Genomic DNA, 113,755 nt, shown 5'->3' with positions numbered 1-113,755 from the left:
CTCGGTCGCCGTGCTCTCCGCGGCGTTCACACGCACGGTGGCGTAGCCGTGCGAGAAGTCGCCGACCAGCGGGATCTCCACGAACTTGCCGGCCTTCTTGGTGTACTCGTTGCGCACCGGCGGCGACTGGCCGAACCCGATCGAGCCGAGCGGCGCGACGTACGTCGGGTCGGGGGTCGGCATCTGATAGGTGCCGATCGCGGGCCGGTGGTCGGAGCCCTTGACGTTGGTCAGGATCTGGGTGCTGACCGGCGCGCCGGAGTTCCAGATCTGGTCGATCAGCGCATTGCTGTGAGTGCCGTACTTCTTCGAGAGCAGTGGGCTCTTCTCCCAGACGGACTTGAAGCCGATCTTCTTGAACTGCTTGACCGGCAGCTGCTTCTTGCCCGCCCGGATGTCCTCCTTGTAGCCGGCGTTGAAGTCGCCCAGGACGAAGACCTCGTCGCTCGTGCTCCGCTCGGCGCGGGCGGTCTTGACCAGCGTGCGCAGCTGCTTCAGGTAGAGCTTCTTCGCCTGCGGGCGGCCCGGGACGAACTTGCCGCCCTTCACGGTGCCGGTGAGCAGGTGGACGTTGATGAAGCTGAGCTGGTGGCCGCTCGCCCGGTGGAAGAGGCGCACCACCGTCGCCCAGTTGGGGGTCTTGGCCTCCTCGCCGCCGCCGTTGCGTCCCTCGATCCGGTGCGGGTCGGAGAGCTTGACGCCGCTGCCGGAGACGAAGTCGAGCTGGCGACGGTCCCAGATGATCGGGTTCTGCTGCAGCTGCGGCGGCCGGTAGTAGCCCCAGTTGTAGTCGGCGATGAGCCACTTGTTCTTGTCGTTCATGCCGACCTCCTGGAGACCGAGCACGTCGACCGACGGCTTCACCTGGGTGACGACGTTCTTGAAGGTGTCGACCGTGGCCCGGGAGATCACGTTGTACGTGCCGATCCGCACCTGGAGCGGGTCCGCCTTGCGCGCGTGCCCGGGAGCGGGCACGGCGGTCGAGGCGGACGTCGCGGCGAGAGCGGACAGCGCCAGGGCGGCAGCGGTCAGGACTCGGGTGGCGGCACGGTGCACGAAGGATCTCCCTCAAATTGGGTACGTCACAGGGTACGGAGGAGACACCCGGTTCGCGGAAATCCGGACGGGCCCGTCCCGAATGGCGAACCGGGCGGCGGCACCGCGATGACGAGGTGCCGCCGCCCGGCGCGCTGCGACCGTCGCGGCTCAGGTGGTCCCGAACCACCGGCTCAGCGCCGGCACCCGGCGCAGCACCAGCTGGTCGAGCACCAGGATGACGAGCAGCGAGATCCCGAAGAACGGCAGGAACACCCCGAGCGCGACCAGCAGCACCACGAGCGCCGGGGTGCTCCGGACCGGCAGCCGACCGCGCGGTGCGCCCAGCGTGCCGCTGCCCCGCGGCCGGCGACGCCACCACATCAGCGGGCCGCTGACGCACATGAAGACGATCGCCACGCACATCAGCGCGGCGCCCCAGAACGACCACAGCCCGAGGCTGCGGCCCTCGTGCAGCCCGATGCCCTGGGCGACCACCTTCGCGAGCCGCGGGTAGTCGTCGAAGCCGTACGTCGAGACGACCTCGCCGCCGTATCGGCCCACGTGCACGGTGCGCTCGTCCGACGGCGCGTCGAACGCGTAGCCGATCACCGAGTACACCCCGCGCTCGTCGTCGGCCGCCGGCAGCGCCACCGTCATCGGGTGCCGCAGGCCGGCCAGGCCGGCGACCAGGACCGCGGTGTCGACGTTCGCGACGCTGCGCGCGGCGCCGTGCTCGGGTGCCGGGGAGGTCGGCACCTCGGACTGCTGCTGGGCCCACGGGATGTCCTGCGTGTGACTGTGCGGCAGCGACTCGTCGAGCGTGGAGATCGGGCTGCTGATCGCGCCGTGGTCCATGCTCCACATCGACGTGCCCCGCTGGCTGGCGAGGGTCTGCACCTTCGCGCCCCAGAAGTCCGTCCAGGGCAGGCCGCTGACCAGCAGCATCAGCAGGCCTACGCCGACTCCCGCCCCGACCAGGCCGTGCCGCCAGCGCAGCCGGGCACCCGCGCGGCCGGCCGACCGCGCCCGGCGCCGGGCCCGCCAGCCGCGCACGAACAGGTAGTAGCCGGTGAGCGCCATCACCAGCGCCCAGCAGGCGGCGAGCTCGATGACGTAGCCGCCCCACCTGCTCCCGGTCATCAGGTCGGCGTGCAGCCGGATCGCCGTGCCCGAGAGCGTCGTGTCGGGATCCATCGAGCCGAGCACCTCGGGGCCGTAGGGGCTGACGTAGACGTCGCGTGCCTCCCCCTCGGCGGTCTGGATCGAGACGATCGTCGGACGGTCCGCGCTGCGCGGCTCAGCCAGCGAGACCGCGGTCGAGCCGGGGTACGCCGACTCCACGACCGCGAGCTGCTGTAGGTAGGGCTGCGCGACCGCCCCCTGCGGGGCGTCGACCTTCATCAGGTCGGGGTGCAGCAGCGGTTCGAGCTGGAACCGGAACAGGTAGATCAGGCCGGTCACCGCGAGCAGCAGCAGCACGGGGACGACCACGAAGCTGGCGAAGAAGTGCCAGCGCCACACGGCGCGGAACCATCCGCCGCCGGAAGGTCTGGGCCGCCCGGGCGGGTCGGCCGGATCGCGCCGGGGCGCGAGGACGTCGGTCATGGGTCTCTCCTCGAAGCAGGTGGGCGCGCGGGTACGCGCGCGCACGCCGGGACCTCGGACGGGTCCGGCGTGGGTGGTGTGCGATCAGGCGGCGAGGAGAGGTGGGCCGCGACGGGAGTCGGGACGGACCAGCCAGACCGAGCGTGGCCCCGACGGGGCCCGCTCGGCGTCCACGGCGGTGACCCGCGGCGGGCCGAGGGCCGGTCGGAGCACCAGGACGGCCGCGAGCACCCGCCGCCCGGTCAGCGCGATCAGCGTCCAGAGGCAGCGCTCGCCGTACCCGAGCCACAGCCCGACCAGCGCGGCGGCCGCGAGGTGGGCGGCCATCATCGGCGCGTGGGCCGACAGGTCGGCGACGAGGTGGCCGACCGGCAGGCTGGGCGCGAGGCCGCCGGCCGCCTGGTCGGCGGCGCCGTCGTAGGCGTCCTGGAGCGAGCCGATGCGGCGGCCGTCGACCACGGGGAGACTGCCCAGCGCACCGGCGCGGGGTGTCGTGCCACCGGCCCGGTCGCCGACGTGGCCGGCGGTGACCGTGAGCACGAGGTGGATCGCGGCCTGCCCGCCCACGAGCATCCCGGCCAACCGCAGCGGCGAGGCCCGGCGGTTGAGCATCGGTGCGCTGAGCACCACCGAGAGCACCAGCAGGCCGACGAGGAGCGCCGGCCCGGGCAGCAGGCCGTCGGCGGTGACGTGGCCGACGACGCCGAGGAAGAAGGCGACGACCCCGAGCAGGCCGGCGCGTGCCCACAGCACGGCCGCGTCCACCCTGGTCGCCATGGCCAGCAGTGTCGCACGCTGCGGAGGAGCGAGGAGCCGATCAGTCCGACTCGACGGGGGCGCCGTCCGCGGGCGGCCCCGCCCACGGGTCGGTGATCTCGCGCAGCCGCAGCAGCGTGCTCCGCAGCTCGTCGGCCGCGTCCGCGCCGAGGTGCCGACGCCATTCGCCCTCGATCTGGTCCTGCACCCGACCGGCCACCTCGATCGCCGCCCGGCCGCGGGGCGCGATGGTCACGAGTCGGGCGCGGGCATCGGAGGGGTCGACGACGCGGGTGACGTAGCCCTGGGCCACGAGCTGGTCGACGAGGAAGCCGGCCGTCTGCTTGGTCACCTGCGCCGCGTCGGCCAGGGTCGTGAGCCGCGACCCCGCCGGGTCGATCCGCTGGAACACCCGGGCCTGGGAGAGCGTGATCGGGTAGCCGGCGGCGACGACCGCGTCGATGATGCGCTGCTCCAGGTGCCGGTAGGGCAGGAAGAGCAGGACGCCCAGACTGATGCCCGGATCCTCGGCCGGCGGACGCGGCCCGGCGGTACGGCGTACGGCCATCAGGTCACCCCTTGCCATGCGGCGATGCTCGCCGCACACTTTAGTCAGTCTCTCTGACTAATTTGAGCCCGGCTCGCCGGATCGGCGAGCCGATCGCGGGCGGGGGCAGGCATGGACATCGAGACCCAGTGGACCCACATCGAGTCCGAACGGCGCAGCCTGGGCGAGCTCCTCGACGGCCTCGCGCCGGAGCAGTGGGAGGCCCCGTCGCTGTGCACGCAGTGGCGGGTCCGCGACGTCGCCGCGCACCTGACGATGACGACCTGCGGCATGCCCACCCTGGGCGCGACCCTGGGCGGCCTGGTCCGCGCCCGCGGTCGACTCTGGGACTTCGGCCGCGACGTCGCGGTCGACTGGGCCGCCCGGCCGACCGCCGAGATCGCGTGCACCCTGCGCGAGCGCGCGTCGTCGCGCTCCCTGCCGGCGGTCGCCCTGGCGCGCAACGTGCTGCTCGACGTCGTCATCCACGGCCAGGACATCACGATCCCGCTGGGCATCGAGCGGCCGGTGCCGACCGAGGCCGGCCTGGCCGTCTTCGAGCGCGTCTGGAGCATGGGCTGGCCCTTCCACGCCCGCCGGCGGCTCGGCGGGTGCACGCTCCGAGCGACCGACGCCGACCTCAGCGTCGGCCGGGGTCCGTCGATCTCCGGGCCGCTCGCCGCGCTGATCCTGCTCGCGTCGGGGCGGGACGCGGCGGCGCTGGCGCGCCTCGACGGACCGGGGGTCGATCTGGTGCGGGCCTGATCCGGCGGCGCGGTGTGGTGGACGCGTCGTGGGTACCGGGTCGGCATGGATGCGTTCGGTCTGGTCGCGATGGTCGTGGTCACGGTGGGGGTCGTGGTGGCGATCCTGCTGTTCGAACGCCGTCGGGCCGAGGGGATCGAGCGCGATCTCACCGACGAGGCCAGGCGGAGACGGGAGTGAGCCCGTGCGCGCGGGGGGCCGGCGGTTCGCGACGCGGCGGCGCGGGTAGATGGGTCGGGTGCCGCTGCTCCGGGTCCTCGCGCTGCTCGCGATCGCCGGCGGCGTGCTGCTCGCCGTACCGCCTGCCGCGGCGGTCGACCGGCCGGCCGAGCGGGTCGTGCGGGTGGGCACCGAGGGCACGTATCCGCCGTTCACCTACCGCGACCCCGACTCCGGGGAGCTGACCGGCTTCGATATCGAGGTGGTCCGCGCGGTGGCCGAGGAGGCCGGGTGGGACCTGCGGCTCGTGGAGGCGCCCTTCGACTCGCTCTTCCCCGCGCTCGACTCCGGGCGCATCGACGTGATCGCCAACCAGGTCACGATCAACCCGGAGCGGCAGGCGCGCTACCTGTTCAGCACGCCGTACACCTACTCCCACGGCGTGATCGTCACCGCCCAGGACACCGACGACATCACGACGCTCGCGGACCTCCGGGGCCGCACCACCGCGCAGACCTCCAGCAGCAACTGGGCACAGGTCGCGCGCGACGCGGGCGCGGAGGTGCAGTACGTCCAGGACTTCGGCCCCGGGGTCGAGCTCCTGGTCCAGGGGCGGGTGGACGCGATCGTCAACGACAACATCGCGGTGCTCGACTACCTCGCCACCTCGGGCACCGACGAGGTCAAGATCGCCGGCGACGCGGGCGACGAGACCCTCGAGCAGGCGCTCGCCTTCCGCCGGTCCGACCCCGAGCTCCAGCAGCAGGCCGACGCGGCGCTGGCCACGCTCGCCGACGACGGCACCCTCGCGGCGATCTCCGAGAAGTACTTCCGCGCCGACGTCACCGTGCGGGAGCGCACCGGCGACGTCGACGTCCAGGCGTCGGACGCACGGACGACCTGGGAGGTGCTGCGCGACACCGCGGGACCGATGCTCGTCGGCCTGCTCAAGGGCACGATCCCGCTCACGGTCGTCAGCTTCGCGGTCGGCCTGACCCTCGCGGTCGGCGCCTCCCTCGCCCGGCTGTCGTCGGTGCGCGTCCTCGACGGGATCGCCCGGGTCTACATCTCGATCATCCGCGGCACCCCGCTGCTGGTGCAGCTGTTCATCGTCTTCTTCGGGCTCGGCCAGGTCGGCATCAGGCTCGACCCGTACGTCGCGGCCGGCATCGCCTTCAGCCTCAACGTGGGCGGGTACGCCGCGGAGATCGTGCGTGCCTCGATCCTCTCGGTGCCGCGGGGGCAGTACGAGGCCGCGACGGTCATCGGGATGGACTACGGGCAGTCGATGCGGCGGATCATCCTCCCGCAGGCGGCGCGGATCGCCGTACCGCCGCTGTCCAACACGCTGCTGTCGCTGATCAAGGACACCTCGCTGGCCTCGCTGGTGCTGGTGCCCGAGCTCTTCCGCGAGGCGCAGGTCGCGGCGGCGCTCAGCACGGAGTACCTGCCGCTCTACTGCCTGGCCGCCGCGTACTACTGGGCCGTCTGCCAGCTGGTGACGATGGCCCAGGCACCGCTCGAGCGACGACTCAGCAGGTACGCCGTATGACCGACCTGATCGAGGTGCGCGGGCTCGAGAAGTCCTTCGGCGACCACCACGTCCTGCGGGGCGTGGACTTCACCGCCGCCGCGGGCACCGTCACGGTCGTCCTGGGCCCGTCCGGCTCCGGGAAGACCACCGTGCTCCGCTCACTGAACGTGCTGGAGACCCCGGACGCGGGGCTGGTCCGGATCGACGACGCCGTCCTCTACTTCGGGGCGCCGCCGGCCGACCGGGCGTCGTACCGACGCGCGGTCACGGCGCTGCGGGCCCGCAGCGGCATGGTCTTCCAGGCCCACAACCTCTTCCCGCACAAGACCGTGCTCGGCAACCTCGTCGAGGGACCGGTTCAGGTCCAGCGACGCGATCCGGACGAGGCGGCGGCCGCCGCCCGCGAGCTGCTCGCCCAGGTCGGCCTCGCCGGCCGCGAGGACGCCTACCCCGCGCAGCTCTCCGGCGGGCAGCAGCAGCGGGTCGGGATCGCACGGGCGCTCGCGCTGCGTCCCGAGGTGCTGCTGCTCGACGAGCCCACCTCCGCCCTCGACCCCGAGCTCGTGGGCGAGGTCCTCGCCGTGATCCGCGACCTCGCCGCCGAGCGCTGGACCCTCGTCATCGTCACCCACGAGGTCCGCTTCGCCCGCGACGTCGCCGACCAGGTCCTCTTCATCGACGACGGCGTCGTCGCCGAGCGCGGCGGCCCCGAGGTGCTCACCGATCCCCGCGAGGAGCGGACCCGGCGGTTCCTCGCGCGGGTGCTCGACGCCGGGTAGCCCCGCCGGGGGCCTGCTGTGGCCCACGACACACCCGGCCGGCATCGCCGGTCGCCGGGGCGTCCGCGCCCGGACGCCGAAGCACCCCCGTTCGTTCACCCGTCTCCCCTTGGCTGAGCCCGGCCGGCTCGACGATGGAGGACGAATGAAGCACAGACCGCGCGGTCGGATCGCGCGCTGCCTCGGTGCAGCGCTGACCGGGATCCTGGCGACGGGGACGCTGACCGCGATCGCCGTACCCACGGCCCTGGCGGGGACCGCCGAGGAGCAGCGCCCCAGCTACCTGGGCAAGACGCTCTACACCGGCGAGTTCCACTCGCACACCTCGGTGAGCGACGGCGTGCAGCTGCCCGACGACGCCTTCGCCCACGTGCGCGAGGAGACCGACGCCGACTTCTTCGCGGTCTCCGAGCACGACGTGATGTGGGACCTGCGCAACGGCGACGACTTCATCGACGACTGGCGCGACGCCGACTCCGAGGAGTGGCGCTACGTGCACGAGGCGGTCGACCACTTCAACGGCGCCCAGGACGAGCTGGTCGCGGTCCCGTCGATCGAGACCACCTGGTACGACGGCACCGGGCACATCAACGTCTTCGACGCCGACTGGAAGGCGACCGCCCGCGCCACCGAGAAGGGCAGCGTCGACGGCTTCGCCAACTCCTTCGGGACCGGCGACCTGAAGTACGACATGTACACCTTCTTCGCCCGGCTCAAACAGGACCCCGACGCGATCGGCCAGTTCAACCACCCGAGCCCGCAGGGCAAGGGCAACTTCTTCGGCTTCAACGGCCTCGACCGCGAGGTCGACGAGCGGATGGAGCTGATCGAGGTCCGCAGCGACGCCCAGTTCACCCAGTTCGTCAAGGCCCTCGACACCGGCTGGCACCTCGCGCCGGTGTGGAACGGCGACGAGCACTCGGCCACCTGGGTCACGAGCAACCAGGCCATCACCGGCGTCTGGGCCACCGAGCACAGCCTCGGCGGCCTGTACGCCGCGATGCGGGACCGCAGCACCTTCAGCACCCAGGACGTCAACGCCACCCTGGCCTTCGGCGGCAACGACCGGCTGATGGGCTCGATCCTGCCCGCCGACACCGAGCACGTCGCGTTCGACGTCGCCCTCTCCGACCCCGACGCCCGCGACTCCTTCGCCAAGGTCGAGCTGATCGGCAACGGCGGGCAGGTCGTGCACGCCTTCCCGGACGTTTCCGGGAACGACCTCGAGCTCCGGCACGAGCTCGACGTACGCGACGGCGACTACTACCTGCTCCGCGCCACGCAGGCCGACGGCCAGACCGTCGTCTCCGCCCCGATCTGGATCGGCGAGACCACCCGGGGCGCCGACTACGCGCCGCGGATCACCGTCCCCGCCGACTACCCCGCCACCGTGAGCTACGGCGCGGAGATCGCCCTGCCCGCGGCGACCGCGACCGACGACTCCGGCGCCACGCCAGCCGTCACCTACGAGGTGTACGACGCCGCCGGACTGGTCCCCGTCGACGACGGCACGTTCCGGGTGCGCAGCTACGACGACCACTTCGTGGTCGTCAAGGCCGAGGACGCCTCGGGCAACATCGGCGCCGAGCTGATCCGCCTGGTCGTCGACCAGGCCGAGCTCGACCCCGCCGGGGTGTTCCAGTACTTCGGCAGCACCGCGGTCGTGGCCGAGCGGGCCGGCGGCACCGGCATCGCGGTGTCCACCGACCGCGTCGTCGAGCGGGTCTACGCCCAGGTGCTGCCCGCCGACCGCGACGACTGGTCCACGGCCGAGGTGCTGACCTCGACCAACGACCGGCCCTACGAGGTCAACACGATCGGCAACGACGAGCCGACCTATCAGCACTCCATCACCGGTCAGACCTTGCGCAGCCACGAGTTCGACCTCACCGGGCTCACCGAGGGCGACCGCTACCACTACCGCTTCGGCGTCGCGGTCGACGGCTCAGCGCCCGCCGCGAGCGACGCGGCCTGGACCGACGTCCAGGGCGAGTTCGTCGCCGGCGGCAAGGGGAACGAGCCGATCTACGCCATCGGCGACCTGCAGGCCACCACCCACGACCCCGACGACCTCGGACTGCTGCGCGACGTGCTGGCGCGCCTCCAGGAGGAGGTGCCGGGCGGCCGGACGCTGCTGCAGACCGGCGACCTGGTCGACAACGGCGGACGCGGCCAGTACTGGCAGGAGGTCTTCGACCATGTCTTCGACGGGCTGGACATCCAGTACGCGCCGGTCGCCGGCAACCACGAGACCTACGGCGACCTGGACTACAACAGCGTCAGCGACGACCGCACGACGATCTTCGGCAACATGTTCGACACCCCGAAGAACGGCCGCATCGGGGAGAGCAACTACTCCTTCGACCGGGGCGACGTCCACGTCGCGGTGCTCAACTCCGTCGTCGACATGGACCGGCAGCTCGCCTGGCTGGCCAAGGACATCCGGGCCTCGGACCGCACCTGGAACGTCGTGACCGGCCACTACTCCTACTACGGCGGCTCGCACGGCAACGACGGCCCGCTCGCTGCGGACCGACCCAAGCTGACCGCGGCGTTCGAGAAGCTCGGCGTCGACCTCTACATCGGCGGCCACGACCACATCTACAAGCGCTCCACCATCTACGACGGTCGCCTCGCGGAGACGCCCGCGGAGGAGGCCGAGGGCACCACCTTCGTCACGCTCGGCTCCGCCGGGCCGAAGTTCTACGGCAACGTCGTGCACTGGTGGGACGACGTCGTCTTCGACGAGGACACCCAGCTCGGCACCGTCCTCGAGGTCGTGGACGACGGCCTGCGGCTCACGACGTACACCCTCGACGGACGCACCGTCGACACCTACACCGTGCGCAAGCCCCAGGGATCGTGGCGGGTCACCTCCACCGACGTCGAGGGCCGGGCGATGGAGGGTGTCGGCGTCGTCAGCCACGAGGGCTCCCCCGACGAGGCCACCGTGATCGCGGCGACCTACGACCGCACGGGGCGCACGCTGCGTGAGGTCCGCGAGGTCCGCGTCGAGCTCGACCACGAGGGCTCGGAGCAGTACACCACCTTCGACACCCCGCTCCCCGTCAACCCGAGCGACACCGTGAAGGTCTTCGCCTGGGACGGCCTGGCGACGGCCCGGCCGATGAAGGGCGCCACGCTGGTCCGGGAGGGGATCGAGGGGCAGGGCACCGCCGCGGACCCGTACCTGATCAACGCCGCCGGCGACCTCGACAAGATCACCAACGACCCCGAGGGGCACTACCTCCTCACCACCGACCTCGACCTCGGCGGCACCACCCGGTCACAGCTCGACCGGTTGGTGACCTTCCGCGGCGTCTTCGACGGCGGCGGCCACACGATCCGCGACTTCACCACGCCCGAGACGCAGGGCGTCGGCCTCTTCGCCGACAACTACGGCACCGTCCGCAACCTGGTCGTCGAGGGCGAGGTCGAGACCGACCGCGGCACCGTCGGCCTGGTCGCCGACCAGAACCACGGCCTCATCGAGCGGGTCCGCACCGCCGGATCGATCGCCGGCGCCACCCGGGTCGGCGGCATCGTCGGCGACCACTACGGCACGATCCGCGACTCCTACTCGACCGCGGCAGTCACCACCACCGGCCTGTACGCCGGCGGCGTGGTCGCCATCGCGATCGGAGGCTCGGTCACCGAGCGGGTCTACGCCACCGGCACCGTGAAGGCGACCGGACGCAACGCCGGCGGCGTGGTCAGCTACGGCTACGAGAACACCCGGGTCGGCAACGTGGTCTCCCTCAACGAGCGGGTCCAGGCCCCGTCCTTCGCCCACGCGATCGTGGGCCGGGTCTCCGACGGCCAGATCGCCGACCTGGCACGCAACTACACCAGCTCGGCGGTGACCGTCCTCGGCGAGAGCCTCACCGAGCCGCCGGCCGCGGACAACTGGCGCGGCGAGGTGGTGCCGGCCGCGACGCTGCGCACCGCGGCGTTCTTCGCCGATCTCGGCTGGGACCTCGACGGCGTCTGGGAGTGGCACCCGGACGCGAAGCGCCCGCTGCTGCGCCAGGCGGCCGAGGAGATCGACCTCGGCACCGTCCGGCCGGCGCTGGATCGGGACGACGACGGCGCCTGGCTGGTCGCCGCGCCCGACGACCTGCGCCAGGTGGTGCAGTTCCCTGACGAGTCCTACCGGCTGGCGGCCGACCTCGATGTCGCCGGTCACGACCTGCCGCAGCTGGGCAGCGCCCGCGCCTTCAACGGCGTCCTCGACGGCGACGGGCACCTGATCAGGGGCTGGAGCTCCGCCCAGGGCGGCCTCTTCTCCCTGATCGGGGCCGAGGGGCGGGTGCAGGACCTCGGCATCGTCGGCCTGGCGGTCACCAAGCCCACGGCGCGGGGCGGCGGCCTCGTCGACACGCTGCGCGGCACCGTGGAGCGGGTGTGGACCTCGGGCTCGGTGCGCGCGCAGTCCTACGCCGGCGGCATCGCGGGTGAGTCGTTCGGCACGATCCGCGACAGCTACTCCACCGCGACGGTCGCCACGACCGGCGGCAACTATGCGGGCGGCATCATCGGCGTCGCCGACTCACCGTCCACCACGGAGCGGGTCTACGCGACCGGCGTGGTCAACTCCTCCGGCACCTCCGCCGGCGGGGTGAGCGGCTACGCCCGCAACAGCGCCACGATCGTGCGACAGGCGTTCGCGCTCAACCCCTCGGTCACCGGCACCACCACCTCGCAGCGGGTGGTCGCGCGCTCGGCGAACGGCGAGACCGCGACCTTGGAGCGGCTCTACGCCGTCGAGACGCTCTCGGCCGGCGTCCAGAGCAGCACCGCCGTCGGCCCGCAGACCCTCAACGGGGAGACCCGGACCGTCGCGCAGGCCGGGTCGCCGGCAACCTGGCGCGACGACGTGGGCCTCGACCTCGACGGGGTCTGGGCATGGCACGCCGACGGCAAGCGCCCGGTGCTGGTCGAGGCCACCGAGGAGATCGAGGTCGCCGACCACCCGGCGCTCGAGCAGGAGGACGGCACCTGGCTGGTGTCGCGCGCCGTCGACCTGCAGCAGGTGGCGCTCTTCCCCGCCGAGTCCTACCGGCTGACCGCCGACCTCGACCTCACGGGGCAGCCGGTGCGGATCGAGAGCTTCAGCGGCAGCCTCGACGGCGGCGGCCACGCGATCCGCAACCTGGCCGCCACCCAGGGCGGCCTCTTCGGGACCATCGCCGCCGACGGCCGGGTCCACGATCTCGGCCTGGCGGACGTCGCGATCGCCAAGGCGACGCTGAAGGCGGGCGGCCTGGTCGACACGCTGCGCGGCACCGTGGAGCGGGTGTGGACGTCGGGATCGGTGCGTGCGCACTCGTACGCCGGCGGCATCGCCGGTGAGTCGTTCGGCACGATCCGCGACTCGTACTCGACCGCCGAGGTCACGGCGACGTCGACGAGCTACGCCGGCGGCATCGTCGGCGTCGCCGACTCGCCCTCCACGACCGAGCGCGTCTACGCCACCGGCGCGGTCCGCGCGACCACGGCCTCGGCCGGCGGCCTGGCCGGCTACGCCCGCAACAGCGGCTCCGTCGTACGCAGCGGCGTCGCGCTCAACCCGAGCGTGACGGCCACCGCGGACGCGAGCCGGATCGTGGCGCGGTTCGCGTCCGGCCAGACCGCCACGCTCGCCGACCTCTACGCGCTCGACACCCTGGTGCCGAGCGTGCAGACGAACGCCGCGACCGGCCCGGGCACGCTCAACGGCGCGTCGCTGACGGCCGAGGAACTGGTCCAGGCCGCGGCCTGGACCGCGGCCGGCTTCGACCTCGCGTCGGTGTGGAGCTGGGACGACGAGCGCGGGCGACCGGTGCTGTCCGGCGCCGCCGGCAGCGTGGTCCGGCCGGCGGCGTACCGCCCACGGAAGACAGGGCCGACGCGGGTGATCTCCGACTCGGCTCCCGCCCGGTCGCACGAGGTCGTCATCGACGGTGACGGCACCGCGACCGTCACCGTGGGCCTCGGCAGCGCCGCCGCCGACGCGCCGGCCGGCATCCTGGTGCTGCGCACCGGGGCGGACCCGCGTGCGCCGCGCGCGGAGGACATCGTCTTCGTCGACCAGCGCGCCACGGACGCCGCGGGCCGGCTGTCCTTCGAGGCCCACCTGGGCGCCTCCACCGAGGGCCTGCGGCTCGCCGTCGGCGTAGCGGGCCAGACCGATCGGTACCTCGCCTGGCTCGACCCGCAGACCGGCGGTGGTGGCCCGGTGGACCCGGTCGACCCCGGCGGATCGGGTGATCTGGAGCGGGCAGTGCCCGAGCTCACGGCGGACCGGCTGGTCGCGGCCTGGGGCGAGCGGGTGACCCTGCGGGTGCGCGCCGGCGGAGCCCGGGGTCCGGCGAGCGGCGAGCTCCGGATCACCACCGGCAACCGCACCCTGGCCACCGGCACGCTGAGCGGCGGCGCGGCCAGGGTGGCGCTGCCGCGCCGGTCGCTGCCGGTCGGGCGACACGTCGTGACCGCGTCGTACGGCGGCGACGGCTCCTACCTCGCCCGCACCACGACGGTCCGGGTGCGGGTGACCAAGGCGGCCGGCACCCTGCGCGTGGCCACGGTGACACCGAAGAGGATCGAGGCGAAGCGCACCCGGGCGAAGGTCCGGCTGCGACTCGACGCGCCCTCGGGCGTCTCGACGAACGGCACCGTGCGGATCCGGGTCGCGGGCCGGACGGTGCGCGCGAAGCTCCACGACGACGTCGCGAAGGTCCGACTGCCCCGGATCCCGAAGCCGGGGGCCACCAGGCTGGTGGCGGTCTTCCCCGGCAACGCCGAGGTGCAGCCGACCCGGGCGAGCGTCCGGATCCGGGTAGTCCGCCGCTGAGACACGACCCGGCGGAGTCTCGCCCCGAAGATCCTGGATTGCCTCGACGCCCCGGCAGGGGCAGGCTGGTGCCCAGGTTGGGAGTCTCCGGGCCCGGCCTCACGCAGATCGGGCCCGGGGACTGCACCGCCTCGGGTGCCGCCGAAGATCCTCAAAACTGACGAGTTCGGGATGCCCCGGACCGGGGTAGGGATCTCTGCGGACCCGTCCGCTTTCCCCCGGAGCGGACGGGTCCCTTCCACACCCGTCGCCGTCCACCGGGGACCTTGGTCTGGCCCGAACCGACCTGTCACGTCCGTCGGTGGAAGCGGATCTTCCCGGTGGGCAGGTACGTGGTCTGGTAGGTGGGGTCGTGGATGAGGGTGTGGTGCCAGGCGCAGAGGGAGGCGCTGTCGTGGAGGTTGGTGTGGCCGCCGTCGGTCCATCTGGTCTGGTGGTGGGCGTGGAGGCCGGTGGTGCGGTCGCAGCCTTCGGCGCGGCAGCCGCGGTCGCGGAGGAACATGGCGATCCGTTGGTGCTCGGTGTGGTAGCGGCTCCGCCGGCCGAGATCGAGCGGGACCGAGGCGCTGCCGAGGACGGCGGGAATGATGCCCGCCTCGCACGCGAGCCGGCGGGCCATCGCGGGTGAGATCTGGTCGCCGGTGTCGAGGAGCCCGGCCTTCTCGAGGCGTCCGGTGAGGATGTCTTCGTCGATGACGACCACGACGGTGGCGTTGACCCCGCCGGTGGTGGGGAGCCGGTCGGTGGGGTAGCGCTCGATCAGCTCGCACAGCGCCCGGCCGAGTGCTTCGGGTCCGGGTCGGCGCTCGATGCCGGGGCCCTGGGTGGCGGCCAGGTGCTTGGGGGCGGCGAGCGCGTGCAGCATCTTCTTGAGTGCTGCGGCGTGGTAGGTCGGCAGCGTGAACCGGCCCCGGGTGGTGCCGTCGCCGTCGTCGGCCATCGTGAGCGAGCAGGCCCGCAGCGCGGCCGCTTCCTGGCGTTGCAGGATGTCGGCTTCGTGGGCGTCGGCCTCGTCGGGGGCGATGACCTCCCACAGCCGCCGGCCCAGCCGGCCGAGTGCCTTCGCGTCGTGGTGACGCGCCTCGGCGAGTAGGTGCGCCTCGGCCTTGGCGAGGGTCTCGGGGCCGAGGTCGGTGGGGAGTCGGTCGACCCACCGGATGACGACCCGCGCCCGCTCGGCACAGATGTCCCCGGCGGCGAGCGCCTCACGGGTCGACGCGTGGGCCTCGAGGTCGTGGCCGAGCCGCACCGCGCCGTACGCGGCCGCCCGCGTGGTCTTCGTGGTGTGGGCCAGCCAGTTCGCCGCCGACGACGCACCCACCTCTACGCCGACGTGGATGGTGTCGGCGTGCGCGGCGACCCGGGCCTGCAGCTCGCTGACCTGCGCGGCCAGCCGGGTCAGCTCGACCAGCGTCGCGCCGGCCTCGGCCGGGTCCATGGACCACACCGACGCATCTGCCACCGAGTCGGCGAGATCGCGCATCTGCGCGGTCGTCGTCGACACCCGGTGTCGCGGCGTGGCCTGTGCTGTCATGACCCCTACTCAAGCACCCGCCACCGACACTCAAGGCCCTGAATCCCCTTGTTTCACAGGGTTCTGGGTCACGAACAGGTCACGATCCAGCGTGCTTCTCCACACCCGGGCCGGGTGCCTGTGGAGGGGTGGTTTCGAGACAGGCGCCAGCGCGCCTTCCTCAACCACCGTGCCCCCCGACGACGGTGGTTGAGGAGGTTGCGCCAGCAACCGTCTCGAAACCACCACGCCCAACGCGACCCGGTCCCGACCACAGCCCGGCCTCCCGACGGGTGGTTTCGAGACAGGCGCTAGCGCGCCTTCCTCAACCACCGTGAGCGATCGCAGTGCCGAGGACGGTGATTGAGGAGGTTGCGCTAGCAACCGTCTCGAAACCCCGCTGCGTCGGCGGATGCGGTGGGTCGGGTGCTGGGTGGTGGTTTCGAGACAGGCGCCAGCGCGCCTTCCTCAACCACCGTGACCCCCGAGGACGGTGGTTGAGGAGGTTGCGCTAGCAACCGTCTCGAAACCACCACGCCCAACGCGACCCGGTCCCGACCACAGCCCGGCGCCCCGACGGGTGGTTTCGAGACAGGCGCTAGCGCGCCTTCCTCAACCACCGTGCTCGGCGACGGTGGTTGAGGTGCGACGAGCGCCAGCGAGGAGCCTCGAAACCACCGTGACCCGCGGCGACGGAGGTGTGGGGAAGAATCCAGTTATGAAGGTCACCGTCGTCGGCGCGGGGTCGACGTACACGCCCGAGCTGGTCTCGGGTCTGGCCGCGCAGCGGTCGCGGCTCGCGGTCGACGAGCTCGTGCTGATGGACGTCGATCGCGAGCGGCTCGAGGTGGTCGGCGGGTTCGCGCGGCGGATGCTGGCCCACCAGGGACTGGCGACCGACGTCCGTCTGACCACGGACCGCACCGACGCGGTCCGCGACGCCGACGCCGTGCTGGTGCAGCTGCGCGTGGGTGGGCAGACGGCTCGGCTGGCCGACGAGACGTTCCCGCTGGCGTGCGGCTGCGTGGGGCAGGAGACCACCGGCGCCGGCGGACTCGCGAAGGCGCTCCGGACGGTGCCGGTGGTGCTCGACATCGCCGAGGAGGTACGCCGGATCGCCAAGTCCGACTCGTGGCTGATCGACTTCACCAACCCCGTCGGCATCGTCACCCGGGCGCTGCTCGACGCCGGCCATCGCGCGATCGGGCTGTGCAACGTGGCGATCGGCATGCAGCGCTGGATGGCGGACCTGCTCGAGGTCGACCCGGGCCGCGTCGAGGTCGACCCGGTCGGTCTCAACCACTTCTCGTGGATGCGGCGGGTGCTCCTCGACGGCGAGGACGTGCTGCCCCGGCTGCTCGACGGGCGCATGGACGACCTGAGGACGCGCCTGCCCTTCCCCGAGCACCTGATGCGGATGCTGGGCGCGCTGCCGTCGTACTACCTGCAGTACTACTACCTCCACGACCGGACAGTCGCCGAACAGCGCCGGGAGCGACCGCGCGCCGCGGTGGTGGCCGATCTCGAGACGGAGCTGCTCGACCTGTACCGCTCCCCCACGCTCGTCGAGAAGCCGACACAGCTCGAGCAGCGCGGCGGCGCCTTCTACAGCGAGGCCGCCGTCGACCTGCTCGCCTCGCTGTACGCCGACGAGCCGACCGTCCACGTGATCAACGTGCGCAACGACGGGCTGATCCCCGGCCTCGCCGCCGACGACGTCATCGAGACCCGCTGCCTCGTCAGCCGGTCCGGCATCGAGCCGCTGCCACAGCCCGACGTGCCGCCGGTCATCCTCGGGCCGATCCAGCACGTCAGCGCCTACGAGCGGATCGCCGCCGGGGCCGCGCTCTCCGGCGACGCCGACGACGTACGCCGCGCGCTGCTGGCGCACCCGCTGATCGGTCAGTGGGACCTGGTCGAACAGCTGCTGCCCGGGTTCGAGCGATGACGGCGCGCGCCCTGGTGCTCGGCGTCGACGTCGGGAACTCGAAGACCCACGTCGCCGTCCTCGACACGGGCGGAGACGTGGTCGGCGCGGCCGCCGGAACCGGCTGGAGCTCCGGCGACCTGAGCGCGGCCACGGCCGTCGACCACGTGCTCGGCTTGGCCGAGCGGGCCTGCGGACGGCGTGCCGGCTTCGCCGCCGCGGCGATCGCGATGGCCGGCCTCGACCTGCCGCACCAGGAGCGGGACATGGTCGACCGGTTCGCCGCCGCGGCACCGGCGCCCGCCGTCACCGTCGTCAACGACACCTTCGCGCTCCTGCGCGTCGGCGCGCCGTCCGGCGACGGCGTGGCAGTGGTCGCCGGCGCGGGTATCAACTGCGTGGGCGTGCTCGGCGACCGGGTGGTCCGCTTCCACTCCCTCGGCCGGCTCAGCGGCGACTGGGGCGGTGGGTACGACGTCGGTGCCGAGGCGCTCGCGCTGGCCTGCCGGGCCGAGGACGGGCGCGGGGCGGCCACGGCGCTGGAGCGGCTGGTGCCCCGTCACTTCGGCCTCGACCGGCCGCTGCAGGTGAGCGAGGCGGTGCTGGACGGTACGGTGCGCCGGGACCGGCTGCTGGAGCTCTGCCCGGCGGTCTTCGCGGCCGCCGACGAGGGCGACGCCGTGGCCCGCTCGGTCGTCGAGCGCCTGGGCACGGAGGTCGCGGTGTTCGCGCGCACCGCCGTACGCCGCCTGTCGTGGGACTCGGGTCCGGTCCCCGTCGTGCTCGGCGGCGGGCTGCTCCGGTCGCGCGACCCCGTGCTGCTCGACGCCATCACCGCGGGACTCGACGATCGGCTCGAGGTCATCGTGAGCGACGACCCGCCCGTGGTCGGATCGGTGCTGATGGCGCTCGACCTGCTCGGTGTCCCGCCGCCGGCCCGCCTGACCGCACGCCTCCGGCCGCTGCTCTCGTGAACCCCTTCCGGGCGCGATAGTCCGTCACGTTCTGGTTGTCTCGCGCGCTCGGAGGCAACCAGAACGTGACGGACTATCCCAGTCGTCGACACATACGACGATCCAGTTGTCGGCGCACGCGGCAGAGCCAGGCATGCCGACCAATGAGGGGATGCCAGGCGTGCTCGGCCGGGGTCATAGTGGATCGGTGAGCGCATCGCAGCAGTCCGCGGACGAGGTCGCGGAGCGCCTGTTCGGATCGATCCTCGGCACGGTCGAGGTGATGTCGGTCTTCCTCGGCGACCGCCTCGGCTGGTACCGGTCGCTGGCCGGCGAGGGCCCCGCCAGCGCGAACGAGCTGGCCCGGCGTACCGGCACCCACGCCCGCTACGCGCGCGAATGGCTCGAGCAGCAGGCGGTGGCCGGGCTGCTGACGGTCGAGTCCGACGGCGGGCCCGACGATCGGCGCTTCGCCATCCCGGCCAGCACGGCGGAGGTGATGACCGACCCGACGAGCCTGGCCTACCTGGCGCCCCTCGGCCGGATGTTCGGCGCGGTCGGGCCCGTGCTCCCCCAGCTCCTCGAGGCCTACCGGAACGGCGGCGGCGTCAGCTGGGACCAGCTCGGCGACGACGCCCGGGAGTCCCAGGCCGACGCCAATCGTCCGTGGTACGAGAAGCAGCTCGGCCCCGCGCTCGCGGGAGTGCCCGCGGTCCACGACGCGCTCGCCGCCCCGGGCTGCCGGGTGCTCGACGTGGGCTGTGGCGCGGGCTGGTCGAGCATCTCGCTGGCTCGTGCCTATCCCTCGGCCACGGTGCTCGGCGTCGACGTCGACGAGCCCTCGATCGCGCTGGCCGAGGACAACGCCCGCGCCGCGGGCGTGGACGACCGGGTGCGCTTCGTGAGCCGGGACGCCGCCCTCCTGCCCGACGGGACGGTCGACGTGGCGTTCGCCTTCGAGTGCGTCCACGACATGCCCCGACCGGTCGACGTGCTCTCGGCGGTCCGCCGGGCGCTCGCACCCGGGGGATCCCTGGTCGTCATGGACGAGGCCGTCGCCGACGCCTTCGCCCCGGACGGCGACGAGCTGGAGCGGATCATGTACGGGTTCAGCCTCTTCGTCTGCCTCCCCGACGGGCTCTCCTCGGCCCCGAGCGTGGGGACGGGGACCGTGATGCGCCCGTCCACGTTGCAGGGCTACGGCGAGGCGGCCGGCTTCGAGACGTTCGAGGTCCTGCCGATCGAGGAGTTCGGATTCTGGCGCTTCTACCGGCTGTCCTGACCAGGCCCGGGCCCGGGCGCGGATGATCAGGCCCGGATGATGCGCCGCTCGATCGCGGCCGCGACCGCGCCCGCCCGGGTGTCGACGCCGAGCTTCGTGTAGATGTGCGAGAGGTGGGACTTCACGGTCGCCTCGGAGACGAAGAGCTCGCGGGCCATCTCCTTGTTGCCCAGCCCACGGGAGAGCAGCTCGAGCACCTCGACCTCCCGCTCGGTGATGGTGGTCGCGCCCGGCGTCGTACGCCGGACCAGGGTCGCGGCCACGGACGGCGCGAGCACGGTCTCGCCGCGCGCGGTGGCCCGGATGCCGCCGAACAGCTCCTCGGGCGGGGCGTCCTTGAGGAGGTAGCCCCGCGCGCCCGCCTCGAGCGCCCGCAGGATGTCGGACTCGGTGTCGTAGGTCGTCAGCACCAGCACCTCCGGCGCCGGGTCGAGGGCCCGCAGGGCGGCCGTCGCCTCGGCGCCACCGGGCTCGCCGGCGCCCAGGCTCAGGTCCATCAGCACGACGTCGGGCCGGTCCGCGGTCACGACGGCGACCGCGGACTCGAGGCCGTCGGCCTCGCCGACCACGGACAGGTCCTCCTGGCCGTCGACCAGGGCGCGCAGCCCGGCCCGGATCACCGGGTGGTCGTCGACCAGCACGATCCGGATCATCGGTCCTCCTTCGGCAGGTTCGACACCGGGAAGCGGACCGACACGGTCGTGCCCTCGCCCGGCGCGCTCTCGACGTCGGCGCGGCCGCCGAGCGCCGCCGCCCGGTCCCGGATCCCGGCGAGGCCCCGGCCGCGGGTGCCGGACGGTCGTACCTGCGTGGGATCGAAGCCGCGGCCGTCGTCGCGCACGTCCAGCACCACCTCGTCCAGGTGGTAGGTCAGGGTCAGCGCGACCCGGCCGGCGCCGGCGTGCTCGCGCACGTTGGCCAGCGCCCCGCGGGCGGTGCGGACCAGGGCCGCCGCCACGTCCGCGGGTACGACGACCGGCTCGCCGTCGACGCGGACCTCGACCCGCATCCCGGGCGCGGCCTGCTCGGCCGCGCGCCGCAGGGCGGCGGGCAGAGCGTCGGGCAGGGCGGTGCCGGCAACGTCGCCGGCGAGATCGGCCGGGGCCAGGTCGCGCACCACCCGGCGTACCTCGTCGAGGCCGTCGCGGGCGGTCGCCGCCGCGGTGCGCACATGGTCGCGGGCAGTCTCGGGCTGGGTGTCCCAGGCCTGCTCGGCGGCCTGGAGCAGCAGGTTGATGCTCGACAGGCCCTGCCCGACGGAGTCGTGGATCTCCCGCGACAGGCGGGTCCGCTCGGCGAGGGCTCCGGTGCGGTGCTGCTCCTCGGCGAGCTCGGCCTGGGCCTCGACGAGCCGGTCGAGCAGGTCCTGGCGGGCACGCGACTCGAGGTCGAGGGCGCGGTAGGCGAGCACGGTGACCAGCGCGACGCCGATCGGCCCGGCGACCTGCACCGGGTCGAAGCCGTCGGCCGACGAACTGTCGAGTCGCTGCCAGGCGGCGGTCAGCAGCACGGTCATCAGCACCACGGTGCCGACAGCCCACGCGAACGGGACCACCCGCAGCACGGCGAAGGCCACCGGCACCGCACACCAGGCGAACGACGGTGCCACTGCAGTCAGCGCCCCCCACAGCACGACCATCCCGGTCACCCACACGGTGGGCCACCAGCTGCGGTCGGCCAGCAGGCCACGGGTGGCGTACGCGAGGCCAAGTACCAGTGCGCCGGCCAGGACGGCGACCCCGGTGGCGTCGAGGGCGTGCCGGTCGACGTACCGCACCGCGCAGGTGACGAGCAGCACCACCAGCACGACCAGCAGCCACCGGTCCAGCCGGTTGGCGGGCGCGAGGATGCCGTGCTCGCCGGGGCGGCGCGAGGCGGGGTGGAGGACAGACATGGCTGGCCAAGCCTAGGGAGGAACGGCGGTCCCCGGAATCAACCGATCGGCTATCGAGGGGTAGCCGGCTGCCCGACGTCCGGACCCCTCGCGGCCAGCACAGTGGTGGCATCAACCCGAGAGCCACCACCCAGGAGAGATCCATGAAGCGCACGACCATCGCCAGCACGCTGCTCGCCGCGACCGCCGTCAGCACCGTCGGCGCGGCCGTCGGCACCGCCACGCCGGCCCTCGCCGACCAGGACCGCGACCACGGCCGCGCCGCGAGCTACCTGCTGACCGGCGACCCGGTCGACGCCGCCAACCCGGCCGGCTCGAAGTTCGAGGGCATCGGCGCCGACGAGCGGCGCGGCCGGTTCTACGTCAGCGAGGTCACCGGCGGCGAGATCCACCGCGGCAAGGTCGGCACCGCCCGGACCCGGGAGTGGCTGGCCGGCCACGGCACCGACGGCCGGTTCACCGCCCGCGGCATCACCGTCGACGACCGGGGCCGGGTCTACGTCGCCGGCGGCCCGAACGGCATCGGCGACGGTGGCGTCGACAACGGCCGCCCGGACCTGTGGGTCTACAGCAAGGAGGGCAAGCGGCTCGCCGCGCTGCGGACCCCGGGCAACGACGTCTTCCTCAACGACGTCGCGATCGGCCCCGACGGCGCGGCGTACTTCACCGACTCCAACGACGCCCAGATCTTCCGCGTCGCGAAGGGCAAGCAGGGCTGGAACGTGCGGCTGTGGGCCGACGCGAGCAACAAGATCACGCGGGAGACCGGCTTCAACCTCGGCGGCATCGTGCTGACCCAGGACAAGAAGGCGTTCGTCGTCGCCCAGGGCAACGTCGGCACGCTGTGGCGCTTCGCCGTGAAGTCCGGCAAGGTCACCCGGGTGAAGACCGGCAGCGCCGACCTGGTCAACGCCGACGGCCTGGTCCTGCAGGGCAGCCGCCTTACCGTGGTCCGGAACTTCAGCAAGCAGATCGCCACGCTCCGGCTCTCCGCCGACGGCCGCCAGGCGAAGCTGATCCGCCAGCAGGCCACCTCGCCGGACCGCGTGCTGACCACCGCCAAGGAGCTGCGCGGCCAGATCCTGTACGTCGACAGCAAGTTCGACGAGCAGGTCGCCTCCGGCCCCTACGAGGTCGTCGCGGACCCGACGCGATGAGGCGCCTCGTCCTGGCCGCCCTCCCGCTCGCCCTTCTGCTGGGGGCGTGCGGGGGCGGCGGCCCCGCCACCACCCCGGAGCCCGATCCGGACCGCGCCCGGAGCCCCGCCTCCCCGGGCGGGTCCGCGAGCGGTCCGGACGCGAGCGACTCGCCGGGCGACGCCGCCGGCGCGGGGAGCGCTCCGGACGCCGAGGAGCAGGCCGCGCTGGACCGCCGGCTCCGCGACGCGGCCTGGGCGAACGACGTTGCCCGGGCCCGCCGGCTGATCCGGCAGGGCGCCGACGTGAACGCCAAGGACGAGACCGAGCAGTCGGCGTACCTGGTCGCCACCAGCGAGGGCTACCTCGACCTGCTGCGGCTCACCCTGCGCTCCGACGCCCGGATCAACGACAAGGACAGCTGGAACGGCACCGGCCTGATCCGGGCCGCCGAGCGCGGCCACGGCCTCGTCGTGGGCGAACTGCTCCGGGCCGGCATCGAACGCGACCACGTCAACCGGATCGGCTACCAGGCCATCCACGAGGCGGTGTGGCTCGGCGAGGACACCGCGACGTACGCGACCACCGTCCGGGGGCTCGCCGCGGGCGGCGCACGCCTGGCGAGCCGCTCACCCTCAGCGGGACTGACCCCCGTGGAGATGGCCCGCGAGCGCGGGTTCGACGGACTGGAGAGGATCCTGAGGAGCATGACCACTGCCGATCGCCCTGCCGACCCCGACGCCGCCCTGCTGCGGGCCGCCGCGGACGGCGACGCCGACGCGGTCGCCGTCGCGCTCCGCGCGGGCGCCGACATCGAGGCCCGCGACGAGCGCGACCGTACCGCGCTGCTGCTCGCCGTCACCTACGACCGGGTGCCGGTCGCCGAGGTGCTGGTGGCCATGGGCGCGAACCCCGACGCCCTCGACGCCCAGCACGACACCCCGTGGCTGGTCACCGGCGTCACCGGCAGCGTCGCGATGCTCGAGGCCCTGCTGCCGGCCGACCCCGACCTCACCGTCCGGAACCGGTACGGCGGCCTGTCGCCGATCCCGGCCAGCGAGCGCGGCCACGTCGCCTACGTGCGCCGCGTCGTGCAGACCGACGTCGACATCAACCACGTCAACGACCTCGGCTGGACCGCGCTGCTGGAGGCGATCATCCTCGGTGACGGCGGTCCCGACCACCAGGAGATCGTCCGGATCCTGCTGGCGGCCGGGGCCGACCCGACCATCGCCGACCGCGACGGCGTCTCGCCGCTGCGCCACGCCGAGCAGCGCGGGTACGACGAGATCGCAGCCCGGCTGCGCCGCTGAGCCCGGCGACCCCGCCCGCGGCGGCTCGAGCTCATCGGGCCGCCGCGGGCTCCCTCGGGATGTCGGCGTCGAACCCGACGGCGACCGGCAGGTCCGTCACGACGCGGGTGTCGAGGAACTCCCACCACTCGTCCTGCGAGACCCGCTCGGACTCCCAGTCCGCGTTGCTCTTGAGGTTGGCGAGCGCGGCGCGGTACTCCCCCCAGCCGGCCTCGTTCTCGAAGCCGGCCCAGTTCTCGATGACGTAGACGTCGCCGATCACCGAGTAGTACCAACGCAGCGACTTCACCATCGGCAGGTCGTCGTAGAAGAAGCGCTCGCGGTCCTCCAGCCAGGACCAGAACTCCTTCATGTTCTGCCGCGCCCGGGGCGCGAGCTTCATCCGGTAGACGAGGTAGATCATGCGGGGCTCCCCTGCAGGTGACGCCGGAACCAGGTCCAGCTGGTCTCGTTGGGCTCGCTCCACGCCTCCGGGGCGCTGGCGTACTCGGGATAGTGGGCGTCGATCTGGACGCGGGTCGTCTCCGGCACCTCGTCATACGAGCCGAGCTTGACGCCGCGGGTGTGGAACACCAGGCCACCCGGGCGGTCGCCCATCCGCATCCAGGGCAGCCACGGGGACAGTCGGGCCCACGAGAGCTCGCAGGGCACCGAGGTCAGCGACTCGTCGGCGAGCGCACCGGCGCTGGTGAAGAACTGGAACAGCTCCAGCGCGCGGTAGGTGTCGTCGGCCGAGTGGTCGGGGAACTCCGCGACCGGCAGCGGGGAGGGATAGGCGAGCGGGATGTCCATGTTGAAGCAGATCCGGTCGCCCAGCCGCGTGGTCGGCACCCGGAACGGGCCCCATCGGGTCTCCAGGGTCCAGCGCTGGTTCACCGGATCGTTGGTGACGTGGCAGACCCGCACCTCCTCCCCGGTCCAGGGGTTCGACCAGGTGTCCAGGACCTCCCGGGTGCGGGGGTCCTGGTAGAACGCGATCTCCCGCGACAGCAGGTCGTAGCCGTCCTCGGTGGGGACGACGCGCGCGACGTTGAGGCCCTCGAAGCCGAAGAGGTGCCGGTACGCCTCGCCCGGCGCGTTCACGTAGACGTCGCCGGTCCACCAGACCGGCACGTCGGCGCCGGACAGGTCCGCGCGGGTGCGGGCCAGGGCGTCCAGCTGCTGACGGGGCGAGTCCAGGGGCACACTCGTGTTCATCGAACCTCCAGTCGGTCGGTGACGTCGGCCTGCGGGTGCGGCAGGTCGACGGTCGGGGTGTCGCGGGCACAGTCGGCGGGTGGGTCCGGAGCCGCGGCCGGCTCCGGCCGGTCCTCCGGAAGGGACCCCGGCATCAGCAGCGGCATGCCGACGTCCAGGATCCGGTGGCAGGCCACCTCCACGCCGGCGTGCTGGAGCAGCTCCGGCCGCTCCTGGCCGCACTCATCGCTGGCCAGGTGGCAGCGCGGGTGGTAGGCGCACCCGTGCGGCGCGGCCGCGGACGAGGGCACCTCGCCCTTCGCCGCCGCGAGCTCGCGGTGGTCGGGGTCGGGGTCGGGCACGCTGTCCAGCAGCATCCGGGTGTACGGGTGGGAGGGCCGGCGCAGCACCAGGTCGGCGGCGCCGCTCTCGACGAGCCGGCCCAGGTACATCACCGCGGCCCGGTCGGCGATCATCCGGGCGACGTCGATCTCGTGGGTGATCAGCACGATGCTCAGGTCGAGGTCCGCTCGCAGCTCGCGCAGCAGGTCGATCACGGTCGCCTTGACGCTCGCGTCCAGGCTCGCGGTCGGCTCGTCGAGGACCAGCACCTTCGGCGAGAGCAGCAGCGCCCGGGCCAGCGCCGCGCGGGCCAGCTCGCCACCGCTGACGTCGGAGGGCCGCGAGGCCAGGTGGGCCGCGGACAGCCCGACCCGCTCGACCATCTCCTCGATCCGCGCCCGGCGCTGGCGCCGGTCGGTCTCGACCTTGTTGACCAGCAGCGGCTGGGCCAGGGAGTGACCCAGGGTGCGGCGTCGGTTGAACGCCGACCACGGGTTCTGCGCGACCAACTGGATCAGCCGCCGGTCCCGCGCGGTGCGCTCCGGCCGCAGCTCGACACCGTCGACGGCGATCGTGCCCCGGGTCGGCTCGACCAGTCCGACGAGCATCCGCGCGACCGTGGACTTCCCGCAGCCCGACTCGCCGACGATCGTCATCACCTCGCCGCGCTCGACGGCGAAGGAGACCTCGCTGACCGCACGCACGAGGACCGAGCTCTTCTGCCAGCCGCCGTGGTCGATCCGGAAGTGCTTCTCGAGGCCCTCGGCCACCAGCATGCTCATGTCGCCTCCTCGACCCGGTGGCACCGGACCATCGACGTCCGGTCGCCCAGCACGGCCGGCATCTCCTCGGTGCAGCGCGCATCCGCGAGGGCACAGCGCGGCGCGAACGGGCAGCCGGTGGCCCGGTTGGCACCCGCCGCCGTACCGCGCAGGGTGCTCAGCCGGCCGCGCTCGGGCGTCCAACGGGCCGGCATCGCGCCGAGCAGCGCCTTCGTGTACGGATGCTGCGGGCGGTGGAACAGGTCGGAGGTGGTGGCCACCTCGACCAGCCGGCCGCCGTACATCACCCCGACCCGGTCGCAGATCTGCGCGATCACGCCGAGGTCGTGCGAGACGTAGACGATCGACAGTCCCAGGGTGTCGCGAATGCCGAGCAGCAGCTTGAGCACCTGGGCCTGGACCGTCGCGTCGAGGGTCGTGGTCGGCTCGTCGGCGAGCAGCAGCGAGGGCCGGTTGGTCAGCGTCGCGATCGCGATCAGCAGCCGCTGTAGCTGGCCGCCCGAGAACCGCGACGGCAGGTTGTCGAGCCGGCCGAGCACCGAGTGCAGGCCGATCCGCGCCAGGGAGTCGCGCACGTCGCTGTCGTCGATGCTGTCGCCGAAGTACCAGCGCAGCTGCTGCCCGACGGGTGTCGTCGGCGACAGCGAGGTCATCGGGCGCTGCGGCACCAGGGCGATCTCGGTGCCCCGGATCCCGCGCATCTGCTTGTCGGTGAGCGAGAGCAGGTCGCGGCCGCCGAACTCCACGCCGGTGGCCTCCACCCGCGCGCTGTTCGGCAGCATCCGCATCAGGGCATTGCAGATGCTGCTCTTGCCGCTGCCCGACTCGCCGACGACGCCGAAGACCTCGCCGCGGCGTACGTCGAAGCTCACCCCGCGCACGGCCGTGACGGCGGCGCCCCGGCCGGCGGCGTACCGGACCGCGAGGTCGCTCACCCGGAGCACGACGTCGTCGCTCGCGTGGCGGCCCGGCGTCGAGGTGCCGGGTTCCAGGGTGAGCTCACTCATCGGTGCCCCCGGGGACCAGCGAGAGGTTCTGGGGGGCCACCCGGCTGATCCGCAGCTGGTCGAGGTTCAGGGGCGAGACCGTGGCCAGCCGGGCGACCACGATCTTCGGGTACACCGGAGGGAACATCACGGCCTCCTCGACGAGGATCTCGTTGATCCGGCGCAGGCTCGCGGCCCGCACCTCGTCGTCCGAGGTCCTCCAGACGGTGTCCATCAGCTCGTCCACCTCCTGGTTGACGAAGCCGCACGAGAGCACGCTCGTGGACTGCGCCGGCGCGAGCGCCATGTAGTTCGCCGGTCCCGAGGTGAAGCCGGACTGGAAGACGTTCATCAGCATGTCGTAGCTGCGGTCGAGCATCTTGTTCGACCACGGCCCGCCGGCGAGCTGTTGGATGGTGACGTCGATGCCGATCTTCGCCCAACCGGCGGCCAGCACCTGGGCCATGTCACGACTCGTGTGGTTGGTCCCGATGGTCAGGGTGAAGTCCCGCCGCTCGGTGGTGGCCTGGTCGAGCAGCTCGCGGGCGTGATCGAGGTCGGGTTCGTCGGGATAGGGCTGGAGGTCGGGATCCCAGCCCATCTCGGCCGGTCCGATGGGCCCCTGCCCGATGACGGCGGCGCCGCCGAAGACCTTCGACAGCACCCCGTGTCGATCCGTGGCTGCGGCGACGGCCTTGCGGAACCACGGATCGGAGAACGGCTCGCGCATCACCGCGACGTAGCTGAGGATGTCGTTCGGTCCCTCGACCTCGTCGACGTGCAGGTCCGGGTTCGCCCGCACCGAGCCGATGTTGTGGTACGGCACCGAGGTGAGCAGGTCCACCTTGCCCTGGCGCAGGCTGATCAAGCGGGTCGCGCCGTCCTGGAAGACGGTGTACTCGATGCCGGTCAGGTCGGGCTTGCCGCCGTGGTAGCCGTCGTACGCGACCATCTTGAAGGTCTGGCCCGGGGTGAAGGACTCCAGCCGGAACGGGCCGGTGCCCATCATCGCGTCCTTGCGCTTGGCGTAGTCGCGGTGGACGATCGGCAGGTTGGTCAGGTGCGACCGCATCAGGCCGTACGGCTTGGTCAGCTCGATGCGGACCGTGTACGCGTCGTCGGCGCCGTAGCTCTGCACGTAGCCGAGCAGGTAGGTGATCCACTCGCTGCCAGACCCGAGGTCGTTGACGTGCGCGAGCGTGGCGACCACGTCGTTGGCGGTCAGCTCGTCGCCGTTCTGGAAGGTGATCCCGCTGCGCAGCGGGATCCGCCAGGTCAGCCCGTCCGCGGAGACCTCCGGCTCCCCCGCCGCCAGCAGCGGCACCGAGCGCTGCCGGTCGTCGTAGGCGTAGAGCGTCTCGACGACGGGCTCGGCGATCCAGCGGGTGACCTCCGACCCGGAGTCGAGCGGGTTGATGTTGCTGGGCGCGGAGGCGACGGCGATCCGGAGGATGCCGTCGCGATGGCGCTCCTCGATGCGTGAGGCCACCGAGGTGCTCGCGCAGCCCGTCGCCGCGGCCACCGTCACCGCGGTGATCCCGAGGAACCCGCGCCGGCTGAGCGGGAAGCCCTCCCCCACCACCGATCGAAGTCGCTCCGTGCTCACTCCGCACCCCCTTCGCTGCCGCCGAGCAGAGCGTCGCTGAGCGCGTCGCCCAACAGGTTGAAGCCGAGGATGCCCAGCACCATCACCGCGCCGGGCAGCGTCGCGTACCACCAGGCCCCCTCGAGGATCTGGGAGCCGGCGTCGGCGATCAGGTTGCCCAGCGTCGGCTCGGGTGGCGCGAGCCCGAAGCCGAGGAAGCTCAGGCCGCCCTCTGCGAAGATCGCGATCGCCATCGCCAGGCAGGCCTGGACGACCATCGGCGGCAGCACGTTGACCGAGATCTCGGAGAGCAGGATCCGGGTCCGCCCCACGCCGAGCACCTGGAGCATCGCGACGTAGTCGTCCTGCATCTCCACCAGCGTCGCCGCGCGGACGATGCGGGCGAAGAAGGGCACGAAGCCCAGCGCCAGGCACACGATCAGCCGGGTCCGCATGCCGAAGGTCACCGGGCCGATCTCGATCGTGCCGGTGCCGGTGAGCGTCAGCACGAACATCACGAAGACGAACATGGGCAGCGCCTGGACCGTCTCCAGTCCGCGCATGATGGCGTTGTCGAGGCGGCCGTTGTAGTGGTAGCCCGCCAGCATGCCGAGCGGCATCGCGACCGACAGCGAGAGCAGCACGGTCCCGAGGGAGATCGTCAGCGAGTTCCAGGCGCCCTCCGCGGTCCGGGCGAAGACGTCGCGCCCGAGGGTGTCGGTGCCGAACCAGTACTCGGCGGACGGCGGCTCCGCACCCGGCGCGTCGAGCAGGGTGGGGTCACCGATCAGCTGGCCGACGGTGGCGATCAGCAGGAACGCGACCACGCAGCCGACGCCGAACCAGTTGGTGACGCCGTGGATCGGCCAGCGTCGTACGTCGACGACCCTCAGCACCAGCGGCCGGGAGGCCGGGCGCGCAGGCACCGGCGCCGCGGTCGGGCTCATCACGGTGGTCACCGGTCGGTCTCCCTCGGTTCGGCGGCGGTGGCGGTCATGCCATCACCGGTGCGGTACGGCGCTGGGTGCTGGTCCGAGTCCGCGGGTCGACGACGAAGTAGAGCGCATCGACCACGAGGTTGAGCCCGAGGAAGATCATCGCGGTGAAGACCGAGCAGCCCAGCGCGAGCGGGTAGTCCTGGCGCAGGAACGCGGTGACCATCAGCTGGCCGAGGCCGGGGATCTGGAAGACACTCTCCACCAGGACCGTGCCCGAGACCAGGCCGCCGAGCAGCACGCCGACCACCGTGAGCGTGGGGATGATCGCGTTGCGGATCGCGATCCGCTTCATCATCTGTCGCTGCGGCATGCCCATCGCGGTCGCGAAGGCGACGTAGTCGAAGGAGAGCACGTCGATCAGGGCGGCCCGGATGGAGCGGACCACCAGCGCGAAGGTGGACAGGCCCAGCACCAGGGCGGGCAGCAGCATCACCTTGAGGTTGGCGATCGGGTCCTCGGTGAAGCGGACGAAGCCACCCGCGGTGGGGAGCATGTCGGGGTAGCGCTGGCCGATGAAGACCAGCGAGAGGACGGCGAGCCAGTACGCCGGGACCGAGAAGCTCAGCACCGTCACCACCCGCACCGCGCCGTCGCTCCACGAGCCCCGCCGGGTCGCCGTCCAGCAGCCGAGGAGGAATCCCGGGACCATCGCCAGGAGCGCCGCCAGCCCCCCGAGCTCCAGGGAGACCGGCAGGTGGCTGGCGATCTGGGACATCACCGAGGTGCCGTCGTACAGCGAGGTGCCCAGATCGCCCCGCAGGAGGCCGAAGAGGTAGTCGAAGTACTGGATGAAGATGTTCTGGTCGAGCCCGTGCTCGGCCTCGTACGCCGCCCGGGCGAGCGGGTCGGCGGCCACCGCCGGCGGCAGCGAGTTCACCGGGCTGCCCGGCGCCAGGCGGAGCAGGAAGAACATGCCGGTGACGACGAGCCAGAGCACCAGGATGGCGTTGAGCGTGCGTCTCACCATGAACTCGAGCATCGTCATCTCCCCACTCGGATACTCCGGACGGTCACTACACGGTCACAGCATGATCGGTGATCTCAGCCGAGATTGAGGCCCAACAGGGATCCGAGTCCGTATGTCGCGGCCGCGGCCAGCGACCCGACCGCCACCTGACGCAGGATCGCGACCCCCATCGGCCGACCGTTGAGGCGGGCCATCACGGCTCCGACCGCGACCAGCGCGAGCAGGGCGATGCCGATGGCGCCGAGCAGCGCGGCGGTGCCGCCGGTGATCAGGTACGGCAGCACCACGAGCACCGCGCCAAGCGAGAAGGCGACGAAGCTGGACGCCGCGGCGCCCCAGGGCGAGCCGAGGTCGTCCGGGTCGAGGCCGAGCTCCTCGCGGGCCAGCGTGTCGAGGGCGATCTCGTGGTCGGACATCACCTGGGCGGCGATGTGGCTCGCGTCCTCCGGGGTGAGCCCCTTCGCCTGGTAGATCAGCTCGAGCTCGCGCTGCTCCTCCTCCGGCATCAGCCTGATCTCCTCGGCCTCGAGGGCGATCTCGCGCTCGAACGCCTCGCGCTGGTTCGCCATCGAGATGTACTCGCCGGCGCCCATCGAGAAGGCGCCCGCGAGCAGCCCGGCCAGGCCGGCGAGGAGCACGGTGCCACGGTCGGCGGAGGCGCCGGCGAACCCCATCACGAGTGCCGTGTTGGAGACCAGCCCGTCGTTGACGCCGAAGATGCCGGCACGCAGGGTGCCAGACTTGTTGCTGCGGTGCCAGCGCTCCCCGACACCGGACTCACCGATCATCTCGCCGAGGACGTCGGCGTGTTGGGACTCCTCGAGGAGCATCGACTCCGGCGCGTCCGGGTCGTCGGCGTAGGTGTCGAACCCGTTCCGCTCGTCCTGCTCGATGACCGGCAGCACGAGGTCCGGCGTGTACTGACGGGCCAGCTCGAGGAGCGACTGGGTCCGCGCCCCCGGGACGAACTCCCCCGGCTCCGGCGGCTCGCCGCCGAGCCGGCGGATCTCGTTGGCCCAGAAGTCCGCGTGGCGGTCCTCGATCGTGGCCAGCTCCAGGAACGCGTCTCGACGCGTGCCCCGGCTCAGCTGGGCGAGGCCCCGGTAGAGCGCGGAGGCCTCTCGCTCGGTGGTGATGTGTCGGCGGTATCGGTCGAGCGGGTGCTCGGACCGCGCGGTCGGGTGGGTGGTGCTCATCTGTCTGTACCTCGACTCGTTCGTTCGGGCGGCGTGCGGCTCGTCAGGGCGTCAGGCTGATCGCCTGCTCGGGGCAGGACGTGAGGGCCGTCTGGGCGTCCGCGAGCTGCGCGTCGGTGAGGTCGCCGGTCGCCGTGACGCGGCCGTAGCCCCACTCGTCGACGTCGAACACGCTGGGCGCGAACCGGGCGCAGTACTTGCGGCCCTCGCAGCGCGAGGAGTCGATGCTGGCCTTCATGGAGATCCCCTGTCGTTGGGTGTCGTGGATGTCGGTGGTCAGGTCGGCGGCAGGACCGCGCGGAACCTGGTGACCGCCCCGCCTCCGGGACGATCGAGGGTGATGTCCCGGCAGCCGGGACAGGAGCGCTCGCGGTGGGCGAGCAGCTCGGCGGAGAAGTTGGTGATCAGCGAGCCGATCAGCAGCGAGTCGGCGTCCGGCAGCGCGCAGTTCCCGCGGCCGGCCATCGCCTCGGCCCGCCGTTCGAGCTGTGCGAGGTCGTCGTCGCTCCCGGTGCCGTTGGCGATCCTGGTCAGCTGCTCGACGACGACCTGGGTGCCTCGCACGCACGACCCGCACTGTCCGGAGCTCGACTCACGGAGGTAGGTCGCCACGTCGAGGGCGGCCCCGACCACGCACTCGGAGCGGTCCAGCACGATGAGCGCGCCGCACCCCCACAGTGCGCCGCGCTCCCGCATGGAGTCGTGGCCGACGGCCGCCGAGAGGATGTCGGTGGTCCACACACCGCCGGCGAAGCCGCCCACCAGGACGGCTCCGGCCTCGATGCTCGACCACCGCGGGTGCTCGGCGACGACCGCGGAGAGGGGCGCACCGCGCCGCGCCTCGACGAGGACCGCCTCGCCGGCGATCAGCACGGTGGCGAGCATGGTGGCTCCGGCGTCGTGGCCCTCCCGGACGGCCAGCGCGAGCCGGGCGGCGGTCTCGACGTTGACGACCAGGGTGGGTCGTCCGGCGACGCCCTCCTCGTAGGGGCGCGGCGGCTTCCGCAGCGGCTTGGCTTCTCCCCCACTCAGCCGGTTGACGACCGCGGTCTCCTCGCCGGCGACGTACGCCGCGTCGACCTCCTCGACCGAGGCGCCGGCCAGCTCGGCCGGCGCCTCGGCGAGGGCGGCGCGGAGGGCCGCCGCGGACTCGGGGTCCGAGACGTAGGCGACCAGGCGGTCGGCGCCCACCGCGGTGGCGGCGGTGCGCAGACCGTCGAGGACGAGGTGGGGCCGGTTGCGCATCAGCCACCGGTCCTTGATCGAGGCCGGTTCGCCCTCCTCACCGTTGACGACCACCGCGCGCGGACCGGTGCCGCTCAGCACCGCGTCGAGCTTGACCGCGGTGGGGAACCCGGCGCCCCCGGCGCCTCTGAGCCCGGCCCGCTCCGCGGCGGCGACGATGGCCGCGGCGGGCGGGAGCGGGCCGTACCCGCCCGAGCTCCGATAGGCGCCGACCCCATGATCGGGGACGCCGAGGAGCAGCCTCGGATCCGCTGGCGCGGTGGTCGTCATCGGCAGGTCACTTCTTGAGGTAGCGCGGCAGGTCGCGTCCGATCTCGGCGAGCACCTTGGTGTTCAGGCGGTAGGCGAGGACCGCCTCGTCGATCACCTTCTGCTGCTCCTCCTCGCCCCAGGGCGCGGCGTCGAGCTGGTCGCGGTACTGGATCTTGAAGGCCTTGTAGTCCGGGATCTGGTCGAAGACGTAGAACTGCACGCCCTGCTGGTCCTTGAACTGGAACGCCCGCTCGACCGCGCCCTTGATGACCTGACCACCGGACAGATCGCCCAGGTAGCGGGTGTAGGCGTGCGCGACGAAGCCGCCGGGCCAGTCGAAGCAGACCTCCTTGAGCCGGTCGCAGTACTCCTTGGTCGCCTCGTTCGGGGCGATCTGGGTGCGCCAGTCGTCGCCGAGCAGGAACTGCAGGTCTGCCTCGAGTGCGGGGATCCGGGCGAGCGAGTCGTACACGAAGGGCCCGCCGACGGCGTCGTCGCGCATCTTCTCGGCCGCCTCCTCGATCACGAGGTAGGCGTAGTAGTGCTGCACGACCATGTCGACGTAGCCCTGGACGTTGCACTGTCCGCCGAGGAGCGCCTGCATGTACTCGGTGTACTCAGCGTGCTCGTGGTCGTCCCACGTCATCGACTTGAGTTCCTCGGAGAAGCGCGAGCTGGTCGTCGCCGGTTCGCTGCCAACGGTCATCTGTGACTCCTTCTTCGCCGGCGCTTCGGCCGCTTTCCAATAGGTGGTTGCTCGAAGATGCGCTGTAGCTGTCTGCTCACAGCAGCATCCGACGCACCGATCCTGACCGGTTTATGACGAACTGTCAACACGTTTCTGACTGCTCGTCACGAGTTACAGACAAATAGTCATGAAACTCTTTCCAATGTGACGTGCGTCGCCTAAAGTCCCACCAACCGACCGAAGGAGTTCCCTTGTCACGTTCCATCCTGGTCGCCCGCTCGCGCGGCGTCGGCCGCGCAATCATCGTGCTGCTCATGGCCGCCGTCTGGCTGGTCGCGTACAGCTCGCCGGCGTCGGCCGACGGCGCCTCCCTCGAGGTCGATCCGTCGACCGAGATCGATCCCGCCGGCGGCGAGGTGACCGTGACCGGCACCGGCTTCGAGCCCAGCGTCGGGCTGTTCGTGGTCGCCTGTGATCCCTCGGTGCCCAAGGGCGGCGCCTGCGACATGGCGAACTTCCAGCAGCCCCAGACCGATGCCGACGGATCCTTCGAGGTGACGCTGAAGGTGGTGCCGAAGTTCGGTCAGACCGACTGCGCCAAGACCCCGTGCGGCATCCAGACCAGCAAGGTCGGCGAAGGCGCGAACCGCACGCAGGAGCGCACCGTGCCGATCGGCTTCGCCGGCGGAGTCGCGCCGGTGGACGGCTGGCCGGGCGTGGGCTCCGCCGACGCCGACCCCGGCGACACCGCCACCGACAGTGCCGGCGCGTCCGACGACGGCCAGCAGGACAGCGCCGACGAGGACTCGAGCTCGTCGACCCCGATCGTGATCGGCGTGATCGCGGCCGTGGTGGTCATCGGGGCTGCCGTCTTCGTGATCGCACGACGCCGCCGTCAGCCCGCCGACATCCAGTGACCGTCCAACAAGGAGAGAACGCATGACGATGTACACACCCGGCCGGAAGGGCCGCGCCAGGGGCAAGACCCGGCGCGGCCGCCTCTTGGCCGCCTTCACCGCCACCGTGGCACTCGCTGTGATGCCAGCGCTCGCCGTCGTCTCACCCGCGAGCGCTGCACCGAAGGGCACCCTGGCCGCCGTGAGCGGTACGACGGCTGGGCTCACCCCGGGTCAGAGTGTCGATCTGACGCTCACCAACTACCCAGCCGAGAACGTGCTGGTGAAGTACTGCGAGCTCGTCATGGTCGGCTTCAGCATGACGGTCGGCGACTGCGCCGCTTCTCCGGTCAACGTCACGGTGCCCGACACGGCTGGCGGGCGCGGGAACGCCACCGCCACCGCCGTCGCCCAGAAGATGATCGGCGCCAAGGACTGCGCCGCTGCGGCGATGTGCGGGTTCGTCACCGAGTCCGCCGGGGTTACGAAGAATCCCGACTCGGACGTGAAGCTCACCGTCGCGTTCGACACACCAGAGCTTGAGATCCTCGATCGCGCGCCGACAGCTGCCGACAACAGCCCGGTCACGGTCAAGGGCACCGGATTCCGCCCGAACACCACGATGCGGCTCACTCAGTGCAACAACTCGCTGCCCGCGGGCGGGAAGTGCCGCTCGACGCTCGGCCAGGGCTACGCCGAGCCGACCACGGACGCCAACGGGGAGTTCGAGACCGAGCTGAACGTGTCCGCGTCATACGTCTCGGGTGCCGACACCCTCAACTGCACCGACGGGTCGATCGTCTGCGGTGTCCAGACCAGCAGCAAGGTGTCCGGCGCGGACCGGACCCAGCAGGCGATGGTCGATCTGGACTTCGGCGGCACCCTGACGGCCAGCAAGGTCACCGGGATCTCCACCGCCGGTGAGTCCATCACCGCCACCGGCACAGGCTTCCAGCCGAACATCGACCTCTACCTGGTCAACTGCGACACCGCGGTCCCGGCGGGCGGGGCCTGCGACATGGCACGGCTCGAGGAGGTGCACACCGACGCGAACGGCGGATTCAGCCAGGCGATCACCGTCGGCTCCTTCACCGGCACCGACTGCCTGGTCAAGGCCTGCGGCCTGCAGACCAGCAAGGTCGGCGCCGGCGCCGACATGAGCCAGACCGCGACGCTGCCGCTGTCCTTCACTGCGCCGCCAGTGCACACCGCGGCGCTGACTGCCAGCAAGACGAGCGGACTGAGCGCGGCCGGTGAGTCGATCACCGCCAACGGCACCGGCTTCCAGCCGAACATCAACCTGTTCCTCGCCCTGTGCGACACCGCCGTCCCGGCCGGCGGCGCCTGCGACATGACGAACTTCAAGCAGGTGACTACCAATGGCTCCGGCGCGTTCAGCCAGGCCATCAAGGTCGGCTCCTTCACCGGCACCGACTGCCTGGTCAAGGCCTGCGGCCTGCAGACCAGCAAGGTCGGCGCCGGGGCCGACGCCAGCCAGACGGCGACCCTGCCGCTGTCCTTCGTAAACACCCCGCCGGCGCCCACCGCGACGCTGAGCGCCAGCAAGACCACCGGCATCAGCATGTCCGGCGAGGACCTGCAGGTGAACGGCTCCGGCTTCAAGCCGAACGTCTCGCTGTTCCTCGCACTGTGCAACACCAAGGTCCCCGCCGGCGGCGCCTGCGACATGGCCAACTTCAAGCAGGTCAAGACCGACGGCAGCGGCGCCTTCCCGAAGACCTCGATCAAGGTGGTCGGGAGCTTCACCGGTGGGAACGGCTCCAAGGTCGACTGCCTGAGCGACCCGTGCGCGCTGCAGACCAGCCAGGTCGGCGCGGGCTCGGACGCCACGCAGACCGCCACCCTGCCGCTGGGCTTCGTCAAGGGCTCCGCGACGGGCTCCAAGGCGGCGCTGAACGCACCGAAGGTCGTCAAGTCCGGCAGCACGGTCAAGGTCAAGGGCAGCGGCTTCAAGGCCGGCACCAAGGTCCAGACCGCGCTCTGCAAGACGTCGGCCAAGGTCGGCAAGCAGTGCTGGACCGCGAAGGCCAAGACCGCCAAGGTCAAGAAGAACGGCACCTTCACGGCGAAGATCAAGGTCGCCAAGAAGTTCCAGTCCAAGCAGGGCAAGGTCAACTGCGGCAAGTCCAAGTGCGCGATCAAGACCTGGAACAAGAAGAAGCCGAAGCAGGCCTCGAGCCAGGTCACGCACAAGGTGAAGTTCGGCAACAAGACCGCCCGCACGACCACGATCGTGTCGACCTCGACCGCGCTGTCCCCGACCTTCGCGGTCCGGGCCGCGCGCGCCGGGGAGAGCCTGTCGGTGAGCAAGACCTCGGGACTCTCGCCGGCCGGTGAGACCGTGTCGGTCAAGGGCTCGGGCTTCAACCCGAAGGTCGGCCTCTTCATCGCGCTGTGCAACACCGACGTTCCCGCCGGCGGCGCCTGCGACATGTCCAACTTCAAGCAGGTGCAGACCGACGCCAACGGCGCCTTCCCGGCGACCTCCATCAAGGTCGTGGGCACGTTCACCGGCGGCGACGGTTCCAAGGTGGACTGCTCCAGCGACCCGTGCGCCCTGCAGACCAGCCAGGTCGGGTCCGGGGCCGACGGACAGGCCACCGTGCCGTTGACGTTCGGCGGCACCTCCTCGGGCGGCGACTCGGGCGGCGACTCGGGCGACGACGGCGCCTCCGGGGGCGACTCCGGCGGCAACGACAGTGGCGACGACGGCGCCACGTCCTCCGGTGGCACGTCGGCGAACGGCTCGTCGAGCTCGGGCGGCGGCGCCGTGCTGCCGCAGACCGGTGCCGGCGACGAGCTGTGGCTCGCCACCGTGGGTCTGCTGATGCTGGTCGGCGGGCTCGCACTGACCCTGCGCAGGAGCGCGCGCGCTTCCTGACGGCACACACAAGTGGGGCCGTGACGGATCTCCGTCACGGCCCCACTGCTGTGTCCGGCGGGCGGTGGTGATCCACCTTCTCCGCCCGCCAATCGGTGGCTGAGCCACCGCCGCCCGCAGGGGGGTCGCCGAGGTGCGAGCGCAGCGAGCGTGGTCGACGCCACCGGCTCACCAGGAGCGGACCAGCAGCCGATCCACGCGAGCCGGGAGGTCCGCGCCGGCGGGGAGCCACGTCCAGGTCCAGCGCTCGACGTCCAGGGCGTCACGGGCCTTCGCCGCGGGCGCCAGCGGGCCGCTGACGACCTCGGAGCCCCCGTGCCCGGCGCTCGACGCCATCAGCACGCCGAGGGCGTCCGCGGGACCGGAGGCGGTGCGCCGGCGTACGTCGTACCACCCGGGCTGCCAGGTCGGGACCCCGCCGAACCAGGCGAGCGCCAGGGCTCCGTCCGGCGTGCGGGTGTCCTGTCGACACGCGTCGGCGGGCACGAACGCCCAGCAACCGGCGCCGTGACGCCGCCCGTTCATCTCCAACACGCCCGCGAGCACCACGAACTCCTCGGCCACCGCGTAGCTGCCCGTCGCCATCCGCTCCCACCCCGGGGGGAAGCGGACCAGCGAGACCGACGCCTTGCTCGCGCGGTCCAGCCACAACCGGTGCAACCGCACGGGTGCCGAGCCGCCGGGGATCTCCTGATCGACCCAGCCGGCCGAGGTGGCCGCGACCTCGTGAAGGTCGACGGCGCGGAGGCCGTCGACGGACCCCGTCATGAGCCGACGCGCGCGAGCACCCGGCGGGCGTTGCGGACGACGGCGAGGTCGATCATCCGGCCGTCCGCGTCGAGCAGCACGCCGTCGCCGGCCTGCTCGGCGCGCTCGAACCGGTCCACGATCTCGCGGGCGCGGTCGATCTCGTCGGGCCGCGGGGTGAACACGTCGTTGACCACCGTGACCTGGGCCGGGTGGATGCAGGCGCGACTGCCGTAGCCCATCCGGCGCAGGGCGTCGGTCGAGGACCGCAGGGCGTCGAGGTCGGTGAAGTCGGTCGTCACCGGGCCGACCGGGGCCTCGATGCGGGCCGCCGCCGAGGCCAGCACGACCTGACCACGGACCCAGGCCAGCTCGGCACCGTCGGCGCCTGGTTCGATCCCGCAGTCGGCCGCCAGGTCGACCTCGCCCACCTGGAGCCGCGCCACGCGCGACGCGGCCGCGATCGCGGGCGCGGCCAGCACGGCCGCCGCGTCCTCCAACAGGGGCGAGAGCGCCACCGCGCCCACGTCGAGGCCACGAGCGTCCTCGAGCTGGTCGAGGAGCGCCGCCACGGCCGCGACGTACGCCGCGCCGGGGGTCTTCGCCAGGCAGAGCCCCGAGAGGCCGGGCGCGACGACCGCGGTGACGTCGTCGCGCCACGACTCGGCGTTGACGCGCACCCAGAGCTGGGTGGGATCGTCGCTGACGGCGTGGCCGGCGACGAACTCCGCCACCGCCTCACGCGCCCGCTGCTTGCGGGGCCAGGCGACGGCGTCCTCGAGGTCGAGGATCAGGGCGTCGGCCCCTCGCTGCAGCGCCCGGGCGAACAGCTCGGGCCGGTCCCCCGGCACGTAGAGATGGCTGCGAACGGCGGCGCGGGGCTCCATCTCAGACCGATCCGGCGACCGCGGTCGACCCCGCCGCGCCGGTGTCGCCCGCGAGCTCCGCCAGGACCTGTGCCGCGCCGGTGGCGTTGAAGTGCCGGCCCGACAGCTGGGCACCGTTGACCGCCCGCGACTCGTCGCTGGCGAGCCAGACCGCCGCGGGCACGATGACGCCCGGCTCGGAGTAGCCCATCGGGAGCTGCTTGAGGTGCTCGGGCATCTTGTCCGGCCCGAACAGGTGCGTGTCGACCATGCCGCCCGGGGTCAGGCAGTTCACCCGCACCCCGCGCTCGGCCGCCTCGCCGGCGGCGATGGTCACCAGCACGTCGACGCAGGCCTTGGAGACCGCGTAGATGCCGGACCCGGCGCGGGCGATCCGGCCGGTCTCCGAGCCGATCGCGATGAAGCTGGCACCCTCGTCGAGCACCGGGATGGCGGCCTTCATGCACGACCACATGCCGATCGCGTTGACCCGCATCACCCGCTCGACGATGTCGGCGTCGTAGGTGTCCAGGGTGGTGTACCGCTTGTCGGTGAGCCCGGGGTACGACGTACCCGCGTTCGCGACGAAGACGTCGATGCCGCCGAACTCTGCGACGGCGGTGCGCACCAGCGACTGGACCTGATCCTCCTCGGCCACGTCGGTCACGCACACGTGCACCTCGGCACCGGCGTCGGCGCAGAGCGCCCGCACCCGCTCGAGGTCGTCCCGCGAGCGCGCGGCGAGCACCAGGCGCGCCCCTTCGCGGGCGTATCCGACGGCCATCGCCTCACCCAGGCCACGGCTGGCCCCGGTGACGACGATCCGCTTGTCCTGTAGCGCTGCCATGCTCACACCTCTCGATTCAGCCGATGACTGTCTTGCCCGTGACCACCGCTCGGGCCACGACCGTGCGCAGGATGTCGTTGGTGCCCTCGCCGATGTTCATCAACATGGCGTCACGGTAGAGCCGCTCGACCTCGTACTCGGTCGAGTAGCCGTAGCCGCCGTGCACCTTCATCGCGTCGATGGCCGACGCGAGCGCGACCTCGGAGCAGAAGATCTTGGCCATGCCGGTGGCGCCGTCGGCACGCCCGCGGCGTACGGCGTCGGCGGCCCAGTAGGCCATCAGCCGCGCCGCCTGCACCTCGGTGGCCAGGTCGCCGAGCTTGAGCTGGATCGCCTGGAAATCGGCGATCGGCTGCCCGAACGCCTTGCGCTGCTGGGCGTACGCCAGAGCCTCCTCGTAGGCGCGCTGGGCGATGCCCACCGACCGGGCGGCGATGTTGACCCGCCCCCACTCCAGGCCCGAGAGCGCCTGCTGCATGCCCTTGCCCTCGACCCCGCCGACCAACCGGTCGGCCGGGACCCGGACGCCGTCGAGGAGCACCTCGCACGACTCGGTGCCCTTGTAGCCGAGCTTGTCGATGTCGCGGAGCACCTCGAAGCCGGGCAGGTCGGCGTCGACCAGCAGCAGGCTCATGCCGGCGTGCGCCGGGCTCGCCTGCGGATCGGTCTTGACGAGCACCGGCAGCGGGTCGGCGTACCGCGCGTTGGTGATCCACATCTTGGTGCCGTTGACGACGTAGTGATCGCCGTCGAGGCGCGCGGTGGTGCGGATGCCCTGCAGGTCGGTGCCGGCGTCGGGCTCGGTCAGGCCGATGCCGGTACGTCGCTCGCCGGTCGCCAGCGCCGGCAGGTACCGCTGCTGCTGCTCAGTCGTGCCGTGCAGGGCGATGATCCGGCAGGCCAGGGAGTGGCTGCCCAGGATGCCCGCGATGCCCATCCAGCCGCGGGACAGCTCTTCGAAGACCAGCGCGAAGGAGACCGGGTCGAGGTCGAGCCCGCCGTACTCCTCGGGGACGGTGATGCCGAAGAGCCCCATCTCCTTCATCCCGTCGACGATCTCGGTCGGATAGCGCCCGGACTGCTCCCACTCCCGGGCGACCGGCACGATCTCCTTGTCGACGAACGTGCGCAGCAGGGCCTGGAAGTCGCGCTGCTCCTCGGTCAGGGTGAAGTCCACGTCAAGCCTTCCGGTCGGGTTGGAACAGCGGCAGTGCTCGCCCGTCCGCGAGCGGCCGCCAGGCGAGTCGGAGACGGTCTCCGACCGCGACGTCGTAGGGGTGCTCGGTCACCACGTTGGACAGCAGCAGCACGCCGCTGGGCAGGCGGACCCGCGCCACGACGTACGGCGCGGTGCGTCCGGGAGCCGGCCGCTCGACGACGGTGCAGGAGTCCACGACCCCGTGCTCACCCGCGTCGGCCTGACTCAGGCCGTCGGCGCTGCCGCAACGGATGCAGACCGCGCGGGGTGGGTGCTGATGGTGGCCGCAGGCGCACGTCTGGACGGTCAGCCGGCGCTGCCGGGTGGCGTCCCACCAGGGGGTCGTGACCTCGTCGCCGGGCGAGATCTCAGCGTCCGTCATCGGGCCGCCTCCTGGCTCGTCGGCCGGGCAGCGGTGAGCTGGCAACCATCCGAGCCCGCCCAACGGTTGCTGACACACCGCCGCACGGCAGCATCGACCGGCAGCGGTGAGCACGCAACCATCCGACCCCACCCAACGGTTGCTGACACACCGCCGCACGGCAGCATCGACCGGCAGCGGTGAGCACGCAACCATCCGACCCCACCCAACGGTTGCTGACACACCGCCGCACGGCAGCATCGACCGGCAGCGGTGAGCACGCAACCATCCGACCCCACCCAACGGTTGCTGACACACCGCCGCACGGCAGCATCGGCCGGCAGCGGTGAGCACGCAACCATCCGACCCCACCCAACGGTTGCTGACACACCGCCGCACGGCAGCATCGGCCGGGCAGCGGTGAGCAATCCACCGAAGACCGCCGCGAGAAGGTGGACAGCCCACCGCCCACCCGGGGCACCACCGGCCGGAGCATCATCGGTCCACCCCCAGCAGCACGGTCGCGTGGGAGGACAGGATGCCGCCGGTGCCATGGGCCAGCGCCACCTCGGCGCCCTCGACCTGCCGCGCGCCGCACTCACCGCGCAGCTGGCGGACCGCCTCGACCAGCAGCAGGATGCCGAACTGGCCCGGGTGGCAGTAGGACAGCCCGCCGCCGGAGGTGTCGAGGGGGAAGTCGCCGCCGGGCCGGATCCGGCCGCCCCCGATCCAGTCGAGGGCCTCGCCGCGACCGCAGAAGCCGAGTGCCTCCAGGCTCAGCGCGACGGTGATCGTGAAGGAGTCGTAGACCTGGGCGACGTCGACGTCGGCCGGGGTGAGCCCGGCCCGGGCGAAGGCGGCCGCGCCCGAGGCGACCGCCCCGGTGGTGGTCAGGTCGTCGACGGCGGTCATCGACGTGTTCGTGACCGACTCGCCGTAGCCGAGCACCCGCACCGGCGGTCGCGCCAGGTCGCGGGCACGCTCCAGCGAGGTCAGCACGACCGCTCCCCCGCCGTCGGTGACCAGGCAGCAGTCGCCGGTGCGCAGCGGCGTCGAGACCATCGTGGTGGCGAGCACGTCGTCGGCGGTGAGCGGGCCGGCGTCATGGCGGAAGGCCCGCGGGTTCAGCAGCGCCCACTCCCGGGCCGCGACGGCCACTTCGGCCAGCTTGTCCGGGGTCTGACCGTAGCGGTGCAGGTAGGCCTGCGCGGCCATCGCGTAGTAGGAGATCGGGTAGAGCGGGCCGTACGGCGCCTCGAACTGGGCCTCGGGCATCTGGAGCTCCAGCGTGCCGGTGAGCGAGCGCGACCGGGCCGAGCGCTGGTTGGACGCGAACGAGATCACCACGACCTCGACCTGCCCGGCCTCGATCGCCTGGGCGGCGCGCGCGACGTACATCTCGAACGCCGAGCCGCCCGCGAAGGTCGACTCCGTCCATGCCGGCTGCAGTCCGAGGTAGTCGGCCACCTGCGTCGCGGAGAACCGGGAGACCCCGCTGGTCGCGAGGCCGTCGACGTCGGCGAGGGTCAGCCCGGCGTCGGCCAGCGCCCGGGTGATCGCCTGCGCCTGCAGCGCGAGGATGCTGCGGCCGGTCACCCCCAGATCGCACTCGGCGGCCCCCACGATCGCCACCCCGCTCACGGCGCGCACCGCCTCGGCTGCAGCACCAGCAACGACCGGGCCGGCTCGACGGCGACCCGCTCCTCGACACCGTCGGCGTCGATCACGACGACCCGGTGGCGCAGCTCGACGCCGTCGTCCCCGCTGCGCACCACCTCGGCCTCGCAGCGCACCCGCTCGCCGGCGAAGACCAGGTTGCGGAAGGTGAAGTCGAGCTCGGCCAGGCGCCAGCCGGGTCCCGCCCAGTCCTGGGCCTGGGCCGCGACGAGGGCGCCGAAGACCTGCCCGTCGACCACGGGTGCGGCGAGCCGCTTCTCCGAGAGGTACGCCGGGTCGTAGTGCAGGCGGTGCCAGTCCCAGGTGGCGCCTGCGTAGGCGATCATGTCGGCGATCCCGATGGTCAGCTCGCGGACCGCCGGCGGTCCGCTCGGCACCGTGCTCGTCGCCGGGCTCATCGCGACGCCTCCAGGGACACGAAGATGATCGTCTCGGTGTTCTCCACCAGCCGCTCCCCCGCCTGGTTGGTGTACGTCGCCCGGGAGGTGACCACGAGCATCTCCCCGCCCTGCCGGCCGGTCTTCACCCGCGCGTCGAGGATCTCCCAGGTCGCGGTGATCCGGTCGTCGGGGTGCACCGGCCGGTGGAACACGTAGGAGTTGCCGCCGCGCACGGTGCGGGTGTCCGGGATCTCGATGCGCCAGGTGTGCCCGGCGTACCCCTCCGCGTCCATCGGCAGGTCGGCGTACTGATTGGTCTCGCACACCAGCGTCGGCGGCGCCACCACGTCGCGGTAGCCGTGCGTGCGCGCGTAGTCGGCGTCGGTGTAGAGCCGGTTGTGGTCGCCGACGGCGCGCGCGTAGTAGCGGAACGCCGCGGCGCCGAAGTCCTCCGGCGCGGTGTAGACGGTCCGGCGGCCGACGAGCGCCGCCGCGTGCTCGGCCAGACCGCTCATCGCGCCGGCTCCGGGAGCAGCGCGGTGCGGTGCCCGGCCGCGCGGTGCCGGGCAGCGGTGCGCCAGCAACCACTCCAACGCCCGAAACGGTTGCCCACGCACCGCCGCCCGGGCGTCGCTCCGGGTAGCGGTGCGCCAGCAACCACTCCCATGCCGGAAACGGTTGCCCACGCACCGCCGCCCGGGGCGATGCCGCTCACAGCCCTGGCTCCGGGAGCAGTGCGGTGGCGAAGACCTCGAGCAGGAACTCCGGGCGCAGCAGGCCGGCGCAGATCGCGCCGGTCGACGCCGGCCACGGTGGCGAGAGCAGCCGCTCGCGGACCGGCGCGACCAGGCGGTAGTCGCGCAGCGCCTCGATCGCGCAGAACTCCAGGGTCTGCACGAGATGCTCCGGACCGGTGCCGGCGGCCGCCAGCACGTCGAGGAGGGCCTGGTAGGTGACCTCCGCCTGGGCGCCGATGTCACCGGGGTGCAGCGCCTGCTGGGTCTCCATGTCGAGGGCGGCGAAGCCGGACATGAACAGCGTCCGGCCGGCCTTCACACCCGGCGAGTAGGTGAGCGTGTCGTAGCGCGACCAGCCGGGGTTGACCGCCTCCAGCGGGTGCCGGGACGCGGTCACGTCCAGCGCCACGAGCACCCCGGGCCGGTGCAGCCGGCTCATCACGATGCCGCCGGCGCCCGGGTAGACGCCCGCGCCGCCCAGCCGGTCCTTCCGGACCTGGTGGACCTTGCGATAGGTGCCCCGGGTCTCCGGCATCGTGTAGTCGTAGGTGGTCACCGCGTTGTCCAGCGAGAGCCCGGTCCGGCGCAGCAGCTGGTCGGCACGGTCCAGGCACCAGGCGTACTGCCCCACCAGGTCGCCGGGGTGGACCACCTCGCCGTCCTGCCACGGGATGATCGTGGGCAGGTACACGGTGCCCTGGTGCGCCTCCACCACCGGCGAGGAGGTCCACAGGTCCAGGTCCGCGGTCTCCGACCGGGCGACCAGCACCCGGCCGCCACCGACGCCGGCGTGGACCTCGACCTCGAGCAGCGCGGCCGAGCGCACCAGTCGCTCCACCACGATCGTGGTCACCGAGGCGGCGGCCTCGCCCAGCACCTCCGCGCGCACCTGCTCGACCGCGGCGTACTCCGGGAGCCCGGCGAGCGTGACGTTCTCGGTCACCTTGACGATGTCAGCGGCGCCCAGGCCGGCCGCCTCGAGGATCGTCAGCACCTTGTCGTACGCCGTGCGGGCCTGCTCGGCCATCGTCCCGGTCACGACCATCTTCCCGACGGCCGGGTCGAGCCGGGAGGCGGTGTGGCCCGAGACCCAGACGTCCGCGCCGGAGCTCAGTCCCAGGGAGAAGGTGAACCCCTCGTAGGGGAACCAGGGGAAATCGGCGGGCTTGATCGCCTCGGGGGTGGTCATCGGGCTTCCTCCACGACTGCTTCCAGGAACTGCTCGGTCAGGTGGGACAGGTCGGTCGGCCCGTCGAGGGCGACCAGGGTCTGCCAGAGACGCCGGGCGGCCGGGCCGCCGCCGGCGTTGGCGAGGAACTTGGCGCGCAGGCCCTCGGCGGACAGCGGGGAGTCCGGTCCGCCCGCGCTGCGGTCGACCGCCCCCTCGAGCAGCCCGCCGTCGCGCAGGTGGATCCGGACCCGGCCGCTCGCGTCGCCCGCGACCCGGTCGCTGGGCGCGGGCTCGGTCCGCACCCGCCCCGCGAGGGCCGCGACGTCCGCGCGCCGCACGGAGTCGACCGCGTAGGTGCTCTCGGAGATCGAGCCGTCCAGGAGCAGCGCGGCGACCGACCAGGGCAGCGAGAACTTCGCGTCGTACGGACCGCGCGGCCGGGTGAGGTCGCGGTCGGGGTCGCACACCACCGCCGCCGAGTCGGGGTGCACCGCGGCCACCACCTCGGCGACGTCGGCGGCCCGGACCTCCCGACCCGCGACCGCCGCGGCCACCGCGTCGAGGGTGGCGTGCATCAGCTGGCAGGCGGGATAGGGCTTGATGCCGATCCGGCCGGTCTCCCAGCGCCGTCCGAGGTCGCCGCCGACCACGTCGAGGTCGGGCGGAGCACCGACGAGCGCGGCGTAGAGGCCGCGCTGGCCCTCCAGCACGGTGGCCGGCCCGGTCGCCCCGGCACCAGCCAGGAGCGCGGCGGTCACGCCGTTCATCGAGGCCAGGCCCGGGTGCAGCTGCTTGGTCGACGCGGCGCTGCCGAGGAACTCCAGGAGCCCACCGGCCGAGCTGCCGGCGATGCCGAGGGCGTCGGTGGCCCGCGCGCCGTCCAGGCCCGACAGCCGCGCGGTGACGAGCGCCGCGGCGAAGACACCGGCGGCCGACGTGGCGTGCAGCCCGCGGTCGTGGAAGCCGTTCGGTACGGCGGCGGCGATCCGGCACACGGTCTCGTACCCGACCACCGCCGCGGTGACCAGGTCGCGTCCGGTCGCGCCCACGGCCTGCCCGACCGCGAGCGCGGCCGGGAGCACCACCGCGGTCGGGTGCACCAGCCCACCCGCGTGGGTGTCGTCGAAGTCGTGTGCGTGCACGAGCGCACCGGTCGCGAGCGCCGCCGCGGCGCTGCCGACCCGGACCGAGCCGCCGAGCAGCGTCGCCTCCGGCGGGCCGCCGAGCCGACGGGCGACCTCGACCACGGGCGCCACCGCTCCCGAGCGGACCGCGGCCGCCGCCGTACCGAACCCGTCGGCCAGGTGCCGGACGGCCGCCTCCCGGATCCGTGCGGGGACGTCGTCGTCGCGCAGGGCGACGCCCCACTCGGCGAGGGCGGCCGCGACCGGCGTCCTGCCTGGGCTCATGTCAGGGTTCATGTCGGGGCTCATGCCTGGGCTCATGCCTGGGCGGCCGTCGGCTCCGCGCCGAAGGCGCCGGCGTCGACGTGGCCCCTGATCCGGTCGTCGGTCCAGCCGACGACCTCCTTGAGCACGTAGCGGAAGTCCTCGTTGCGCGACGGCGCCCGCCGGTACTCCACCGGGTCGCTCCCGACCCGCACCGGCGAGGCCACCTGCCGCACGGTGCCGAACGTCGGGTGCTCGGTCTCCACCACGAGTCCCCGGGCCTGGGTGTGCGGCTCCCGCAGCGCGGCCGGCACGTCGTTGATGGGCCCGCACGGGATCGCGGCCGCGTAGAGCAGCTCCAGCCAGGCCTCGACCGGCCGCTCGACGAAGATCGCCTCCAGCATCGGCAGCAGCTCGCCGGCATGGCGCTGCCGGTCGGCGAAGGTGGCGAACCGGGGGTCGGTCGCCAGCTCGGGGCGCTCGATGACCGTGGCCAGCCGCTGCCAGAACTTCTCCTTCGCGCAGCCGACGACCAGCCAGCCGTCCTGCGCCTCGAACGCCTGGAAGGGCACCAGCGACGGGTGCGCGGAGTGGTGCGTGCGCACCGGCTGGAACCCGGCGTTGAGGTGCCAGCTCGCCGGGTAGGTCAGCAGCCCGATCGCGGTGTCGTAGAGGCTGACGTCGCAGTCCATGCCGACACCGTCACGACGCGCGGCGTGCAGGCCGGCGAGCAGCGAGATCGCAGCGACGAACCCACCGCTGTAGTCGACCATCGAGAGCCCCGACTTGGTCGGTGGCCCGTCCGGCTCCCCGGTCAGGTCCATCCAGCCCGCGAGGCCCTGCAGGATGTAGTCGTAGCCCGGCTCCTTGGTGCGCGGGCCGGTCATGCCGAAGCCGGTGAGCGAGCAGCACACGATCCGCGGGTTGAGGTGCTTGAGGTCGTCGTAGGTGATGCCGATCTTCGCCGGCACATCGCCGCGCAGGTTCGAGTAGACCACGTCGGAGACCCGCACCAGCTCCTCGAACACCTCGCGTCCGGCCGGTGTCGCCAGGTCGAGCGAGATGCTGCGCTTGTTGCGGTTGAAGGTCTCGAAGAAGAGCGAGTCCTCCCCCTCGGCGTACGGCGGGACGTAGCGCCCCACGTCGCCGCCGACCCGCGGGTCCTCGATCTTGATCACCTCGGCACCCAGGTCGGCGAGGTGCACGCTGCCGAACGGGCCGGCGCCGTACTGCTCGACCGCGATGATCCGGACGTCCTCGAGTGGCTTCATGCGGCCCTCCCGCTCAGCTCGCCGATCAGGGCGATGATCTGGTCCTGCGCGGCCCGGGTCTCGTCCGCCGGCAGCCCGTGGGTGGGCGGCGAGAGCTTCACCGCGTCCGCGATGCCGTCGTACGCCGCGAGGCGCTGCCGGACCTCGTCGCGGGTGCCGGTGAGCGTGAGCGCGTCGACCATCCGGTCGGACACGACGTCGCCGAGGTGATCGGCGCCGCGGCCGCCGCGGAAGGCCGCCACCACGGCGTCCTGCTCCTCGGCGAGCCCGTGGAAGGCGAAGAAGTCGGCGTAGGTGCGCACGCTCGCGTAGAAGCCCACGAGCCCGGCGATCCGGGAGACCGCGCTGCGGCGGTCGTCGGCGATCGAGCAGCACGCGGACACCACGATCTTGAACGCCGTCCGGCTGCGCTCGGCGCGCTCGAGCCCGGCGGTCAGGTCGGGCAGGATCCGCTCGGAGAGGTAGCCCGGCGAGCACAGCTCGTGGGAGATCCAGCCGTCCGCGATCTCCCCGGCGGTGCGGGTCATCACCGGCCCCATCGCCGCGAGGTAGATCGGGATGTCGGTGCGCAGCACCGGGAACGGGCGCTCGTAGCCGCGGATCCGCATCGGCTCGTGCTCACCGTCGAGGTCGATGGTCTCCCCGGTCGTGCAGGTCTCCCAGAACGTCCGGATGTTGCGCACCGTCTCGCGGACGTGACCGACCGGCTTGCCCCAGCGGGCGTTGTGCCACTGCTCGTTGAGCCGCTGCACGCCCGAGCCGAGGCCGAGCACGAACCGGCCGCCCGAGATCTCGTCGAGGTCGAGCGCCTCCAGGGCGGTGATCATCGGGCTGCGGGTGAAGGCCAGCGCGATCGCGGTGCCCACGGCCGCGCTGGTGGTCGCCTGCGCCATCGAGGCCGCGGAGATCGTCGCGCTGCGGTGCATCTCCGGTGTCCAGAGCACGGTCGCGCCGGCGCGCTCCGCGCGGCGGGCGGCGTCGTCCTGCTCGGCGAGCGTCTCGCCCCACGGCTGGTAGGTGAGCTCGAGCATGCCCCTCACGCACCTTCGAGGGTGAGAGCCGTCTCGGCCTGAGGGAACGTGTCGCTGACCTCGGCGGCGCCGCGCTTGTAGACGTAGAACGTCCGCCGGAAGGAGCAGACCTCCTTGCCGTCCTGGTTCAGCGTCCGGGTGCGGACCGTGACGATCCCGGCGCCGGGACGGCTGCCCGACTCCCTCTTCTCGATCACGAGCGACTCGCTGAACAGCGTGTCGCCGGCGAACACCGGGTGGGTCATCCTGATGTCGTCCCAGCCCAGGTTGGCGAAGGCGTTCTGGGTGATGTCGGTGACGCTCTGGCCGACCGCGATCGCGACCGTGAAGGTCGAGACGACCAGCGGCCTGCCGAACTCGGACTTCGCGGCGTACTCCGCGTTGAAGTGCATCTGGTTCGTGTTCATCGTGAGCAGGGTGAACCAGGTGTTGTCGGCCTCGCTGACCGTGCGGCCGAGGGGGTGCTGGTAGAGGTCGCCGATCTCGAAGTCCTCGTAGAACCTCCCCTGCCAGCCGTCCCTGCGGGTCACCGGCGCGGTCGTCTCCGCCGACTGCTGCTCACTCACAACTGTTCCTCTCGGGTGGATGGGCCGGCGCCTGACGGGCCGCCCTGGTCATCGAGGTGCTGGGTCTCGGGTGGCTGCACGAGCATCTGCACGGTCGCGTCGAGCACGACCTGGTCGAGCTGGTTGTGCACGGTGCAGCCGAAGGTCTCGATCCGGGACCCGCCGCTGGTCGTGCGGGCGCCGCGGAGCTGGAGTGCGGCGCGGATCCGGTCGTCCGCCCGGACCATGGTGCGGAAGCGGACGTCGTCGAGGCCGACCATCGCGATCGCGTGGTCGAGGGCTCCCGAGCGCTCCAGCATGCCGCCCACCAGCAGCAGGACGCCCTGGCCGGGCAGCGGCCGGGCCGGGTTCGTCGCGGCGAAGAGCGGGTGGACGAAGCCCGCCGTGTCGAGGAGGGTGGCCACCAGCTCGCCGGTGACCACCACCTCCTCCGTGGTGGTCGCCGACGTCACCGGGTCCACACCGGCTCCCGCTTCTCGACCCAGGCGCGGTAGCCCTCGGCGCTGCTGGGCACCTCCGCGTGGAAGCGGGCGAACTCCGCCCGCTCCGCCGCGAGCGCGTCGGCCTGGGTCAGGTCGCCGGCCAGTCCGACCAGCCGCTTCATCGACGCGAGGCACTCGGGCGAGCGGCGGCTCATCGAGCCGGCCAGGTCGGCGACCGCCTCGTCGAGCCGGTCGGCCGGGACGGCTCGGACCGCGAGGCCGTGCTCGACCATCTCGGGACCGGTGAACCAGCGGCCGGTGAACAGCAGCTCGCGGGCCCGCTGGTCACCGAGCTTGCGCACCGCGCGCACGGTCGCCCCGGCCCCCGGCACGATGCCGAACTCGATGTGGTGGTCGGCCACCCGCGCGGAGTCCGCGGCCACCGCGAGGTCGCAGGCGAGCAGCAGCTCCAGGCCACCGGCCCGGGCCAGCCCGTTGACCGCGGCGACCACGGGGAGCGGCAGCGCCTCCAGCCGGTCGAGCAGGGCATGGAACCGGGTCGTGAACGGCACGAAGACGCCGGCCGGGTCCGCGAAGCACTCCCCGAGGTAGTCGATGTCCATCCCCACCGAGAACGCCGTGCCGGCGCCCCGGATCACGAGCACCCGCACGCTGCCGTCGGCCTCGGCGCGGTCGAGGACGTCCTCGGCCGCGTCGAGCACCTGCGGGGTGATGCTGTTCATCGTGTCCGGGCCGTCGAGCAGCACGTGCCCGACGCCGTCGCGGACCTCGAACCGGACCTGGGTCATCGACCGGTCACATCCCGTCGCCGTCCCAGCGGCCGCGGGAGCGGCTGCGGACCGGCATGCTCGACAGGATCGGGGCGGGGATCGGGTCGCCCTGCTTCCATTTCCGGCCCGCACCCCAGTTGTGCGCGTGCTCGTCGGTGCGCTCGGCGGCGTGCTCGGTGTCCTTGCCGCTCCAGCCCCAGTCGAGGTCGATCACCTCGCGGGTCTCGCCCTCGCCCTCCGACTCGTGCGCGTGGTCGTGGTCGTGGGAGTGGTCGTGGTCATGCGAGTGGTCGTGCGCGTGGTCGCCGTGCCCGCCCTGCAGGTTCTGGGCGTCGAGCGCCTTGGCGATCGCGATCAGCGACGGGTCGGCACCCGTGCCGTGCGGCCGCACCGGGTCGTCGAACTGACCCTGGTCCTTCTGGAACTGCCACGAGACGGTGAGGTGGGCCAGGTCCTCCTCGGTGCGCCAGGGCTGCGCCATGTCGTGCGTCGAGTGCGCCCAGCGCGTGGCCGGGTGGGGGGTGTCGTCGAGGCCGTTCGGACCGTAGTTGACGCCCTCGCCGCCCCAGCGGACCCACTCGTTCTGGGTGTACCAATTGGCCAGCTCGCCGTCGGAGCGCAGCAGCCAGGTGCAGCCGCCCTCCATCGACGTGAAGTGGCCGTGCTTCACGCGCGCGGGGCGGAAGAAGTAGGTGCCGAGGTCGAGGGTGCCGAAGTTGTACTCCATGAGCCCCTGGGTGGTGTAGGCCTCCTCGTAGCACGGGTGGTGCGCGAGGCGGTGGTCCGACCAGCCCTCCTGGGCGTGCACGAGCCGGGTGTAGAAGCCGGTGACCGGGTCCACGTGGAGGTACTTGATGAACAGGCCCGGCATCGGGCCCGGGTTCGGGACCGCGTCCCAGTTCATCGCCTCGGAGTCGATCACGATGACGTCCTCGCGGGCATCGGCCCACGACGACGCGCCGCCGAGCGACTCGACCGGGTCGAACCCGGCGTCGCCGTACTCGCGGTAGTGCAGCAGCCGGGTGCCCTCGGCGATCTTCAGATAGTCGGTCGGCACACCCCTCGGCGCGTAGACGTAGCCGCCCTTGCCGATCTTCCGGCCGCCGTAGTCGATCTCGCCGTCCAGCACGTAGTACTCGGTGTTCGCGTGGTGGATGCCCGGGCCACGACCCCAGTCGGTGTGGAAGTCCACGCGCAACGACGAGGAGCCGTCCTCCTCGTCCACGGAGAGGCGGCGCTCACTCGCGCGCCCCTCCCCGGCCGGCAGCTCGGCGGCATGCCAGACATAGTCCTGCTCGGCGATCAGTTCAACGTGGGGCCGCATGCGGTTCTCCTTGTTGTTCGTTCTCCAGTTGGGTGGCGAGCGCGCGGAGGTCGGCCTTGACCACCTTCCCTCCCGCGTTGCGGGGCAGGACCTCGAGCAGGTGCAGGCTCCGCGGAATCTTGTAGCCGGCGAGCAGGGGACGCAGGTGCTCGTCGAGCGTCGGGAGGTCCACGGTCGCGTCCGCGCGTGGCACGACGAACGCGACGACCCCCTCCCCCCACACCTCGTGTGGGATGCCGACGACCGCGGCGTCCGCCACGGCCGGATGGGCGAGGACCGCCTCCTCGACCTCACGGGGGTAGACGTTCATGCCTCCGGTGATGATCAGGTCCTTCTTGCGGTCCACGATCGTGATGAAGCCCTGGTCGTCGACGGTGGCCACGTCACCGCAGGTGACGAAGCCGTCGTCGGTCGTGCAGGCCGCGGTGGCGGGGGCATCGTCGTGATAGCCGTTCATCAGGTACGGCGAGCGGCTGAACAGCTCGCCCGGCTCGCCGGGCGCCACCGGCCGACCGTCGGCGTCGACGACCCGCACCTCGGTGAGGAACCACGGATGGCCGACCGAGCCGGCCCGGCTCGCGGCGTCGGGCGGGCGCAGGTTCGTGATGATCCCGGACTCGGTCGAGCCGTAGAGCTCGTGCACGCCCACGTCGGGCCACGTCTCCATCACCCAGGCCTTGAGGGCGCGCGGCAGTGCGGCCGCGTTGAAGAACAGCGTGTCAAGGTCACCGGAGTCGGCGTCGGCGATCAGCTGCGGGTCGAGCGCGCGCAGCATCTGGGCGTGGGTGGGCACCAGGAACGTGGACTGGATCCGGTCCCGGGCCAGGACCCGCAGGAACTCGACCGGGTCCCAGCCGCGCAGCATCGTCACGGTCCCGCCGGTGTAGACCGGGGCGTAGCCGAAGGCGAACCCGGCGCCGTGGTACATCGGCGCCACCGCCATCGACCGGCGGCCGAGCCCGAGCCGCCACTCCAGCGCGCTCATCAGGAACGTCAGCGAGCGGGATCGGTGGGAGATCAGCACACCCTTGGGCCGGCCCGTGGTGCCGGAGGTGTAGGCGATGCAGAACGGATCGGTCTCGGCGACCCGCACGGCGGGCGGGGTGGCGTCCGAGCCGGCGAGCGCCGCCTCGTAGTCGCCGGAGGCGAGCGGCGCGTCGGCCGGCCCGAGCGTGAGCACCTCGGCCATGTCGTCGACCAGGCCGGCGGTGATGCCGGACAGGTCGGCGTCGACGACGAGCGCCCTGGCGCCCGAGTGCCGCACGACGTACTCCGCCTCGACCGCGGTCATCCGCGGGTTGAGCGGGACCATCACCAGGCCCGCCTTCGCGATGCCGGCGGCGATCTCGCAGTACTCCAGGCGGTTGCCCAGCAGGAGCGCGACCCGGTCGCCCGGCTCGAGCGCCGCGAGCAGGCGCTGGGCGAGCCGGTCGGAGCGCTCGTCGAGCTGTGCGTAGGTCAGCGAGCGCGCACCGTCGACGACCGCGGTGACCTGCGGCTGGGACCGGGCGAAGTTGACCACGCCGTCGAAGATCGTCAGCGGCGTCCCCGCCGCGGCCACCGCACCGGGTGTCAGATCCGCCATGGCTGTCCTCTCCCACCCGTCGATCCGGGCCGTCGCCGCGGGCGTCGTCCCGCGCTCACGCCGCACCCTACTGTCTTTATGACAGACTGTCACTAGTTTTTATGACGAATCGTCAGGCGTTGGTGACAACGCTTCACATTGATCCGTCGAACGGGTTCCCAAACTGACGCGGCGTCACTATGGTTCTGACACTACGTCGTAAACCTTGGAGGAGCGAGCCGTGTCGGAGATCGTCGACGAGTCGTCTGCCTACCGCGCGGTGGCGCTGCAGACGACCACCCACGCGGTGAACAGGCTCGGGGTCGCCGAAGCCCGGGAGGCGATCTTCGAGAACATCCGGTCGGTCGCCGCCCAGGTCGGCGCGGCCGTGCGCTGGCACGGGTCCGACACCCGCCTCGTCGTGCTCCCGGAGTACGCGTTCACGGCCTTCCCGATGGGCGACACCATCGAGGGCTGGGCGGCCAAGGCGGCCTTCGCCGTCGACGGGCCGGAGTACGACGCGCTCGCGCAGATCGCCGTCGACAACGGGGTGTTCCTGGCCAGCAACAACTACGAGACCGACGCGCACTTCCCCGGCCTGTACTTCCAGGGCAACGTCATCCACTCCCCCGCCGGCGAGGTCGTGCTGCGCTACCGCAGGCTGCACTCGATGTACTCCCCGAGCCCGTACGACGTCTGGGACGACTACCTGGACGTCTACGGCATCGACGGCGTGCTGCCCGTCGCCCGCACCGAGATCGGGAACCTCGCCGCGATCGCGAGCGAGGAGATCCTCTACCCGGAGCTGCTCCGCTCGCTGGCCCTGCGCGGCGCGGAGGTGTTCGTCCACCCGACCAGCGAGGCGACCAGCCCGGACCTCACCCCCAAGGAGATCGCCCGGCGGTCCCGCGCGGTGGAGAACATCGCCTACGTGGTCTCGGCCAACAGCGGCGGGATCCGGAACATCCCGCTCGGCGGCGACTCGACCAACGGCCACTCCGAGATCGTCGACCACCGCGGGCTCAGCCTCGCGCGCGCCGACTCCGGCGAGAGCCTCGTGGCCGCCGCGGAGATCGACATCACCGCGCTGCGCCGCGAGCGCCGCCGGCCGGCGATGGCCAACCTGCCGGCCCGGCTGAAGTCCCGGCTCTGGGCGGAGGAGTACGCCCGTCACGACGTGGACCGGCCCAACGGCCTGGCGACCGTGCAGGCGGAGCGCTCCTACTTCACCAGCCGGCACGCCGAGAACATCGCGCGGCTGCACGGTTCGGTCGTGGGCCGGTGACCGGCGTCCGCGACCCGCGCACCGGGCGGATCGAGCGCGAGCTGCGCCCGGCGTCCGACCGGGAGCTGGACGAGCTCGCGGCCCGACTGCGCGCCGGCCAGTCCACCTGGGCGGCGCTCGGCGCCGAGGGCCGGGCGGCGTACCTGCTGCAGTTCGCCGACGCACTGCAGGCGGTGCGGGAGCAGCTGGTCGACGCCCTCACCAGGGACACCGGCCGCGCCGTCGAGTCCCGGATCGAGGCCGACCAGGTGGTCGGCATGGCCCGCCGCTGGGCGGAGGCCGCGCCACCACTGCTCGCGCGGCGTACCCGCGCCGCCACGACCATGCCGGGGCTCTCGCTGGAGACCGCCGCGGTGCCCTACCCCTTGGTCGGCGTGGTCAGTCCCTGGAACTTCCCGCTGCTGCTCGGCCTGATCGACGCCATCCCCGCGCTGGCGGCCGGGTGCGCGGTGGTCGTCAAGCCCAGCGAGGTCACCCCGCGGTTCGCCGAGCCGCTCGCCACGGCGATCGACTCGGTGCCGCTGCTGCGCGACGTGTTCGCGGTCGTCGAGGGTGCCGGCGACGTCGGCGCCGCGGTCGTCGACCGCGTGGACGCCGTCTGCTTCACCGGCAGCGTGCCGACCGGCCGGGCGGTCGCGCGCGCGGCGGTCGAGCGCTTCATCCCCGCCTTCCTCGAGCTCGGCGGGAAGGACCCGGCGATCGTGCTGCCCGGCGCGGACCTGGAGCGGGCGAGCTCGGCGCTGCTGTGGGGTGGCACCGCCAACGCCGGCCAGTCCTGTCTCTCGATCGAGCGGGTCTACGTGCACGAGAGCCAGCACGACGAGCTGGTCGGGCTGCTGTGCGCCAAGGCCGAGCGGTTGGAGCTCGCGCTCCCCACGCCCGACTCGGGGGCGATCGGGCCCCTGATCGACGCGGAGCAGGCGACCGTGATCCAGGCGCACCTCGACGATGCGATCGGCCGCGGCGCGCTCGTGCGCACCGGCGGCACCATCGAGCGTCACGACGGCGGCCACTGGATCCGGCCGACCGTGCTCACCGGCGTCGACCACTCGATGGCGGTGATGACCGAGGAGACCTTCGGACCGGTGCTGCCGGTGCTGGCGTACGCCGACGTCGACCAGGCCGTCGCACTGGCCAACGACTCGACGTACGGCCTCACCGCGGCGGTCTTCGGCCCGGACGCCGACGCGGCCGCGGCGGTCGGCCGGCGGCTGCGCGTCGGCGCGGTGAGCATCAACGACGCCGGGCTGACCGCCTTCGTCCACGAGGGCGAGAAGAACTCGTTCGGGTTCAGCGGTCTCGGCGCCTCCCGCATGGGCGAGTCGGCACTGCTCCGCTTCGTGCGCCGCCAGACGCTCGTCGTCAACTCCTCGTCCGCGCCGGACCCGTGGTGGGGCGCGTGACCGACCGACTCCCGAGATCAGTCCACACAGAAAGTCGAGGTATCCATGAGCATCCGTGACGGAATGCCGCTGCTCGCCAAACACGAGGGCTACTGGGAGGGGGAGTACGTCTATCTCAACCCCCAGGGAGAGGTGATCGACCGCCACCGATCGCACCTGGCCTGCCTGTTCCCGGACCCGGAGAGTGGGTTCGACTACGACCAGACCAACACCTACACCTGGCCGGACGGGCGCACCGAGCAGCACCACTTCCCCGGCACCTACGACGGCTACGGTCGGATGAACTTCGACACCGAGCGGATCCGCGGCGTGTGCTGGGGAGTCGACGAGAACACCATCTACCTCACCTGGATCTACAAGGAGCAGGGCGTCGACCTGCGCCTCTTCGAGCTGATCGTGCTCGACCAGGATGGGAAGAACCGCTGCCGCACCTGGCAGTGGGTGCGCAACGGCGTCATCGAGATGCGCACCATCATCAACGAAACCCGTACCGAGAGGGCCACCCCGTGAACCAGAGCACCAACCCCTTCAGCCAGGACATCATCGACGCGGTGCGCGACCACATGAACCTGGACCACCAGGACGACTCGCTGCTGATCGTCCGGTCGCTCGGCGAGCGCCCGCAGGCGACGGCGGCCACGATGTCCGGCATGGACGGCTCGGCGATCGAGTTCGACGCCACCATCGACGGGTCGCAGACGACCGTCCGAGTCCCGTGGAGCGAGCCGTTGACCGAGCGCGGCCAGGTACGGGTCGAGGTCACCCGGATGTACCATGAGGCCTGCGCCGCGCTGGGCATCACGCCGCGAGAAGCAGCCGAGCACTGACCGTCCGGTGCCGGCTGTGCTCGACCTAGGTGCGGCGAGGAGGGCGCTCCCGACCGCGGGAGCGTCCTGACCCGGAAGGATCTCAAGTGCCGCGAATCATCGGTGGATCGCTCGGAGAGCACCGCGAGCAGATGCGGTCGAGGATCTTCTCCGCCTTCACCGACCTGCTCGAGACCTCGGGCTACGACGCCCTGACCCTCGCCGACCTCGCCTCCCGGGTCGGCGTCGGCCGGACGGCGATGTACAACTACTACTCCGACAAGGAGTCGCTGCTCCTCGACTACACGGCCGACGTGACCGAGCGCTACCTCGGCTCACTGCAGCGGGAGCTCGCGCAGGTCCCGAACCCCGTCGACCAGCTGCGTACCTACATCCGGATGCAGATCGAGGAGTTCGCGACCCAGCACGTCCCGGTGAACATGGCCGCCGCGCTGAGCGAGGAGGGCCGCCGCGACATGCGGGCGCATGTGATGCCGCTCTTCGGCACGCTGCGCGGCATCCTCGAGGCCGGCATCGCCGAGCGGTACCTGCTGCCCGGAGACATCGGGTTGATGCTGCAGCTGGTCTCCGGCACCGTCTCCGGTCGGTGGACCGCCGAGCTGCGCGGCGACGACCTGGACCTCGCCGTCGAGGAGGCCACCGGGTTCGTGCTGCGCGGGCTCGGCGCCCGGATCGGCAAGGACGGCCGTCCGCGCCGGCTGCCCGGCCCGGCCCGGCAGGACGCGTTCGAGCCCGCCTGAGCATGGACTCGGAGCGGGCGGCGGGCACGACCTCGGCCGACCGGGTCGCCGACGTGGTCGTGCTGTTCGCGACGACCGGACGGCCGATGCGGGTCACCGAGGTGGCGCGGGCGCTCGGCCTGAGCAAGGCGGTCGTCCACCGGATCCTGCAGTCCCTCACGTCGCGGTCCCTGCTCCGGCAGGTCCCGGGCCGGGCCGTGTACGTCCTCGGCCCGGTGCTCACCAGCCTGGCCGCCGGCAGCTGGAGCCCCGGTGAGCTGCGCGCCGTCTCGGCGCCGACCCTGCGCGAGCTCCGCGACCAGACCGGCGAGACGACGACGCTGTCGGTACTGGTCGGGCGCGAGCGGGTCTACGTCGACCAGCACGAGAGCCCGCACGAGGTCAAGATGGTCGTGGACCTCGGGCAGCGCCTGCCGCTGCACTCCGGCGCCTCGAGCAAGGCGATCCTGGCGTTCCTCCCCGACCAGTACGCCGAGGACGCGCTGCGCCAGCTCCGCGAGGTACGACCCGACCTCGATGCCGACGGCTACCGCGCGGAGCTGGCCGAGATCCGCGGACGCGGCTACGCCGTCTCTCGCAACGAGCGCGACACCGGCGCGGCCTCGGTCGCCGCACCGGTGTTCGGCCCGGACCACGACGTGCTCGGGTCGATCAGCTCGTCGGGGCCGATGTTCCGCTACGAGGACGACGACCAGGGGGCCCACGCCCGGCTGGTGGTCACCGCCGCGCAGGCGATCACCGCCGCACTCGGCGCCAGATCGCCACGGTCGGGGTCGTAGCTCCACCTGACCTCGGGCCGACTCGTGGGTGCGAGTGCTCGGGCGCCGTGGGTCGGCGTCGTAGTCGCTACGGACCACCCGCGCACCCGCCACCCAACGCCGGAACCGGCACCGAAACCGATGCCGGCGTCCGGCTCAACTCCCCGAGCGACGCAGGAAGCGGCCGCGCGGCTCGCCGACGATCGCGCCGTCGGTGAGCACGGCCTCGCCGCGCAGGTAGGTGTCGGTCACCCGGGCGGTCAGGGTGAAGCCCTCGAACGGCGTGTACTCCTGGGTGGACAGCGAGTCCTCGGCACGCACGACGTATTCGACGTCGTCGTCGACCAGGCAGAAGTCGGCGTCGTACCCGACGGCGATGTCGCCCTTGTCCGGCATGCCGAAGCGCTCGGCCGGGTTGCGCGCGACCAGCTCGGCGATCCGGTTGTAGGACAGGCCGCGCTTGCGGCCCTCGGAGATCATGCCCGGCAGGAGGTACTCGGTGCCGCCGAAGCCCGACTTGGCCAGGAAGACGTCCTCGCGCGGCTCGCCGAACTTGGTCTCCTCCTTGCAGCAGGCGTGGTCGGAGGTCACCCAGGAGAAGTTCCCGGCCAGCAGGTGCTCCCACAGCGCCTCCACGTCCTCGCGCGAGCGCAGCGGCGGGTTCACCTTGCCGCCGGGGCTCGCGGTGTGGAAGTCCGCGAGCAGGTGCCCGACGGTGACCTCGCGGCGGAAGTCGATGTGCGGGAACGTCGCCTGCATCAGCATCGCCGCCTCGATCGCCTTGCGCGAGGTCAGGTGCAGGAGGTTGATGTTGGGCAGCTCGGTCTCGTGGGCGAGGTAGGAGGCGATCGTGATCGCCAGGCCCTCGGAGTGCGGCGGGCGCGCGGCACTGTAGGCCTCGAGCCCGGTCAGCTTCCCCTCCTGCTCGACCATCCGCGTGTAGGCGCGCATGATCTCGGCCGTCTCGCAGTGCAGCGACAGCGAGATCCGGTCGCGGTCGGCCGCGAACGCCGGGTCGGCGTACGCACGCTGGATGCCCCGCATCACGAACTCGAAGTGCGCGATGTCGTAGGACTGGTCCTCGGGGATCATCAGGAACTCGCGCTGCTCGGAGGACCTGCCGTGCAGGCCGAACCCGCCGTAGAACATGAAGATCTTGAACGACGGCACGCCGAACTCCGAGATCAGCGCGGGGATCTCGTCGATGTGCTCCTGCAGGATCGGCGCCAGGTGGAAGGCGTAGTCGATGTGCGCCCGTCCCTCGGCCGCGGCCAGCACCTCGGGGAAGACCTCGCAGTAGGGACCGGTGCGGTTCAGGTAGTAGGCACCGGTCCGGATGTAGGTGATGCCGGAGGTGACGCCCCCCTGGGCCGCCGCCCGGCTCTCGGTCTCGGCGTCCTGGCTCAGCTCGTTGTAGATGCCCCAGTGCTGGTGTACGTCGACGGCGCCCGGGAAGAGGTACTTGCCCCCCGCGTCGAGCACCCGGGCCGCGCGGGCGGTGTCGATCGACTCCTCGACGACGGCGAACCTCCCATCGGCCACCGCCACGTCGAGACGCTCGGGCGCCTCGCTCCCGGGCCGCACCACCAGCGCGTTCTGGATGACCAGGCTGTAGTCGGTCATGATCCCTCCACCTCTTCCGCGGCCGTCGTCGGCCCGTCTGCTCTGCTGTTGTCCCATATGCCCGCGTCGACCCCGGTCAGCGGTGCGAGCACCGCCGTCAGGTCCGACCGCTGGTCGAGTGCCGCACAGTCGGCCGCCACCGCCTCGACCCGGGCGGCGGGCAGCACCCGGGAGGCGTTGTCGCGGAACTTGGTGCCCAGCTCGGCCAGGCTCAGCGGGCGTGCCGGCCCGCCGCGCGTGGTGAGCACCTTCTCGACGATCTCGCGGCCGTCGTGGAGCCGCGCGGTGAGCACGGCCGGGAACTGCCGCGGGAAGATGGCCGTGCACTCGTCGTCCGCCACGACCTCGACCTTGTCCATCAGCGCGCGCCGGTCCGGGTCGTGCGCGAGCCGGTCGGTGTAGTCGTCGAGCGCCGAGCCGAGTCCGCCACCGCCGTACAGTCCCACAGCCACGGCGTAGGGGCCGCTGAACTGGGCCATGTAGCCGGTCTCGGGGCGGCGCTTGACCTCGATCGGCTCGCCGATCGTGCGCAGGTTGGGTGCCGGCACCCCGAGCACCAGCCGCTCCACCTGATCCGGCGTGACACCGGCCAGACGCAGCGCGGCGGCGGCGTCGACGGCGGCATGGGTGAAGTGGTTGGCGGGATAGGGCTTGAAGAAGATCCCGGGCACCGACCACGACTCCCCCAGGCCCTCGGTCACCGCCGCGAGGTCCGCCTGACCGTGCAACCAGGCCTCGAAGAACCCGAACCGGCCCTCCAGGACGGTCGGCGGCCCGGTCAGGCCGTGCCGGACCAGCTCGGCGGCGGACACCCCCGCATGCGCCGCCCAGCCGCAGTGGATGCGCTTGACCGTGCCGCCGGTCCGGTTGGCCTCGATGATCCCGGCCGCCATCGACGCCGCGACACCGAGTGCGTGCAGCACGGCGTCACGCACGCCCTCGCTCCCCGACCCGCTGGCGCGGGCGCCGATCACGGCGACGGCCGCGGCGGCACCCATGGCCCCGCAGATCGAGGTGGCGTGCTGGCCGTGCTCGAAGAAGATCGAGTTGCCGGCCTCCTCGTCGTACCCCGCCATGCCGAGCCGGACGCAGACCTCCAGGCCGACCGCGATCGCGTGGATCAGCGTGCGGCCGTCGCCGTCCTGGCTCTCGGCGGCGGCCAGGGCGGCGGGCACGACCGCGGCGCTCGGGTGCAGCACCGAGGGCAGGTGGGTGTCGTCGTAGTCGAGCGAGTGCGCCAGCACGCCGTTGACGAACGCGGCCAGCGCCGGAGGCAGCTGCTGCGGTACGCCGATCGCGGAGGCGCGCGCCGCCCCACCCTGCTCGGCCGCCCAGCGGCGCGCCGCCCGGCTGGTGTCCAGCGGCGCGGCCGCGGCCGCGATGCCGAGGGTGTCGAGCACCCGCATCTTCACGCTGTCCACGACCTCGGCGGGCAGCGTCTCGAAGGAGCTCTCCGCCGCGAAGTCCGCCAGCCGCTCGGCCAGCGTGCGCCCGTCGCTCATGCCGACACCAGGGCCAGCGGGCGCACCGGCGAGCCGGTGGCGCCGTAGATCTTCAGCGGCACCAGCACGAACGTGAACACGTGGTGGCCGCGGGCCGCGAGCGTCTCGAGGTCGAGCGTCTCGATGATGTAGATGCCGTGCTCGACGAGCAGCACCCGGTGGGCGGGCAGCAGGGCGTGCCCGCCTCCGGGGGCGAGCCGCTCGAAGGCGATCGTGTCCGCGCCCGTCGCGTGCACACGACGCGCCGCGAGCCATTGCGCACCGGCCTCGCTCACACCGGGTACGCCGCTGTCGCGCCCGACGTACGGCTCGCCCTCGGCGAACCGGCTGCCCCAGCCGCTGCGGATCAGCACCACATCGCCGGGCCCGACCGAGATGCCCTGTCGCGCAGCGGTCGCCTCGAGGTCGGCCGGGGTGATCTCGTAGCCGCCCGCACAGTGGTCGACGCCGAGGTGACCGGCCACGTCGAGCAGCACGCCCCGGCGGACCATCGGCTCGATGGTGTGCGCACCGAGCGCGTCGTACTTCCCGCCGCGTCCGGCCTCCTGCGCGTCGATCCCGCCGTACAGCTTGCCGTTGTGGGAGACGTGCGCGAGCGCGTCGATGTGGGTCCCGACGTGGGTGCCCATGCTGATCATGTCGTTGGCGGCACTGCCGCCGTCGGCCCGCTCCATGTCGCCGTGCCGACGCGGCAGCGCATGCCAGAAGTGTGGGTGGTTCGGCGACTGCGGCATCCCGACCCGCAGCTCACGCCCGAGGTCGATCACCTCCAGGCCCGCCTCGACCGCCGCCAGCAGTGTGTCGCTCACTGGATGACCTTCGCTTCCTTGAGTCGGGCGAGCTCGTCGGCGGTGTAACCGGCCTCGGTGAGCACCTCGTCGGTGTCCGCGCCCAGGGCGCGCCCGGTGAACCTGATCTCTCCCGGGCTGTCGCTCAGCCGCCACATCACGCCGTGCTGCAGCAGCGGGCCCAGGTCGTCGTCCGCCACCTCGACGAGCATCCCGGTCTCGCGCACGTGCGGGTCCTCGGTCAGGTCGCGCGCGTCGTAGACCGGGCCGATCGCGGCACCGGCCTCGGTGAACGCCTCCAGCACCTCCGCTCGCGTGCGCTCGGCGATCCAGCCGGCGACATGGGAGTCGAGGAGGTCCACGTGCTGGGCGCGGCCGTGCCCGGTCGCGAACCACGGCTCGTCGATGACCTCGGGGTGACCGACCAGGCGCAGCACCCGCTCGGCGATCCGCTGGGCGCTGGTCGACACCGCGACCCACTTCCCGTCGGCGGTCAGGTAGGTGTTGCGCGGCGCGTTGTTGGTCGAGCGGTTGCCGTGCCGCGGCTCGACGATGCCCAGCTGCTGGTAGACCGTCGGCGCGGGGCCGACCGCGTCCATGATCGGCTGCAAGATGTTCATGTCGACCACCTGCCCACGGCCCGAGCCGTCGCGGTGGCGCAGCGCCATCAGCACGGCCGAGGAGGCCGCGATGCCGCAGATGCTGTCGGCGAGGCCGAACGCCGGGAGGGTCGGCGGGCCGTCGGGCTCGCCCGTGGCGGCGGCGAACCCGCTCATCGCCTCGGCGAGCGTGCCGAACCCCGGCCGCTCGGCGTACGGCCCGGTCTGCCCGTAGCCGGTCAGCCGCAGCAGCACCAGGCGCGGGTTGAGGGCCGCGAGCACGTCGGGGCCGATGCCCCAACGCTCCAGCGTGCCCGGGCGGAAGTTCTCGACGACCACGTCGGCGCTCTCGGCCAGCCGGCGGAACACCTCGGCACCGTCGGGCGACTTGAGGTCGAGCGCGATGGTCCGCTTGTTGCGGCTGATCTCCTTCCACCACAGCGGGACCCCGTCCTTGCTGTGGCCGTGCCCGCGCATGCTGTCGCCGTGCTCGGGATGCTCGATCTTGATCACGTCGGCCCCGAAGTCGCCGAGGATGCGGCAGCACAGTGGGCCGGCCAGGATCGTGCTGGCGTCCAGGACCCGCAGGCCGGCCAGCGCCGATGGTTTCGCCACTTCAACTCCGTTCCGTTTTATGGAACACAATGTGTCAGAAAGTTAGCACCATTGCGCTCAACGGGATCGAGTGGGGACATTTTGTTCCGCTGGTAGAAACATTTGTCAGGTCAGGCTGTTCACGGTCGCGTTCGGCGGGTCCGGTCCGGCCGCCCGTGCCAGAATCGCCGGATGTCGCACCGCCCTCCCCGCCGGAGGTGGCCCCGTCGCGCCGGGATCGTCATCGCGCTGGTCGGGCTGGGACTCATCGGCTACGGCGCCTGGCAGTACTGGGGGACGACCTGGGTGTCCCGGGCCGCGCAGGACCGCATCGTCGAGGAGCTGGAGCGGAGCTGGGCCGCCCTCCCCAGCGAACCGCCGCGGTCGGCCGTCGTCGAGCCCGGGACCCCCGGCGGCGACAAGGACGTCGACGGCCGTGCGCGCGAGGACGGGGACGAGATCGCGGTGCAGGCCAGCGGCACCACGGCGGAGGCGATCCTGCGGATCCCCGCCTTCGGCTCGTCGTACGCCATGCCGATCCTCGAGGGCACGACGTCGGAGGCCCTGGCGGTCGGCGTCGGGCACTTCTCCGACAGCGCCCGACCCGGCGAGGTGGGCAACTACGCCCTCGCCGGGCACCGGGTGACGCACGGGGAGCCGTTCCGCGACCTGCCGGACCTGCAGGCCGGCGACCAGGTCGTGATCGACACCGCCAGGTGGCGCTACACCTATGTCCTGGACACCGCCGGCAACGGGCTCGAGGTCGCCTTCACCGAGACCTGGGTCCTCGATGCGGTACCCCGCAATCCCCGAGGTGGGCCGCAGCCGTCCCAGGCGCCCGGACAGCGACTGATCACGCTCACCACCTGCGCCGAGCTCTTCCACACCGACGAGCGGCTGGTCGCCTTCGGCCACCTGGTCGACCGATCACCGCGGGGCTGAGCCTGACGTGGAACACCCTTGACAGGTTCCTGACATATTGTCACCATCGTCGTGATCCCGGCGCCACCCAGCCCGGGTGGACCTGGAGAAGGGGCGACAGCGATGACCTCCGTGGCCCGAGGACCTCGACCCGGACAGCGGCAGCGGCTGCCCCACCTCGGCCCCCGGATGCGGCTGTGGGGCTGGTGGACGGCCTGGCGCGTCGACCGGCTCGTCACGGTCGACGAGTGCGAGCACGACGGAAGGACCCCGATGTGCTGGGCCTGCGTGCTGCTGTGCTGCCAGATCCGCTGACGCGTCCGCCCTCGGAGGGGCTCAGGAGGCCCTGCCGACCTCGGCCTCACGAGCACCGTCCGCCTCCGCGGCTCACCACCGGGGCGCCGCCTGCTTGCGGATGGCCAGGAAGAGATGGATCAGGCCGAGCGTGATCAGGATGTGGCCCAGGCCGGCGATGCCCGAGACGGCGGCCAGCGGGTCCTCGCCCTGGACGTCGCGGATCCCGTGCACCGTCATCGCCGCGACCGTGACGACCAGGCCGCTGTTGTAGAACACGAAGAACAGCGTGAACAGCCGGTGGCCCGAGATCCCGAGGGCCGCGTCGAGCGCCAGGACGATCAGGAAGAGCAGCATGCCCAGCGCGAGCAGGTGGGTGTGCACGACGGCGAGCTGGGTGTCACCGGTGTAGTCGTGGGCCTTGGTGTACTCGCGATAGAACAGGCCTCCGGCGAGGCCCGCGATCAGGTAGGCGAGTGCGGCGACGTAGGTCTTCTTCATCCGGTCCTGGTCCTTTCGATGGGTGCGTGATCGTCACGGTCGTTCGGGCCGGACGGGTCGCGGGTCGGGGCGAGCCGCCCGTCCACCATCCAGTAGGTCGTGTCCATCCGGGCCATGACACCGGGGTCGTGGGTCACGAGCATCGTCGCCGTGCGGTACTGGCGCGTGAGCTCGACGACCAGCTCCACGAGCTGGGCGCCGCGCTGCCGGTCGAGCGCGCTCGTGGGCTCGTCCACCACGAGCAGGGCGGGCTCGTTCATCAGGGCACGGGCGACGTTGACCCGCTGCCGCTGACCCCCCGAGAGCTCGGCCGGAAGACTGTCCAGGTGCCCGTCGAGCCCGACCGCCTCGAGCAGCTCGACCGCACGGATCCGCGTGTCGATGCGACTCCGGCGCCGACGGCGACCCACGGTGAGCTCGCCCATCACGAGGAGCTGCTCGAGGGTGGTGAGCGACGGCAGCAGATTGGCCTGCTGGAAGACGATGCCGATGCGCTCCCGGCGCAGGCGGGCTCGTCCGCGCAGGTCCAGCGTCGTCGCCTCGACGTCGCCGATCCGGACGCTGCCACGATCCGGAAGCACCAGGGTCGAGGCGACGGCGAGCAGGCTGGACTTGCCCGAGCCCGACGGTCCGCTGATGCCCACGGTCTCACCGCCGGCGATCGACAGGTCGACGTCGTCGACGGCCACCAGCCGCCCCTCGCCGCCGTCGGGATAGGTCAGCGTGATGTGGGACAGATCGATCATCGGTTGCTCCCCAAGGCGACGAGCGGGTCGATCCGGGTGACCGACCTGGTCGCGACCGCGGCCCCGAGCAGGCCGAGCGCGATCGTGATGGCCGCCGGAGCCAGGGTGGTCAGCGGACTGAAGACGTAGGGCAGCCCGGCCGAGGCGAGGAGTGCTCCCGACGAGGCCAGGGCGAGCCCGACCGCGACACCACCGACGAGCAGGACGAGTGCCTGCCCCAGCGCGTCCGTCATCAGCCTGCGCGTCGTGGCGCCGAGCGCCCGGAGCACCGCCACGTCGCCCCTGCGCTGCATGCTCCAGATGTTGAAGAAGGCGCCGATCACGAGCGCCGAGATCGCGAACAGCAGCCCGACCATCAGCAGCAGCGACCCCACCTCGGAGGTGAAGGACGCCAGCGCGGACAGGGAGCCCCGGACGGTCGTCGACTCCGTCCCGGCGGCGGCGTCCGCGGCCTCGACGTCGATCCCGCTGCCGCTGACCGCGAGGACGGTCGCGAACGGCGCGACCGCCTCGCTCGTTCCGCCCAGGTCGCGCCAGGTCTCGAGACTGGTCCACACGACGGGCATGTGTGAGTACCACTGCGTCGCATCCGATACGACGACGCGATGGGGTCGCCCGCCCATGAGCACCCGGTCACCGGCATCGGCACGCAGCTCCTCGGCGAGCCCGCGCGGCACCACCACGGCACCCGCGAGGTCCTCCCGGTCCTGACCGGCCGGCAGGTACTGCCGATACAGGTCGGAGCCGAAGACCGTGACCGACTGCTGCGCGTCCCCCAGCACGAGTCGGGTCTGGCCGATGCCGACCGCGTCCACCCTCTCGACACCGGGCGCCTGCGCCCAGGTGTCGGCCTGCCGCGCCGTGACGGTGGAGTCCTCGAACGAGCGGTTCCCGCCGGCTGGGACACCGAAGACGATCCGGTCCGCCGGCAGGTCCGTGATCGCGGAGATGTTCTGCTGCACGAGGCCCCCGATGAGCCCGCTGAGGAACGTGACCAGCCCGGTGATGAGGGCGACCACCACCCCGACGAGGACGAACCTGGTCGTGGCACCTCGCATCTCGCGCCAAGCAACGAACACCTGCTGTCCAGCTCCTTCCGGCTCTGCCCACTGCGCCTGCGACCGGGTCGGTCGCGGCCTGTCATCAGTGTCATCGCCTCCGGTGCCCGGATCATCGTCGCTACGACCGGTCGTCGCTGCCCTGAGGTTGGACGGCGCTCTCCTACTTTCGATGGAACCGCAGGTCGGCACCCGTTCGTAGACTGGTGATCGCGGCCGGGCGGTTCGCGAGCCAGAGGTGGAGAGGTACCCGATACCGTGGTCGACCACAGGACTGCTGCGACGCGCTCGCTCGAAGCGATCTCGTCGGGCCTGCGGACCGCGCTGCACGCGCTGGTCGTCGTGCTGACGGTGGTCGTGCTGGCCGCGGCTCCCGAGCAGTCGGGGCGAGAGCTCGTCGCGCTCTGCCTGGTCGCCCTCTTCCTCGGCACGTACGCACTCGGGGCGCTGCGCGGTCTGCCGGAGGGCACCGGCCGCGCCCGTCGCGACCAGCTCTGGGTGGTCGCGCTCACGGTCGAGTGGATGGCGCTGGCCGGCTCGACCGGCGCCGCCGTCTACCTCGTGTTCGCCCTGTTCTTCCTCTACCTCCAGGCCTTCTCGGGCTGGCGGTCCGTGCTGGCGGTCGCGCTCTCGACGGCGTTCGCCGTCGTGGCCTTCGGAGCCCAGGCGGGCTTCACCGCCGCGGGCGTCCTCGGCCCGATCCTCGGGGCCGCCGTGGCTCTGGTGTTCGGCTACGGCTACCGGTCCCTGGCGCGCGAGATCGGCGCGCGCGGGGCCCTCATCGAGGAGCTGAACTCGACCCGGGCCCAACTGGCGGCCGCGGAGCGCGCGGCCGGGGTCGCCGACGAGCGGGAGCGCCTCGCCCGCGAGATCCACGACACCGTCTCGCAGTCGCTGTCGAGCATCGTCATGCTCCTGCACGTCGCCGAGCGCGCCGACCCCGACGACGCCCGCCGCCGCGTGCGGCAGGCGCGCGACGCAGCGACCGGAGCGCTGGCGGAGACCCGGCAGTTCATCAGCGAACTGGCGCCGCCCGGGCTGCGACGGTCGAGCCTCCTCGAGGCCCTGACGCGGCTGGTGGACGAAGCGCGGGACACCAGCGGCATCCAGGCCCACGTGAGCCTGACCGGTGAGGAGGGGTCGCTCGACTCGGTGCCGGCTCCGGTGCAGACCGCGATGCTCCGGGTGGCGCAGAGCTCCCTGGCGAACGTCGTGCAGCACGCCGGGGCACGACGGGTCGACGTGACGCTGACCCGGCTGGAGGACGAGGTCATCATCGACGTCGTCGACGACGGCCGCGGGTTCGACGCGGCCGGCTCGTCACGGTCGATCGGCGGCGAGTCCTTCGGGCTGCGGGCGATGCGGCAGCGGGTCGAGGGGCTGGGCGGCGAGCTGGTCGTGCAGTCGCGACCGGGGACCGGCACCAGCGTGACGGCGAAGTTCAAGGTGGATCGATGACCGTTCGGGTGCTGCTCGCTGACGACCATCCGGTGATGCGGACCGGCCTCACCGCGCTGTTCGAGGCCGACGACGACATCGAGGTCGTGGCGGCGGTCGGGACCGCCGAGGAGGCCGTCGCGCTGGCCCGAGAGATCCGGCCGGACGTGATCCTGATGGACCTGCAGTTCCAGGGTGAGTTCAAGGGCGCCGGCGCGACGGCGGAGATCCGGCGGCTGCCGGAGCCGCCGGCCGTGCTGGTGCTGACGAACTACGACACCGACAGCGACATCGTGACGGCCATCGAGAGCGGCGCCGCCGGCTACCTGCTCAAGGATGCCCCGCCGGAGGAGATCAGCGCCGCCGTGCGTGCCGCGGCGTCGGGACAGACCGCGCTGGCTCCGGCGGTCGCGAACCGGCTGCTCTCCCGGATGCGCGACACCACGACGGCGCTCAGCCAGCGCGAGCTGGAGGTCCTGGACCTGGTCTCCCAGGGGCTGTCCAACCTCGACATCGCCCGTCGGCTGCACCTGAGCGAGACGACGGTCAAGTCACACCTGGCGCACATCTATCCCAAGCTCGGCGTCACCTCGCGCACCGCCGCCGTCGCCGCGGCCCGGCAGGCCGGGTACATCCGGCGCGGGTGAGCCTGGATCCACCGGTGGCCGCGGTCAGTCGGACTCGGCGAGCGCCGGGCCGAGGTCGAGCTTGGCGAGCAGGTCCGCACGCGGCGGCACGAAGATGTCGATGTTGACGCACGGGCCCTCGGTCGGCTCGACGTAGTGCTCCGCCCCGCGCGGGACCAGCAGGAAGGACCCGGGCGTCATGTCGTTGGCGACGCCGTCCACGTAGTAGAAGCAGCGTCCCTCGGCGATGTAGACGAGCTGGTCGAAGTCCTCGTGGCTGTGCGGGTTGAGGTCCATCCCGACGTCGAGCTCGTGGTGCGCGATCATCACGTCGTCGGTGGCGAAGATGCGACGGCGTACGCCGGGCCGGATCTCCTGCTGCGGGATCCGGTCCCAGTTGACGACCTTGCCGAAGAGGGCTTCGTTGAGCGCGGACATCAGGTACCTCCAGGGTTGTCGTTGGCATGCGCGGTCGGGCCGGCCAGCGAGCGCAGCCCGGTGGCCAGCAGCTGCAGGTCCGAGCCGACGACGACGTAGTCGGCGGGTGCGAGCGCCGCGGCGGCCGCGGGCGTGGCCGCCCAGCCACCGAACGCGACGCCGGCCGATTCCGCCCCCTCGCGGATCGAGTCGACGGCGCGGTCCAGGGTGTCCGCCGCGGGCAGCCCCAGGCTCACCGACAGGTCGGTGGTGCCGACGAACGCGACGTCGAGCCCGCGCAGCACCTCCTCGAGCGGCTCGGCCACGAGCGTCTCGATCTGCCCGACGAGGAGAGGCGGCGCCGCGGCTTCCTGGTCGAGGAAGTCCGCCAGCGCGCTCGCCCCGAACCCGGCGACCCGGTTGGCGAGGCTGATCGAGCGCTCGCCCTCGGGTGCGAACCGGCAGGCGGCCCGCAGCTGCCTCGACTCCGCGACCGTGCGCAGCGTCGAGAGCTGGATGCCGGCCGCGCCGCTCTCCAGCAGCCGCGCGATCAGGCCCGGCTGCACGGCGGGCAGGCGGACCAGGGCCGACAGCCCGCACAGGTCCGCGGTGCGGACGAGCGCGACCGCGTCGCGCTCGTCGAGCACCGAGTGCTCCAGGTCGACCACGATGAAGTCGAGGCCGGCCGCGGCGGCCAGCTCGACGACGTCGCACGACCCGAGCTTGACGAACGTGCCGGTCACCGGCTCGCCATCGGCGAGCCGGGACCGCAGCGCCCGTCGCGTGTCGTGGACCGAGGTCACGCGGTCGCTTCTCCCCGCCAGGGCGTGGTCTCGACCAGCGCGCCCTCGTGCACGACGGTGGTCGGCTCGAGGCGCGGCGCGGTGATCACGTTGCCCGAGGCGTCGGGCAGCTCGACCTCGCTGGTCTCGGTGAGGACGGTGACGTCCGCGCGGCCGCCGACCTCGAGGCGGCCGTATCCCTCGTCGGCCAGGCCGAGCAGCTCGGCCGGCGCGACGGTGGCGCGGCGGATGCACTCGTCCAGGGGGGCGCCCAGCGCGACCAGCTTGGCGATGCTGGTCACCAGGTCGAAGACCGGTCCGCGCCAGTTGCGGGCGCTGGTGTCGGAGCTGAGGATGTCAGGCAGGAAGCCGCAGGCGATCGCCTGGCGGGCGACGTTGAAGCTGAGGTTGCTGCGGCCGTGCGCGGAGTCGAACAGCACTCCGCGCTCCCGCGCCTCCAGGACCTGGGCGAGCACCTTGTCGTCGTCGAGGATGCCGTGCGGCTTGCCGGTGTAGCAGTGCGCGACGATGTCGCCGGGCCGCAGCTGCTCGAGGACCACCGGCAGCGGCTCCTCGGTCTCGCCGATGTGCACCATCAGCGGCAGGCGGGCCTGCTCGGCCAGCTCGATCGACTTCTTCAGCAGCGACATCCAGTTCGGGCCGACGACGTCCTCGGAGAGCCGGATCTTGAAGCCGCGCACGACGTCGGGGTTCGCGGCGGCGACCTCGAGCGCGTCGTCGACGACGAGGGTGTCGGGGTTGAGCAGTTCGCCGAAGCGGAAGTCGATCAGGCCCAGGACCGACACGTTGAGGAAGTTCACCACGCGCATCGCGTTGCCCTCGACCACGACGCGCCGGAAGGCCGCGAAGGTGGAGGCACCGGCGGTGCCCGCGTCGGCGACCGCGACCACGCCGCGGCGCAGGTGCGCCTCGTCGGCGGGGGCGCCGACCTTGGAGACCTGCTCGAAGATGTGGCTGTGTCCCTCCACCAGGCCGGGTACGACGGTCGAGCCCGTGCAGTCGACGACCTTCGCGCCGGGGGCGCTCAGGCCCGTGTCGATCGCGGCGATCCGGTCGCCCCGGATCGCGACGTCACGGCGTGCGTTGAGGCCCGAGGCCGGGTCCAGCACCGTGCCACCGGAAAGGATCAGGTCGTAGGTCGGCTGGTTGGGGTCGGTCATATCGGCTCCTAGGGCCAGGTGGATGATGGAGATTCGGTCTGTGCGGGCGCGACGGTGCCGCGACGAGGGTCAAGCGGTCTGGCGCGCGACCGAGGTGGTCAGGGGCAACACCGGCCCGACCTCGACGCGGATCTGGTCGCCCGGAGCCAGGAAGCAGCCCCGGTCCTGGCCGGTCCCGGCCGGCGTGCCCGTCAGGACGACGTCACCGGGCTGCAGCGGCGCGTAGCGGGAGATCCTCGAGATCAGCTCGGGGATCGGGAAGATCAGGCCCGCGCTGGTGTCGTCCTGGTGCAGCTCGCCGTTGACCCAGCTGCGCACCGGGATGCTGTCCCGGTCGGCCAGCTCGTCGAGCGTGCACACCGACGCGCCGAGGGGCTTGAACCCCGGGAAGCTCTTCGCCAGCACCGGGATCGAGGTGCTGCGCATGACGTCGCGCGCCGTCATGTCGTTGGCCGCGGTGATGCCGGCGATGCTCGACCAGACCTGGTCGGGCTCGGCGCAGTAGAGCGGCCGGCCGATCACGACGGCGATCTCGGCCTCGTAGTCCATCTGCTGGGTGGAGTCCTCGGGCAGCGCCACCGAGCTCCCCGGCGCGAGCACGGCCGAGGAGGCCGCGAGGAACAGGATCGGATCGGTGGGCAGGTCCCGGCCGGCCCGCGCCGCCTTGGACTTGTAGTTGAGCCCGATCCCCCACACCGCCCGCGGCGTACCGAGCGGCGCGCCGAGCTCGGCCGACGCGAGCGGAACCCGCTCGACCACCGGGGTCGAGCGGAGGGCGTCCAAGGATCCGGTCTCCTGGAGCACGGCTCCAAGGTCCGGGAAAGGCGTGTCCAGCAAGGCGATCTCGTCGTTCTCGACGCGACCGATGCCGGCAGGCGTGGTCACTGCGTGCATGTCAACCATCTTTCAATGCGAGACGGTATCGTGTCAAGTGATACAGCCATGGGGTCCGGAGAGGTCGCCGAAGCACCCTGCGGAGGCCCGTCGTGGACCGCCGATCAGGGGTGCGGCGCCGTCCCCGGGCATGACGAAGCGCCCGGCGAGCCAGGCTCGCCGGGCGATCGGCGGGGGTGATCAGCAGGGGGCGACGAGAAACGGCGGAGCCGGTGCGGACCGGCTCCGCCGTGTCGCCCTCAGGACGCGGCCGACCGGGCGGATCGCGCCCGGCGCGGCGTCAGAGATCCAGGACGATCCGGTCCGACTGGGACCGGCTGACGCAGATCATCATCGTGCTGCACGACTCACGCTCGGCGTCGCTCAGCACCTCGTCGCGGTGCTCCGGCTTCCCGGCCAGCACCCGCGTCTCGCACGAGCCGCAGAAGCCCTTCTCGCAGTCGTAGTTGAGGCCGGGCAGGACCTCCCGCACCACCTCGATCAGGCGCTTGTCGACCGGGACGTCGAGCACCTGATGGGAGCGCGCCAGCTCGACCTTGAACGGCTTGTTGTTCTCGGTCGAGGCGAGCCGCGCCTCCATCTCGTCGCTGGCGGCGAAGCGCTCGACGTGCAGGTCGGCGCGGCGTCCGAGCTCGTCGCACAGCGCCTGCACGGCCGAGATCATCGCGCTCGGACCACAGCAGTAGATCGCCGTTCCGGGCGGGGTCGCGCCGATCGCGGCGCGCAGGTCGGGTATCCCCTGCTCGTCCTGGGGGACCAGGTCGACCTCGATCCCCGGCAGCGCGGTGAGCTCGTCGGCGAACGCCATCGTGGCGCGCGAGCGGCCGCCGTAGACGACCCGGGCCGGGCGGCCCCGCGCAGCGAGGGAGCGGGCCATCGCCAGGATCGGCGTGACCCCGATGCCGCCGGCGATGAGGAGGTGGCCGTCGGCGTCGACGAGCGGGAAGTGGTTGCGCGGGCCACGCACGGTCAGCTCCCGGCCGGCGACCGCGATGTCGTGGAGTTCCTCGGAGCCACCCCGACCCGCGCGCTCGCGCAGCACCGCGACCCGGTACGACGACGGGTCGTCGAGCTGACCGCAGAGCGAGTACTGCCGGAGCCGGCCCGACGGCAGCCGCATCTCCAGGTGGGCACCGGGCTGCCAGCGGGGCAGCGTGCCGCCGCCGGCCGCGCGGACCGTGATCGCGAGGACGTCCTCGGCGACCACGTCGACCGCGTCGAGGACGACGTCGTACGTCTCGTTGTCGTGGCTGGCGCCCTGGAACTGGTCGATCCGGTCGCCCACCCGCGGGCCGGGCGTGAAGGTCGCCGGGATGACGTCCCAGCCCATGTGGTTGCCGCGCGAGGCGTAGCCGACCACGCCCTCGCGGTCGACCTTGTAGTCGGGGAGCCGGGTCAGGACCTGGTGGATCATCTCCTGGAACATCGCCCGCGCCAGGTGGGCACCCGGGCAGCGGTGGGTGCCGATGCCGAAGGTCAGATGGCGGCTCGCGTCGCGGTCGAGGCGGACCTCGTGCGGCTCGGTGAACACCTCGGGGTCGTGGTTGGCCGCGAACCACGGGACCAGCACGCGCTCGCCGGCCTGCACCGGGCAGCCGCCGATCTCGGTGTCGGCAGTCGTCGTGCGGGACATGGCGGTCACCGAGCCGTAGCGGCGCAGGAACTCGTCGGTGCCGTCGACGAGGAGGTCGGGCGCGTCGATGAGCTGCTGACGCATCTCGGGGTGCTCGTCGAGGTGGACGAGCACCGAACCGGTCAGCGAGGTCGTGGTGTCGACGCCGCCGGTGATGGCGATGCCGATCACGGAGAAGACCTCGGCGTCGGTGAACTCCGAGCCGTCGGCCTTGCGCTCCGCCAGCAGCCGGCTGATCACGTCGTCCCCGGGGTTGGCGCGGCGCTCGGCGATGATCTCGGCGAGCCGCTTCTCCATGTAGGCCATGCCCTCGTAGGCGCGCTGCGCGCGCTCGCTGCCCGGCTCAGAGGTGAAGACGTCGTGGATCGGGCGACCGATCCGCATCCAGTCCTCCTCGGGGAAGCCGATCCAGTCGAGGGTGACCGCGCTGGGCAGCGGGTTGGTCAGCACCTCGACCAGGTCGGCGCTGCCGGACTCGATGAACTCGTCGACGATCCGCGAGGCGTGCCGCGCGATCATCGGGCGCAGCTCGTCGACCGCGGCCGGGGAGAGGATCAGGTCGAGCAGTCGGCGGTACTCCACGTTGTCCGGCGGGTCCAGCTCGAGCGGGTACTGCATGTTGCCGCCGAACGGACCGCTCGGGATGACGATCGCGGTTCCCTCGAGGTTGCCGGCCGCGCGCGTGGACGAGAACAGGGCGTCGTTGCGGGCGACCTGGAAGACGTCGGCGTACCGCGTGAGGTAGACGTAGCCGTTCTCGTGGGCGTCGGTCCGCCCGACCGGGCACTTGTCCCGGAACGCCGCGTAGTAGCCGACGATGTCGTCGCGGCATTCCGCTGAATGGTGGTCGAACTTCTCGTAGGTTGGCATGCCCTGTCCCTCATCAGCCGTACCGGTGTGCTTGAACTCACGGAGACAGTAACAACGTCTCACAAAGTGAGTCAACGTCTCGCATTGCGCAATCAGCGCTGCTGTCCTAGCGTCGGATGCGACAGCACGCGGCCACGGTGTTCCGCGCTCGGGCCACTGGTCCCCGCGGTCCTCCGAACCCCGACCGAGCCGCCCCGGACACACGAAGGATCTGCCCCATGCGAACCAGAGGCGCGATCGTGCGCAACGCCCCCGGACCCTACGAGGTCGTCGAGCTCGAGGTGGCCGATCCGGCCGCGGGCGAGGTCCAGGTCCGCCTGGTCGCAGCCGGGCTGTGCCACTCCGACGACCACATCGCCGTCGGCGACTCCCCCGTCGCGATCTACCCCTTCGCGCTGGGCCACGAGGGCGCCGGCGTGGTGACCAAGGTCGGGCCCGGCGTCGACGACCTGGCCGAGGGCGACCACGTCGTGTTCTCGTTCCTGCCGGCCTGCGGACGCTGCCGCTGGTGCGCCACGGGCATGCAGAACCTCTGCGACGACGGCGGCAAGGTCTGGATGGCGCCCGAGGTGCCCCGGCTCCACCTCACCGACGGCACGCCGGTCGGCCAGATGTGCGGCGTCTCGGCGTTCGTCGAGACCACCACCGTCTCGGCGCGCTCCGTCGTCCGGGTCGCGCCGGACCTCCCGCTGGACAAGGCCTGCCTCGTGGGCTGCGGCGTCGCCACCGGCTGGGGCGCCGCGGTCAACTCGGCCGCGGTCCGGCCCGGCGACGTCACCATCGTCATGGGCATCGGCGGCATCGGCATCAACGCCGTCCAGGGCGCCGCCCACGCGGGCGCCACCACCGTGATCGCCGTCGACCCCGTCGAGTTCAAGCGCGAGGAGTCCAAGCGGTTCGGCGCCACCCACGCGTTCGCGACCATGGACGAGGCCGCCGACGTGGCCCGCCAGCTGACCAACGGCCAGGGCGCCGACGCGGCCATCGTCACCGTCGGCGTCGTCACCGGAGAGCACGTCGGCGCGGCCTTCGGCGCGATCCGCAAGGGCGGCACCGCGGTCGTCACCGGCCTCGGCAACAACGCGGAGGTCGGCGCCCCGATCAGCCTCACCGAGCTCACGCTCTACCAGAAGCGGCTCCAGGGCTCGCTCTTCGGCCAGTGCAACCCGACCGCCGACATCCCGGCCCTGCTGGACATGTACCGCGCGGGCGCCCTCAAGCTCGACGAGATCGTCACCCGGACCTACTCCCTCGACGAGATCGGCCAGGGCTACGAAGACATGCACGCCGGCCGCAACCTGCGCGGGGTCGTGCTCTTCGACTGAGCCGTACGACGAGGAACGGGGGTCGCACCAGCCGGTGCGACCCCCTTTCTTCCGGCCCTCCCGTCGGGCAGTGACGGGCTTGTCGGCCCCGATCGGGATAGTCCGTCACGTTCTGGTTGTCGTTCCGCGCGTTCGGCAACCGTTTCGTGACGGACTATCTGCGGGGCGGCACCCGGCGGTGGGTGTCCCACCGGGACGGCCCGACTCCCGCCCACACCTCTGACCGTCCCGAACCTGGGTGGCTTCGAGCATCGGCGCTGAAGCGCCTCGCACCTCGACCATCGTCCCGGTCATCGCGCGGTTCACCGGCTGACCGCCGAAACCCGCACGACTCGCCGGGTCGACTCGGCGTGTCGTACGGGTTGCGGCTGACGGGCTCGGGCCGGGGAGCCCCTCCTGACCCATCCATGGGTCAGGAGAACCCGCCTCCCGTCCGGACTCAGGCGTGTCTCCCGTCGGTGCGCAGCAGGCGTCGATGGGAGACACGCCCTACCGAACGGGCGCGAAGGGCATGCCGAGCGCCAGTGGCCGTTTCGATCTGGCCCCGAGCACCGCCAGCGAGCACAGGGCGAGCAGGTACGGCGTGGCCGCGAGGAGCTGCGGCGAGACCGAGTACCCGATCGCGGGAAGCGCCAGCTGCAGGCCCTGGGCGACGCCGAAGACGGCGCACGCGCCGATCACGCCGCGCAGCATCCAGCCACCGAAGATGACGGCCGCGATCACGATGTAGCCGCGACCGGCGGTCATGCCGGACGTGAACGACCCGGACTGGAAGACCGACAGGTACGCCCCGCCGACCCCGGAGCACAGCCCGCAGAAGAGCAGGGCCTGGCGGCGCCGGGCGTTGACGTTGATGCCGGTCAGGTCGCTGGCGCCCGGGTCGTCCCCGACCGCCCGCAGCTCGAGCCCGAGCCGGGTGCGGCGCACGTACCAGATCAGCAGCACCAGCGGTGCGATCAGGTAGACCACCCACGGCTGCACGAAGAACGCCTTGCCGATGATCGGGAGGTCCGAGAGCAGCGGCACCTGCCACGCCGACCCGCGCGGGATGTCCAGTACGGTCGTGGAGAGCAGGTAGTTGGTCACGCCCAGCACCAGCATGTTGAGCGCGAGGCCGACGACGTAGGTGTTCAGCTGCAGCCGATGACTCAGGTTGCCGTGCACGAAGGCGACCGCCAGGCCGGCGAGCATGCCGCAGAGGAGCCCGACCACCGGCGAGCCGGTGGCCGAGGCGCCGTACGCGGCCGCGAACGCCGAGCCCAGCATCATCCCCTCGACGGAGAGGTTGAACGTGCCGGCTCGCTGGGCGACGTACTCGCCGAGCCCGGCGAACAGCAGCGGGACGGTCAGCGGGACCGACGCCGCCAGGATCGTCTCCAGATCCATCGCGACACTCATCTCAGGCCACCTCCACGGCACGACGGATCCGGCGCCGGCGCAGCGCGGCCAGCAGGACGGGCGGACAGAGCAGCGCGACCACGATCGCTGCGGTGATGACGTTGACGATGTCGACCGGGACGCCCTCGCCGCCGAGCAGACCGCCGCCGGCGACCATGGCGCCGAAGACCAGCGCGAGCAGCACGCTCACGCCGGCGTTCGTCCGGGCCGCGAGTGCGATGAGCAGGCCGCTCCAGCCGATGGCGCTGGAGGCTCCCGGGTTCAGCTGGAAGCTCTGCCCCAGCAGGATCACCGCGCCGGCCGCGCCGGCGAACGCGCCCGACGCCGCCACGGCCAGGGAGCCGAGCCGGGGGGCGCTGATCCCGATCGTGCCCGCGACCACGGGGTTCTGCCCGAGGATGCGCAGCCGGTAGCCGGGGTGGGTGGACTTGAGGAACCACGCGACCAGGACCGCGGCGACCAGCGCCAGGATGAACGCGGAGGGGACCTCCACGCCGAGCACGTTCACGCTCGGCAGCATCGCGTCGGCCGGGACCCGGGGCGACTGCGACGCCGTACCGGCGCCGAGGACGCCCTCACCGTCGTCGTGGAGCGGACCGTCGCCGCTGATCAGCGCGACGAGCAGCTGCTCGGCGAGGAAGACCAGCAGCAGCGAGCTGACCACGATGTCGACGCCGCGGCCGAACTTGAGCACCGCGGCCACCATGGCCCAGAGGCCACCGGCGACCGCCGCGGCCAGGAAGGCCAGCGGGATGATCAGGGAGCCCGGACCGTCGACGTGGAAGACCACGAAGCCGGCGCCGATCGCGCCGAGCGTGACCTGGCCCTCCTGGCCGATGTTGAACTGGCCGGCGCGCATGCAGATGACCGCGCCGACCGCCACCAGCAGCAGGGGCGCAGCGGCGGTGAGGCTGTAGGCGATCGAGACGCTGCTCCCGAGGCTGCCTTCGTACAGGCTGCTGAGGATGACCGCCGGGGAGTGCCCGGTCGCCCAGCCCAGCAGCAGCCCCACGCTGAGGCCGAGCGCGAGGAAGCCGAGGAAGGCGAGCACCTGCTCGGTGGCCGGGCGCGCCTTCGAGCGGAGCGTGCCGACCAGGTTCGCGACGACCGCGTCGACGCCGCGGCCGCCGGGCGCCGGCGGGACCGGGTGCTCGCGCACCGCGGTGTCCTCGGAGACTCGTGTGTTCACTCGCTCACACCTCCCATCAGTAGACCCAGCCGCTCGGGGTCGGCCTCGGAGCGGGCGAGCTCGCCCTGGATCCGGCCGCGGTAGATGACGGCGATCCGGTCGGACAGCTGCAGGATCTCGTTCAGGTCCGAGGAGATCAGCAGCACGGCGACACCCGCAGCGGCCGCCTGTCGCATCCGCTCGTGCAGGTCGGCGACCGCACCCACGTCGAGCCCTCGGGTCGGCTGGGCCAGCACGAGGACGGCCGGGCCGGCCGACAGCTCGCGGGCCAGCACGACCTTCTGCTGGTTGCCACCCGACAGCGACCGCATCGGCTGGTCGATCGAGGTGACGGCGATGTCGAACTCCTCGACCAGCCGCTCGGCGAGCTCACGCAGCCGACGCCGGGACACCACGCCACCGCGCGACAGCGAGCCCAGTCCGGCCAGGGCGAGGTTGTCGGCCACGGACATGTCGAGGATGCAGCCGGACTCGCGCCGGTCCTCCGGCACCACGCCGATGCCGACGGCCCGGGTCGACCCCGGGCGGCCGACCGACACGCGGTCACCGTGGACTCGCAGCTCGCCGGTGTCCAGCGAGAGCGAGCCGGCGAGGAGGGCCGACAGCCACTGCTGACCGTTGCCCTCCACGCCGGCGACGCCCACGATCTCCCCCGCCCCGATCTCGAGGTCGAGGGAGTCGAGGGCCCGAGCGCCGTCGTGGGACGCCGTCGCGCCGACGATCCGCAGCACCGGTGGGTGCGGCGTCAGATCCTCCGGCCGGTCGTCGGGCTCGTCGAGCTCGACGCCGATCGCGGCGGCCACGTCGGCCGTGGCCGGCAGGTCACGACCGATCATGTGCCGGGCGAGGTCGGCCACGTCGGCCTCCTTGGGGTTCACCCTGGAGACGACGCGGCCACCTCTCATGACCGTGGCGCGGTGCGCCACGGCGGTGATCTCGCGCAGGTTGTGGCTGATCAGGATCACCGAGGTCTCGTCCTGCTCGGACAACCGGGCGAGCATCCGGAACAGCGAGCGCGACTCCTGCCGGGTCAGCACGGCCGTGGGCTCGTCGAGGACGAGCAGCCGCGGCCGGTCGATCAGGCAGGTGACCAGCTCGACCCGCTGTTGCTCCCCGACGCTCAGCTGGCCGACCATGGCCCGAGGAGCGACATCGAGGCCGAACCGCTCGCTGACCTCTTCGATCTGCGCGATGGTCCGGTCCCGGTCGACCCGGCCCTCCGAGCTGAGCACGACGTTCTCCCAGACCGACAGGGTCGGGATCAGGCTGTAGTGCTGATGCACCATCCGTACGCCGTGCGCCCTGGCCTCGTTGGGGTCGCGGATCGTGGCCGGGGTACCGGCGATCGCCACCTCGCCCCGGTCCGCATGGACCAGCCCGAGCAGGATGTTCATCAGCGTCGACTTGCCGGCGCCGTTCTGGCCGAGCAGACCGTGGATCTCCCCCGGCGCGACCTCGAGATCGACGTCGAGACAGGCCGGTACCCCGTTGAAGTGCTTGGTGATGCCCTCCATGCGGAGGGCCGACACCACCGCCTCCGCCTCCGGCCGAGAACCCGCGGTCATCTGACTCATTCCGTGCCCGCGAGCGCGAACAGGTCGATCTTGCCGTCGTTGAGGTCGACCTGCGCCTGGGTGATGGCATCGGTCATCGCGTCGGCGCCGTCACCGGCGTCGTCGCAGGCGTGCACGGCCGGCACCGGGTCGACGCCGAGGCTCCAGTTCCGGGTGACGCCCAGCTCGAGCTCGCCCTTGGCGAACGAGTCGAGCATGGGTGCCAGGTAGTAGCCCGGCGCGAAGATGACCTCGCCGATGAAGCTGGCCTCGTCGGAGTCACAGAACGCCGAGGGCGACCCGAGGACCGGGATGCCGGCCTCCTCCGCCTTCTTGGCCACGGCCACCGTCGGCGCGCCGAAGTAGGGGTAGACCGCGCCCACGCCCTGCGACACCTGGGCGTTGAAGCCCTCGACCGCCTTGCCGACGTCGATCTGGTCGCCGGTGTAGGTCTCGACGACCTTGGCGTTCGGCAGCTGCGCCTTGACGCCCTCGGCGAAGACCTTGCCGATCGTGGTGTTGAACGGCGCCGCGATGCCCGAGAGGAAGCCGGTCTTGGTGATGTCGTTGGCCTTCATGTACGCGCCCATGGCCACGCCCGCGACGTAGGCGTAGCTGAGGCCGACGTCGTAGGACTGGGTGAAGGTGGCGTCCTGCTCGGGCGAGCCGTAGCCGCCCTGCAGGTAGAAGAAGGTGTCCTTGCAGATCGGGTTGCTGGCCGCCGTCACGGCCTGCGCCAGCTGCGCGTCGCCGATGACGATCATGTCGACCCGCTGCCGGCACAGGTTCTCGGCGGCGGTGACCGCCTGGGTCAGCGGCACCATGCCCTGCACCGTGTAGTCCCAGTCGTTCTGACCCGCGGCGTACGCCACGGCGTCGGCGGTGCTCTGGTAGTAGGTGCCGTCGTTGGTGTCACCGGAGGTGATGACGCCGATCGAGACCTTGCCGTCGCCGTTCTGGTCCGGCTGGCCCTTGGGCACGGCGCCCTCGCCCACCCAGTCGGGAGGCGTGGCCGAGCCGGGCTCGCCGACGGCCTCGCCGCGCGCGACCGCGAACCGGTCCGGCACCTCCGAGGCCTGCGCCTTCGGCTCGCCGTCCGAACTATCGCCACAGCCAGCAACAGCGAGCACCGCAACGACCGCGCAGGCCGCGTAGAACTTCTGGATTCGCATGATCATCCGCCCTCGATCTATCCGAGTCGTACGTGATTGCGGGTCTTCCGACCTAGCTCCGAGTACCTGTCGGCCGAGCCCCGGGGACCGGGACAGCATGCACCAGACCGTCTCGCAATGCAACACATCATCTTGACTAATGTGAACGGACGGCTGGACCATTCGAGGGTGACCACGGCTGAGAAATTCTCCTCGACGCCCGCTCCGAGCGGCGACCACCCCGGTACCTACATCGGCGGCTCCTGGCTCGAACGCAGCGCCTCCTTCGCCTCCGTCGACCCCGCCACCGGCGAGGCCTTCGGCCAGATCTCGGCGAGCGAGGTCGGCGACGTCGACCGCGCGGTCGCCGCTGCGCGCGCGGCCGCGCGCGGCTGGGCCCGTACGTCGCCGTCCGAGCGCGGCGCGATCCTGGGCCGGTGGGCGGGGCTGGTCTTCCAGCACCAGCACCGGCTCGCGGCGCTCGAGGCGCGCAACGTCGGCAAGCCGCTCTCCGGCGGGCTGCTGAACGTCCAGATCGCCGGCTCGATCCTGCAGTTCACCGCGGGCGGGGCCGACAAGCTGACCGGCGCGACGCTGCCGACCCGCTCCCCCGACTACTTCGGCTTCACCCGGCGCGAGCCGCACGGCGTGTGCGCGATCGTGCTGCCGTGGAACGTGCCCGCGGTGCTCTGCGCGGCCAACCTCGCCCCCGCACTGGCGGCCGGGAACGCCGTCGTGCTGAAGCCGTCGGAGGTCGCCCCGCTGGTCATCCACGCCCTCGTCGAGCTGGCCGAGGAGGCCGGCGTACCGGCGGGCGTGCTCAACGTCCTCACCGGTGTCGGTGCCGAGCTCGGCGCCGCGCTGGTCGGCCACCCGGGCGTCGACCACATCAGCTTCGTCGGCTCGGTGGCCACCGGGCGCCTGGTGATGCAGGCCGCCGCCCAGAACCTCACCCCGATCAAGGTCGAGCTCGGCGGCAAGTCCCCGAACCTCGTCTTCGCCGACGCCGACCTGGACGTCGCGGTCCCCGCGATCGTCCGCTCGATCACCGAGAACGCCGGCCAGAACTGCAACGCCGGCTCCCGCCTGCTGGTCCAGGCCGGGATCGCCGACGAGGTCCGGCAGCGCGTCGTCGCCGCGATGTCCGAGATCCGGATCGGGTCCTGGGACGAGGACCTCGACATGGGCCCCCTGGTCAACCCCGTCCAGCACGAGCGGGTGAGCGGCCTGGTCGAGGGCGCGCTGGGCGACGGCGTCGAGCTGCTGCTCGGCGGCTCCCGCCCCGACGGTCGCGACAGCGGCAACTTCCTGGCACCCACGGTGCTCGGCGTCACCGACCGCAACGCCCCGATCGTCGGCCAGGAGATCTTCGGTCCGGTGCTGACCGTCGAGACCTTCACCGACGACGCCGACGCCATCGCGCTCGCCAACGGCACCGACTTCGGCCTGCTCGCCTGCGTGTGGACCCAGGACGTCTCGCGCGCCCTGCGGATGTCCTCGGAGATCGGCGCCGGCCAGATCTCGGTCAACCAGTTCGCGGACGCCGGCGTGATCGGCATGCCGTTCAACATGTACAAGCAGAGCGGGTTCTCCGCCGGCAACGGCTACCGGGCGCTCTACGAGTTCACCCGCGAGAAGGCGGTCGCCGTCAAGCTGCTCGGCTGATCGCTCCCGCACCACACGCTGGCCCGTCGGAGACTCTCCGGCGGGCCAGCGTTCGCTTGGACGACGAAACTCGCCCGCGGCGCCGTGCCCGTCGTCCCGCCGTCATCACCGGCCGCAGGTTCACCAAGGGATGACGGTCAGACCACGCATCCCTCGACGAACTGAGCCAGGGAGGCGCGACGTCGACTTCATCCCTTGATGAACCGTCAGTCGATCCAGGCACCGGGGCGGTGGTTTTCGAGACAGGCGCTAGCGCGCCTTCCTCAACCACCGTGCGCCGGACCACGGTGGTTGAGGAGGTTGCGCTAGCAACCGTCTCGAAACCACCCCTCACGCCGAACCGACCACAGGTCGGCGTCCTCCCGATAGGCGCCGAACGGGTGCGCGGGAGGAGCCGCCAAGGGCGCGAAGCGGCGAAGCGGACCCTTGACGGTGCAGGACGCGCACCCACACTGGCGCCGCCGGGAGGACGCCGACACTCGCACGCGCGGGGCGGGTGGTTTCGAGACAGGCGCTAGCGCGCCTTCCTCAACCACCGTCACGCCACAGGCGCTAGCGCGCCTTCCTCAACCACCGTGCGCCGGACCACGGTGGTTGAGGAGGTTGCGCTAGCAACCGTCTCGAAACCCACTCACCCAACGCGCGTCCCGACCACAGGTCGGCGTCCTCCCGATAGGCGCCGAACGGGTGCGCGGGAGGAGCCGTCAAGGGCGCGAAGCGGCGAAGCGAACCCTTGACGGCTCAGGACGCGCACCCACACTGGCGCCGCCGGGAGGACGCCGACACTCACGTCCCGGACAGGTGGTTTCGAGACAGGCGCTAGCGCGCCTTCCTCAACCACCGTGGGCGCGCCTTCCTCAACCACCGTGATCCCGGCGGGTGGTTTCGAGACAGGCGCTAGCGCGCCTTCCTCAACCACCGTCGCCAGACCGCTCCCGGTCGGATCAGTGGCAGGTGCCGACCGTGCCGCCGACGGCGGCCTCGACCTGCTCCAGGATCGGGCGGACCTCCTCGAAGCGGGCGAGGCGGTCGGGGAGGGTGCTCCAGATCCGGGCGGCGATCTCGCGCGCCTCGGCGCGGATGGCGTCCTCGTCGATCGACGTGAAGCGGCGGTCGACGAAGACCCCCTCGCCCGCCACGTAGACGCTGCGGACGGCGGAGCCGAGCTCGGCGTAGGCCAGCTGCTGGCGCAGTTGCTCGGCCGGGGCCGGCCAGACGTAGCCGGTGTCGATCACGGTCAGGTCGGCGGCGGCGCCGACGGCGAGCCGTCCGACGTCGGCACCGAGGGCGGCGGCGCCGCCGTTCCAGCACATGCCGAGCCCGTCGACCGCCGTGGGCCACGTCGAGGGCGGACCCTGCACGCGGTGCAGGATCGTCGAGAGCTTCAGCGTCTCGAACATGTTCTGCGTGTCGTTGCTCGAGGCGCCGTCCGCGCCGATGGCGACCTTCGCGCCGGCCTTGAGCAGCGCCGGCACGGGCGCGACGCCGGCGCCGAGCTTCAGGTTGCTCGCCGGGTTGTGTACGGCGACCGCGTCGGTCTGCGCGAAGAGCTCGATCTCCTCCGGGCTGAGCCAGATCGCGTGCGCGAACGACGCCCACTCCTGCAGCGCGTCGAGCTTGGCGAGGAACTCCACCGTCGAGACGCCGTAGCGCTGCTGGGCCATCGGCACCTGCGAGGCGGCGGACAGCAGGTGCGTCTGCATGCGTACGCCGCGACCGCGGGCGGTCTCGACGCTGGCCTCGAAGAGCTCGGTCGAGCAGCGCGGCAGGGACGACGGCCCCAGCAGCGGCTGCAGCAGCGGCGACCTGCCCTGCCAGCGGTCGACGAACCGGTTCGCCGCAGCGAGCACGACGTCCGGTGCGGCGACCGGCGGCTTGCGCAGGCCGGCGCCGCCCGGCACGAGGTCGACCGGGATCGACGAGAAGAAGTCGAGGTCGGAGTACTGGATCGCGACGTTCGCGCGGAAGCCGAGGTCGGCGTACGCCTGCATGATCGCGTCCATGCCGTCGTCGACCCACTCGTTGTCGGAGCGGGCGCAGTCGAGCACCGAGGTGGCACCGCTGCGCACCATCTCCAGGGCACCGACCATCGCCGAGACGTAGAGGTCGCGCGGCGAGAGCCGGGCGCCGGCGCCGCCGTAGCTGGCGACGACCATCCAGGCGTCCAGCGGCAGCGCGTCGCACAGCCCCTTCTCGATGGTCTGGTTGGAGTGCGTGTGCGAGTTGACCAGGCCCGGGATCACGATGTCGCCCCCGAGGTCCACCTCGGTGACCGGGCCACCGTCGGGCCGGTACCGCTCGGCGGCACCGGGACCGAGGTCGACGATGACCCCGTCGGTCACGACGAGGTCGCCGATCTCGCCACCGTTGTCCAGGTCCAGCAGTCGGCCGTTGCGCAGCAGCAGCGTGCTCATCTCATACCCGTCCTTGTCGCTTCCCATCTGGCCAGCTCTTGCTGGAAGATCACCCGGGCCTCGGCACCGGAGTGCTCGCCCGGCCCGCCGTACGGCGAGGCCTCCTGGTCGACCTCGGCGACCAGGAGCGCCGGCCCGGAGGGCGTCGCCAGCAGCTCGCCGACCGCGGCGCGGATCTCCTCCCGGCTCGCGGCCCGGTCGAGCCGGCGGACCGCGGGCCAGCCGGCGCCGGCGGCGATCGCCGCGAGGTCGGCGCGGCCGGCGGCGGCCAGCGGCTGCCCGCCTCCGGTCTCGTAGCGGCCGTTGTCGAACACGATCACCCGCAGGTTGGCCGGCGCCGCGTCGGCGACCGCCAGCAGCGAGCCGAGGTTCATCACCAGGTCGCCGTCCCCCTCGAGCAGCAGGAACTCCAGGTCGGGCCGGGCCAGGGCCGCGCCCAGAGCCAGCCCCGGGGCCGCGCCCATCGGGTCCGAGCCGTAGAAGGTGGGGTTCGGCCCGCCGTGGTCGCGCCACGCGCGCCCGGCCGTCCCCAGGCTGGTGAGGACGACGTGCTCGGGCGCCAGCTCGGCGATCGTCTGCGCCAGGACCGCGCGCCTCATGATCCGGCTCCCAGCAGTGCGTCGCGGGAGCAGAGCAGCACGGTGGGCCGTCGCTGCAGCCACGCCTGCTCGCTGGCCCGCTCGAACAGCCAGTCGTCGGCCGGGCCGTCGACCCGGTGCACGCTGAGGCCGATGGCGTCGGCGACGCCGGCGGTCACCTGTCCCTTGTACATCTGGTAGAAGAACCCGTCCTCGGCGCCGCCCCGGGCGGCGGCCACGATCAGCAGCGGCAACTGGTGGTGGAGCGCGAAGGCCGCCAGCACGTTGGCCGACAGCAGCACCCCGGCGTTCTGGCACAGCACGGCGGCGCGCTTGCCCATCAGGGCCGCGCCGCCGGCCACGGCCATCGCGTCGTCCTCGCGGCTCACCCGCACGTGGGTGATCCGCGGCTCGGCGATGACCCGGTCGATCAGCGGGGTCAGCCAGCTGTCGGGCAGGTACGCCGCGAGCTCGACCCCGCCCGCGCTCAGCCGGCTGACGATCTGCTCGGCGCGCTCACTCATGGCCGACCCCCAACGCCCGCTCGGTGACCTCGCGGGCCAGGCCGACGGCGGCGTCGAGCTTCCACCGGTTCCCGGGCAACGGATGCGCTTCCCACTCCAGCTCCTTGTCGAGTAGCGAGGTGACGATGTCGGCGGTCGGCGTCGTGCCCGCGAGCTCCGCGCACAGGCGCCGCGGCCGCCACGGCGTGGCCGCCAGCCCGCCGAAGGTGTAGCGGACCGACGCCCAGCGGCCGTCGGGGTCCGGCGAGACGCAGAGCGCCACCGAGACCAGGGCGAAGTCGCCGTCCCACTGCTGCAGCTTGGCGAACGCCCCGACCCGCTCGGCGACCCCGGCGGGCAGCAGCACCGCCTCGACCAGCTCGTCGCGGCGCAGGTCGAGCTCGGCGGGGCCGACGTACAGCTCCGCGAGCGAGATCTCGCGCGAGCCGCTCGGTCCCGTGAGCCGCACCCGGGCGTCGAGGGCGTCGAAGACGGTGGCCAGGTCGGACGGCGTCACCGCCTGGCAGCGGTGGCCGCCGATCGCGGCGTGGTGCAGCCGGTGGTCGCCCTGGACGGCGTAGCAGGGGCAGCTGACCCCACCGCGCTTGTAGCAGTCGAAGCCGTTGCGGAAGAACCAGCAGCGCTTCTCCTGGCCGAGGTTCCCACCGACGGTGGCCACCTCGCGGATCTGCGCGGACGCGATCGTGCGCACCGCCTCCGCGAGCATCGGCACCCTGCCCTCGGCCCACGCGGCCAGCTCGGCGAGCGTCACCGCTGCGCCGATCCACCAGCTGCCGTCCGGCTGCTCGTCGACGTTCCGCATCGTGGCGATGCCGCCGGTGCCGACCAGCACGGTCGGGAAGGTCAGTGCCTGGTCACGCTGGACCAGCAGGTCGGTGCCGCCGCCGATGACGGCGGTGTCCGGCGCGGCCAGCTCGGCGACCGCCTCCGCGACGGTCCCGGGCCGGGTCACCTGCTCCACCGGGCGCGGCGTACGCCGCCGGGCGAACCGGGTGCCGAGGCGGTCCAGCAGGAGGTGCAGGCCGTAGGGGTACAGCCGGCGGAACAGCTCGATCTGCCAGCGCGAGGGCCGGCGGGCCAGGTGGTGCCGGCGCGGCCGCACGCCGTCGCGCTCGCGGAGCGCCGCGAGCACCACGTCGGGGGTCAGCGGCAGCTCCCGGAACCGGATGCCGGTCGCGTCGTAGACCGCGTTGAGCAGTGCCGGAGCGGCCGGGATCAGCGCGATCTCGCCGACGCTCTTCGCATCGAACGGACCGGCCGGCTCTGGCCCCTCGATCAGCGTGACGTCCATCGAGGGCACCGTGGTCGCCCGCGGCAGCGGGTAGTGGAGGTAGCCGTCGTTGACGAGCCGGCCGTCCTCGTAGATGAGCTTCTCCCCCAACGCCGCGCCGAGGCCCTGGATCGCGCCGCCGACGATCTGGCCCTCGACCAGCGCCGGGTTGATCGCCCGCCCGATGTCGTGCACGGCGGCGTAGTCGACCACCCGGATCACACCGGTGCCGGGGTCGACCTCGACCTCGATCGCGTGCGCGGCGTAGGCGTAGGTTGCGGAGATGTTCGGCCGCGGGATGCCGGTCCAGTAGGGCTGCATCTTCGGCTCGACGTACTCCGTGTCGATGCGCAGCGACCCGTCGACCGACTCGTCGGCGAGGTCGACGAGGTCCTCGATCGCGACGCTGTCGGCCGCCGAGGCGACCCGGCCGTCACGGACCTCCACCTCGGCGGTGCCCAGCTTCTCGGCACCGAGCTCGCACAGCCGCGCGGCCACCGCCTCCGCCGTCTGGCGTACGGCGTGGCCGCCCATGTGGGTGCCGCGCGACGACCACGCGCCCATGTCGGGCGGGGTCTCGTCCCAGTCGGCCATGATCACGCTGACCCGGTCCATGGGCACGCCGAGCACCTCGGCCGCGATCTGCCCGAGGATCGTGCGCTGGCCGGTGCCGGCGTCGGCGCCGCCGAAGCGGACCACCACCTCGCCGGTCGTGCGGACCTCGATCCCCGCGGCGCTGGTGTTGCCGCCGGGGTAGGCGTAGGAGCCGCTGGCGTGCATGCCGGACGACACACCCACTCCACGCAGCGGCCCCGCGCCGGGGCGCACCCGGCCGCCGTTGCGCTTGGCGTCCCAGTCGATCCGCTCGCGCACCTGGGCGAGGCACTCGCGCAGGCGGTTGGAGCCGATCTGCGAGCCGGAGAGCTGCGTCGTGTCGGGCAGGCCAGAGTTGTGGATCCGGAACTCGATCGGGTCCTGACCGCACTTCTCGGCAAGCTCGTCCATCGCGGTCTCGAGCGCGATCGCCGTCTGCGGCTGGCCGTAGCCGCGGAACTGACCGCCGGGCACCAGGTTGGTGTCGACCAGGCGGGCGTCCCAGCGGACCGCGTCGGGGCGGTACATCGAGCCCAGCTGCTTGATGCCGGCCCGCATCACCGAGGGGCCGTAGTGGTTGTAGGCGCCGTTGTCGACGTCGATGACCGCGTCGAGGAAGCAGAGCCGGCCATCGGCGTCGGCGTGCGCCTCGAGCGTCGTCTCGAAGGCGTGCCGCGGCTTGGTGAACGCGAACTCCTCGGCACGGGTGAGCTCGATCAGCACCGGACGGCCGCACTTCATCGACAGCGCGGCGGCCAGCGCCTCGTGCTCGGAGATCTTGGACTTCGAGCCGAAGCCGCCGCCGACCGCGACGTCGCGGCAGACCACCTGGTCGAGCTCCAGGCCGAACAACGCGGCGAGCTCGTGGACGACGAAGTGCGGCGCCTGGCTGGAGGTCCACATCTCCAGGCGCTCGTCGTGCCACCACGCGATGGTGGTGTTCGGCTCCATGCAGGCGTGGGTGACCCGGGGGTAGCGGAAGGTGCCGCGCGTCGAGACGTGCGCGTTGGCCTGCGCGAGGTCGACGTCGCCCCAGTGCTCGGCGGTGGCGACGGCGACGTTGCCGCCGTCGGCGCGCCGGTGCAGCTGCGGGGCGCCGGGGGCGAGCGCGTCGGCGACGGTCAGCACCGGCTTGCGGCGGCGGTAGCGGACCTTGATCCGCCGGACCGCCTCGTCGGCGGCTTCCGCGGTCTCCGCCGCCACGGCGGCGATCTCGTGGCCGACGTACAGCACCCGGTCGACGGCGAGCGGCGGCCGGTCGGAGTACGGCGCGCCGCTGTGCTCGTAGAGCCGACCGGCCGGGAAGTCCGCGGCGGTGATCACGGCGTGCACCCCGGGCACCCGCAGTGCCGCGGAGACGTCGAGCCCGCGCAGGTCCGCGTGCGGCAGCGGCGAGCGGAGCACCCGCGCGACCAGCGTCCCCTCGGGCGGCTGGTCGGCGGCGTACCTCGCCGTGCCGGTGGTCTTCTCCTGCCAGTCCAGCGGCCGGACGGACCGGCCGATGGCGCTCATGGCCGGGCCTCCGCGGCACGCGCGGCGGTGAGCCAGCAACCATCCGGAGCCCCGAAACGGTTGCCCACGCACCGCCGACCGGACGCGGCGCCCGGCCGCGGTGAGCCAGCAACCAACCCGTCCCCCACAACGGTTGCCCACACACCACCGACCGACACAGCGCCCGGCCGCGGTGAGCCAGCAACCAACCCGTCCCCCACAACGGTTGCCCACACACCACCGACCGACACAGCGCCAGGCCGCGGTGAGCCAGCAACCAACCCGTCCCCCACAACGGTTGCCCACACACCGCCGACCGACGCAGCGCCAGGCCGCGGTGAGCCAGCAACCAACCCGTCCCCCACAACGGTTGCCCACACACCGCCGACCGACGCAGCGCCAGGCCGCGGTGAGTCAGCAACCGACCCGAGCCCCGAAACGGTTGCTGACGCACCGCCGACCGGGGCGGTACGGCCCCTTGCCGGGCGGCGTGACATCGGGCTTCTCATCGAAGCTCCCGACGGCTCGATGCGACCGCGCACACGGCGTCGACGATCTGCCGGTAGCCCGTGCACCGACAGACGTTGCCGGACATCTCACGGACGATCTCGTCGCGGCTGCGGTCGACCCGCTCGCGCAGCACCGCCTCGGCGCGCACGACCTGGCCCGGCGTGCAGAAGCCGCACTGGAAGGCCGCGTGGTCGGCGAACGCCGCGCACAGGTCCGCGCCCGCGTCACCGAGACCGGCCGCGGTGGTGACCTCGTCGGTCACCAGCGCGGCCAGCATCGTGCAGGACATCACCGCCCGGTCGCCGACCAGGACGGTGCAGGCGCCGCACTCGCCCCGCCGGCAGGCGCCCTTGGGTGCGGTGTTCCCGGTCGCCCGGAGTGCGTCGAGCAGCGTCGCTCCGGGCGGGCCGGCGGGGACGACGGCGCCGTCGACCCGGAGCGTGCCACCCGACTCAGCCATCGAGCGCGGCGGTCAACCCAGTCAGATCGGTGACTACTCCGTGGAAGCGCTCGATGCTCGCCAGGGTCGCGGCATGCGCTGCGTCGTCGGAGTCGGCTACGCACTCGGCAGGTACGACGACATCGAAGTCGCGTGCGTAGGCGTCGCGGATGGTGGAGTCCACGCAGAAGCTCGTCGTCGTGCCGGTCACGACCAGCACCTGCACGTCGCGCATCCGCAGCTCGACCTCGAGCGTGGTCTGGAAGAAGGCGCTGGACCGGTGCTTGACCACGACCTCGTCGCGGTCCTCCCGGACCGCCTTCATCTCGTCGAGCAGCTCGGCGTCCCAGGTGCCCCGCCGGCAGAGCTCGAGCTTGACGCCGCGACGCTCCAGGTGGGAGGGGATCCGGCGCCGGCTGCGCAGCACGTCGTCGTCGTAGTGCACCTGCTGGGTGAACCACACCGGGATGTCGAGGCGGTGCGCGAGGTCGATGGTGCTGACGACGTTCGGGATGATCCCCTGCGGGTTCTTCACCGCGTCCGCGCCGAAGGCCTGGCCTCGCGACCCCTCGGGGTGGCAGAAGCCGTTCTGCATGTCGACCACGAGCAGGCCCACGTCTCGGGGGTCGAGCTTCACGCTAAGCGGCATGCCAGTTCCTCTCCTTGTCCTTCTCCGGTTCGGGCTTCTCGACGACCTGGCCGCTGCCCGGCTCGGCCAGCACCTTGCCGTCGCGGTAGATGACGTCTCCACGTCGCATGGTCAGCGTCGGCCACCCCCGTAGGCCGACGCCCTCGAAGGCGCTGACGAACTCGCTCTGGGTGACGTCCGGGCCGACGACCTTCTCGGTCTCCATGTCGACCACCACGAGGTCGGCGTCGGCGCCGACCTGGATCGCACCCTTGCGCGGGTAGAGGCCGAAGAGGCGGGCCGGGTTGTAGGCCATCGTCTCGGCGACCTTCTCGATCGCGATCCGGCCCTGGTGCACGCCCTCGGTGAGGACGACGGGCAGCATCGTGGCGAGGCCGGCGAAGCCGGGCGCCTCCTCCCAGATGCCCTTGCCGGACTTGGGGATCGGCACGTGGTCGGAGCCGATGGTCGAGATCCAGCCCTCGCGCAGGCCGCGCCAGAGCTCGGCCTGGTGCTCCTCGTTGCGCAGCGCCGGCGCCACCTTGCCGATCCCGGAGCCCGCGGCCGAGAGGCGCGGGTCGTCGGCGGTGAGCGCCAGGTAGTGGGGGCAGGTCTCGAGCACGACGACGCGGCCCTTGCGCCGCGACTCGGCGGCGGCGTCGACGGCCATGCCGACGGTCGTGTGCGGCACGTAGAGCGGGCACTCCTGCAGGTCGGCCAGCCAGATCGCGCGGAGCAGGTCCTGCTCCTCGACGAAGTCGGGGCGCGACGCGGTGTACGCCGCGAGGTCGTCGCCGCCGCTCTCCTTCACCTTCGCGGTGAGGTGGCAGACCAGCGAGTCGTCCTCGCAGTGGACCATGCACCAGCCGTAGGGGCCGAGCTCGCGGATCTTCTCCATCGCGGCGTAGAGCACGGCGTCGTTGACCGAGACCAGGCCGATCGGGTTCCCCGGCTCGTAGCCGCCCATGTAGAACTTGAAGCTCGTGACGCCGAACTCCTCGGCGTACCGCGGGATCTCCTCCACCTGCTCCATCGTGGAGATGATGAAGTGGAACTGGGTGTCCACGAGCATCCGGGTCTTCGCGGTCTCGAGCTCCGCCGGGAAGGTGTCGAGGAACGTCGACGGGGACCGGCGGTACTGCAGCACGGTGGTCACGCCGCCGACGGCCGCGCACGCCGTCTCGGAGGCGAAGATCTCCGAGAGCGGGCGTCCGCCGCCCAGGTGCACGTGCGGGTCGACGATGCCGGGCAGCACGTACCTGCCCTCGCAGTCGATCCGCTCGTCGGCCTCCGGGAGCACGCTCTCGTCGGCGATGGCGACGATGCGGCCGTCCTTGACGGCGACCGCGGCGTCGAACACACCGCTCGGGCTGACGATCCGCCCGTTGGCGACGATGGTGTCCACGCGCATCTGACCTCCAGTTCTCGCTCCGCGGAGCGAAACCTCGCCTCGAAGACGCAGTGGCAGAAGAGTCTCGGGTGGCTGTCGGCCGCACACCCGGCGCGCCACGCGTCAGGGCTTCAATCGATCCTCCGGCCGGAGGACGATGCCGTCGTCCCCGAGCCTAGTGATGGCCGCCACGCCATGTCAAGCATGCGTGATGACATCTTGTAATGCGATACATGTGACCCCGACGCGGCGGCTCCGATCACGGGGCGTGCGCACCGCCCAGGAGCGCCTCGTAGAGCCGTTGATAGCGCTCGAGGACGGCGAGCTCGACGACGTCCCGGCGCGGATCGGAGCTCGATCGTACGCTCTGCGGTCCGACCCGGACGGTGTCGATGCCGTGCTCGCGCAGCACCACGCCGTCGGTGGTGCCGGTCCAGCCGACGATGTCCACCGGCGGGGTGTCGAAGACGTGCTCCCAGGCGTGCTCGGCCGCCGTCACGATCGGTGCCCGCTCGTCGGTGGCCTGGGCGTCGTGCAGCCACTCCACCTCGACGTGCGCCGAGCAGCCCTCGAGCGGGCCGCCCGCCAGCACCGCGTGCAGGGTGGCGGTCAGCTCGGTGGCCAGCCGCGAGCCGCGTTCGCCGGGCACCGTGATGACGTACAGGTCGAGCAACAGCTCGGCCGGCAGCAGGTCCGGCTTCTCGGTCCACCCGGCCCGGATCGCACCGATCCCGGCCTGGGCGCCGACCCGGCCGAACGGCGCCCGGCTGGCCAGGTACCGCTCCCGCCAGGTCTCGACGGCATCCAGCGCCAGGCCGGCATGGCGCACGATCCCGCCGGCCGGCAGCGCCGTCTCCGGCAGCATCGAGACCCCCGGACGGCCGGTGACCCGGACCCGCAGGAACGCGGCGCCGGGCTCCGCGGTGATCAGCCCCGGCGGTCCGCCCTTGGCGACGATCGCGGACTCGATCGGCGATGCGGTGGCCAGGAAGGCCCGGACTCCCTCACCGTGCCCGCCACGCCGATGGGTGCCGCTGCCGGCGATCAGCAGGGTGCCCCGCCCGGCACGGGCGAAGGCCGCCACCGCAGCTGCCACCGGCGCCCGGGCCACCCCCAGGCAGAAGCCCTCCGCGACCCCGTCGGCGATCCGCAGCGGGGCCGGCGGGTCGGTGCGACCGGTCACCTCGGGCGCACTCCGGCCGTCCCCGTCCAGGGAGGTGTCCAGGTGGGAGTAGAGCAAGGGTCCCGGACCGCAGCTGGCCACCAGGTTGGCGCCCTCGGCGCCGTAGGGCTGAACCGTCCACTCGATCGCCGGCCAGCGCCGGGCGCACCAGGTGGCCAGCGCCGCGGCCGCGAGGGACTCGCGGCCGCGGGGTGCCGGCGTCTGGTCGAGCACGCCCAGGAGCTCGACCAGGTCCTCGGTCAGAAACGACCCCAGTCGTCGGACGCCGGTCGCCACACGTCGATGTTGCGCGGGTCGGCGGGCATCTTTCGAGCGCGGTGCGTCTCGTGCTCCTCGGGCGTGAACACCCGGTGGCTGTCGCAGAGCTCGAAGCGCGGACCGAACTTGGTGTCGTGCAGGTAGAACGCGATCGACGTCGACGCCGAGTGGTTGACGATGTCGGAGGCGATCGGCGCACCCTTGTAGAGAGCGCGGGCACGCATCCGCATGACGTGGTCGAGGCTCTTCATCGCGAAGCAGAGGTGCGCGACGTAGTGCTCGTCGTTCTTCTGGATCGCGAGGCTGTGGTGGTAGCGGTCCTCGCAGCGCAGGAACGTCGCGGACCCGACGATGTGGTCGGAGGCCAGGAAGCCCAGCACGTCCATGTAGAACTCGAGCATCTCCTCGTACTTGGTGGTCGCGAGGAAGGGGTGCACCAGGTCCAGCGGACGGATCTCGATGTGTGGCGGCTCGGCGTACTCCTGGAACTCGGTGAAGAGCTCCACGATGAGGCCCTCGGGGTCCTTGACGGCGAAGCCGTTGTCGCACAGCGCCTGCTGGCGCTCCTGCAGGGGCAGCACCTCGAGCCCGGCGGCGACCACGCGCTGCCGGATCTCCTCCAGGACCTGCTCGCTCTCGACGCTGAACCCGATCGCCGTGGTCCAGCCGTCCTCGCGCTCGGGCGCGCTGATCAGCTCGATGGCGTGGTGCTCGATGTCGGCACGCAGGTAGGCGTACTCGTCGGTCTGCTGCTCCAGCTGGAGGCCCACGTGGTACTGCAGGAAGTCGATCGTGGCCTGCATGTCGGGCACCTCGATGCGGGCGTACTCCATGCCGAACGGCCCGCGCGGACGCTGGTTCACACGTCCCTCCCTTCCGTCGCCGGCACCGGGCCGGTCGTATTCGTAGGCGACGATGGCCTGGTCGGCGATCACCGGGCGCCACTTGTCCCGCACGAAGGCCTCGTGCGAGTCACTGTTGAGGTAGGCGAGCAGGTCCTGCTCGTCGTCGAAGTCGACCGCCATCCCGTGCGAGAACCTCTGGTCGCGGCTGGACAGGTTCGTGCCCATGGACCAGTTCTGCATCTGCGGATACGTGTCGGGGAACGTCGCGAGCTCGGCCAGGATCTCCTCGCGCTTGAACTCGGTGACCTCCTCGCCGAAGCGGAAGAGCAACGTGTGTCGGATCATCGAGCCTCCTTAGTGGATGAGCTAGAGGATGAAGGAGAGCCGGGCGCCGAGCTGCAGCGCCTCGTGCACCAGCAGGGTGCGGCGCAGCCGGAACTTCAAGCCGTCCGCACCGGACACCAGGACGTGCTCGTAGCGACCCATGTAGGAGTCGAAGTGGCCGTCACGGGCTCGGGAGACGATGAAGTTCGCCTTCACCACCAGCGTGTCGTCCTCACCCGGGGCGAGGCGCACGTTGGAGATCATCCGGTGGGTGCGCGAGTGCGGGTTCTCGGCGTGGGCCTTGCGGGACTTCAGCCGCTTGACCCGGGCCTGGATCAGGTCGTAGTCGTCGTCGACGAACGAGCCGCCCGTGTGCAGCGACCAGCCGCGGTAGTCGGTGGTCGGGATCTCGTAGCGGGCACCCTCCTCGAAGAGCGCGAGCCAGCCGTCGTAGTTCCAGGAGTCCAGGATCTCGGCCTCGGCGTAGAGGAAGTCCTCGACCTCGCTGCGGGTCACGGTGCGGATGTCGGTCTGCGTCATGGCATTTCCCTACCTTCCAGGAACGACGCGGGGCGGTCGCCGGTCACCTCGAGGCCGGCGTCGAGCACCTGCTCCCAGTGCCGCCAGAAGCCGCGCATCGCGCCTTCGTCGATCGATCGGCCCTGCGTGCCCTTGACCTCGTCGGCCAGGCCGCGGGACATGTCGCTGAAGTCGAGCTCGCCGGCGCCGCGAGTGGCCTCGATGCCACGCTGCACGGCCTCGTAGGCCTCGATGTCGTCGGGCGTGGCCAGGCCACCGGGGCCGACGAAGCTGACGACGGTCTTCATCCGCAGGGCGCGGGACTCGGGGTCCTCCTCGCGCGGCACCAGCTGCCAGGCCCGCACGTCGGTGTGGCCCGGTGCGACCGGCTCGATCTGGCGGATCGAGAGTCCCTCGATGTCGAAGAGCAGCAGGTTCGGGAAGACGAACAGGATGTGGCTCTCGTCGGCGACGTAGTGCGCGCGCTTCTCGCCGAGCCGTTCCACCATCTCGGCGCGGTGCTCCTCGGTGCGCTGCTTCTCGGCCTCGCCGAAGCGCGGCTCCCAGATCATGCTGATCCGGCCGCCGTGGCCGGTCAGGACCAGCAGGGAGTGCCCGTTGCCCAGGTTGTAGGCGTACTGGTTGTCGTCGGTCACCGCGAAGCCGTTCTCGCGCAGGTACCCGACGAACGTGTTGTGGGTCGGCGAGAAGTGGTAGCCGTCCATCGCGTTCTCGACGGCCAGCTTCCAGTTGCCGCGCACGCTGTAGAGCTGGACGCCCGGCAGCGTGGTGACGCCGCTGGCGTGCTGCTCCTCGATCATGGTCATGTACTCGGCGGCCTCGCCGAGGTGCTCCAGCAGCGGCGGCACGTCGGGGTTGAACGAGATGAAGACGTAGCCCTCGTGGATCTCCAGGCGGGGCACCGAGCGCAGCATCATGTTCTTGCGCAGCGCGTCGAGGTCCGCGTACGCCTCGTCGTCCGGGATCGCCGCCACGGTGCCGTCATTGTTGAAGGTCCACGCGTGGTAGAAGCACTGGAACCGGCGCTGCGAGCCCTCGGTCTCCCGGCAGAGCACCGTGCCACGGTGCGGGCAGGAGTTCAGCCAGGCGTGCACCTCGCCCTCGCTGTCGCGGCAGAAGATCAGCGGTCGACCCGCGATCGTGCGCACCTTGAAGTCGTTGGCGTCGGGGATCTCGGTCTCGTGCCCGAGGTAGAGCCAGGTCCGCAACCAGATGTCGACCCGCTCGCGCGTGAAGACCTCCGGAGACCGGTAGGCCTCCCGGTTGACCCGGAACGTCAGCCGATCCCAGTCCTCCACGAGCATGGGACCTGCCACTCGCTCGGACGCCTCGTCTGGCATGCCAATCGCTCCTTCTCCCTCGTCACCCTGAGTTGCTAATTGCGAGATGCCATCTCGCGATGTGACATAGCATCGCCGCCGCGCGATGGACTGTCAAGGGCCGCCCGGAAAGCGCCGACGGGTTGACGTGGCGGCCGAATGGGCTCATCCTCCTATCTTGTAATAAGAGACGCTGTCTCGTCTTACGTAAACGAATCGGAGTCCCCGTGCCCTACGTGATCACTGCTTCCTGTATCGACGTGATGGACCGGTCGTGCGTGGAGGAGTGTCCCGTCGACTGCATCTACGAGGGCAACCGGATGCTCTACATCCAGCCCGACGAGTGCGTCGAGTGCGGCCGCTGCGAACCGGTCTGCCCCCAGGTGTCGATCTACCACCACGAGGACCTGCCCGAGGAGGCGCGGGACTTCGAGCGGATCAACGCCGAGTTCTTCGCCGACCTGGGCTCCCCCGGCGGGGCCCGCAAGGTCGGCGACATCGGCGCGGACCACCCGGACGTCGCATGAGCACCGCCGACGAGACGACCCCCGGGACGGTCTACGACGTCGACATCCTGATCGTCGGCGCCGGCCCGACCGGCCTCTACGGCACCTACTACGCCGGCTTCCGCGACCTGCGGGTCGCGCTGATCGACGCCCTCCCCCAGACGGGCGGACAGGTGGCGGCGCTCTACCCGGAGAAGGCGATCCACGATGTGGCCGGCCTCCCCGCCGTGCGCGGCCAGGAGCTGGTCGACTCCCTGCACGAGCAGGCGCTGTCGGCCGACCCGCTGCTGCTGCTCGGGCGCACCGCCGTCGGCCTGGAGGAGCACGAGGACGGCGTCGAGGTCACCACCGACACCGGCGAGCTGGTGCGCGCCAAGGCGGTGCTCATCACCGGCGGCATCGGCAGCTTCACGCCGCGCGAGCTCCCCGTGGGGTCGGAGTACCTCGGCCGCGGGCTGCGCTACTTCGTGCCCCGGCTCGCCGAGCTCGCCGACCAGGACGTGCTCGTCGTGGGCGGCGGCGACTCCGCGCTCGACTGGGCGCTCGGCCTGGAGCCGATCGCGCGCAGCGTCACGCTGGTCCACCGTCGACCGCAGTTCCGCGCGCACGAGCGAAGCGTGACACAGCTGCACGAGTCGGGCATCGAGGTCCTCACGCCGTTCGAGGTCGCCAAGGTGTCCGGCGACCCCGGCATCGACGAGGTCGTGGTCGAGACGCGCGACGGCGACCGGCGCACGCTCGCCGTCCAGGCGGTGGTGGCGGCCCTGGGCTTCATCGCCGACCTCGGACCGATCGAGGGCTGGGGCCTGGAGCTGCACCGCCGGCACATCCTCGTCGACCGGACGATGCGGACCAACCGCACGCGCGTCTTCGCCGCCGGCGACCTGGCCCACTACGACGGCAAGGTCAAGCTGATCTCGATCGGCTTCGGCGAGGCGGCTCTGGCCGTGAACCACATCGCCGCGCTCGTCCGGCCCGGGACCGCACTCAATCCCGGACACTCCTCCGACCAGTGACGGTCCGTCGGAACAGATCCATGTCGAGCGTCGCCCACGCGCGGATCGTCATGGGATACTCCGCCTGGCCCGCAACCTAAGAATCGAAGGCGCATGAGTCCCCAGAAGAACGAAGCAACGCCGTCTGCAGAGACGACGAGGGCCACGCCCACGATCCAGACGGTGCAGCGCGCCGCCGTGGTGCTGGGCTCCTTCACGGTGACCAAGCCGTTCCTGAGCCTCAACGAGATCACCAGCTCGCTGGGCACCAGCAAGGCCACCGCACATCGCTATACCAAGGCGCTGCGCGCCGCGGACCTGCTGCGCTACGACGAGCGGACCTCGCTGTTCTCCCTGGGGCCGCAGGTGCTCACCCTGGCGGCCGCTGCCCGGGCCGGACTGCCGATCGTCGCCGCCGCGGAGCCGTACATGGAGGCCCTGCTCAAGCGGGTCGACGAGACCGTGGTGCTCAGCGTCTGGGACGGCGAGTCCGCGATCGTCGTCCGGTCGCTCGACAACACCGCCCGGAGCATCCGGATCAGCGTCAGCGTCGGCGCCCGGCTCGACCCGCTGCACTCGGCCCAGGGTCGGGTCTTCTCCTCGTTCCTCTCGCCCGAGCAGGTGCCCGGCCTGGCCCGCGCCCTGCGGCGCGAGCCGGAGCTGATCGCCGAGCTCGAGACGATCCGTGAGCGCGGGGGTCTGTCCCTCAACTCCCCCGACGTCAACGGCCTGCGCACGATCGCGGCGCCGATCTTCGAGGGCTCCGCGATCACCGCGACCATGGCGATCGTCGGCACCGCCACGTCGGTGCCCGACGAGCTCACCCACCCGATGGCGCAGGCGCTCGTCGAGACGACCCGTGAGCTGTCCAGCGGCCTGGGCGACAGCTCGGCGTTCCAGCAGGAGACCAGCGCGCGGTAGCAGCACAAGGGCCGGCCCCGAGCCGGCTCGCCCGCAGGAGGCGGTCCGGATCATCCGGACCGCCTCCTGTCGCGTGCGCCCCGAGTCGCCGGGGCGCCCGGGTCGCGCCCGGTGCCCGGCACTGGCTTGGCGAACCCCGTCGGGCCGTCTATCGTCCTCCTGACAACCCTACTGAATATTCGGTAGGTTGGTCGCTCCCGAACTCCCCGGAGGAAACAGATGGATGCTGGACGCACTCACCCGCTTGCTCGCCGACTCGGGCGCTGGCGGCTCGGGGTCACCACAGCAGCAGCGTTGGGCCTGGTCGCCGCGACGGGATGCTCCGTCGACGCGGAGGAGAAGGCCACGAAGGGACACGTGGTCATCCGGATGTCGGATGACTACAACACCCTCGACCCGGCCCTCAACACGGGCCTGTTCATGGCGAACAACATGCAGATGTTCCTCTACGACCGCCTGGTCGAGGTGAACGAGGCGGGCGAGATCGTCCCGCACCTGGCCAGCGAGTGGGAGGTCACCCCGACCCGCGCGACGCTCACCATCCGCGACGACGTCACCTGCTCCGACGGGACCGAGCTGCTGCCCGAGCACGTGGCGGCCTCCCTGCAGCGGCTCGCCGACCCGAAGACAGAGGCCTTCTACCGGGCCCGGGTCTTCGGCGAGGGCGGCGCCAAGGCGATCACCGGCGACAACGCCGCCGGGACGGTCACGATCGAGCTGAAGCAGGGCTACAGCGACCTGATGCTCGGACTGGCCCAGTTCGCGGCGTCGATCGTGTGCCCCGCCGGGCTCGACGACCCGGGCATCCTCAAGACCGGGGCCGCCGGCACCGGGCCGTTCGTGCTCGACGACGCCAAGCAGAAGCGCGGCATCAGCTACGGCATGACCCGGCGCGACGACTACGCCTGGGGCCCGCAGGGGTACGAGAAGGTCGCCGACGGCGCACCCACCTCGGTCACCTTCCGGCACGTCGAGAGCGCCTCGACCGCGGCCAACATGATGACGACCGACGCCGTGGACGTCGCCTACTTCAACGGCGCCGAGATCAACCAGCTCTCCAAGTCGAAGGGCCTGTTCAAGTTCGAGGCCTGGGACAACGGCGGCACCGGCCTGCAGTTCAACCAGGCCGACGGGCTGCCCGGATCGGACCTGAAGTTCCGCGAGGCGATCATGATGGCCATCGAGCCCGACGCCTACAACCAGGCGGCGACCTTCGGCACCGGCCGAGTCTCCCCCACGCCGTACACCTTCAACCTGCCGTGCTTCGACGAGGCCAACGGCACCGGCATGCCCCAGCACGACCCGGAGAGCGCCAAGGCGCTGCTGGCCGAGATCGGCTGGCAGGAGGGGTCCTCGGGCCGGCTCGAGCTCGACGGCAAGCCGACCAAGATCCGCGTCGCCGGCTTCGCCGACCAGAACTCCGGGCCGGACTACCTGCTGGCCGCGCTCGAGGAGCTGGGCTTCGAGGTGGACTTCGCCAAGCCCGACCTCAACGGCTGGGTGGACATCGTCTTCAGCCAGGGCGCCTGGGACATCGTCCCCTACCCCTACTCCTCCAGCTTCCCGAGCCCGGGCCTGTTCACCAGCAACGTCGAGCAGATGAACTTCGAGAACGACGCCTACTGGGAGGCCGTGGAGGCCGCCGGCGCGGCGGCACCCGAGGACGCCTGCACCCACTGGTCGGAGGCCGAGCGGGCACTGGTGGAGCACCGCGACACGATGAACCTCAGCGTGCCGGTGAACACCTGGTTCGGCAACGACGTCGAGTTCATCGCGCCCAACAACCTGATCTGGCCGATGTCGCTCACCAGCTGATCCCGCCCGGCTGGCCCATCGGCCCAGCTGACTCGTCGGCCCAGGTGGTGTGGTGCGGGGCTCGGCCGCACCACACCACCACCGGAAAGGAACCCCCGTGAGCCACGCCCGTGACGTGTTCACGTCGCCGGTCACTCGCTATCTGCTCCGCCGGGGCCTCTCCCTGGTGGTGATCCTGGCGATGCTGGTGGCGATCGCCTTCCTGCTGGTCCACCTCACCCCGGGCGACCCGGCGCGGCGGATCGGCGGGATCGAGGCCGACGCCGAGCAGGTGGAGGCGATCCGCGCGCGCCTGGGGCTGACCGCCCCGCTCCACGAGCAGTTCCTCGACTACGTGCGCGGCCTGCTCACGCTCGATTGGGGAACGTCCTTCGTGAAGGGTGAACCCGCCTCGGACCTGCTGCTGAGCCGGTTCCGGGCGACCGCCCAGCTGGCCGGCACCGCGATCGCGCTCACGCTCGTGGTGAGCATCCTCGGCGGACTGCTGATGGCGGCGCTGACCCGGGGCGGGCGGCGACCGCGCCTGGAGATCTCCTTCAGCGCCCTGACCGGTGGCGCGGCCGCGCTGCCGAGCTTCCTGGCCGGCACCTTCCTGGCCTACCTGCTGGCCGTGCGGCTCCAGTGGCTCCCCGTCGCCGGGGCCGAGCAGGGAGCGCTCTCGATGGTGCTGCCGGTGCTGGCGATCAGCCTGGCGCCCACCGCGATCCTGATCCGGGTGGTGCGGCTCGAGGCGCTCAACGCCTTCGACCAGGAGTTCGTCGAGGTGGCCGAGAGCCGTGGGGTGAGCACGCCGGTGATCTGCCTGCGGCACGTGCTCCCGCACACCCTGACCAGCGCGCTGACCATCGGCGGCCTCACCTTCGGCATGCTGCTGGGCAGCACCGTGGTGGTGGAGAACGTCTTCGACTGGCCGGGCCTGGGCCCGACGCTGGTGGAGTCGGTCTCCAAGCACGACTACCCCGTCATCCAGGGCGCGATCCTGCTGCTCGGCGCCAGCGTCATCGTGGTCAACGCGCTCGTCGATGCCGGCCTGGTGCTGATCGACCGTCGCTCGGTGGTGGGTGCGCTGTGACCACCCTGCGCGACGCCAGCCGGGCCCGCCGGCGTACGGCGTGGACCCGCTTCCTCCGCTCGCCCGGCGGCCTGTTCTCGCTGGCGATCCTCGCCGCGCTGGTGCTCACCGCGATCTTGGCTCCCGCGCTGCTCTCGGAGCAGGCCGACACCCGGGACTTCCTGAGCGCCAGCCAGGGCCCGAGCCGGGAGCACCTGCTGGGCACGGACGCGCTGGGCCGCGACGTGCTGGCCCGCACCCTCGTGGCCACCCGCCTCTCCCTGGTGATGGCGGTGGTCGCCACCGCCATCGGGTCCGGACTGGGCATCACGCTCGGCGCCGCCCTGGCGCTGGCCCCGGGCCGGGTGCGCAGCGTCGGCGCCCGGACGCTCGACGGCATGCTGGCCTTCCCGTCGGTGCTGATGGGCATCTTCGTCGCTGCGCTGCTCGGCCCCGGCACCACCTCCGCGGTGCTGGGCATCGGCATCGCGCTCACCCCGCAGTTCGCCCGGATCACGATGAACAAGACGCTCAGCCTGGTGGCCGAGGACTACGTGCGGCTCGCCGAGGTGATGGGCGTGCCGCGCCGGCTGGTGGTCGTGCGCCACGTGCTGCCCAACATCGCCGAGTCGATCGGCGTGATCACGCTGGTCACCATCGGCGAGGCCACCATCGCCGTGTCCTCGCTGAGCTTCCTCGGCCTCGGCGTGCGGGCGCCCGACTACGACTGGGGGCAGCTGCTCACCGACGGGATCACCAGCTTCCAGCTCACGCCCTGGGCGGCGCTCGCGCCGGCCGCGATGATCACCCTGGTCGGCATCTCCACCAGCCTGCTGGGCGACGCCGTGGCCCGGGTCCTCAACCAGAGCGCACCGCGGGGCCCGATCCGCCGGCGGCTCCGTGCCGCGGCCGCGGCCGTCCCCGGCCGGGCGACGGCCACGCCGACCGACCCCGACGCCGTGCTGAGCGTGCGCGGGCTGCGCGTCGAGGTCGACACCGCCCACGGCGTCGGCGCCCCGGTGCGCGACGTCTCCTTCGACATCGCTCCCGGCGAGATGGTCGGCGTGGTGGGCGAGAGCGGCAGCGGCAAGACGATGACGGCGCTGGCCGTGGCCGGCCTGCGCGGTCGGCGTACGAGAGTCAGCGGCGAGCTGGCCGGCGCGGCCGCCCGCCGGCGCCCGGGGTCGGCCACACCGGCCTCCGGCGACGAGCAGCCGATCGCCTTCGTCTTCCAGGACCCGATGTCGTCGTTCAACCCGCTGCTGCGCATCGGCACGCAGGTCGCCGAGGGCGCACCGCGCGGGCTGAGCCGGGCGGAGCGCGCCCGCCTGGTCGAGCGCCGCTTCGCCGACGTGCACATCTCCGCCCCGGCCCACCGGATGCGGCAGTTCCCGCACGAGCTCTCCGGCGGGATGCGGCAGCGGGCCATGATCGCCGGCGCCCTGCTGGGCGAGCCCGCGCTGATCGTCGCCGACGAGCCCACCACGTCGCTCGACGTCACCACCCAGGCGCAGATCATGACCATGCTGCGGCAGATCAACCAGGAGCGGTCCACCGCCGTGCTGCTGATCTCCCACGACATCGCGCTGGTCTCGCAGAACTGCCAGCGGATCCTGGTGATGTACGCCGGCCGCATCGTCGAGGAGCTGCCGGCGAGCCGGGTGCAGGACGCCGCGCACCCCTACACCCGCGCGCTGGTCGCCGCGACGCCGGCGATGTTCGGACGCGCGGAGGAGCCGCTCGCCGACGCCGGTCCCCCACCCCCGGTGACCGCGCCCGACGCGGGCTGCGCGTTCGCCGCTCGCTGCCCGCTGGCCACCGAGATCTGCCACCGGGAGATCCCCGGCCCGACCACCCTCGCCTCCGGCGGGCGGGTGGCCTGCTGGCACCACGACGAAGCAGAGGTGACCTCGTGACCACATCCGCGGCGCTCTCCGTCGAAGACCTCAGCATCGCCTACGGGCAGGGCCGCAACCGGTTCGTGGCCGTGCGCGGGGTGACGCTCGACCTGCCCCTGCGGGGCACGCTCGGCCTGGTCGGCGAGTCCGGATCGGGCAAGTCGACCCTGGGCCGCGCGGTCGCCGGCTTCCTGCCCGTCGATGCCGGCACCATCGGCTCCGGTCCGGAGCGGCCCCGCATCGGGGTGGTGCTGCAGAACCCGCGTGCGTCGTTCAACCCCCGGATGACCGTGCACCGCGCGCTGCTGGAGGCCTGGGAGACGGTGCCGGCCGGGCAGCGACGCCTCCGCCGCGAGGAGGTCGGCGCCCAGGTGCTCGCCGACGTCGGCATCGGCGCCGACGCGCTCGGCCGCTTCCCGCACGAGTTCTCCGGGGGGCAGCTGCAGCGGATCGCCATCGCCCGCGCGCTGGCCGCGCAGCCCGACGTCCTGGTGCTCGACGAGGTCACCTCGGCCCTCGACGTAGGCGTGCAGGCCACGATCCTGAGGCTGCTGCGCCGGGTGCAGGAGCGGTTCGGCCTCACCTACCTCTTCATCTCCCACGACCTCGCCGTGGTCGCCCAGATGTCGGACGTGGTCGCCGTGATGTACGTCGGCCGCCTGCTCGAGGTCGGGCCCGTCGCCGACGTGCTGCAGCGACCCCGGCACCCCTACACCCGGGCGCTCCTGGACTCCGCGCCCCGGCTGGGCGCGCCGCTGGCGAACGCCGCGACCCCGGTCGAGGCCGACATCCCCGACCCGCGACGGCCCCCTCCGGGGTGCCCCTACTGGACCCGGTGCGCCCACGGACCGTTGCGGCACCCCGACCGGGAGATCTGTCGCACCGAGGTGCCGCCGGCCGCCCGCTCGGACCGCGACGCCCAGGTCGCCTGTCACTTCCCGCTCCGTCCCGACTCGGACCCGCCCCACGAAGGAGAAGCAGCCTCATGAACGCCCATCCCGCCCTCGGTCTCGACCTCGGCACCCGGACCGTCACCTACACGGAGCAGGACGCGATCCTCTACGCCCTGGCCGTCGGTGCCCCGGCCGCCGAGCTGGACCTCGTCTTCGAGCGCGACCTGCGGGTGCTGCCCACCTACAGCCTGGCGCTGGGTCGCTGGGGGATGGAGGAGCTGCGCCGACGCGGCCACTTCGACGGCGCGCAGGCCCTGCACGGCGCGCAGACGCTGCGGGTGCTCGCACCGCTGCCCACCTCCGGAGGCATCGAGATCTCCGCCGAGGTCACCGCCGTCTGGGACAAGGGCGGCGCGGCGCTCTTCGAGGTCACCACCCGCAGCGCGTACTTCGAGGCCGTCTCCACCGTCTTCGCCCACCACCGCGGTGGCTGGGGCGGCGAGCGCGGCCCCGCCTCCCGTCGTACGCCGGAGACGGCGCCGGCCCTCACCCGGACCTTCGCCACCTCGCCCGACCAGCCGGCGCTGTACCGGCTGACCGGCGACCCGCACCTGATCCACATCGACCCCGAGGCCGCCCGCGCCATCGGCGCGCCCCGGCCGATCCTGCACGGGCTGTGCACGCTCGGATTCGCCACCCGGGAGATCGCCGACGCGCTCGGCGTACGCCCCCATGCGCTCGCCGGGCTCCAGGTCCGCTTCTCAAGGATGGCGCTGCCGGGCGAGGAGCTGACGGTGCGGCTGTGGGACGAGGAGGACGGCGGGCGTCCCTTCGCGGTCAGCTCGACCGAGGGCGAGGTCCTCTCCGGTGGGCTGATCTCCTTCGGCGCCGAGGCGGCCGCCTGATGCCGGCGACCGTCCCCGCGCTGCTCGCCCGGACCGTCGCCCGCGTGCCGGACCTGCCGGCGCTGGTCGACGGCGAGGTGCGGCTGACCTGGTCGGAGCTGGGGCACCGGGTCGACCTCGTGGCGCGCTCGCTGATCGCGCTGGGGGTGGAGCGCGGCGACCGCGTGATGCTGCTGGGGCCCAACGACCATCGCTGGATCGAGGCATCCCTGGGCGCCCTGTCGATCGGCGCCGTGGTGGTGCCGGTCAACACCAGGTACAGCGGCTTCGAGGTCCTCGACCTGGTCGAGCGCACCCGGACCAAGGTGCTGCTGACCGTGGCCAGCTTCGTGGGCCACGCCTACCTGTCGGACATCCGTACGGCGGCGCTGGCGGAGCACGGCTCCCCCGGGACGGACGACCGCGGACCGGTGCCCGGCGTACCCGGGCTGGCGGCGGTGGTCGAGTGGGACGCCCACCCGGAGTCCGGGCGGGACGCGCACGAGCAGGTCCTCGACTGGGAGCGGTTCCTCGCCCTGGCCGACCGGGTGCCGGCGTCGACGGCCGCTCAGCGCGGCACCGAGGTGTCCGGGGACGACCCGGCGGACATCGTCTTCACGTCGGGGACGACGGGCCGCAGCAAGGGTGCGGTCTCGCTGCAGAGCCACACAGTCGGCTGCGCGCTCGCCTGGGCGGAGAACGTCCGGGTGACCGACGAGGACAACTACCTCATCGTCTCCCCCTTCGCGCACACCTTCGGCTACAAGGCCGGGCTGCTGGTCTGCGTCGCCACCGGTGCCACGATGCTGCCGATGGCGACGTTCGACACGGCCCGGGCTCTGCGGGTCGTGCGAGAGCAGCGGATCACGGTGCTGCCCGGGCCGCCGACGATCTTCCAGATGATCCTGGACCACCCGGACCGGCCCGCTCCGTCCGCGTGGGCGTGGCGGGTCGCGGTGACCGGAGCCGCGACCGTGCCGATGCGGCTCGTGGAGCGGATGCACGAGGAGCTGGGCCTCGAGGCCGTCGTCACCGGGTACGGCCTCTCCGAGGCCGTCACCGTCACGATGACCGCCTACGACGACCCGCCGGCGCGCGTGGTGAGCACCGCCGGCCGCCCGATCGCGGAGTTCGAGCTCCGGATCCGCGACGAGCAGGGCCGGGTGCTCGCGGCGGGGCAGAGCGGCGAGGTCGAGGTGCGCGGCCCGCACGTGATGGTGGGCTACCTCGACGATCCCGAGGCCACGGCCGCCGCCATCGACGACGAGGGCTGGCTGCGCACCGGCGACATCGGCCTGGTCTCGGCGGACGGCTACCTCACCATCACCGACCGGATCAAGGACATGTTCACCGTCGGCGGCTTCAACGTGTACCCGGCCGAGCTCGAGCACGTGCTCTCGCGTCTGCCCGGCGTGGCCGAGTCCTGCGTGATCGGAGTGCCCGACGAGCGCCTGGGCTCGGTGGGCAAGGTGTTCGTCATCCGCACCGCCGACTCCGGCCTCACCGCCGAGGAGGTGACGCGGTTCCTCTCCGGCCGGGTCGCCAACTTCAAGGTGCCTCGACGGGTCGAGTTCGTCGACGACCTGCCCCGCAACCACGGCGGCAAGGTGCTCAAGAGGCTGCTGATCGAGGCAGAATCGTCCGGCAGCGTGTCGAGCTAGTGCCGTGACACTAGAGATCGGAACCCAGAGGACCATGCCGTCGCATTCCAGGCGCGAGGAGATCCGACAGATCGCCGCGCGGCTCTTCGCCCAGCAGGGCTTCAAGAACACCACCATCAAGCACATCGCCGACGCGGCCGGCGTCCGCTCCGCGACGCTCTACCACCACTTCTCGTCCAAGGAGGCGATCGTCGACGAGATCCTGCGGTCGTTCCAGGACGACCTGTTCGGCACCTACGAGTCGCTGCTGGCCAGCACCCTCGACCCCCGGGACAAGCTGGTGCGGGCGATCGAGGCCTCCTTCAACGCCACCGAGCTGGAGCGGGACGCCGTCACGATCTTCGAGAACGAGGCCGAGTTCCTGGGTCAGCAGCCGCGATTCGGCTACCTCGCCGAGCGCAACGCCGACTCCCGCGCCTTCTGGACCAGCCTGCTCGCCGAAGGCGTCGAATCCGGGGCGCTGCGCCCGGACCTCGACCTCGACCTCGCCTACCACCTGATCCAGAACACCGTCTGGGTGGCGCCGCGCTGGAGCCGCGGCGACGGGGCGTCGGGCACCGAGCAGATCCGGGACGGCTTCCTCGCCATCTTCTTCGACGGGGCCACCCCCCGCGCGTGACCCCCGTGACCCCGCCCAGCCGGCCGAGGTACCGGCCCTGCCGCGCGGAGGGTGAGCCACGCTCGGCGCTGGCGCGAGTCCGGAGACGAACAGGTGCCCTCCACTCGAACTTCGGGTGGAGGGCACCTGTCGTGCTTCACATCGGCACGCCGGAGCCGGGTCAGCCCAGCTTCTGGGTGGAGCCGGCGTCCACCGGCAGCACCACGCTGGTCAGCGCTCGGGACTCGTCCGAGGCGAGGTAGAGCACGGCGTTGCTGATGTCCTGCGACTCGATCAGCGGAATCGGCAGCATGTGGAACGCGCGCATGGACTCGTGCAGGTCATCGACGGTCGCCTCGCCGTTCTTGTGCGGGGCGAAGAGGTCGTAGGTCGGCTGGTTCAGGACCATGTCGGTGGCCACGGTGCTCGGGTGGATCGTGTTCACCCGGATCTGGTGCGGCGCGAGCTCCGAGGCCAGCGCCCGCATCATGCCGACGAGTCCACCCTTCGCCGCCGAGTAGGCGACGGCCTGGGGGCAGCCACGCAGCGCGAGCTGGGAGGAGGTGAACATGATCGAGCCGCCCTGGCCGCGGTCGATCATCGACGGGAGCGCCGCCTGCGCGGTGTTGAAGGCGCCGGTGAGGTTCATGTCGAGAGCGAACTGCCACTCGTCCTCGGGCAGGTCGCGCGCCTCGCCCCAGGTCCAGACGCCCGCGCTGGCGACCACGGCGTCGATCTGGCCGAACCGCTCGAGCCCGGCCTGGACGGCGGCCTGCAGCTGGGACCGGTTGCGGGTGTCGGCCTGCAGCAGCACCGCCTCGCCGCCGATCTCCTTGATGAGCCGGTCGGTCTCGGCGAGATCCTCCTCGGTGCCGAGCGGGTAGGCGACCTTGTCGAGCGAGTGACAGAGGTCGATGCCGATGATCTTGGCGCCCTCACGAGCGAGCGTCAGGCAGTGCGACCGCCCCTGGCCCCGGGCGACGCCCGTGACGAAGGCGACCTTGTTGTCCATGCGACCCATCGTGTTCTCCTTACTTGTCCGGTAACTCAGAGCTCGGCGAGGCTCGCGGTCGCAGCCTCGATGGTGTAGTCGATGTCCTCGGCGGTGACGGCCGCGTTCATCCGGCGGTCACCGGTCGGGAAGCTGGGCTCGAGGACCCCGCGGCTCAGCAGTCCGGCGTGGTAGCGCGCGAACAGGTCGCCGTCGACGTCCATGGCCTCCTTGAAGTTCTTCGGGAGCTGCTCGCGGAAGTACACGACGTACTCGGAGCCGAGGCCGGCCACGCAGGCGGGCACACCGGCGGCGGCGATGGCCTCGCGCAGCCCGGCCCGGAGCCGCTCGCCCATCGCGTACAGGTGCGGGATCGTCTCGTCGTCGCCGAGCACCCGCAGGGTGGCCAGGGAGGCCGCCATCCCGTAGGGCGAGGCGTTGTAGGTGCCGTCGAGGGTCGCCTTCTTCCCGTCGTAGGCGCCCAGGTGCCCCATCAGCGACTCGATGCCCGCGATGCCGGCGACGGAGAACCCGTTGGCGATGGCCTTGCCGAACGCCGTGAGGTCGGGCGTGACGCCGATGACGCTCTGGTAGCCGCCCAGCGCGGCGCGGAACCCGGTCTTGACCTCGTCGAAGACGAGGATCGTGCCCTCGGCCGTGCACAGGTCGCGCAGCAGCTCGAGGAAGCCGGGCTCGGCCGGCACGCAGCCGTAGCTGTGCACGTAGGGCTCGGAGAAGGCGGCGGCCAGCTCGGGGCCGAACTCGGCGAACGCCGCCTTCAGCCCGGCGTGGTCGTTCCACTCGACGACCACGACGTCGGCGACCGAGCCGGGGTGCAGCCCGGCGCCGTTCGGGGTGTTGAGCGGAGCGTCGGGCGAGAAGTCGACGCGGGAGCTGCCGACGGCGAGCTGGTCGTTCCAGCCGTGGTAGCTGCCGTGGAACTTCAGCAGCTTGCGACGGCCGGTCGCCGCCCGGGCGATGTGCGCCGCGTGCATGGTGGCGTCGGTCCCGGAGCTGCAGAACGCGACCTTGTCGGCGCTGGGCATCGCGCCGCACACGATCTCCGCGACGTCGGCCTCGTAGAGCTGGGGACCGACCCCGGTGACGTCGCAGGTCCGGATCGCCCGCGACACCGCCTCGCTGACCCGCTCGTCGCAGTGGCCGAGGACGATCGGGCCCCACGCGTTGAGGTAGTCGATGTAGCGGTTGCCCTCCATGTCCCACACGTAGGAGCCGGCGGTGCGGTCGAAGACCTGGGTCCAGCCGACCCGGTGTCCCGACGAGACGCCCCGGGGCACGAACTGCTGCGCTCGGGCGATCGCCTGAGCCTGGATGTCTGACTTGTTCATCTTCCTCGTTCCCTTCAGGGTCGTCAGGGCCTGGTCTTCGACGCTCTCAACTTCGCGCGTCGGACGCGAGGGCGTTGAGGCCGACCGCGACGATCATCACCAGGCCACTGATGATGTCCCGGTAGTGCGGTGCGGCGTTCAGCAGGTTCAGCCCGTTCTGGACGAGGGCGAGCAGCAGCACTCCGACCGCGGTGCGCCAGATGGCGCCCTGCCCGCCCTTGATGCTGGTGCCGCCGACGATCACGGCCGCGATGGCGCCGAGTGCGAGCCCGCTCGCACCGGACGCGTCGGCCTGGCCGACGCCCGACTTGGTCACCTCGGCGAGGCCTGCCAGCGCCGCACACACGCCGCTGACGACGAACGTCGTGACGATGACCGCTCCGACCCGGACGCCCGAGACGCGGGCGGCCCTGGGGTTGGCGCCGACGGCGTAGACGTAGCGGCCGTAGGCCGTGCTGCGGAGCAGGAAGGTCAGGGCGATGCCGACCACGATCATGATCACCACCGGCGACGGGATGCCGGCCACCGCGGTCGTGCCGATCGTGGTGAAGCCCGCGACGTCGGAGGCGTTGATCAGGAAGCCGCCGCTGATGCCCACCGAGAAGCCCGAGATGATGACGCCGGTGGCCAGCGTGACCAGGAACGGGTGGGCTCGGAGCAGCCGGGACGCCAGTCCGTTCGCGCAGCCGAACGCCGCGCCGGCGAGGACGACCAGGGCGAGGGCGGCCGGGGTCCCGACGTGCAGGGCCAGCCAGGCGCTGGCCACGCCCGTGAACGCGTAGATCGCGCCGACCGAGAGGTCGAACCCGCCCGCGATGATGACCAGCGTCGCACCGAACGCCGTGATCGCGACGTAGGCGTTCTGGTTGAGGATGTTCATGAAGTTGTCGACGCTGAGGAAGTTGGGGCTGGCGATCGACAGCGACACGACGAGCGCGAGCACCGCCGCCACCAGGCCGAAGTCGCGGATCACGGCGGAGAGCGCGATCTGCCGCCGCGGGGCGACCGCGGCCTCGGTGGAGTTCAGGTCCAGCTCTTGCACCGACATCACGCGGCTCCTTCGACTACGCCGAGAGCGATACTCATGATCGAGTGGACCGAGAGGTGCTCCTGCTCCACCGTGTCCACGATGTGTCCACGCCTCATGACGTGGACGCGGTGTGCCAGCCCGACGAGCTCTTCGCTGTCGGACGACACGATGACGCACGCGACCCCGCTCGCGGAGAGCTCCGCGATGAGCCGGTAGATGGCGACCTTGGCGCCGATGTCGACCCCGCGGGTCGGCTCGTCCAGCAGCAGCACGCGCGGCGTCTCCGTCATCCAGCGGCCGAAGAGGATCTTCTGCTGGTTCCCGCCCGAGAGGTTGCCGACGCGGCCGCGTGGGTCGAGAGGGCGCACCTCGAGCCGGGTGAGCAGCGAGGTGACCATCGGGGTCTCCAGGCTGGCCCGCGGGACGCCGGCGAAGCACAGCCGCCGGAGGTGGGTGAGCGTCAGGTTGACCTTCTGGGAGAGGCCGAGCAGCAGCCCCTCGTCGGCGCGGTCCTCCGGGATCAGGCCGATCCCGCGGGCGATCGCCGCCTGGACCGAGCCGGACCGGACCGGCTCCCCGCCCACCGTGACCGTGCCCTGGTGGCGACGGTCGACCCCGAAGATCGCCCGCAGCACCTCGGACCGGCCGCTGCCGACCAGGCCACCGAGTCCGACGACCTCGCCCGGCCAGACCCGGAAGGAGATGTC

Annotated in this window: 100 protein-coding genes (2 of these 100 running past the window's edge); 34 read left to right on the top strand and 66 right to left on the bottom strand. The window is 72.0% G+C overall.

Annotated elements, in window-relative coordinates; all coding sequences use genetic code 11:
- The 4 genes from KM427_RS06235 to KM427_RS06220 all read right to left on the bottom strand — a co-directional run.
- On the bottom strand, nt 1–1,056 hold the 5' portion of the coding sequence (locus KM427_RS06235; protein ID WP_215526645.1) for an endonuclease/exonuclease/phosphatase family protein. The gene continues 189 nt to the left of window position 1, outside the view; the window shows 1,056 of its 1,245 coding nt (coding positions 1–1,056); it begins with the start codon at nt 1,054–1,056; the stop codon falls past the left edge of the window.
- A gap of 150 nt (nt 1,057–1,206) precedes the next feature.
- Entirely contained in the window at nt 1,207–2,643 is a 1,437-nt protein-coding gene (locus tag KM427_RS06230) for a PepSY-associated TM helix domain-containing protein (RefSeq protein ID WP_215526644.1), read from the bottom strand.
- Between the two features lie 84 nt (nt 2,644–2,727).
- The gene (locus KM427_RS06225) at nt 2,728–3,420 is read right to left on the bottom strand and encodes a hypothetical protein (protein WP_183591401.1); all 693 of its coding nucleotides are present in this window, start codon (nt 3,418–3,420) and stop codon (nt 2,728–2,730) included.
- A gap of 40 nt (nt 3,421–3,460) precedes the next feature.
- Nucleotides 3,461–3,985, bottom strand: a complete 525-nt coding sequence (locus KM427_RS06220) for a MarR family winged helix-turn-helix transcriptional regulator (protein ID WP_246389969.1) — start codon at nt 3,983–3,985, stop codon at nt 3,461–3,463.
- Nucleotides 3,986–4,078: 93 nt separating this feature from the next.
- Between KM427_RS06220 and KM427_RS06215 the strand changes: the two genes are divergently transcribed.
- The 5 genes from KM427_RS06215 (at nt 4,079) to KM427_RS06200 (ending at nt 14,015) form a co-directional block, all read left to right on the top strand.
- Nucleotides 4,079–4,711 (top strand): maleylpyruvate isomerase family mycothiol-dependent enzyme, encoded by a 633-nt coding sequence (locus KM427_RS06215; protein WP_183591402.1) that lies wholly within the window; start codon nt 4,079–4,081, stop codon nt 4,709–4,711.
- Nucleotides 4,712–4,756: 45 nt separating this feature from the next.
- Nucleotides 4,757–4,891 carry a hypothetical protein gene (locus KM427_RS25690; protein WP_281374565.1) on the top strand — a complete coding sequence of 45 codons (135 nt, stop codon included), beginning with the start codon at nt 4,757–4,759 and terminating at the stop codon, nt 4,889–4,891.
- A 49-nt stretch (nt 4,892–4,940) separates the two neighbouring features.
- Nucleotides 4,941–6,422, top strand: coding sequence for an ABC transporter substrate-binding protein/permease (locus tag KM427_RS06210; protein WP_215526643.1), 1,482 nt, complete (start codon nt 4,941–4,943; stop codon nt 6,420–6,422).
- Entirely contained in the window at nt 6,419–7,183 is a 765-nt protein-coding gene (locus KM427_RS06205; RefSeq protein WP_286674334.1) for an amino acid ABC transporter ATP-binding protein, read from the top strand. Before KM427_RS06210 ends, KM427_RS06205 begins: the two co-directional genes overlap by 4 nt.
- A 145-nt stretch (nt 7,184–7,328) precedes the next feature.
- Nucleotides 7,329–14,015, top strand: a complete 6,687-nt coding sequence (locus KM427_RS06200; RefSeq protein ID WP_215526642.1) for a metallophosphoesterase — start codon at nt 7,329–7,331, stop codon at nt 14,013–14,015.
- A 289-nt stretch (nt 14,016–14,304) separates the two neighbouring features.
- On the opposite strand, the gene KM427_RS06195 is transcribed toward KM427_RS06200, so the two are convergent.
- A complete protein-coding gene (locus KM427_RS06195) occupies nt 14,305–15,549 on the bottom strand; it encodes an HNH endonuclease signature motif containing protein (RefSeq protein WP_215526641.1) in 1,245 nt (414 codons plus the stop codon).
- A 697-nt stretch (nt 15,550–16,246) separates the two neighbouring features.
- Between KM427_RS06195 and KM427_RS06190 the strand changes: the two genes are divergently transcribed.
- The 3 genes from KM427_RS06190 (at nt 16,247) to KM427_RS06180 (ending at nt 19,690) form a co-directional block, all read left to right on the top strand.
- Nucleotides 16,247–17,476 carry a 6-phospho-beta-glucosidase gene (locus KM427_RS06190; RefSeq protein ID WP_215526640.1) on the top strand — a complete coding sequence of 410 codons (1,230 nt, stop codon included), beginning with the start codon at nt 16,247–16,249 and terminating at the stop codon, nt 17,474–17,476.
- On the top strand, nt 17,473–18,429 hold the full coding sequence (locus tag KM427_RS06185) for an N-acetylglucosamine kinase (protein ID WP_215526639.1): 957 nt from the start codon (nt 17,473–17,475) through the stop codon (nt 18,427–18,429). Before KM427_RS06190 ends, KM427_RS06185 begins: the two co-directional genes overlap by 4 nt.
- A 187-nt stretch (nt 18,430–18,616) precedes the next feature.
- Nucleotides 18,617–19,690, top strand: coding sequence for a class I SAM-dependent methyltransferase (locus KM427_RS06180; RefSeq protein ID WP_215526638.1), 1,074 nt, complete (start codon nt 18,617–18,619; stop codon nt 19,688–19,690).
- Nucleotides 19,691–19,716: 26 nt separating this feature from the next.
- Here the strand turns inward: KM427_RS06180 and KM427_RS06175 are convergent, their stop codons facing one another.
- Both KM427_RS06175 and KM427_RS06170 read right to left on the bottom strand, forming a co-directional pair.
- On the bottom strand, nt 19,717–20,343 hold the full coding sequence (locus tag KM427_RS06175) for a response regulator (protein ID WP_183591408.1): 627 nt from the start codon (nt 20,341–20,343) through the stop codon (nt 19,717–19,719).
- Nucleotides 20,340–21,584, bottom strand: coding sequence for a sensor histidine kinase (locus KM427_RS06170; protein WP_215526637.1), 1,245 nt, complete (start codon nt 21,582–21,584; stop codon nt 20,340–20,342). The genes KM427_RS06175 and KM427_RS06170 overlap by 4 nt, the downstream gene beginning before the upstream one ends.
- 143 nt (nt 21,585–21,727) lie before the next feature.
- On the opposite strand from KM427_RS06170, the gene KM427_RS06165 reads away from it, so the two are divergent.
- Both KM427_RS06165 and KM427_RS06160 read left to right on the top strand, forming a co-directional pair.
- A complete protein-coding gene (locus KM427_RS06165) occupies nt 21,728–22,741 on the top strand; it encodes an SMP-30/gluconolactonase/LRE family protein (RefSeq protein ID WP_215526636.1) in 1,014 nt (337 codons plus the stop codon).
- Nucleotides 22,738–24,033 carry an ankyrin repeat domain-containing protein gene (locus KM427_RS06160; protein WP_252275087.1) on the top strand — a complete coding sequence of 432 codons (1,296 nt, stop codon included), beginning with the start codon at nt 22,738–22,740 and terminating at the stop codon, nt 24,031–24,033. The genes KM427_RS06165 and KM427_RS06160 overlap by 4 nt, the downstream gene beginning before the upstream one ends.
- Before the next feature lie 31 nt (nt 24,034–24,064).
- Here the strand turns inward: KM427_RS06160 and KM427_RS06155 are convergent, their stop codons facing one another.
- Genes KM427_RS06155 through KM427_RS06105 form a run of 11 tightly spaced genes read right to left on the bottom strand, consistent with a single transcriptional unit; the run spans nt 24,065 to nt 34,268 of the window.
- Nucleotides 24,065–24,436, bottom strand: a complete 372-nt coding sequence (locus KM427_RS06155; RefSeq protein ID WP_215526635.1) for a hypothetical protein — start codon at nt 24,434–24,436, stop codon at nt 24,065–24,067.
- The gene (locus KM427_RS06150) at nt 24,433–25,230 is read right to left on the bottom strand and encodes a DUF1838 family protein (protein WP_183591412.1); all 798 of its coding nucleotides are present in this window, start codon (nt 25,228–25,230) and stop codon (nt 24,433–24,435) included. The genes KM427_RS06155 and KM427_RS06150 overlap by 4 nt, the downstream gene beginning before the upstream one ends.
- On the bottom strand, nt 25,227–26,333 hold the full coding sequence (locus KM427_RS06145; protein WP_215526634.1) for an oligopeptide/dipeptide ABC transporter ATP-binding protein: 1,107 nt from the start codon (nt 26,331–26,333) through the stop codon (nt 25,227–25,229). Before KM427_RS06145 ends, KM427_RS06150 begins: the two co-directional genes overlap by 4 nt.
- A complete protein-coding gene (locus KM427_RS06140; RefSeq protein WP_183591414.1) occupies nt 26,330–27,340 on the bottom strand; it encodes an ABC transporter ATP-binding protein in 1,011 nt (336 codons plus the stop codon). Before KM427_RS06140 ends, KM427_RS06145 begins: the two co-directional genes overlap by 4 nt.
- Nucleotides 27,333–28,925: an ABC transporter substrate-binding protein gene (locus KM427_RS06135; protein WP_183591415.1), complete on the bottom strand. Its 1,593-nt coding sequence runs from the start codon at nt 28,923–28,925 to the stop codon at nt 27,333–27,335. The genes KM427_RS06140 and KM427_RS06135 overlap by 8 nt, the downstream gene beginning before the upstream one ends.
- A complete protein-coding gene (locus KM427_RS06130; RefSeq protein ID WP_215526633.1) occupies nt 28,922–29,863 on the bottom strand; it encodes an ABC transporter permease in 942 nt (313 codons plus the stop codon). The genes KM427_RS06135 and KM427_RS06130 overlap by 4 nt, the downstream gene beginning before the upstream one ends.
- A 34-nt stretch (nt 29,864–29,897) precedes the next feature.
- Entirely contained in the window at nt 29,898–30,887 is a 990-nt protein-coding gene (locus KM427_RS06125) for an ABC transporter permease (RefSeq protein ID WP_183591417.1), read from the bottom strand.
- Nucleotides 30,888–30,943: 56 nt separating this feature from the next.
- Nucleotides 30,944–32,065 (bottom strand): VIT1/CCC1 transporter family protein, encoded by a 1,122-nt coding sequence (locus KM427_RS06120; RefSeq protein ID WP_183591418.1) that lies wholly within the window; start codon nt 32,063–32,065, stop codon nt 30,944–30,946.
- A gap of 43 nt (nt 32,066–32,108) precedes the next feature.
- Nucleotides 32,109–32,303 carry a ferredoxin gene (locus tag KM427_RS06115; RefSeq protein WP_183591419.1) on the bottom strand — a complete coding sequence of 65 codons (195 nt, stop codon included), beginning with the start codon at nt 32,301–32,303 and terminating at the stop codon, nt 32,109–32,111.
- A gap of 38 nt (nt 32,304–32,341) precedes the next feature.
- Nucleotides 32,342–33,580 carry an NADH-ubiquinone oxidoreductase-F iron-sulfur binding region domain-containing protein gene (locus KM427_RS06110; protein WP_215526632.1) on the bottom strand — a complete coding sequence of 413 codons (1,239 nt, stop codon included), beginning with the start codon at nt 33,578–33,580 and terminating at the stop codon, nt 32,342–32,344.
- A 7-nt stretch (nt 33,581–33,587) separates the two neighbouring features.
- On the bottom strand, nt 33,588–34,268 hold the full coding sequence (locus KM427_RS06105) for a biliverdin-producing heme oxygenase (RefSeq protein ID WP_183591421.1): 681 nt from the start codon (nt 34,266–34,268) through the stop codon (nt 33,588–33,590).
- A gap of 233 nt (nt 34,269–34,501) precedes the next feature.
- Here KM427_RS06105 and KM427_RS06100 point away from each other — a divergent pair, with 233 nt between their 5' ends.
- Both KM427_RS06100 and KM427_RS06095 read left to right on the top strand, forming a co-directional pair.
- Entirely contained in the window at nt 34,502–35,167 is a 666-nt protein-coding gene (locus tag KM427_RS06100; RefSeq protein WP_215526631.1) for a neocarzinostatin apoprotein domain-containing protein, read from the top strand.
- A 22-nt stretch (nt 35,168–35,189) separates the two neighbouring features.
- Nucleotides 35,190–38,048, top strand: a complete 2,859-nt coding sequence (locus KM427_RS06095) for a neocarzinostatin apoprotein domain-containing protein (RefSeq protein WP_215526630.1) — start codon at nt 35,190–35,192, stop codon at nt 38,046–38,048.
- Nucleotides 38,049–38,216: 168 nt separating this feature from the next.
- On the opposite strand, the gene KM427_RS06090 is transcribed toward KM427_RS06095, so the two are convergent.
- From KM427_RS06090 to KM427_RS06010, 17 genes are all read right to left on the bottom strand, one after another.
- The gene (locus tag KM427_RS06090; protein ID WP_215526629.1) at nt 38,217–38,816 is read right to left on the bottom strand and encodes a DUF4437 domain-containing protein; all 600 of its coding nucleotides are present in this window, start codon (nt 38,814–38,816) and stop codon (nt 38,217–38,219) included.
- Entirely contained in the window at nt 38,813–39,682 is an 870-nt protein-coding gene (locus KM427_RS06085; RefSeq protein ID WP_215526628.1) for an HpcH/HpaI aldolase/citrate lyase family protein, read from the bottom strand. The genes KM427_RS06090 and KM427_RS06085 overlap by 4 nt, the downstream gene beginning before the upstream one ends.
- A gap of 1 nt (nt 39,683) precedes the next feature.
- Nucleotides 39,684–40,508, bottom strand: a complete 825-nt coding sequence (locus KM427_RS06080; RefSeq protein WP_215526627.1) for an SDR family NAD(P)-dependent oxidoreductase — start codon at nt 40,506–40,508, stop codon at nt 39,684–39,686.
- Between the two features lie 16 nt (nt 40,509–40,524).
- Nucleotides 40,525–41,685 (bottom strand): acyl-CoA dehydrogenase family protein, encoded by a 1,161-nt coding sequence (locus KM427_RS06075; protein WP_215526626.1) that lies wholly within the window; start codon nt 41,683–41,685, stop codon nt 40,525–40,527.
- A gap of 1 nt (nt 41,686) precedes the next feature.
- Nucleotides 41,687–42,088, bottom strand: a complete 402-nt coding sequence (locus KM427_RS06070; protein ID WP_215526625.1) for a Zn-ribbon domain-containing OB-fold protein — start codon at nt 42,086–42,088, stop codon at nt 41,687–41,689.
- Between the two features lie 474 nt (nt 42,089–42,562).
- Nucleotides 42,563–43,708 carry an acetyl-CoA acetyltransferase gene (locus tag KM427_RS06065; protein WP_215526624.1) on the bottom strand — a complete coding sequence of 382 codons (1,146 nt, stop codon included), beginning with the start codon at nt 43,706–43,708 and terminating at the stop codon, nt 42,563–42,565.
- A complete protein-coding gene (locus KM427_RS06060) occupies nt 43,705–44,142 on the bottom strand; it encodes a MaoC family dehydratase (protein WP_215526623.1) in 438 nt (145 codons plus the stop codon). The genes KM427_RS06065 and KM427_RS06060 overlap by 4 nt, the downstream gene beginning before the upstream one ends.
- Nucleotides 44,139–44,639, bottom strand: a complete 501-nt coding sequence (locus KM427_RS06055) for an FAS1-like dehydratase domain-containing protein (RefSeq protein ID WP_215526622.1) — start codon at nt 44,637–44,639, stop codon at nt 44,139–44,141. The genes KM427_RS06060 and KM427_RS06055 overlap by 4 nt, the downstream gene beginning before the upstream one ends.
- A 196-nt stretch (nt 44,640–44,835) precedes the next feature.
- The gene (locus tag KM427_RS06050; RefSeq protein WP_215526621.1) at nt 44,836–46,050 is read right to left on the bottom strand and encodes a RidA family protein; all 1,215 of its coding nucleotides are present in this window, start codon (nt 46,048–46,050) and stop codon (nt 44,836–44,838) included.
- Nucleotides 46,047–47,441 (bottom strand): MmgE/PrpD family protein, encoded by a 1,395-nt coding sequence (locus tag KM427_RS06045; RefSeq protein ID WP_215526620.1) that lies wholly within the window; start codon nt 47,439–47,441, stop codon nt 46,047–46,049. The genes KM427_RS06050 and KM427_RS06045 overlap by 4 nt, the downstream gene beginning before the upstream one ends.
- A gap of 32 nt (nt 47,442–47,473) precedes the next feature.
- Nucleotides 47,474–48,691 carry a CaiB/BaiF CoA transferase family protein gene (locus tag KM427_RS06040; RefSeq protein WP_215526619.1) on the bottom strand — a complete coding sequence of 406 codons (1,218 nt, stop codon included), beginning with the start codon at nt 48,689–48,691 and terminating at the stop codon, nt 47,474–47,476.
- Complete coding sequence (locus KM427_RS06035) at nt 48,688–49,722, bottom strand: LLM class flavin-dependent oxidoreductase (protein WP_215526618.1); 1,035 nt, start codon at nt 49,720–49,722, stop codon at nt 48,688–48,690. Before KM427_RS06035 ends, KM427_RS06040 begins: the two co-directional genes overlap by 4 nt.
- A 5-nt stretch (nt 49,723–49,727) precedes the next feature.
- A complete protein-coding gene (locus KM427_RS06030; protein WP_252275085.1) occupies nt 49,728–50,288 on the bottom strand; it encodes a MaoC family dehydratase in 561 nt (186 codons plus the stop codon).
- Nucleotides 50,285–50,749: a MaoC family dehydratase gene (locus tag KM427_RS06025; RefSeq protein ID WP_215526617.1), complete on the bottom strand. Its 465-nt coding sequence runs from the start codon at nt 50,747–50,749 to the stop codon at nt 50,285–50,287. Before KM427_RS06025 ends, KM427_RS06030 begins: the two co-directional genes overlap by 4 nt.
- Nucleotides 50,737–51,519 carry an enoyl-CoA hydratase/isomerase family protein gene (locus KM427_RS06020; protein WP_215526616.1) on the bottom strand — a complete coding sequence of 261 codons (783 nt, stop codon included), beginning with the start codon at nt 51,517–51,519 and terminating at the stop codon, nt 50,737–50,739. The genes KM427_RS06025 and KM427_RS06020 overlap by 13 nt, the downstream gene beginning before the upstream one ends.
- Nucleotides 51,520–51,526: 7 nt before the next feature.
- On the bottom strand, nt 51,527–52,825 hold the full coding sequence (locus tag KM427_RS06015; RefSeq protein WP_215526615.1) for a DUF4437 domain-containing protein: 1,299 nt from the start codon (nt 52,823–52,825) through the stop codon (nt 51,527–51,529).
- The gene (locus KM427_RS06010; protein ID WP_215526614.1) at nt 52,809–54,410 is read right to left on the bottom strand and encodes a class I adenylate-forming enzyme family protein; all 1,602 of its coding nucleotides are present in this window, start codon (nt 54,408–54,410) and stop codon (nt 52,809–52,811) included. Before KM427_RS06010 ends, KM427_RS06015 begins: the two co-directional genes overlap by 17 nt.
- A 220-nt stretch (nt 54,411–54,630) precedes the next feature.
- Between KM427_RS06010 and KM427_RS06005 the strand changes: the two genes are divergently transcribed.
- From KM427_RS06005 to KM427_RS05980, 6 genes are all read left to right on the top strand, one after another.
- Complete coding sequence (locus KM427_RS06005; protein ID WP_215526613.1) at nt 54,631–55,674, top strand: nitrilase-related carbon-nitrogen hydrolase; 1,044 nt, start codon at nt 54,631–54,633, stop codon at nt 55,672–55,674.
- Nucleotides 55,671–57,077 (top strand): aldehyde dehydrogenase family protein, encoded by a 1,407-nt coding sequence (locus tag KM427_RS06000; RefSeq protein WP_215526612.1) that lies wholly within the window; start codon nt 55,671–55,673, stop codon nt 57,075–57,077. The genes KM427_RS06005 and KM427_RS06000 overlap by 4 nt, the downstream gene beginning before the upstream one ends.
- A 45-nt stretch (nt 57,078–57,122) precedes the next feature.
- A complete protein-coding gene (locus KM427_RS05995; RefSeq protein WP_183593126.1) occupies nt 57,123–57,587 on the top strand; it encodes a DUF3598 family protein in 465 nt (154 codons plus the stop codon).
- Nucleotides 57,584–57,904: a DUF2470 domain-containing protein gene (locus KM427_RS05990; protein ID WP_215526611.1), complete on the top strand. Its 321-nt coding sequence runs from the start codon at nt 57,584–57,586 to the stop codon at nt 57,902–57,904. Before KM427_RS05995 ends, KM427_RS05990 begins: the two co-directional genes overlap by 4 nt.
- An 86-nt stretch (nt 57,905–57,990) precedes the next feature.
- The gene (locus KM427_RS05985; RefSeq protein WP_183593125.1) at nt 57,991–58,644 is read left to right on the top strand and encodes a TetR/AcrR family transcriptional regulator; all 654 of its coding nucleotides are present in this window, start codon (nt 57,991–57,993) and stop codon (nt 58,642–58,644) included.
- Nucleotides 58,645–58,646: 2 nt separating this feature from the next.
- Complete coding sequence (locus tag KM427_RS05980; RefSeq protein ID WP_183593124.1) at nt 58,647–59,423, top strand: IclR family transcriptional regulator; 777 nt, start codon at nt 58,647–58,649, stop codon at nt 59,421–59,423.
- Nucleotides 59,424–59,558: 135 nt separating this feature from the next.
- Here KM427_RS05980 and KM427_RS05975 read toward each other — a convergent pair whose 3' ends face one another.
- The 4 genes from KM427_RS05975 to KM427_RS05960 are packed head-to-tail and all read right to left on the bottom strand — an operon-like array spanning nt 59,559 to nt 64,529.
- Nucleotides 59,559–61,025: a dihydroorotase gene (locus KM427_RS05975; RefSeq protein ID WP_215526610.1), complete on the bottom strand. Its 1,467-nt coding sequence runs from the start codon at nt 61,023–61,025 to the stop codon at nt 59,559–59,561.
- Nucleotides 61,022–62,527 carry an MmgE/PrpD family protein gene (locus tag KM427_RS05970; RefSeq protein WP_215526609.1) on the bottom strand — a complete coding sequence of 502 codons (1,506 nt, stop codon included), beginning with the start codon at nt 62,525–62,527 and terminating at the stop codon, nt 61,022–61,024. Before KM427_RS05970 ends, KM427_RS05975 begins: the two co-directional genes overlap by 4 nt.
- A complete protein-coding gene (locus KM427_RS05965; RefSeq protein ID WP_215526608.1) occupies nt 62,524–63,336 on the bottom strand; it encodes a cyclase family protein in 813 nt (270 codons plus the stop codon). The genes KM427_RS05970 and KM427_RS05965 overlap by 4 nt, the downstream gene beginning before the upstream one ends.
- Nucleotides 63,333–64,529 (bottom strand): CaiB/BaiF CoA transferase family protein, encoded by a 1,197-nt coding sequence (locus tag KM427_RS05960; RefSeq protein ID WP_215526607.1) that lies wholly within the window; start codon nt 64,527–64,529, stop codon nt 63,333–63,335. The genes KM427_RS05965 and KM427_RS05960 overlap by 4 nt, the downstream gene beginning before the upstream one ends.
- A gap of 171 nt (nt 64,530–64,700) precedes the next feature.
- On the opposite strand from KM427_RS05960, the gene KM427_RS05955 reads away from it, so the two are divergent.
- Complete coding sequence (locus KM427_RS05955) at nt 64,701–65,450, top strand: class E sortase (RefSeq protein WP_215526606.1); 750 nt, start codon at nt 64,701–64,703, stop codon at nt 65,448–65,450.
- A 102-nt stretch (nt 65,451–65,552) separates the two neighbouring features.
- Complete coding sequence (locus tag KM427_RS05950; RefSeq protein ID WP_215526605.1) at nt 65,553–65,744, top strand: hypothetical protein; 192 nt, start codon at nt 65,553–65,555, stop codon at nt 65,742–65,744.
- A 72-nt stretch (nt 65,745–65,816) separates the two neighbouring features.
- Here the strand turns inward: KM427_RS05950 and KM427_RS05945 are convergent, their stop codons facing one another.
- The 3 genes from KM427_RS05945 to KM427_RS05935 are packed head-to-tail and all read right to left on the bottom strand — an operon-like array spanning nt 65,817 to nt 68,028.
- Nucleotides 65,817–66,224 carry a DUF2871 domain-containing protein gene (locus KM427_RS05945; RefSeq protein WP_215526604.1) on the bottom strand — a complete coding sequence of 136 codons (408 nt, stop codon included), beginning with the start codon at nt 66,222–66,224 and terminating at the stop codon, nt 65,817–65,819.
- On the bottom strand, nt 66,221–66,970 hold the full coding sequence (locus KM427_RS05940) for an ABC transporter ATP-binding protein (protein WP_183593116.1): 750 nt from the start codon (nt 66,968–66,970) through the stop codon (nt 66,221–66,223). The genes KM427_RS05945 and KM427_RS05940 overlap by 4 nt, the downstream gene beginning before the upstream one ends.
- On the bottom strand, nt 66,967–68,028 hold the full coding sequence (locus KM427_RS05935; protein WP_215526603.1) for an ABC transporter permease: 1,062 nt from the start codon (nt 68,026–68,028) through the stop codon (nt 66,967–66,969). Before KM427_RS05935 ends, KM427_RS05940 begins: the two co-directional genes overlap by 4 nt.
- A 258-nt stretch (nt 68,029–68,286) precedes the next feature.
- On the opposite strand from KM427_RS05935, the gene KM427_RS05930 reads away from it, so the two are divergent.
- Nucleotides 68,287–69,486, top strand: a complete 1,200-nt coding sequence (locus KM427_RS05930; RefSeq protein ID WP_215526602.1) for a sensor histidine kinase — start codon at nt 68,287–68,289, stop codon at nt 69,484–69,486.
- Nucleotides 69,483–70,112: a response regulator gene (locus KM427_RS05925; protein WP_183593114.1), complete on the top strand. Its 630-nt coding sequence runs from the start codon at nt 69,483–69,485 to the stop codon at nt 70,110–70,112. Before KM427_RS05930 ends, KM427_RS05925 begins: the two co-directional genes overlap by 4 nt.
- A gap of 24 nt (nt 70,113–70,136) precedes the next feature.
- Here the strand turns inward: KM427_RS05925 and KM427_RS05920 are convergent, their stop codons facing one another.
- From KM427_RS05920 to KM427_RS05900, 5 genes are all read right to left on the bottom strand, one after another.
- Nucleotides 70,137–70,529, bottom strand: coding sequence for a cupin domain-containing protein (locus tag KM427_RS05920; RefSeq protein WP_183593113.1), 393 nt, complete (start codon nt 70,527–70,529; stop codon nt 70,137–70,139).
- Nucleotides 70,529–71,311 (bottom strand): HpcH/HpaI aldolase family protein, encoded by a 783-nt coding sequence (locus KM427_RS05915; protein WP_215526601.1) that lies wholly within the window; start codon nt 71,309–71,311, stop codon nt 70,529–70,531. Before KM427_RS05915 ends, KM427_RS05920 begins: the two co-directional genes overlap by 1 nt.
- Complete coding sequence (locus KM427_RS05910; protein WP_215526600.1) at nt 71,308–72,471, bottom strand: amidohydrolase family protein; 1,164 nt, start codon at nt 72,469–72,471, stop codon at nt 71,308–71,310. Before KM427_RS05910 ends, KM427_RS05915 begins: the two co-directional genes overlap by 4 nt.
- Before the next feature lie 69 nt (nt 72,472–72,540).
- Nucleotides 72,541–73,365, bottom strand: coding sequence for a fumarylacetoacetate hydrolase family protein (locus KM427_RS05905; protein WP_215526599.1), 825 nt, complete (start codon nt 73,363–73,365; stop codon nt 72,541–72,543).
- A gap of 280 nt (nt 73,366–73,645) precedes the next feature.
- Entirely contained in the window at nt 73,646–75,868 is a 2,223-nt protein-coding gene (locus tag KM427_RS05900; protein WP_215526598.1) for a cytochrome P450/oxidoreductase, read from the bottom strand.
- Between the two features lie 218 nt (nt 75,869–76,086).
- Between KM427_RS05900 and KM427_RS05895 the strand changes: the two genes are divergently transcribed.
- The gene (locus tag KM427_RS05895) at nt 76,087–77,193 is read left to right on the top strand and encodes an NDMA-dependent alcohol dehydrogenase (protein ID WP_183593108.1); all 1,107 of its coding nucleotides are present in this window, start codon (nt 76,087–76,089) and stop codon (nt 77,191–77,193) included.
- 489 nt (nt 77,194–77,682) lie between these two features.
- Here the strand turns inward: KM427_RS05895 and KM427_RS05890 are convergent, their stop codons facing one another.
- The 4 genes from KM427_RS05890 to KM427_RS05875 are packed head-to-tail and all read right to left on the bottom strand — an operon-like array spanning nt 77,683 to nt 82,511.
- A complete protein-coding gene (locus tag KM427_RS05890) occupies nt 77,683–78,591 on the bottom strand; it encodes an ABC transporter permease (RefSeq protein ID WP_183593107.1) in 909 nt (302 codons plus the stop codon).
- A 1-nt stretch (nt 78,592) separates the two neighbouring features.
- Nucleotides 78,593–79,780 carry an ABC transporter permease gene (locus tag KM427_RS05885; protein ID WP_215526597.1) on the bottom strand — a complete coding sequence of 396 codons (1,188 nt, stop codon included), beginning with the start codon at nt 79,778–79,780 and terminating at the stop codon, nt 78,593–78,595.
- Complete coding sequence (locus tag KM427_RS05880) at nt 79,777–81,345, bottom strand: ABC transporter ATP-binding protein (protein ID WP_215526596.1); 1,569 nt, start codon at nt 81,343–81,345, stop codon at nt 79,777–79,779. Before KM427_RS05880 ends, KM427_RS05885 begins: the two co-directional genes overlap by 4 nt.
- Nucleotides 81,346–81,350: 5 nt before the next feature.
- A complete protein-coding gene (locus KM427_RS05875) occupies nt 81,351–82,511 on the bottom strand; it encodes a BMP family ABC transporter substrate-binding protein (RefSeq protein WP_215526595.1) in 1,161 nt (386 codons plus the stop codon).
- A 162-nt stretch (nt 82,512–82,673) separates the two neighbouring features.
- Here KM427_RS05875 and KM427_RS05870 point away from each other — a divergent pair, with 162 nt between their 5' ends.
- The gene (locus tag KM427_RS05870; protein WP_215526594.1) at nt 82,674–84,149 is read left to right on the top strand and encodes an aldehyde dehydrogenase family protein; all 1,476 of its coding nucleotides are present in this window, start codon (nt 82,674–82,676) and stop codon (nt 84,147–84,149) included.
- Between the two features lie 944 nt (nt 84,150–85,093).
- Here the strand turns inward: KM427_RS05870 and KM427_RS05865 are convergent.
- From KM427_RS05865 to KM427_RS05815, 11 genes are all read right to left on the bottom strand, one after another.
- Nucleotides 85,094–86,563, bottom strand: coding sequence for an amidohydrolase family protein (locus KM427_RS05865; RefSeq protein ID WP_215526593.1), 1,470 nt, complete (start codon nt 86,561–86,563; stop codon nt 85,094–85,096).
- Nucleotides 86,560–87,162, bottom strand: coding sequence for a thiamine pyrophosphate-dependent enzyme (locus tag KM427_RS05860; protein ID WP_215526592.1), 603 nt, complete (start codon nt 87,160–87,162; stop codon nt 86,560–86,562). The genes KM427_RS05865 and KM427_RS05860 overlap by 4 nt, the downstream gene beginning before the upstream one ends.
- Entirely contained in the window at nt 87,159–87,665 is a 507-nt protein-coding gene (locus tag KM427_RS05855) for a thiamine pyrophosphate-binding protein (RefSeq protein WP_183593100.1), read from the bottom strand. Before KM427_RS05855 ends, KM427_RS05860 begins: the two co-directional genes overlap by 4 nt.
- A complete protein-coding gene (locus tag KM427_RS05850) occupies nt 87,658–91,041 on the bottom strand; it encodes a molybdopterin cofactor-binding domain-containing protein (protein WP_215526591.1) in 3,384 nt (1,127 codons plus the stop codon). The genes KM427_RS05855 and KM427_RS05850 overlap by 8 nt, the downstream gene beginning before the upstream one ends.
- A 484-nt stretch (nt 91,042–91,525) precedes the next feature.
- The gene (locus KM427_RS05845; RefSeq protein ID WP_215526590.1) at nt 91,526–91,990 is read right to left on the bottom strand and encodes a (2Fe-2S)-binding protein; all 465 of its coding nucleotides are present in this window, start codon (nt 91,988–91,990) and stop codon (nt 91,526–91,528) included.
- On the bottom strand, nt 91,983–92,618 hold the full coding sequence (locus KM427_RS05840) for a cysteine hydrolase family protein (protein ID WP_183593097.1): 636 nt from the start codon (nt 92,616–92,618) through the stop codon (nt 91,983–91,985). The genes KM427_RS05845 and KM427_RS05840 overlap by 8 nt, the downstream gene beginning before the upstream one ends.
- Nucleotides 92,608–94,002 (bottom strand): dihydroorotase, encoded by a 1,395-nt coding sequence (locus tag KM427_RS05835; protein ID WP_215526589.1) that lies wholly within the window; start codon nt 94,000–94,002, stop codon nt 92,608–92,610. The genes KM427_RS05840 and KM427_RS05835 overlap by 11 nt, the downstream gene beginning before the upstream one ends.
- 244 nt (nt 94,003–94,246) lie before the next feature.
- Nucleotides 94,247–95,446: a zinc-binding metallopeptidase family protein gene (locus tag KM427_RS05830; protein ID WP_215526588.1), complete on the bottom strand. Its 1,200-nt coding sequence runs from the start codon at nt 95,444–95,446 to the stop codon at nt 94,247–94,249.
- Complete coding sequence (locus KM427_RS05825) at nt 95,410–96,618, bottom strand: Dabb family protein (RefSeq protein WP_183593094.1); 1,209 nt, start codon at nt 96,616–96,618, stop codon at nt 95,410–95,412. The genes KM427_RS05830 and KM427_RS05825 overlap by 37 nt, the downstream gene beginning before the upstream one ends.
- Nucleotides 96,619–96,639: 21 nt before the next feature.
- Nucleotides 96,640–97,137, bottom strand: a complete 498-nt coding sequence (locus KM427_RS05820) for an aromatic-ring-hydroxylating dioxygenase subunit beta (RefSeq protein ID WP_215526587.1) — start codon at nt 97,135–97,137, stop codon at nt 96,640–96,642.
- Nucleotides 97,134–98,477: an aromatic ring-hydroxylating oxygenase subunit alpha gene (locus KM427_RS05815; RefSeq protein WP_215526586.1), complete on the bottom strand. Its 1,344-nt coding sequence runs from the start codon at nt 98,475–98,477 to the stop codon at nt 97,134–97,136. Before KM427_RS05815 ends, KM427_RS05820 begins: the two co-directional genes overlap by 4 nt.
- 206 nt (nt 98,478–98,683) lie before the next feature.
- On the opposite strand from KM427_RS05815, the gene fdxA reads away from it, so the two are divergent.
- The 10 genes from fdxA to KM427_RS05765 all read left to right on the top strand — a co-directional run bounded on the left by fdxA (nt 98,684) and on the right by KM427_RS05765 (nt 109,699).
- A complete protein-coding gene (gene fdxA, locus KM427_RS05810) occupies nt 98,684–98,983 on the top strand; it encodes a ferredoxin (RefSeq protein ID WP_183593091.1) in 300 nt (99 codons plus the stop codon).
- The gene (locus KM427_RS05805; protein WP_183593090.1) at nt 98,980–99,978 is read left to right on the top strand and encodes an NAD(P)/FAD-dependent oxidoreductase; all 999 of its coding nucleotides are present in this window, start codon (nt 98,980–98,982) and stop codon (nt 99,976–99,978) included. Before fdxA ends, KM427_RS05805 begins: the two co-directional genes overlap by 4 nt.
- Nucleotides 99,979–100,071: 93 nt before the next feature.
- Complete coding sequence (locus KM427_RS05800; protein WP_215526585.1) at nt 100,072–100,878, top strand: IclR family transcriptional regulator; 807 nt, start codon at nt 100,072–100,074, stop codon at nt 100,876–100,878.
- A 219-nt stretch (nt 100,879–101,097) separates the two neighbouring features.
- A complete protein-coding gene (locus KM427_RS05795) occupies nt 101,098–102,693 on the top strand; it encodes an ABC transporter substrate-binding protein (RefSeq protein ID WP_215526584.1) in 1,596 nt (531 codons plus the stop codon).
- A gap of 97 nt (nt 102,694–102,790) precedes the next feature.
- A complete protein-coding gene (locus KM427_RS05790; RefSeq protein WP_215526583.1) occupies nt 102,791–103,765 on the top strand; it encodes an ABC transporter permease in 975 nt (324 codons plus the stop codon).
- The gene (locus KM427_RS05785; protein WP_215526582.1) at nt 103,762–105,660 is read left to right on the top strand and encodes a dipeptide/oligopeptide/nickel ABC transporter permease/ATP-binding protein; all 1,899 of its coding nucleotides are present in this window, start codon (nt 103,762–103,764) and stop codon (nt 105,658–105,660) included. The genes KM427_RS05790 and KM427_RS05785 overlap by 4 nt, the downstream gene beginning before the upstream one ends.
- Complete coding sequence (locus KM427_RS05780; RefSeq protein ID WP_215526581.1) at nt 105,657–106,631, top strand: ABC transporter ATP-binding protein; 975 nt, start codon at nt 105,657–105,659, stop codon at nt 106,629–106,631. The genes KM427_RS05785 and KM427_RS05780 overlap by 4 nt, the downstream gene beginning before the upstream one ends.
- The gene (locus tag KM427_RS05775) at nt 106,628–107,440 is read left to right on the top strand and encodes a MaoC/PaaZ C-terminal domain-containing protein (protein WP_215526580.1); all 813 of its coding nucleotides are present in this window, start codon (nt 106,628–106,630) and stop codon (nt 107,438–107,440) included. The genes KM427_RS05780 and KM427_RS05775 overlap by 4 nt, the downstream gene beginning before the upstream one ends.
- Nucleotides 107,440–109,080, top strand: a complete 1,641-nt coding sequence (locus tag KM427_RS05770) for an AMP-binding protein (protein WP_215526579.1) — start codon at nt 107,440–107,442, stop codon at nt 109,078–109,080. Before KM427_RS05775 ends, KM427_RS05770 begins: the two co-directional genes overlap by 1 nt.
- A gap of 34 nt (nt 109,081–109,114) precedes the next feature.
- Nucleotides 109,115–109,699 carry a TetR/AcrR family transcriptional regulator gene (locus KM427_RS05765; protein ID WP_215526578.1) on the top strand — a complete coding sequence of 195 codons (585 nt, stop codon included), beginning with the start codon at nt 109,115–109,117 and terminating at the stop codon, nt 109,697–109,699.
- A gap of 160 nt (nt 109,700–109,859) precedes the next feature.
- Here the strand turns inward: KM427_RS05765 and KM427_RS05760 are convergent, their stop codons facing one another.
- The 4 genes in view from KM427_RS05760 to KM427_RS05745 are tightly spaced (at most 46 nt apart) and all read right to left on the bottom strand, a layout consistent with a single transcriptional unit that may run on beyond the window.
- The gene (locus tag KM427_RS05760; RefSeq protein ID WP_183593042.1) at nt 109,860–110,699 is read right to left on the bottom strand and encodes a mycofactocin-coupled SDR family oxidoreductase; all 840 of its coding nucleotides are present in this window, start codon (nt 110,697–110,699) and stop codon (nt 109,860–109,862) included.
- Nucleotides 110,700–110,725: 26 nt separating this feature from the next.
- Nucleotides 110,726–112,018, bottom strand: a complete 1,293-nt coding sequence (locus KM427_RS05755; RefSeq protein ID WP_183593041.1) for an aspartate aminotransferase family protein — start codon at nt 112,016–112,018, stop codon at nt 110,726–110,728.
- A 46-nt stretch (nt 112,019–112,064) separates the two neighbouring features.
- Entirely contained in the window at nt 112,065–113,066 is a 1,002-nt protein-coding gene (locus KM427_RS05750) for an ABC transporter permease (RefSeq protein ID WP_183593040.1), read from the bottom strand.
- Nucleotides 113,066–113,755, bottom strand: the 3' end of a protein-coding gene (locus tag KM427_RS05745) for a sugar ABC transporter ATP-binding protein (protein ID WP_215526577.1). 816 nt of this gene lie beyond the right edge of the window; the window shows 690 of its 1,506 coding nt (coding positions 817–1,506); the start codon falls outside the window, past its right edge; it ends in the stop codon at nt 113,066–113,068. The genes KM427_RS05750 and KM427_RS05745 overlap by 1 nt, the downstream gene beginning before the upstream one ends.

Source organism: Nocardioides sp. LMS-CY (assembly GCF_018732145.1).
Lineage (GTDB): Bacteria > Actinomycetota > Actinomycetes > Propionibacteriales > Nocardioidaceae > Nocardioides > Nocardioides soli.
Note: the sequence above shows the minus strand (reverse complement) of the source record. Positions and strands in the feature narration are given on the sequence as shown.

Bases quoted from the DNA above. Each gene is read 5' to 3' on its own strand.
- KM427_RS06230 (WP_215526644.1), bottom strand. From the start codon at position 2,643: ATGACCGACGTCCTCGCGCCCCGGCGCGATCCGGCCGACCCGCCCGGG.
- KM427_RS06225 (WP_183591401.1), bottom strand. From the start codon at position 3,420: ATGGCGACCAGGGTGGACGCGGCCGTGCTGTGGGCACGCGCCGGCCTG.
- KM427_RS06220 (WP_246389969.1), bottom strand. From the start codon at position 3,985: ATGGCAAGGGGTGACCTGATGGCCGTACGCCGTACCGCCGGGCCGCGT.
- KM427_RS06215 (WP_183591402.1), top strand. From the start codon at position 4,079: ATGGACATCGAGACCCAGTGGACCCACATCGAGTCCGAACGGCGCAGC.
- KM427_RS25690 (WP_281374565.1), top strand. From the start codon at position 4,757: ATGGATGCGTTCGGTCTGGTCGCGATGGTCGTGGTCACGGTGGGGGTC.
- KM427_RS06210 (WP_215526643.1), top strand. From the start codon at position 4,941: ATGGGTCGGGTGCCGCTGCTCCGGGTCCTCGCGCTGCTCGCGATCGCC.
- KM427_RS06205 (WP_286674334.1), top strand. From the start codon at position 6,419: ATGACCGACCTGATCGAGGTGCGCGGGCTCGAGAAGTCCTTCGGCGAC.
- KM427_RS06200 (WP_215526642.1), top strand. From the start codon at position 7,329: ATGAAGCACAGACCGCGCGGTCGGATCGCGCGCTGCCTCGGTGCAGCG.
- KM427_RS06195 (WP_215526641.1), bottom strand. From the start codon at position 15,549: ATGACAGCACAGGCCACGCCGCGACACCGGGTGTCGACGACGACCGCG.
- KM427_RS06190 (WP_215526640.1), top strand. From the start codon at position 16,247: ATGAAGGTCACCGTCGTCGGCGCGGGGTCGACGTACACGCCCGAGCTG.
- KM427_RS06185 (WP_215526639.1), top strand. From the start codon at position 17,473: ATGACGGCGCGCGCCCTGGTGCTCGGCGTCGACGTCGGGAACTCGAAG.
- KM427_RS06175 (WP_183591408.1), bottom strand. From the start codon at position 20,343: ATGATCCGGATCGTGCTGGTCGACGACCACCCGGTGATCCGGGCCGGG.
- KM427_RS06170 (WP_215526637.1), bottom strand. From the start codon at position 21,584: ATGTCTGTCCTCCACCCCGCCTCGCGCCGCCCCGGCGAGCACGGCATC.
- KM427_RS06165 (WP_215526636.1), top strand. From the start codon at position 21,728: ATGAAGCGCACGACCATCGCCAGCACGCTGCTCGCCGCGACCGCCGTC.
- KM427_RS06160 (WP_252275087.1), top strand. From the start codon at position 22,738: ATGAGGCGCCTCGTCCTGGCCGCCCTCCCGCTCGCCCTTCTGCTGGGG.
- KM427_RS06155 (WP_215526635.1), bottom strand. From the start codon at position 24,436: ATGATCTACCTCGTCTACCGGATGAAGCTCGCGCCCCGGGCGCGGCAG.
- KM427_RS06150 (WP_183591412.1), bottom strand. From the start codon at position 25,230: ATGAACACGAGTGTGCCCCTGGACTCGCCCCGTCAGCAGCTGGACGCC.
- KM427_RS06145 (WP_215526634.1), bottom strand. From the start codon at position 26,333: ATGAGCATGCTGGTGGCCGAGGGCCTCGAGAAGCACTTCCGGATCGAC.
- KM427_RS06140 (WP_183591414.1), bottom strand. From the start codon at position 27,340: ATGAGTGAGCTCACCCTGGAACCCGGCACCTCGACGCCGGGCCGCCAC.
- KM427_RS06125 (WP_183591417.1), bottom strand. From the start codon at position 30,887: ATGACGATGCTCGAGTTCATGGTGAGACGCACGCTCAACGCCATCCTG.
- KM427_RS06120 (WP_183591418.1), bottom strand. From the start codon at position 32,065: ATGAGCACCACCCACCCGACCGCGCGGTCCGAGCACCCGCTCGACCGA.
- KM427_RS06115 (WP_183591419.1), bottom strand. From the start codon at position 32,303: ATGAAGGCCAGCATCGACTCCTCGCGCTGCGAGGGCCGCAAGTACTGC.
- KM427_RS06110 (WP_215526632.1), bottom strand. From the start codon at position 33,580: ATGACGACCACCGCGCCAGCGGATCCGAGGCTGCTCCTCGGCGTCCCC.
- KM427_RS06105 (WP_183591421.1), bottom strand. From the start codon at position 34,268: ATGACCGTTGGCAGCGAACCGGCGACGACCAGCTCGCGCTTCTCCGAG.
- KM427_RS06095 (WP_215526630.1), top strand. From the start codon at position 35,190: ATGACGATGTACACACCCGGCCGGAAGGGCCGCGCCAGGGGCAAGACC.
- KM427_RS06090 (WP_215526629.1), bottom strand. From the start codon at position 38,816: ATGACGGGGTCCGTCGACGGCCTCCGCGCCGTCGACCTTCACGAGGTC.
- KM427_RS06085 (WP_215526628.1), bottom strand. From the start codon at position 39,682: ATGGAGCCCCGCGCCGCCGTTCGCAGCCATCTCTACGTGCCGGGGGAC.
- KM427_RS06080 (WP_215526627.1), bottom strand. From the start codon at position 40,508: ATGGCAGCGCTACAGGACAAGCGGATCGTCGTCACCGGGGCCAGCCGT.
- KM427_RS06070 (WP_215526625.1), bottom strand. From the start codon at position 42,088: ATGACGGACGCTGAGATCTCGCCCGGCGACGAGGTCACGACCCCCTGG.
- KM427_RS06060 (WP_215526623.1), bottom strand. From the start codon at position 44,142: ATGAGCCCGGCGACGAGCACGGTGCCGAGCGGACCGCCGGCGGTCCGC.
- KM427_RS06055 (WP_215526622.1), bottom strand. From the start codon at position 44,639: ATGAGCGGTCTGGCCGAGCACGCGGCGGCGCTCGTCGGCCGCCGGACC.
- KM427_RS06050 (WP_215526621.1), bottom strand. From the start codon at position 46,050: ATGACCACCCCCGAGGCGATCAAGCCCGCCGATTTCCCCTGGTTCCCC.
- KM427_RS06045 (WP_215526620.1), bottom strand. From the start codon at position 47,441: ATGAGCCCAGGCAGGACGCCGGTCGCGGCCGCCCTCGCCGAGTGGGGC.
- KM427_RS06040 (WP_215526619.1), bottom strand. From the start codon at position 48,691: ATGAAGCCACTCGAGGACGTCCGGATCATCGCGGTCGAGCAGTACGGC.
- KM427_RS06035 (WP_215526618.1), bottom strand. From the start codon at position 49,722: ATGCTCGAGCTCACCTACCAGCCGTGGGGCGAGACGCTCGCCGAGCAG.
- KM427_RS06020 (WP_215526616.1), bottom strand. From the start codon at position 51,519: ATGACCCAGGTCCGGTTCGAGGTCCGCGACGGCGTCGGGCACGTGCTG.
- KM427_RS06015 (WP_215526615.1), bottom strand. From the start codon at position 52,825: ATGCGGCCCCACGTTGAACTGATCGCCGAGCAGGACTATGTCTGGCAT.
- KM427_RS06010 (WP_215526614.1), bottom strand. From the start codon at position 54,410: ATGGCGGATCTGACACCCGGTGCGGTGGCCGCGGCGGGGACGCCGCTG.
- KM427_RS05995 (WP_183593126.1), top strand. From the start codon at position 57,123: ATGAGCATCCGTGACGGAATGCCGCTGCTCGCCAAACACGAGGGCTAC.
- KM427_RS05980 (WP_183593124.1), top strand. From the start codon at position 58,647: ATGGACTCGGAGCGGGCGGCGGGCACGACCTCGGCCGACCGGGTCGCC.
- KM427_RS05975 (WP_215526610.1), bottom strand. From the start codon at position 61,025: ATGACCGACTACAGCCTGGTCATCCAGAACGCGCTGGTGGTGCGGCCC.
- KM427_RS05970 (WP_215526609.1), bottom strand. From the start codon at position 62,527: ATGAGCGACGGGCGCACGCTGGCCGAGCGGCTGGCGGACTTCGCGGCG.
- KM427_RS05955 (WP_215526606.1), top strand. From the start codon at position 64,701: ATGTCGCACCGCCCTCCCCGCCGGAGGTGGCCCCGTCGCGCCGGGATC.
- KM427_RS05950 (WP_215526605.1), top strand. From the start codon at position 65,553: ATGACCTCCGTGGCCCGAGGACCTCGACCCGGACAGCGGCAGCGGCTG.
- KM427_RS05945 (WP_215526604.1), bottom strand. From the start codon at position 66,224: ATGAAGAAGACCTACGTCGCCGCACTCGCCTACCTGATCGCGGGCCTC.
- KM427_RS05940 (WP_183593116.1), bottom strand. From the start codon at position 66,970: ATGATCGATCTGTCCCACATCACGCTGACCTATCCCGACGGCGGCGAG.
- KM427_RS05935 (WP_215526603.1), bottom strand. From the start codon at position 68,028: ATGCGAGGTGCCACGACCAGGTTCGTCCTCGTCGGGGTGGTGGTCGCC.
- KM427_RS05925 (WP_183593114.1), top strand. From the start codon at position 69,483: ATGACCGTTCGGGTGCTGCTCGCTGACGACCATCCGGTGATGCGGACC.
- KM427_RS05920 (WP_183593113.1), bottom strand. From the start codon at position 70,529: ATGTCCGCGCTCAACGAAGCCCTCTTCGGCAAGGTCGTCAACTGGGAC.
- KM427_RS05910 (WP_215526600.1), bottom strand. From the start codon at position 72,471: ATGACCGACCCCAACCAGCCGACCTACGACCTGATCCTTTCCGGTGGC.
- KM427_RS05905 (WP_215526599.1), bottom strand. From the start codon at position 73,365: ATGCACGCAGTGACCACGCCTGCCGGCATCGGTCGCGTCGAGAACGAC.
- KM427_RS05900 (WP_215526598.1), bottom strand. From the start codon at position 75,868: ATGCCAACCTACGAGAAGTTCGACCACCATTCAGCGGAATGCCGCGAC.
- KM427_RS05895 (WP_183593108.1), top strand. From the start codon at position 76,087: ATGCGAACCAGAGGCGCGATCGTGCGCAACGCCCCCGGACCCTACGAG.
- KM427_RS05890 (WP_183593107.1), bottom strand. From the start codon at position 78,591: ATGAGTGTCGCGATGGATCTGGAGACGATCCTGGCGGCGTCGGTCCCG.
- KM427_RS05880 (WP_215526596.1), bottom strand. From the start codon at position 81,345: ATGACCGCGGGTTCTCGGCCGGAGGCGGAGGCGGTGGTGTCGGCCCTC.
- KM427_RS05875 (WP_215526595.1), bottom strand. From the start codon at position 82,511: ATGATCATGCGAATCCAGAAGTTCTACGCGGCCTGCGCGGTCGTTGCG.
- KM427_RS05865 (WP_215526593.1), bottom strand. From the start codon at position 86,563: ATGAGCACGCTGCTGCTGCGCAACGGCCGACTGCTGGACCTGGACAAC.
- KM427_RS05860 (WP_215526592.1), bottom strand. From the start codon at position 87,162: ATGAGGCGCGCGGTCCTGGCGCAGACGATCGCCGAGCTGGCGCCCGAG.
- KM427_RS05855 (WP_183593100.1), bottom strand. From the start codon at position 87,665: ATGAGTGAGCGCGCCGAGCAGATCGTCAGCCGGCTGAGCGCGGGCGGG.
- KM427_RS05850 (WP_215526591.1), bottom strand. From the start codon at position 91,041: ATGAGCGCCATCGGCCGGTCCGTCCGGCCGCTGGACTGGCAGGAGAAG.
- KM427_RS05845 (WP_215526590.1), bottom strand. From the start codon at position 91,990: ATGGCTGAGTCGGGTGGCACGCTCCGGGTCGACGGCGCCGTCGTCCCC.
- KM427_RS05840 (WP_183593097.1), bottom strand. From the start codon at position 92,618: ATGCCGCTTAGCGTGAAGCTCGACCCCCGAGACGTGGGCCTGCTCGTG.
- KM427_RS05825 (WP_183593094.1), bottom strand. From the start codon at position 96,618: ATGATCCGACACACGTTGCTCTTCCGCTTCGGCGAGGAGGTCACCGAG.
- KM427_RS05820 (WP_215526587.1), bottom strand. From the start codon at position 97,137: ATGACGCAGACCGACATCCGCACCGTGACCCGCAGCGAGGTCGAGGAC.
- KM427_RS05815 (WP_215526586.1), bottom strand. From the start codon at position 98,477: ATGCCAGACGAGGCGTCCGAGCGAGTGGCAGGTCCCATGCTCGTGGAG.
- KM427_RS05805 (WP_183593090.1), top strand. From the start codon at position 98,980: ATGAGCACCGCCGACGAGACGACCCCCGGGACGGTCTACGACGTCGAC.
- KM427_RS05800 (WP_215526585.1), top strand. From the start codon at position 100,072: ATGAGTCCCCAGAAGAACGAAGCAACGCCGTCTGCAGAGACGACGAGG.
- KM427_RS05795 (WP_215526584.1), top strand. From the start codon at position 101,098: ATGGATGCTGGACGCACTCACCCGCTTGCTCGCCGACTCGGGCGCTGG.
- KM427_RS05775 (WP_215526580.1), top strand. From the start codon at position 106,628: ATGAACGCCCATCCCGCCCTCGGTCTCGACCTCGGCACCCGGACCGTC.
- KM427_RS05770 (WP_215526579.1), top strand. From the start codon at position 107,440: ATGCCGGCGACCGTCCCCGCGCTGCTCGCCCGGACCGTCGCCCGCGTG.
- KM427_RS05765 (WP_215526578.1), top strand. From the start codon at position 109,115: ATGCCGTCGCATTCCAGGCGCGAGGAGATCCGACAGATCGCCGCGCGG.
- KM427_RS05760 (WP_183593042.1), bottom strand. From the start codon at position 110,699: ATGGGTCGCATGGACAACAAGGTCGCCTTCGTCACGGGCGTCGCCCGG.
- KM427_RS05755 (WP_183593041.1), bottom strand. From the start codon at position 112,018: ATGAACAAGTCAGACATCCAGGCTCAGGCGATCGCCCGAGCGCAGCAG.
- KM427_RS05750 (WP_183593040.1), bottom strand. From the start codon at position 113,066: ATGTCGGTGCAAGAGCTGGACCTGAACTCCACCGAGGCCGCGGTCGCC.